Source organism: Serratia marcescens, assembly GCF_029846115.1.
Lineage (GTDB): Bacteria > Pseudomonadota > Gammaproteobacteria > Enterobacterales > Enterobacteriaceae > Serratia > Serratia marcescens_L.
This window is the reverse complement of record NZ_JARVZZ010000001.1, coordinates 1-114,630: the sequence shown is the minus strand read 5'-3', so window position 1 is coordinate 114,630 and position 114,630 is coordinate 1. Positions and strand designations below refer to the sequence as shown.

Here is a 114,630-nt window from a genome sequence, read left to right as displayed (position 1 = left end):
CTGCCGCCGGCGCACTGGGCGCGGGCGCTCAGCGCGCCGGACATCGACGACGTGCGGCAAATGCTGTTCCATTACAGCCTGCTGCCGCGGTTGACGGTGTCGCTGTTGGCCGGCGCCGGTCTGGGGCTGGTCGGCGTCCTGTTCCAGCAGGTGTTGCGCAATCCGTTGGCGGAGCCGTCGACGCTCGGCGTTGCCGCCGGCGCGCAGCTCGGCCTGACCATCGCCACGCTGTGGGTGCTGCCGGGGGGCGAATTCACCCGCCAGCTGGCCGCTATGGTGGGTGCGATTGTGGTGGGCGGGCTGGTGTTCGGCGTCGCCTGGGGCAAGCGGATGTCGCCGGTCACGCTGATTCTGGCCGGGCTGGTGCTGGGGTTGTACTGCGGCGCGGTCAACAGCCTGTTGGCGCTGTTTCATTACGATCAGCTGCAGGGCATGTTCCTGTGGGGCACAGGTGCGTTGAACCAACAGGACTGGAGCGCCGCGCAGTTCATTCTGCCGCGCTTGCTGGTGGCCGGTGCGCTGGCGGCGCTGTTGCTGCGCCCGCTGACGCTGCTGGGGCTGGACGACGGCGTAGCGCGCAACCTGGGGCTGGGGCTGTCGATGGCACGCTTCTGCGCCTTGGGGGTGGCCATTATCTTCAGCGCCATGCTGGTGAGCGCGGTGGGCGTTATCGGCTTTATCGGCCTGTTTGCGCCGCTGATGGCGAAGATGCTGGGCGCGCGCCGCCTGGCGCACCGAATGATGCTGGCGCCGTTGCTGGGGGCGCTGTTGCTATGGTTGACCGATCAGGTGATGCTCGGGGTAACGCAGGTGTGGCGCGAGATCCCGACCGGTGCGGCCACCGCACTGTTCGGCGCGCCGTTGCTGCTGTGGCTACTGCCGCGCCTGCGCAGCGCCGCTACGCCGCCGCCGATGAACCTCGGCGACAAGGTGCCTGCCGAACGTGGGAATCTGCCTACCTGGATCCTGGTGGGCGGCCTCGTACTGCTGATCGGCCTGACGCTGGCGCTGATGCTGGGCAAAAATGCCGGCGGCTGGCACTGGAGCCTGGGCACAGAACTGGACGCTCTGCTGCCGTGGCGTTGGCCGCGCGTGCTGTCGGCGCTGGCGGCGGGCATGATGCTGGCGGTCGCCGGCACGCTGATCCAGAAATTGACCGGCAACCCAATGGCCAGCCCGGAAGTGTTGGGCATCAGTTCCGGTGCCGCTTTTGGCGTCGTGATGATGCTGTTTATGGTGCCGGGCGACGCCTTCGTATGGTTGCTGCCCGCCGGCAGCCTGGGGGCGGCCGCGACGTTGCTGATCATCATGATCGCCGCAGGCCGCGGCGGTTTCTCGACCGAACGTATGCTGCTGGCCGGTATCGCGCTCAGTACCGCCTTTACCACCGTCATCTTCCTGCTGTTGGCCAGCGGCGATCCGCGTATGGGGGGCTTGCTGACCTGGCTCTCCGGTTCGACCTATTCGGTGGAGCCGGCGCAGGCGCTGCGCACTGCGCTGGTGGCCGCCGGATTGATGGTATTGGCGCCGCTGTGCCGCCGTTGGTTGACCATCCTGCCGCTCGGCGGCGCCACCGCCCGCTCGGTGGGCATTGCGCTGACGCCGGCGCGGTTGGCCATTCTGTTGCTGGCTGCCACCCTGACCGCGATGGCGACCCTGACCGTAGGGCCGCTGAGCTTTGTCGGGCTGATGGCGCCGCACATGGCGCGCATGTTGGGCTTCCGCCGTGCGCTGCCGCAGATGGTGATCGCCGCGCTGCTGGGCGGCTTGCTGATGGTGTTTGCCGACTGGTGCGGGCGGATGCTGCTGTTCCCGTATCAGATCCCCGCCGGGTTATTGGCGACCTTTATCGGTGCGCCGTACTTCGTTTATCTGTTGCGTAAGCAGACGTCGTAAGCGGCGTCTCGGCCGTGCTTTTTCTGTCATCAAAGGCTCAGCGTCGCTGGGCCTTTTTTTATTTTTCAGGGTGTTGCAAGGGGCTGCGAACGGGTGAGCAAAAACGATATTGCGTGCGAAAAGGAACACGAGGCGTGGCGGTGAGATGAATATACTGCGGGCGGGTGCTCTGGATCTTTGTCTCTGGAGCTTCTGCGAAAGATACAAAGAGAAAAGCCCCGAGTCGATATTCATTAACCCGAGGCCTACTCTAACGCACGACAACGTTAAGTTAGCCTCTTACCCGCCGCGAGGCAAGGAGAAGAAGGCATGATGCCGAACAAACGCAGCCCGTTAAAACTGGTGATTATTTGTGTCACTGTAATATCACTGGCATGGATAACCCGCAGCACGCTGTGTGAGCTGCGGATCCGAGCGGGCACTACGGAGGTTGCGGCCATTTTGGCTTACGAATCCGAACGGTAAGGCAACCCGGCGGCGGGGACTTTGCCTCCGCTTGCCGGCAGTCGATGCGTTGATCCAGGAGCACCCATCCGCTCAAAAAAAAACGGCGAGCCCAGGCTCGCCGTTTTCATGTTGATGTCGGGGCTTATTTCAGGCCGGCGGCATCGCGCAGCAGCGCGGCTTTGTCGGTCGCTTCCCACGGGAAGTGCTCGCGGCCGAAGTGGCCGTAGGCAGCGGTTTCGCGGTAGATCGGCTGCAGCAGATCCATCATCTGGATCAGGCCGTATGGGCGCAGATCGAAGAATTCGCGCACCAGCAGCGTCAGCTGTTCGGTTGGCACTTTCTCGGTACCGAAGGTTTCCACCATGATGGAAGTCGGTTCCGCTACGCCGATAGCGTAAGACACCTGGATCTCGCAGCGATCGGCCAGGCCGGCGGCGACGATGTTTTTCGCCACGTAGCGCGCCGCGTAAGCCGCGGAACGGTCAACCTTGGACGGATCCTTACCGGAGAAGGCGCCGCCGCCGTGGCGCGCCATGCCGCCGTAGGTGTCGACGATGATCTTACGGCCGGTCAGGCCGCAGTCGCCCATCGGGCCGCCGATGACGAAACGGCCGGTCGGGTTGATGTGGTATTTGGTGCCTGCCGTCAGCCATTCCGCCGGCAGGACCGGTTTGATGATCTCTTCCATCACCGCTTCTTGCAGATCTTTCAGCGAGATATCTTCGGAATGCTGGGTGGACAGCACCACGGCGTCGATGCCGACGATTTTGCCGTCGTCGTACTGGAAGGTCACCTGGCTCTTCGCGTCCGGACGCAGCCACGGCAGGGTGCCGTTTTTACGCACTTCGGACTGGCGCTGCACCAGACGGTGCGCGTAGGTCACCGGGGCCGGCATCAGCACGTCGGTTTCGTTGGTGGCGTAGCCAAACATCAAGCCCTGATCGCCGGCGCCCTGCTCGAGAGGATCGGTACGGTCAACGCCCTGATTGATGTCCGGGGATTGTTTGCCGATGGCGCTCAATACTGCGCAGGAGTTGGCGTCAAAGCCCATGTCCGAATGAACGTAGCCGATCTCGCGCACGGTCTTGCGGGTGATCTCTTCGATATCGACCCAGGCGCTGGTGGTGATTTCACCGCCGACCAGCACCATGCCGGTTTTCACGTAGGTTTCGCAGGCGACGCGCGCTTTCGGATCTTGTTCCAGGATGGCGTCGAGGACGGCATCGGAGATCTGATCGGCGATTTTATCGGGATGTCCTTCGGAGACGGATTCGGACGTGAAGAGGTGTTTAGCCATTGTGTTCTGTACCTTGCATAAGACGGGTTAGAAATTACTGCACAGCGCTGGAGATCCGGCATCGAAGCGAAGGGTCTTCCGCTGATGGCGCGAGATGCATCCTGCAACGCCCCTCAGGCAAAGCCGTTAAGCAGTTTATCAGTTAACCAGTATAGATGGATTAACATCTGGACGTCTATTTTAGGTCAGGGTTTAGCCAGATTGCCAGTAATTTTTTGCGCTTTCGCTCTTTTGCGCAAACGGGTTGGCGCCATTTTCATCGCTTGAAACAGTTTTCGGCGAATTTTCATTTTGCTTTTTCACCTGCTTACCGGTATAAACTGCGCGCGCGGTTCATTTGCTGCACAGTACGGCGGTCTGGCGTGGGGGAAGGTGCGATAAACTTCCGCTTTGCATTCGCCGGCGTTGCGCTATTATCCGTCGCGGGCGTTCGCCGTGGCGCCGCCGCTTCATCGAACGGTCACGTTCTTACACTATTTTAGAGGCTGGGTCGTTCACTCCGAACGGCGTGCGTGGAGGTGGTTGGATTAATGATCCGTTGTCTACCGGTTGTGGGTTCCCAACAGCAGTGCCGTTCTGGCGCACATTCTTCTGCTATTTCCCGTCTTGTCTCTCTGTCACTTACCAGGTGCGATAAACACTTGGCCGCTACTCAGGATTCTCGGGCCGGCTAACGGTCGTCTGAAGAACTGAACAAGGGTAGCCTGCAGCCTTCCTGTGGGATGTTTCTTGGCCCGATTCACGAGGTTTGAACAGGGTGTCTTACAATTATATGAGTGATAAACCGATCGCTGACCGCGAACGGCAGTTCTCTTCGCTGCCGCCGGCGCGGCTTGTTGGGTTGTTCTCGCGGGTTGTAGCTGCGATAGTGGCTGACGGTTTCGTCAGTGCGGAATGTGAGGCGAACCATGTCTGATGATCTGTTGATTCACCGTCCGCCGGTTGCGGGCGAGTCTTTATCTTTGCGCTCCATGCAGGAGGTTGCCATGAATGATCGTAATGCCAGCAAGATGCTGCGTACTTATAACGTCGCCTACTGGGGCAACAATTACTATGACGTCAACGAGCTGGGCCATATCAGCGTGTGCCCGGACCCGGATGTCCCGCAGGCGCGCGTCGATCTGGCAGAACTGGTGAAAACGCGCCAGAAAGACGGCCAACGTCTGCCGGCGCTGTTCTGCTTCCCGCAGATCCTTCAGCATCGCCTGCGCTCGATCAACGCCGCGTTCAAACGCGCGCGTGAGTCCTTCGGCTACCAGGGCGGCTATTTCCTGGTGTATCCGATCAAGGTGAACCAACATCGCCGCGTGATTGAGTCGCTGGTGAACTCCGGCGAACCGCTGGGGCTGGAAGCCGGCTCCAAGGCCGAGCTGATGGCGGTGCTGGCGCATGCCGGCATGACCCGCTCGGTGATCGTCTGTAATGGTTATAAAGATCGTGAATACATTCGCCTGGCGCTGATCGGGGAAAAACTGGGGCACAAGGTGTACCTGGTGATCGAGAAGATGTCCGAGATCAACCTGGTGCTGGAAGAAGCCGAACGGCTGAACGTCATACCGCGTCTGGGCGTGCGTGCGCGTCTGGCGTCGCAAGGCTCCGGCAAATGGCAGTCGAGCGGCGGCGAAAAATCCAAGTTCGGCCTGGCGGCGGTGCAGGTGCTGAAGCTGGTGGAAACCCTGCGCGAAGCGGGCCGCCTCGACAGCCTGCAGCTGCTGCACTTCCACCTGGGCTCGCAGTTGGCCAACATTCGCGATATCGCCACCGGCGTGCGCGAATCGGCGCGCTTCTACGTTGAACTGCACAAGCTGGGCGTCAACATTCAGTGCTTCGACGTGGGCGGCGGATTGGGCGTCGACTACGAAGGCACCCGCTCGCAGTCCGACTGCTCGGTGAACTATGGCCTGAACGAATATGCCAACAACGTGATTTGGGGCATCGGCGACGCCTGTAACGAACACGGCCTGCCGCACCCGACGGTGATCACCGAGTCCGGCCGTGCCGTGACCGCGCACCACACGGTGCTGGTCTCCAACGTGATCGGCGTCGAGCGCAACGAGTTCAGCGAACCGCTGCCGCCGGAAGCCGACGCGCCGCGCGCGCTGGAAAGCATGTGGGAAACCTGGCTGGAAATGAACGAGCCGGAAAACCGCCGCTCGCTGCGCGAATGGCTGCACGACAGCCAGATGGATTTGCACGACGTGCATACCCAATACGCGCACGGCATGCTGGATCTGACCAAGCGCGCCTGGGCCGAGCAGCTGTATCTGAACATCTGCAACAAGATCCAGCAGCAGCTCGATCCGAGCAACCGTGCGCACCGTCCAATCATCGACGAACTGCAAGAACGCATGGCGGACAAGTTCTACGTCAACTTCTCGCTGTTCCAGTCGATGCCGGATGCCTGGGGTATCGATCAGCTGTTCCCGGTGCTGCCGCTGGAAGGGCTGGATAAACCGCCGGAAGGCCGTGCTGTGTTGCTGGACATTACCTGTGACTCCGATGGCACTATTGACCACTATGTCGACGGCGACGGCGTGGCGACCACTATGCCGATGCCGCCGTACGATCCGGAGAACCCGCCGGCGCTGGGCTTCTTCATGGTCGGTGCGTACCAAGAGATCCTCGGCAACATGCACAACCTGTTCGGCGACACCGCCTCGGTTGACGTGTACGTGTTCCCGGACGGCAGCGTCGAGACCGAGCTGTCCGACGAGGGCGACACCGTGGCGGATATGCTGGAGTACGTGCAGCTCGATCCGAGCGCGCTGCTGGCCAAGTTCCGCGATCAGGTCAAAGAAACCGATCTGGACAGCGAGCTGCAGGCGCAGTTCCTGGAAGAGTTTGAGGCCGGCCTGTACGGTTATACGTATCTGGAAGACGAGTAACCGCCCTCTTCAGGGGGCAATGTCGGCCCCCTTGAAGCATGAACAAAATGCGGCCATAATCTGCCGTATCGGTAGCACCGAAACAAACATCGAATTACCCGTCATACTTGAAGTAGCCTCTGTGTTGGCTGCGTGCGTTCACCCCAGTTACTTACTTGAGTAAGCTCCTGGGGATTCCCGCCCTGGCCGTCTTGATGCAACTCCAATTATCCAGGGTATCAATCCCTTTCTCGTCGGGCTAACGACGCGGGAGGGATTTTTTTTTGTAACGGCCCGGCGTCTGCGCCCGGCAACTTGTTGAACTACGAGGGTTTACTATGAGCACCTTAGGCCATCAGTCCGATAATTCATTAGTGTCCAACGCCTTTGGTTTCCTGCGCTTTCCGCTGAACTTCATGCCTTACGACAGCGATGCAGAGTGGGTCATCACCGGCATTCCGTTTGACATGGCGACCTCCGGTCGCGCCGGCGGCCGTCATGGCCCGGCGGCCATCCGTCAGGTGTCCACCAACCTGGCCTGGGAAGGCAACCGTTGGCCGTGGAGCTTCGATCTGCGCGATCGCCTGAACGTGGTTGACTGCGGCGACATCGTGTTCAATTTCGGCGATGCGCAGGACATGAGCGACAAGCTGCAGGCGCACGCGGAGAAACTGCTGAAGGCCGGTAAGCGCATGCTCTCGTTCGGCGGCGACCACTTCGTGACTCTGCCGCTGCTGCGCGCGCACGCCAAGCATTTCGGCAAGCTGGCGCTGGTGCACTTCGACGCCCATACCGATACCTACGCCAACGGCAGCAAGTTCGACCATGGCACCATGTTCTATCATGCCCCGAACGAAGGCCTGATCGATCCGCACCACTCGGTGCAGATCGGTATTCGCACCGAGTTCGATCATGACAACGGCTTTACCGTGCTGGACGCCGCGCAGGTGAACGATCGCAGCGTGGATGACCTGCTGACCCAGATCAAAGGCATCGTCGGCGATATGCCGGTGTATCTGACCTTCGACATCGACTGCCTGGATCCGGCGTTCGCACCGGGCACCGGCACGCCGGTGATCGGCGGCCTGACCTCCGATCGCGCGCTGAAACTGGTGCGCGGCATGCAGTCGCTGAACATCGTCGGCATGGACGTGGTGGAAGTGGCGCCGGCCTATGACCAGTCCGAGATCACCGCGCTGGCCGCGGCGACCCTGGGCCTGGAGATGCTGTACCTGCAGGCGGCGAAGAAACACGCCTGACACCAGGCCACTCCTCGCTGAAAAAGCGGCTCCCATCGTATGGGGGTCGTTTTTTTTTGCCCCGAACCGCTCATTTGGCGCCTCTCGTCGTCCCTTTCATTCCGTTGCAACGCCTTTGCGCAACCCCGCGCAGAAATGAAACTGAGTCAGAGAAAAGGAACCGGGAGTGCGGGGAGGATGAATATACTGCGCGCGGGTGCTCTGGATCTTTGTATCTGGAGCCTGCGTGAAAGGTACAAAGAGAAAAGCCCCGAGTCGATATCCATCAACCCGAGGCCAACTCTAACGCCAGACAACGTTAAGTTAGCCTCTTACCCGCCGCGAGGCAAGGAGAAGAAGGCATGATGCCGAACAAACGGAGCCTGTTAAAATTGGTGGTTATTTGTGCCACGGTAATATCACTGGCATGGATAACCCGCAGCACGCTGTGTGAGCTGCGGATCCGATCGGGCAACACGGAGGTTGCGGCCATTTTGGCTTACGAATCCGAACGGTAAGGCAACCCGGCGACGGGGGATGTTCCCCGTCTGCTGATTGTTGGCGTCCAGATCCATGAGCACCCTCTCAACGCTGTCGGTTTTCCGCCGAACAGGACAGGAAAACGGGTTTATGCCCGCTTCACCTGCCGCGCCAGCAACATGCGGCCAAACAGTGCGCCGCCCGCCAGCAGCGTCAGCAACTGCGAGGCGATCAGCACCGCAAAGCCTGAAGACACCTTGCCTTGGCTGGCCATCACCATGCCCATCGCCATTGGCACAAACGCCGAGAATAGATTGCCGATGCCGTTGATCAGCCCATAGGCGCTGCCGACCGCCTCCGACCGCGCATAATGTTGCAGTAGAGTGGGTATCGCTGCGCCCTGCGCGCCCCAACAGGCATTGGCCGCCAGCAGGAAGAAGGCGATCCAGCCAAGCTGATGGCTGTTCATCACGCCATAGATGCACAGCGCGGTCGCTGAACCGCCGCAGACGAAGATGAGCGGCGCCTGATAAGGGCGGATACGATCGAGCAACACGCCGCCGAGGTATTTGGAGGCGATGCTGACGATGAAAGGCAGCGCGGCCATCCAGCCCATCTGCTTGATGGAGAATCCCTTTTCATCGGTCAGATACGCCGGCAGCCAGGCGCTGGAGCCCCACAGATAGCTGAGCGTGGCGATCTCGATCAGCAGGATCCAGCCGAGCATCGGCGTGCGCCAGGCCAGCGCAAAGGTGTGCCAAACGCGGCTCAGCACCGGTTGCGGATCGGCTGGGCGCGAGGATGAAGACAGAGCAAGGGGATGAACGAACAGCCGCACCAGCGCCAACCCCAGCAGCAGGTTGAGCAGCGCCAGCAGGTGAAACGACATCGCCCAGCCGAAGTGCGCCATCAGAAAACTCACCAGCGGAAAGCCGAGCACCAGCCCCAACGAAACGCCCAGCGTGCTGACCGCGTTGGGCTTGCCGCGCTCGTCGGCGGAGAAATGATCGCCGATGTACATGGTCTTCAGCGAGAACAGCGGCCCTTCGCTGACGCCAAGCAGCGCGCGCACCACGCACAGTAGCATCAGCGATCCCGCCAGCGGCGAGGCGGCGGTGAGCAGCGCCCACAGCACCACGCTCAGCGTCAGCGCGCGGCGGTAACCCATCAGCGTTTCCAGAAACGGCGTCAGCAACATGGCGGACAGGCCGTAGCCGAGCAAAAACACCGTCATCAGCGTGCCCTGGTGAGCGCGGTCGCCGCCGAGTTGGAAGTGTTGCAGGAAGTCGGGATTGACCAACATCACGGCGATATTGACCCGATCCGCATAGGCGATAACGATCAGAAACAGCAGGGCGATCACCCCAAACCAGCGTTGACGTTGTTGCACGGTGCATTCCTCAGTGCGAGCGGTTGACGAATTCAGGCAGCAGTAAACTCACCCGAGGATGCCATTTAGCACAAACGCGGGGGATAAGGTCGATTGATGTAAATTTATTGTTATCAAATAGGGTGTGAAAGACAGTGAGAAAACACTTTTACGCGCAATGCATCGTCGGAATCAACGCATTTTTTGCCATAAATTAGTGATAGAGCGCACAACTGACATAGGTTTTTCATATCGGTGCATGATTTCGTGATCCTTCCCGCATTTGTCATTTTTAAACAACTTTTCATTAACATTTGCCGTTCCGCTCGCTTGACGAAAGTTTCGCCAGACTTATAGTGACTGTATTAAATAAGAAACTGAGTTTCATATATGAAACAATCAGATAGAGGACAAAAGCAATGAGCTGGAAGAATGTGTGCGAAGTGTCTCAGGTGAAAGAAGATTTTCCTTTTTCCGGCAAAGTGGAAGGCAAAGAGATCGGGGTGTACCTGCTCGACGGTAACTACTACGCGTTGGAAGACGTTTGCCCGCATGCTTATGCCTTGCTCAGCCAGGGGTTTGTAGACGACGGCAAGGTTGAGTGCCCGTTGCATGAAGCGTTGTTTGACGTGCGCACCGGCCAGTGCCTGCGCGAGCCGGGCGGCCGCGATCTGCAAACCTATCCCACCCGGGTGGTCGACAACCAAATCCAGATCACCTTTATCCCGGAGGAGTAATCATGCAGCACATCACCGATTTCAATCCCTGGCTGCCGGACACCCAACAGGTGACGCCGGCCCGTGAAGGCGGCAACGGCCAAATCCACCAGCCGGGCCAATTTCGCAACGTGATCTGGCAAACCCGCGCTCGGGTGCCGGACGGTTTCGAAACCGCCCTGGTGGCGGCGCTGGAAGCCATCTTCGAGCAGGGGGCGGAAGAGCTGGATCAGATCGTCAGCGCGTTGAACGAGCGCCGTCTGCTCGATCGCAGCGGCCAGCCGTGGAATGAGACGACGTTCCGCGAGTTCCTTCACGTTAACGGTTTTTGAGCCGCATCCGGGAGAAGACAATGACAGTAAACACAACATCATCCTCCGCACACAGCTTGCAGGACTATCTTGACCAGGGGTTGCGCGGCATGTGGTATCCGGTGCTGGCCAGCTGGGAAGTAGGCAACAACCCGGTCGGTATCACCCGTCTGGAACAGCAAATCGTGGTGTGGCGTGACGGTGAAGGCCAGATCCACGCGCTGGAAGACCGCTGCCCGCACCGCGGCGCGCGGCTTTCCATGGGGTGGAATCTCGGCGATCGCATCGCCTGCTGGTACCACGGGGTGGAGGTTGGCGGCGACGGGACGGTGAAAGACGTGCCGGCGGTGGATCGCTGCCCGCTGGTGGGCCAAAAATGCCTGCGTTCTTACCCGGCCAAAGAAGCCTATGGCGCGGTGTTCCTCTATTTCGGCGTGACGGCGGATGAAGCGCCGGCGGAGCTGACTTTCCCGCAAGAGCTGGCGGACGAAGCCGCTTACAGCAACTTCCTGTGTACCGCCAGCTGGGACTGCAACTACCAGTACGCGTTGGAAAACGTGATGGATCCGATGCACGGCACCTACCTGCACTCTTCCTCGCACTCGATGGCGGAAGGGGATCGCAAGGCGGATATGGGGCTGGAGCCGACCGACAGCGGGTTTATCTTCAAGAAAAACGGCCAGATCGGCGTCAACTTCGACTGGGTGGAGTTCGGCAGCAGCGGCGCCTATTGGATGCGCCTGTCGATCCCGTACAAGAAGCGCTTCGGGCCGGGTGGTCACTTCTGGATCATCGGCATGGTGGTGCCGGAAGACAAGGATCACTGCCGGGTATTCTTCTGGCGCATCCGTAAGGTCAAAGACTGGCAGCGCGACATGTGGCGCTTCATGTACCGCAACCGCCTGGAGTCGCTGCATTGGGACGTGCTTGAGCAGGATCGCATCGTGCTTGAGAACATGGCGCCTAATGCCCGCGGCCACGAATATCTGTATCAGCACGACGTCGGTCTTTCTCGCCTGCGCCGCATGATGCAGAAAGAAGCGCAGAAACAGCTGGCGACGTTGCGCGAGCGCGAGGCGGCGCAGTGAACGGCCTGCTGAACGGTAAACGCATTGTTGTCACCGGCGCGGCGCGCGGCCTGGGCTACAGCTTCGCCGCCGCCATCGCCGCGGCCGGCGCGCAGGTGGTGATGTGCGACATTTTGGCGGATGAGCTGATGGCGGGCGGCGCCGCGCTGCGTGAGCAGGGCGCTCAGGTGGAAACGCAGACGATCGATCTGGCGTCACCGGATTCGATCCGTTCGGCGTTCGAGAAGATCGCCGCAGGCGGCGGGATCGACGGCCTGGTGAACAACGCGGCGCTGGCGACCGGCGTCGGCGGCAAAACCATGATGGAATACGATATCGATCTGTGGGATCGGGTGATGCAGGTCAACGTGCGCGGCACCTGGCTGGTGAGCCAGGCGGCGGTGCCGCTGCTGGCGCGCAACCCGCACGCCAAGATCGTCAATGTGGCGTCGGACACCGCGCTGTGGGGGGCGCCGCGCCTGATGGCCTATGTCGCCAGCAAAGGCGCGCTGATCGCGATGACGAGATCGATGGCGCGCGAGCTGGGCCCGCAGGGCATCTGCGTCAACGCCATTGCGCCGGGCCTGACGCGGGTGGAGGCTACCGAGTATGTCCCCGCCGAGCGTCATCAGCTGTACGAGCAGGGGCGCGCGCTGGCCGGGGCGCAGCACCCGGACGATGTGAACGGTACGGTGCTTTATCTGCTGTCGCCGCTGGCGGATTTCGTCACCGGCCAACTGCTGCCGGTCAACGGCGGCTTCGTATTCAATTGACGGCCCGTAGGGCAGGCGCACAGCGCAGGAGCGAAACATGGCGGACGAGCAAGCATGTAAATATCTGATCCCGGGACTGGATCGCGGGTTGCAGTTGCTGCTGGCGTTTGGCGAGCAGCATAAGGAAATGACCTTCGCCGAGTTGCATCGTCTGGTCAACATGCCGAAGGCCACTGCTTACCGCGTGGTGCAGACGCTCGAGCACCTGGGCTTCCTGGAGCGCAATCCGCGCACCAACACCTTTGCGCTCGGCATCAAGGTGCTGCGCCTTGGCTTCGAATACATCGCGTCGCTGGACGTGGCGCAGGCCGGTCAGCCGGTGATCGAGCAGCTGCGCGATCGCAGCCAGTGCAGCAGCCATCTGGCGATCCGCGACGGGCGCGACGTGATCTACATTGCCCGCGTCAGCGCCGCCGGTTCGCAGATCAATCAGGTCAGCGTCGGCACCCGCTTGCCGGTACACCAAACCTCGCTTGGGCGCATGCTGTTGACCAGCGCCACCCGCAGCGAGTTCGAACAACTTTATCCGGACGCGCAGCTGCCGGGCAATGCGCCGGGCACCCCGGCGGATCGCGAAACGCTGTGGCAGATGGTGCAGCAAGACAAAGCGCGCGGCTATGTGATCGGCGAATCGTTCTTCCGCCACGGCATCTCCTCGATCGTCTACCCGATCTTCAACCGCGAGCAGCGGGTCGAGGCGGTCGTCAGCATCATGGTGCCGTCCGATGAGATCCCGAAAGCGGATCGCGAGCGGCTGCGCATGGAAGTGCGCGACGCGGCGGAGAAAATTTCCGGCTTCCTCGGCGCGCCGCCGCAGGCCAACGTCGGCTAACCGACAGGACCGACTCTTTTACTCAGGCAGGGATAAGGCCCGTAGCAAACAGGGGCCGGGGTTCACTCATGCCTGAAAACCGTATGCAGCGAGAACGTGAGGCTGAACAATGAGCGTAATCGGAATCGAAAAACTGGAATTTGGCGTCGAAGATCTGCCAACCTGTGAAAAATTCATGCAAGACTTCGGCCTGCAACCCGCCACGCAACATTGGGGCGAACCGCAGCGCGAATTCACTACCCTGAGCGGGGCGCGGATCGTCCTGCATCCGTTGCAAAGCGCGGCGCTGCCTGCGGCGTTTGAGGGCGGTTCTACCCTGCGCCGCATGACCTGGGGTGTGGCCTCGCCCGCCGATCTGGCACGCCTGCAGCCGCGTTTGGCGTTGATGCCCGGCTTCCGTCAGGTGGGGGAAGAGCTGGAATGCCTCGATCCCAACGGCATGACGCTGCGCTTCGTCGTCAGCCGCCAGCAGGCGGTCGAGGTGCCGGTCACGCCGATCAACCAATGGGGCGACGTGCGCCGCATCGATCAACCCAGCCCGGTCTATTCGCAGGCGCAGCCGATCAACATCGGCCACGTGGTGTTCTTCGTTGAGGATCTGGCGGCGACCGAGCGTTTCTATCGCGAGCTGTTGGATTTCCAGGTTTCCGATCGCTATATCGATCGCGCCGTCTTCCTGCGTACCCAGGCGCGCGGTGGCCACCATAACCTGTTCCTGCTGAAGCTGCCGAACCGCCCACGGGGCCTGAACCACGTGGCGTTCACCGTGCGCGATATCCACGAAGTGATCGGCGGCGGCATCGCCATGAACAAGGAGAAGTGGAGCACCTTTATCGGCCCCGGCCGCCACCCGATCTCTTCGGCCTATTTCTGGTACGTCAACAGCCCGACCGGCGGTGCGTTCGAGTACTACACCAACGACGATTATCTGACGGAAAACTGGCAGCCGCGCGAGCTGGAGCATTCGCTGGTGTCCTTCACCGAATGGGCAGTAGAGGGCGGCATCGATCACGACACGCGCCGCCAGCATAAAAAGGCGGCGGCGTTATGAACCGGCCGGAACACGCGGGCATCGTCATCGTCGGCGGCGGTCAGGCCGGCGGCTGGGCGGCCAAGACGCTGCGCGACCGCGGTTACAGCGGCCGGCTGACGGTTGTCAGCGACGAACCTTACGATTTTTACGAGCGGCCGCCGCTGTCGAAAGCGGCGCTGCTGGATGCCGCGGCTCCCCTCAGCCGGCTGTTCAGCGAACAGGCGGTGGCGGAGCTGAATATCGACTGGCGTCGCCCGCTGCGCGCCGAGTCCATCGATGCAGAACAGCAAATCGTCACGCTCAGCGACGGGCAACGGCTGCAGTTCGAGCAGTTGCTGATCGCCACCGGCGGGCGGCCGCGTGTGCCGAGCGCCGCCTGGGCGCAGCACCCGCGCGTGATGACGCTGCGTTCCTGGGACGATGCGGCCCGGTTGCGGCAGGGCCTGCAGGGCTGCCGTCGCCTGGCGATCGTCGGCGGCGGTTGGATCGGGCTGGAGATCGCCGCTTCCGCGCGCCGTCTCGGCGCCGAGGTGACGGTGTTTGAACGCCAGCCTGCGCTGTGCATGCGCAGCGTCGGCGCCGACGTCTCACAAGCGTTGCTCGAACTGCATCGCCGGCAGGGCGTCACGGTGCTGTGCGGCTGCGGCGAGATCTCGCTGGAAGATCGCGACGGCGCCGCCTGGATCGGCAGCGAAGTCAGCGATCCGCAGGCCTTCGATCTGGTGGTGGTGGGGATCGGCGTCGAGCTGAATCTCGAACTGGCGCGCAGCGCCGGGCTGGCGATCGAGTCCGGCATCGTGGTCGACGGCCAGGGGCGCACCAGCCATCCGGCGATCTTCGCCGCCGGCGACGTGGCGCGCCACCCGACGCTTGGCCTGTGCCTGCAGTCTTGGGCCTACGCGCAAAATCAGGCCATTAGCACCGCCTGCGCGATGCTCGACGCCTTCGCCGCCCCGTATGACGACGTGGCCTGGCTTTGGTCGGATCAATACGACGCCAATATCCAGATCCTCGGTGTGCCGAGCGGCGGCGTGCACCATGTGGTGCGCCGCACGCCGCAGTCGCAGGTGTTCTTCACGCTGAACGCCGACCGGCAGCTGGTGCAGATGGTGGCGTTCAACGACGCGCGCACCATTAAGCTCGGCAAGCGTTGGCTGGCGAGCGGCCGGGTGTTGGATCCGCAGCAGCTGGCGGATGCGGAGTTTTCTTTGATGGCGTTGAAATAACGCCCGAACCTCGGGAGCGTTTTATGACTACGCAAGACATTGACGCCCGCGCTGGACGGGCGGGGGAAGCCGTTGCCGAAAATCCGCAGCAGCGGGTGCGCTGGTCGGTGCCGATCGCGCTGTTTGCCTGCGTGTTGCTGGCGTTTTTCGACAAGATCAGCATCGCGGCGCTGTTTTCCGATAGTGAGTTTCAGCAGGCGTTAGGGATCGGTTTTGACCCGGCGCGGCTGGGCTTGCTGATGAGCGCGTTTCTGTTCTCCTACGGCATTTCCTCGATGCTGCTCAGCGGCATCGGCGATCGGCTTAATCCGGTCAAGGTACTGATTGGCATGATGGTGGTGTGGGGCGTGCTGATGGTGTTGATGGGGATGGTGCGTTCCTATCACGCCATGATGACGCTGCGCATTCTGCTCGGCATCGCCGAAGGGCCGCTGCTACCGATGGCCTACGCCATTATTCGTCAGGCCTTCCCGCCGCAGCTGCAGGCGCGCGCCACCATGCTGTGGCTGCTCGGCACGCCGCTGGGCGCCGCGCTTGGCTTCCCGGTCACCCTGTACATTCTCAATACCTTCGACTGGCAGGCCACCTTCTTCTTTATGGCGTTTCTGACGTTGCCGGTGATGTTGCTGGTGCTGTTCGGCATGCGCCACCTGAACGTCGCGCGTCCGGCGGCGGCGACCAAGCCGGCGGTGTCCGAACGCAAACAGCATCGCCGAGAGCTATTGCGCAGCCCGCACTTTTGGATGATCTGCCTGTTCAACATCGCCTTCCTGACCTACCTGTGGGGCATGAACGGCTGGTTGCCGAGCTACCTGATCAAGGGGAAAGGCATTCATCTGGAGCATGCCGGTTACCTCTCTTCGCTGCCGTTCATCGCTATGCTGCTCGGCGAAGTGCTGGGCGCCTGGCTGTCGGACAAGCTGGATCGGCGCGCGCTGGCCTGCTTCCTGTCGCTATGCGGTGCCGGCCTCGGTCTGGCGGTGGTGCTGCACCTGCAGGGCACCTACAGCGTGATCGCTGCCATGGCCTTCAGCACCTTTATGTGGGGCGCCGGTGCGCCGAATATTTTCGCGCTGTTGGCGAAGGCGACCAGCAGCAAGGTCAGCGCTACCGCCGGCGGTATCTTCAACGGGTTGGGCAATTTTGCCGGCGCGCTGGCGCCGGTGCTGATGGGGGCGTTGATCGCCGCCACCGGCAATATGGATAACGGCCTGCTGTTCCTGGTGGTGATGGCTTTCGTCGGCTGCCTCATTCTGCTGCCGTTACTAAGAAAGTACTGAATTAACAATTGCTAAGCCCAATGGATTTCATGCTGTGGCTAGGCGGCAAGTTCGGGAGTCTCCAGGAGCTTACTGCGGTAAGTGACTGGTGCGAACGAATGCAGCCAACAACGCCACAGCGTGAAAGACGAAGGGGATAACCATTTGATTCAACAGAGGAGTGACAACATGTCTCAGGTTGAGAACAAAGCCGGCGTCAAGCCGCAGGATCTGTCGATGGAAAATTGGGTAGAGTCGCGCATCGCGCGTTTCGAAGGCCGTAAATACGACTGGAACGCGCTGAAATTTCAGGCCGATTTCGACCCGAAATACCGCCGCGCGCAGATGCGCTACATCGGTACCGGCGCCACCGGCGTGGCCAGCGACGCCAACACCATTCCGGCGGGCAACTTCACCTTCTCCACCATGGTGCTGCCGTCGAAGTGCGAGGGCCCGTTGCACCTGCACGACGACGTGGAAGAAGTGTTCTTCATGCTGAAAGGCAGCATCACGCTGATGATCCAGGATGGCGAAGAGTATTACGAAACCAGGCTGAAAGAGCGCGATCTGATCTCGGTGCCGGCGGGGGTGTATCGCGGCCTGTTCAACCACGGCGAGGAAGAGGCGCTGATGTGCGTGATGCTCGGCACCGCCAAGCCGGAGATCCCGACTTACCCGGCGGATCACCCGCTGTCCAAAGTGAAGCGCAACTGATGAACGGCCTGGCGCAACGCCAGCGCGCGCGCTGCGGGGCGTACACCCTGAGCTGGCGCGAGGCCGGGCAGGGGCGGCCGGTGGTGTTGCTGCACGGCATCAGCTCCGGATCGGCCTCGTGGATCAAGCAGCTCAACGATAGCGGCCTGACGGACGGCCACCGTCTGCTGGCGTGGGACGCGCCGGGCTACGGCGGCAGCCTGCCGTTGGCGGATCCGCAGGCCGATGCCACCGGTTATGCGGCGGCGTTGGCGGCGCTGATTGATGAGCTGCAGCTGGCGCAGCCGCTGATCGTCGGCCATTCGCTGGGGGCGCTGATCGGCAGCGCCTATGCCGCCGGCTATCCGGACGGGTTATGTGGATTGGTGTTGGCGGATCCGGCGCAGGGCTATGCCACGGCGCCGGAGGAAAAACGTCGGCAGGTCTATGGCCAGCGCCAACAGATGATAGAGACGCTGGGGCCGGTGGGCTACGGCGAGCAGCGGGCGGCGGCCTTGCTGCGTGAAGGGGCGGATCCGCAGGATATCGCCTGGGTGCGCAACGGCATGCAGCAGCTCGATCCCGACGGTTTTCTGAGTGCCGCCTGGATGCTGGCCAACGACGATATCGGCCGCTATCTGGCGCGCTATCGCGGCCCGCTGGAAGTGTGGTGCGGTGAACAGGATCGCATTACGCCGCCGGAGAAGGCGGCCGAGCTGGCGCGTGAGCAGGACGCGACGCTGCGTTTGATCGCCGCCGCCGGCCATGCCAGCTACCTCGACGCGCCGGGGTGTTTCAACCGCTATCTGCGGGACTTTACGGGAGCAATCCAACGATGAATTTTCAGCTTGAAAATCGGGTGGCGGTGGTGACCGGCGGCTCGTCGGGCATCGGTTTCGAAACCCTGAAGCTGCTGCTGGCCGAAGGGGCGAAGGTGGCGTTCTGTGGCCGCGATCCGGACAAACTGGCCGGCGCAGCAGCCAGCCTGCGCGCAGAGTTTCCGCAGGCGGAGATCCTGGCGCTGCGCTGCGACGTACTGGACGCGCAGCAGGTGGCGCAGTTCGCTGACCAGGTGACGGCGCATTTCGGCGGCGTGGATCTGCTGATTAACAACGCCGGTCAGGGCTTCGTCGCCCATTTTGACCAAACGCCGCGCGAAGCCTGGCTGCATGAGGCCGAGCTGAAGCTGTTCGGCGTGATCAACCCGGTGCAGGCGTTTTTACCGGCGCTGGAACGGTCGACGATCGCGTCGATCACTTGCGTGAACTCGCTGCTGGCGCTGCAGCCGGAAGAACACATGATCGCCACCTCGGCGGCGCGCGCCGCGCTGCTCAACATGACGCTGACGCTGTCGAAAGAGCTGGTGGGCAAAGGCATTCGCGTTAACTCGATCTTGCTGGGGATGGTGGAGTCGGGCCAGTGGCGCCGCCGTTTCGACGAGCGCAGCGATAAAGATCAAAGCTGGGAGCAGTGGACGGCGGCGATCGCCGAACGGCGCGGCATCCCAATGAAGCGCCTCGGCAAGCCGCAGGAGCCGGCGCAGGCGCTGCTGTTCCTCGCTTCGCCGCTGGCTTCCTTTACCACCGGCGCGGCGCTGGACGTATCCGGCGGTTTTAACCGCCATGTGTAGCAGGGGCCGATAAAGATGAAGAAGATCATGATGATTGGCTACGGCGCGATGGCGAAGGAAGTGATCGCCCGTTTGCCGGAAGGCGTGGAGGTCGGTTGGATCCTGGCGCGCGCGGCTCATCATGCGGCGATCGCCGAGGCCTTTGGCGGGCGGGTGCAGGCGCTGACCCATCCCGAGCAGTGTTTGCCGCGGCCGGATCTGGTGCTGGAGTGCGCCAGCCAACAGGCGGTGGCGGAGTTCGGCGAAGCGGTGCTGCAGCGCGGTTGGCCGCTGGCGCTGATCTCGACCGGCGCGCTGGCGGACGCCGCATTGCAACAGCGGCTGCAGCAGGTTTGCCGCCGCCATCACGGGCAGCTGATCGTGTTGTCCGGTGCGGTGGCGGGGATGGATGGGCTGGCGTCGGCGCGCGAAGGCGGGCTGGAGAGCGTGACCTATCAGGCCAGCAAAAGTCCGGCCAGCTGGCGCGGCAGCCCGGCGGAGCAGTTGATCGACCTCGATGCGGTGAGCGAAGCGCAGGTATTTTTCGAAGGGTCGGCGCGCGAAGCGGCGCGTTTGTTCCCGGCCAATGCCAACGTGGCGGCCACCATTGCGCTCAACGGCCTGGGGATGGACGCCACCCGGGTACGTCTGCAGGTCGATCCCGCCACCCGGCGCAATACCCATCGTCTGCAGGTGTGCGGCGACTTTGGCGAATTTCACATCGAGCTGAGCGGCACCCCGCTGGCGAGCAATCCCAAAACATCAACCCTGGCGGCGCTGAGCGCGGTACAAGCCTGTCGCCGTCTGGTGGACGGCGGTTTTATTGCCTGAACGGCAGGAGCGGAGCATGGAACGATTGAATATTTTTGTCGCCGGGCGCTGGCGTGAAGGGCGTGGCGAAGAGATGGCGTCGGTATTCCCGGCCGACGGCAGCGTCAACGCGCGGCTGCGTGCCGCTAACGTCGAGGACGTGAACGAGGCGGTGGAAGCGGCGGAGCGCGCCTGGCGCGCGCCGGAATGGCGTGGGTTGGTGCCGCATCAACGCGCCTCGATCCTTTACCGCGTCAGCAACCTGATTCTGGCGCAGCAGGAACAGCTGGCCGAGCTGCAGACCCGCGACAACGGCAAGCCGCTGGCGGAGACCCGCGGGCTGGTGGCCAGCGCGGCGGCGACCGCGCGCTACTTCGCGGCCGCCTGCGAGGTGTTGGAAGGCGAGCTGCCGACCCCGCGCAGCGCCGAGGTGATGACGCTAAGCCAGTATCAACCGATGGGTGTGATCGCCGCCATTACGCCGTGGAACTCGCCGATCGCCAGCGAAATGCAGAAGGTGGCGCCGGCGTTGGCGGCGGGCAACGCGGTGGTGCTCAAACCGGCCGAAGCCACGCCGCTGATGGCGCTGAAGCTGGCCGAGCTGTTCGAACAGGCGGGTCTGCCGGCCGGGCTGCTCAGCGTGTTGCCGGGCAAAGGTTCGGTGATCGGCGAGGCGTTGGCGCGCCATCCGCTGGTGAAAAAGATCTCCTTTACCGGCGGGACCAGTACCGGGCGCCATTTGGCGCACATCGCCGCCGACAAGCTGATCCCCACTTCGCTGGAATTGGGCGGTAAGTCGCCGACCATCGTGCTGGAGGACGCCGATCTGGAGCAGGCGGCGCGCGGCATCTGCTACGGCATTTTCAGCTCCGCCGGCCAGGCGTGCATCGCCGGTTCGCGGCTGTTCGTGCATCGTTCGCTGTATCAGCCGCTGCTGGCGCGCTTGGCCGAACTGACGGCGGGGTTGCGCATCGGCAACCCGCTGGTGCCGGGCGTGCATCTCGGCCCGCTGATCAGCGCCAAACATCGGCAAAGCGTGGCGGACTACGTGGCGCTGGCGCGGCAGGAGGGCGGCCGAGTGATCATCGGCGGCGAAGCGCCGGCCGATCCGCAACTGGCGAGCGGTAGCTATTACCTGCCGACCATTATTGAAGGCTTGAACAACGACGCCCGCGTTTGCCAGGAAGAGATCTTCGGCCCGGTGCTGGTGGCGTTGCCGTTTGACGACGAGCAACAGCTGATCGAACAGGCCAATGACTCGGTGTACGGCCTGGCGGCCGGCATCTGGAGCCGCGACTTCCCTCGCGCGATGGCGCTGGCGGAGCGGCTGGAAACCGGCACCGTCTGGGTCAATACCTACAAAACGTTCTCGATTTCCACGCCGTTCGGCGGTTTCAAGGAGAGCGGGCTGGGCCGCGAAAAGGGCCTGAACGGCATCAAGGCCTACATGCAGCAAAAAAGCGTGTATCTGGCGCTGAGCCATCAGGTGAACCGCTGGAGCGACTAGGCCGACACCTCTACGCATAACCCTAATAACGAATACCTTAAGAAGGCAGATGATGAGCGATAAAATCACGGTTGGCGAGGCGATAGCCCGGACTCTGGAACAGTACGCGGTGTCGGCGATGTACGGCATCATTTCGATTCATAATCTGCCGATCGCCGATGCGGTGGGGCAGCGCGATAAAATTCGCTTCGTGCCGGCGCGCGGCGAAGCGGGGGCGGTCACCATGGCCGACGCACACGGGCGTTTCTCCGGCCTGGGCGTAGCCTTGACCAGCACCGGCGCCGGCGCCGGCAACGCGGTGGGGGCGATGATTGAGGCGCTCAACGCCAACACGCCGCTGCTGCATATCACCGGCCAGGTGGAAAAAGCCTATCTGGACGCCGACGCCGGTTTTATTCATGAAACCCGCGATCAGCTCGGCTTCCTGCGCGCCTGCTCCAAGCGCGCTTACCGGGTCAATTCGCCGGGGCAGGCGGTGGCGGTGATCCAGCGGGCGATCCTGGATGCGCAAACCGTGCCCTGCGGCCCGGTGGCGGTCGAGATCCCGATCGATATTCAAAGCAGCCTGGTTTCCCGTTCGGTGCTGACCGAGCCGTTGGCGCCGGCGCCGTTGCCGAAGGCGGACGATGCGGCGGTGGAACGGCTGCATCAGCGGCTGAAACAGGCCAAGCGTCCGCTGCTGTGGTTGGGCGGCGGCGCCTTGGCCTGCGGCGACGCGGTGCGCAAGCTGGCGGACGCCGGCGTGGCGGTGATCTCCAGCACCCACGGGCGCGGCATTCTGCCGGACAGCCATCCGCGCAGCCTGCGGGCGTTCCATAATTCACCGAGCATCGAAGCGATCCTGACGCAGTGCGACCTGACGCTGGTGGCTGGTTCGCGCCTGCGCAGTAATGAAACCCGTACCTGGACGCTGCCGCTGCCGCGCCCGCTGGTGCAGATTGACATCGATCCGGCGGCGGCCAACCGCAACTATCTGGCCGATGAGCAGATCAACGGCGACTGTGCGGCGCTGCTCGCGGCGCTGGCGGCGCGGCTGAGCCCCGGCGAGAAGGTCAACGCCGAGTGGGATGCCGAGATCGCGGGGGCGGTGCAGCAGGCGGAGCGCGTGCTGCGCCAGCAGTCCGGCGAATACGCCAAACTCAACGACGCCATCGACGCCGCGCTGCCGCAGGACGGGCTGTTGGTACGCGATATCACCGTTTCCGGCAGCGTCTGGGGCAGCCGGCTGTTCCGGGCGATCTCGCCGCTGTGCAACATTCACTCGCTGGCGGGCGCCATCGGTATGGGGCTGCCGATGGCCATCGGCAGCGCGATCGCCAACCCGCAGCGCAAGGTGGTGGGGCTGGTGGGCGACGGTGGTCTGGCGCTGGGCCTGGGCGAGTTGGCGACCATGGCGCAGGAACAGGTGAATATCACCCTGCTGATCATGAACGACGGCGGTTATGGCGTGATGCGCGGCATTCAGGACAAGTATTTCGCCGGGCGCCAGTATTACAACGAGCTGCATACGCCAGCCTTTACCCAGGTCGCCGAAGCGATGGGGTTGAAAGCCTGGAAAGTGGACGCGGCGTCGCAGTTCAACGGCGTGCTGGCCGAGGCGATCAACTACCCGGGGCCGTCGGTGGTCGAGGTGGACATGAAACAGGTCGGGCCGCTGACTTTCGCCGGGCCGCCGCAGAAAACGCTGTATTAATACGATAAAAAACGCCCGGCGATTGCCGGGCGTTTTCGTGGTTATTTCTCTGCCGCGATGCGATCGCGAATGTGCTGCGCACGCGCTTGGGAAGAAGGGTGGTCGTCGAACATGCTGCTCTGGCGGCCGGCTTCCATCTGGGCCAGCTTCTCGAAGCTGGTGGCCAGGCCGTTCGGATCGATGCCGCGCTTTTTCAGCAGATCGAACGAGTAATCATCCGCTTCGCTTTCCTGCTTCTGTGAGAACTGGGCGCTGACCAGCTTCTCGCCGATGTCCGCCAGCTGCGACTGCGACAGCGAGCCAATGACGCCGCCGGCGGAGGACGCCGCGGTGCGCAGCGCCACGGTGCCGTAAGCCACCTGCATCGCCTTGCGGGTGTGGCCCAGCGCCACGTGGCCCATTTCGTGGCCCAGCACGCCTTCCACTTCGTTGTCGTTCATGATGTCCATCAGGCCGCTGTAGACGCGAATGCAGCCGTTGGCCATCGCCCAGGCGTTGACGTCTTTGGTCACGTAGACCTTGTAGTTGGCCGGGGTGCCGTTGATGTTGTCGCCCAGCGCCGCGGCGATTTTGTTGAGACGCTTGGCGTAGGTGCTGTCGGCCGGCGCGATTTGTGCCTTGCTGTCCATCTCGGCACAGGATTTATCACTCAGGGCCTTAACGTCGTTGTTGCTCAGGGTCGCCGCCTGGAACGCCTGCGCGCCGGACTGCATCAAGGTTTCGGTATTCAGGTTTTGACAGCCGGTTGCCAAGGTGGCAATGCCCAACGCAATCAAAGAGGTACGGATCTTCATAACGCCATCTTCCTGTGAAGGTAACAAGGTAAAAGAGTCATTTTGCTTTGAGGAAATCTTGTCGCAAGAGCCTAGTGTACGCCAGCCAAGGCGAGAATAGTGTTATTCCGAAAAAGCGTCCAATCGTGCTAATAAGTGGTGAACTCGCTCTCATTTGGCATTAGGGATTGCCGTTGTGATGTGGAGTCTGAGAAAATAGGGAACTTGACTGCTTTTTTTATCCGACCTGGAGTAAAACATGTCCTCTCGTAAAGCGCTTGCCAACGCCATCCGCGCACTCAGCATGGACGCCGTACAAAAAGCAAATTCCGGCCACCCGGGGGCCCCTATGGGCATGGCGGACATCGCCGAAGTCCTGTGGCGTGACTACCTCAACCACAACCCGACTAACCCGCACTGGGCTGACCGCGACCGTTTCGTGCTCTCCAACGGCCACGGCTCCATGTTGATTTACAGCCTCCTGCACCTCACCGGCTACGACCTGCCGATGCGCGAGCTGGAAAACTTCCGTCAGCTGCACTCCAAAACCCCTGGGCACCCGGAGTACGGCTACACCCCGGGCGTTGAAACCACCACCGGCCCGCTGGGCCAGGGTATCGCCAACGCCGTCGGCTTCGCCATCGCCGAACGCACCCTGGCGGCGCAGTTCAACCGCCCTGGCCACGACATCGTTGACCACCACACCTACGCCTTCATGGGCGACGGCTGCATGATGGAAGGCATCTCGCACGAAGTCTGCTCCCTGGCCGGTACCCTCAAGCTCGGCAAGCTGACCGCTTTCTACGATGACAACGGCATCTCCATCGACGGCCACGTCGACGGCTGGTTCACCGACGACACCGCCCTGCGCTTCGAAGCCTACGGCTGGCACGTGGTGCGCAACGTCGACGGCCACAATCCGGACGCCATCAAGGCCGCGATTGAAGCAGCCCGCAAGGTGACCGACAAGCCGTCGCTGCTGATGTGCAAGACCGTTATCGGCTTCGGTTCGCCGAACAAGGCCGGCACCCATGACGTGCACGGCGCCGCGCTGGGCGCAGCCGAAGTGGCCGCCACCCGCGAAGCGCTGGGCTGGAAATACGCCGCCTTTGAAATCCCGCAGGACATCTACGCCCAGTGGGACGCCAAGGAAGCCGGTCAGGCCAAAGAAGCGGCCTGGAACGACAAATTCGCCGCCTACGCCAGGGCCTTCCCGGAGCAGGCTGCCGAGTTCAAGCGCCGCATGAACGGCGAGCTGCCGGCCGACTGGAAAGCCGACGCCAAGGCGTTCGTGGAAAAACTGCAGGCCAACCCGGCCAACATCGCCAGCCGCAAGGCGTCGCAGAACGCGCTGGAAGCGTTCGGCAAGGTGCTGCCGGAGTTCCTGGGCGGCTCCGCCGACCTGGCGCCGAGCAACCTGACCATGTGGTCCGGCTCGAAAGCGCTGAACGTTGACCCGGCGGGCAACTACATTCATTACGGCGTGCGCGAGTTCGGCATGACCGCCATCACCAACGGCATCGCGCTGCACGGCGGCTTCCTGCCGTACTCGGCGACCTTCCTGATGTTCGTGGAATACGCCCGCAACGCGGTGCGCATGGCGGCGCTGATGAAGCTGCGCAACGTGTTCGTCTACACCCACGACTCCATCGGTCTGGGCGAAGACGGCCCGACCCACCAGCCGGTGGAGCAGCTGGCAAGCCTGCGCGTGACCCCGAACATGAGCACCTGGCGCCCGTGTGACCAGGTGGAATCGGCGGTGGCGTGGCAGTACGGCATCGAGCGCAACGACGGCCCGACCACGCTGGTGTTCTCGCGCCAGAACCTGACCCAGCAGCCGCGCACCGCAGAGCAACTGGCGAACGTATACCGCGGCGGCTACGTGCTGAAAGACTGCGCGGGCACGCCGGACGTCATCCTGATTGCCACCGGCTCCGAAGTGGGCATCACGGTGGAAGCGGCGGACAAGCTGACCGCGGCGGGCCGCCAGGTGCGCGTGGTGTCGATGCCGTCGACCGACGCATTCGACAAGCAGGATGCGGCATACCGCGAGTCGGTGCTGCCGGCGGCGGTGACGGCGCGCGTGGCGGTGGAAGCGGGTATCGCGGACTACTGGTACAAGTACGTGGGCCTGAACGGCGCCATCGTGGGCATGACCACCTTCGGTGAGTCGGCGCCGGCGGAGCAGCTGTTCGCCGAGTTCGGCTTCACCGTGGACAACGTGGTGGCCAAGGCGCAGGCGCTGCTGAAGTAAGCAACCCGGCGCCAGCCGATAAAAAAGCCGGTCATCGTGACCGGCTTTTTTTATGGGCGGAACCCGCGCTTACGACGCGGCGTTGGCGCTTTCGACGCTGCGCAACCGGTCGTAAGCCGCCGCCAGCAACAGCACCAGCAACGTAGGCTGCAGCCAGACCAGACCCTGTTCGGCCAGCGGCAGCTTATCGAACCAGGCGGGCAGCAGGCCGCTGAAGCTGGAGGCCTTCAGGCCGTCGGCGAGGCCAAACACCAGGCTGGTGGCGATCACCGGCGCGAAGACGCGCTTGGCGCTGCGCCAGCGGTTCTGGCTGAAGCTGAGTAACACCAGCGCGATGCAAGGCGGATAGATCGCCGTCAGCACCGGCAGCGAGACGCGGATCAGGTTGGCCAGCCCCATGTTGGAGACCAGCATGGCGAAGAGGGCGAGGATAACCACCAGCGAGCGGTAAGAGAGCGGCAGATAGCGGGAGAAGAAGTCCGCGCAGGCGCAGGTCATGCCGACCGCCGTCACCAGGCAGGCGATGAACATCAGCACCGCCATAAAGACGCTGCCCAGATCGCCGAAGGTGTGTTGTACGTAGGCGTGCAGGATCGCCGCGCCATCCTGAGCGCCTCTCTCGACCAGGCTGCCGCTGCCGGCGCCGAGTTTGAACATGCAGATATAGACCAGCGTCAGGCCGATGCCGGCGATCAGGCTGGCCCACAGGGTGTAGCGCAGCAGCAGGCCGCTGTCGCTGACGCCGCGCGAGCGGGCGGCGGTGACGATAATCGAGCCGAACATCAGCGCCGACAGCGTGTCCATGGTTTGATAACCTTGCACGAAGCCGGTGGAAAATGCCGATGCCTGATAGCTGCCGACGGCGGAGACCGGTTCACCGGCGGGCCAAACCAGGGCGGCGATGCCGAGTGCGGCCAGCGCCAGAATTTTCAGCGGCGCCAGAATATGGCCGACGTTATCGAGCAAGCGGCCGGGATACAGCGAGACGATCATCGCCAGGGTAAAGAACAGCAGGCTGTAGATGAACTGCGGCAGGGCGCCGTCGCCGGTGAAGGGCGCGATGCCGAGGGCGAAAGAGACATTGGCGGTTCGCGGCGTGGCGAACAGCGGGCCGAGCGCCAGATAGCAGACGGTCGCCAACAGCAGGCCGGCGGTGCGGCCGATGGGGCCGGTGAGCAGGCTGATGCTGCCGCCGACGCGCGCCAGCGCGATCACGGCGATCACTGGCAAGGCGACGGCGGTCACCATAAACCCGAGGGCGGCCGGCCACAGATGTTCGCCGGACTGCAGCCCCACCAGCGGTGGGAAAATGATGTTGCCGGCACCGACAAACAGGGCGAAGGTCATAAAGCCCAGGGCGATAATGTCTTTCGGGGATAAACTCTTGGTCATAACGGTATGGCACTGCCTGTATTCATGAAATAAACGGCCTGCTGCGGAATGGATAACTGCAGAGGGCAGGCTCAGGGGGCAGCGAGCGCCCGCAAAATTTTCGTCCGGCAGGATATAATAATTCGGCGACAAAAACCTGATTAATACAGCGCTGTTTATCCTGGCGTGAACCGGCCGCACAGATAAATCCTGGCGGCCGGCCCGGTAGCGCGTTAGCTCGCGCGTGCCACCATGTCTATCGACAGCGGGATTTCGATATGCGGTTTGAAAGAGTCATACGCGAAAGAGACGTGGCCGTCTTCGACCGGTTTACGGGTGAAAAAGATCAGCATATCGCGGGTCGAATGCCGGCGTTTGTCCTGCGCTTCCACCGGTGAGAGGCTGTGTTTGCGTTCATGATCGACAATCAGCAGGGTATCGAGGAAATGCCGATGCTGTATTTCGCCCAAAATCCATTCCGGTCGGGCCCGATCGAATTTGATCCCGCTGGTTTCGCGCATATCGTGAATAAAGGTCTTGGCGCTGTCGTCGGTCATGTTGTCGCAGCCGAGGAAGGTCGTCATGGTGTGGTCGACGCCGTCGCTGTGCACGCCTTCCAGCGCCGGTTCACCCAGCATCTGCGGCGTGGTGACGGTGCGCAGGTTGAACACCGTGCAGACGAACTTGTTGATCTCCTGATTAAGCCGGGCGCGCGGCGTCACGCTCACGCCATCGATCACGTAGGCTTTGAATTTCATCAGCGCCTGGAATGCCGTATTCAACTGCAGATCGTCGTTGATGCCGCGGAAGTGGCGCACCTTTCCCGAATCGTAGCGGATGAAGTCTTCCTCGACCGAGAGCACAAAAGGCTGGAACTCCAGCCGCTCAATCTGGGCGCGATCGAAGTCGAAACAGAAGCGGCCGTTTCTGGACTTGCGGAAGGGGAGAGTGGGATCGTCCGCCAGATTGCCGCTGACCTGCTGCAGCTTGGCGAAATCTTCCGGCCGCGCGCCCAGCGCCAGCAAGATCGCTTGCATGGTGGCGCCGGGGATAAAGGCTGAACGGTGTTCCTGGTACGCCTTCTTAACTTCATCAAGCAGGGATAACTGTCGCATTTCTCGGTGGCCTCACGAATGATGTGGCGATTATAAAATCTTGCTGCCGATCTCCACGTCGAAATCGGTTTTCAGCAAGACGGTGCCTTGATCCCGGGTGACCGCGGCAAGTACCAGCACTTCGGATTTAAATCCAGCAACCCGCCTGGCGGGGAAATTAACGACGGAGATGACTTTTTTGCCGAGCAGATCATCTTCCTGATAGTTTTCGCATAATTGCGCCGAGCTGTTTTTAATGCCAATTTCTTCGCCGAAATCAATGCGCAGTTTATAAGCGGGCTTTAACGCCTTGTCGTTATATTCCACGGAAATAATTTCGCCAATACGCATATCCAGTTTCATAAAATCAGTGATTTCGGCCATAAGTCAGTCCAGTTAATTAAGTGGCTTCAGGAAGGCTAGCAAAGGGGAATTATTCCGACAATGTTGCCAAGAGGGGAGGAGTTATACCTGATGTAGCAATTAATTTACATTATCGTAACGTGGTGGGATTAATTATAAGCTTGGTGAATTATATAAGATTGAAACGTCATTATTTCCCGCAATAGTGTTCATTGCGCAGGCTTGAGGGGGCGATGTCGATGCTGTTAAGCCGGTGTTAAATTGGTTAGTATGTTCCGCATTAATTCATCAGCCGCATTTTTTCAGGTAGTGATATGGAAATAACCCAGCGCGAAAAACGCGATCGGCGAAAGGCATTTATCGCGCCGTTTTTCCTGATATTAATTTGGTCGACCGGTTTTATTGCCGCGCGGGCGGTGGCGGATCATGCCGATCCCAACCTTTTCCTGACCTTTCGCTTTTTGATCGCCGCGGCAGTATTCGCTCTGCTGGCGCTGCATTGCGCCTGGCCCAAGGGGCGACAGTTCGTGATGCACCTGCTGACCGGCATGCTGATGAACGGCGTTTACCTCGCCGCAAGCTGGTGGGCGGTGGCGAACGGCCTGGCGGCCGGGGTGATGTCGCTCATTGGCGGATTGCAGCCGCTGTTTACCGCGCTGATTTTCGCGCTGGTGCTGCGTAAGCCTATAGGGTTGCGTTCATGGGCCGGGCTGGCGGTCGGTTTTATCGGCGTTGCGCTGGTGCTCTCCCCGCGGCTGACAGGTATCGACGTCGGCAATATGGCGCTGTTGCCGATTCTGATGGGGTTTGGCAGCATCGTTGCGCTGACGATCGGCATCATGGTGCAGAAGTCTTCGCTGGCGGCGGCCGATCTGCGGGCGGCAGGTGCCATTCAGCACCTCGGCGCCGCGATCGTGACCGGCGTGCTGGCGGCCGTGATGGGCTCCGGTGCCTGGGATAATTCGCCGACGCTGTGGTTCTCGCTGCTGTGGTCGGCCGGCGTGTTGTCGCTGGGCGGCACCGCGCTGTTTATCTGGATGGTGCGCCACGGCGACTTGACTCGCATTACCGCGCTGATGCTGCTGGTGCCGCCGGCGGCGGCGCTGCAGGCTTACGCGCTGTTTGGCGAGGCGCTGTCGTTGCTGCAGCTGGCAGGGTTTGTGCTGACGCTGCTGGGGGTCGCCATCGTACAGCGAATTCGCCTGCTGCGGCGCTCTCGCCTGGCCGAATAGTCTGCAACAGGAAGTGCCGTAAAGCCCGCGCTGCCGGGCTTTTTTATTGGCTGAAAAACGTCCAACCTCACAAAACCGAAAGATAACAAAGCAACGCCGTTGCCTCGTCACACTCATTAACTATATGTTAATTTTTGGTTTATTAAATGTGATCAGGGGATGGATGATGATGATGAAAAAAATCAGCGCGACCGTAGCGGCAATCACCTTGCTGGGCTCCGTTTCCGCCTATGCGGCCTTCCCGGCGGGCTACCCCGCCGACTATCAGAAACGGGTCGACGGCGCGAAGAAAGAAGGCAAGGTGGTGATTTACTCGACCACCGACACCAAGGCGGCGGCGCCGCTGATCCAGGGGTTCGAGGCGTTGTATCCGGGCATCAAGGTCGAATACAACGACATGAACAGCACCGAACTGTATAACCGCTTTATCAGCGAGCAGGCGGCCGGCGGCACCAGCGGCGACGTGGTGTGGAGTTCGTCGATGGACACCATTTTGAAACTGGCGGGCGATTACGCGCAGGAATACGCCTCCCCCGAGCAGGCTCAGTTGCCGAAATGGGCGGTATGGCAAGATAAGGTGTATGGCACTACCTATGAGCCGGTGGTGTTTATCTATAACAAACGCCTGATCCCGCAAGGCGATGTGCCGGATTCGCATGCGGCGCTGGCCAAGCTGATCGCCGGCCAGACGGACAAATTCAAGAAGAAAGTCACCACGTACGATATCGAAAAATCCGGCGTCGGCTTCATGCTGTCGGTGCAGGACTTCAAGGCCGATCCTAACTACTTCAAAACGCTGGCCGACGTGGCCAAGGGCGGGCTGGCGGTGCAATCCTCCACCGGCACCATGATGGAGCGCGTTTCTTCCGGTGAAAACCTGATCGGCTTCAATATCCTCGGTTCTTACGCCGAGGCCCGCGCCAAGAGCGACCCGTCGCTCGGCATCGTCTATCCGAAAGACTATACCCTGGTGCTGTCGCGCGTGAGCTTCATCAGCAAAGAGGCCGGCAACCCTAACGCCGCCAAGCTGTGGTTCGACTATGTGCTGTCGGAGAAAGGGCAAAATATTCTCGCCAATCAGGCGGATATCCCCTCGATCCGCAACGATATCGAAGGCAAGAACGACATCGACGGCATGACCAAGCTGTTGGGCAACGCGCTCAAGCCGATTCCGGTCGACGACAGCCTGCTGGAATATCTGCAGCCGGCCAAACGCCTCGATTACATCAAACAATGGCGCGCCGCCGCGGCGAAGTAACAGGGACTGCATTCGGACGCGCGCCTGTCGCAGAGGCGCGCGCCCTTTGGTCGTCGTTTACAACCATAGGGAGCATTTATGCAAGCATGGCGCAGAAAGTGGCAGAGCCTGCCGCGTGGCCTGGTGGTGTTGATAACCGCGCTGGTTATCTATGTCCCCCTGTCGTTTATCATCATTCAAAGCTTCCTCTCGGCACCGTTCTTCTCTCCCTCCAAGGTCTTCAGCCTGGAGGCCTTCGAGTTCATCTTTACCGATCCGGATTTCTACAAAGCGCTGAGAAGCGGCTTTATTCTGGCATTCGGCCTGGTAATCATCGCCATCCCGCTCGGCGGCGTTTTGGCCTTCTTGATGGTGCGTACCGATCTGCCGGGGCGGCGGATCATCGAGCCGCTGATTCTGGTGCCGATCTTCGTGTCGCCGATGGTGCTGGGCTTCGGCTACGTGGTGGCGGCGGGGCCGGTCGGCTTCTTCTCGCTGTGGGCGGAGGCGCTGGTGGGCTTTGTGCCGTGGAACATCTATTCGATGGCCAGCATCGTGGTGATAGCCGGATTGACGCACGTGCCCCACGCGTATCTGTACATCTCCTCGGCGCTGCGCAGCGTGGGTTCGGACGTTGAAGAAGCGGCGCGCACCGCCGGCGCCACGCCGCTGCAGGTCATGACCGCCGTCAGCCTGCCGATGGTGCGGCCGTCTATCCTGTATGCCGGGGTGCTGCTGTTCTTTCTCGGGCTGGAAGTGTTCGGCCTGATGTTGGTGCTGGGGGATCCGGAAGGCAACCTGGTGCTGGCGACCTACCTGTACCAGTTGACCAACAAGCTGGGCACGCCGTCTTACCACCTGATGGCGGCGGTGGCGGTGGTGCTGATCTGCATCACCATTCCGCTGGTGATGCTGCAGCGCCGGCTGATGCGCACCGCCAACCGTTTCGTCACCGTCAAGGGCAAAGCCTCGCAGGCCCGCGCGCTGCCGCTGGGCAAATGGCGCTGGGTGGCTGGCGCGGTGGTGGTGTTCTGGCTGACCGTGACCATCGGCGTGCCGCTGATCGGCGTGGTGCTGCGCGCCTTTATCTCCAACTGGGGCGTGGGCGTGTCAGTCTGGGACGAACTGTCGATCAACACTTTCCGCACCATCTGGGCGCAGCCCAACCTGCTGCGCGCCATCGTCAACTCAATGGCGATTGGGGTAATCGGCGGGGCGCTGGCGGTGGCGTGCTACCTGTTTATCGGCATCGCCATGCACCGCAAGCCGGATGGCGCCACGCGCTTCCTCGACTACAGCGTGCTGGTGCCGCGCGCGGTGCCGGGGCTGCTGGCCGGTCTGGCGTTCCTGTGGGTGTTTCTGTTCCTGCCGATGTGGCTGGACAAATCGCTCAAGGAGGGTTGGCTGTCGGCGCTGCCGATGGCCGAGTGGCTGCGTGCTAACTGGATTGTCTGGTTGCGTTCGCTGCGCAGCACCATCTTCAGCGTCTGGCTGGCGTACACCGTGGTGTGGATGGCTTATGGCCTGCGGCTGATCTCCTCGACGCTGTTGCAGGTGGGGCCGGAGCTGGAGGAGGCGGCGCGCAGCGCCGGCGCCAGCCGTGGGCAGATCACCCGCCACGTTACCATTCCGCTGTCGCGCTACGGCCTGATCGGCTCTTGGTTGCTGATGTTCCTGATTTTCGAACGCGAATATTCCACCGGGGTGTATCTGCTGTCTCCGGGCACGGAAACCATCGGCTCGATGCTGGTTTCCCTGTGGGCCGCGGGCGCTATCGATATCGTCGCCGCGCTGTCGTTCATCAATATCCTGCTGGTGGTGCTGGGGTTGGGGATTGCCTTGCGCTTTGGAGTGAAATTACATGATTGAACTTTCGGTAGAGAATCTGCATTTGACCTATGGCGACAATCCGGTGCTGAAAGGGGTGTCGATGGATCTGAAACGGGGCGAAGTGGTCTCGCTGCTGGGCCCGTCGGGCAGCGGAAAAACCACGCTGCTGCGGGCGGTGGCCGGGCTGGAGAAACCGAGCCAGGGCCGGATCGTCATCGGCAATAATGCGGTGTACAACGGCAGCGCACGCAGCGAAATTCCCGCCGAAGAGCGCAACCTGGGGCTGGTGTTTCAGTCCTACGCGCTGTGGCCGCATAAAACGGTGTTTGAGAACGTCGCTTACCCGCTGAAGTTGCGTAAGACCGCCTCGGCGGAAATCACCCAGCGGGTGCAGGCGGTGCTGGATCAGCTCGGGTTGGGGCATCTGGCCAAGCGCCATCCGCACCAGCTTTCCGGCGGCCAGCAGCAGCGCGTGGCGATCGGGCGTGCGCTGGTCTACAACCCGCCGGTGATCCTGCTGGACGAGCCGCTGTCCAACCTTGACGCCAAGCTGCGCGAAGAGGCGCGGGTATTCCTGCGCGAGTTGATCATCAAGCTCGGCCTGTCGGCGCTGATGGTGACCCACGATCAGAACGAGGCGATGGCCATCTCCGATCGCATCCTGCTGCTCAATAACGGCAAAATCGAGCAGCAGGGCACGCCGCAGGAGATGTACGGTTCGCCCACCACGCTGTTCACCGCCGAGTTCATGGGCAGCAACAACCGCTTGCCGGGCAAGATCGTGGCGCTGGAAGGCGACCGGGCGCGCATCGAAGGCAAGGATTGGGCGCTGTGGGGCAAAGCGGGCGACGGCGTGCAGGTTGGCCAAGAGGGCTCGGCGGTGATCCGCGTGGAGCGCGTGCGGTTGGGCGAAGATCCGCAGGGCAACCAGCTTGAGCTGCCGCTGTTGACCAGCATGTATCTCGGCGATCGCTGGGAGTACCTGTTCCGCACCGTGGCCGAGGATTTCGTGGTGCGCGCCTATGGTCATGAAGCGCGCGATCGGACGCTGTGCCGGCTCTCCCTGCCGGCCGAGCATCTGTGGATATTCCCGAAAGCCTAGTCAGGACGCCCGCAGGCGCGGGCGCTCCGTTTACAGATCCAGCACCAGCCGGTTGCCCTTGGCGCGTGAGCAGCAGATCAACAGGGTTTGCTGCGCCGCGCGCTCTTCGTCACTGAGATACTGATCGCGGTGATCGGCTTCCCCTTCGACGATGCGGGTTTCGCAGGTGCCGCAAATGCCTTCGCGGCACAGGCACTCGACCTTAGCCGCCTTGCTGTTTTCCAGCGCCTGCAGGATGGTCATGTCTTCCGCCACTTCAAGCTCAATACCTGAGCGGGCCAGCACCAGCGTAAAGGCACCGCCCGCCGTGTCTTCGGCGGCGAAGGCTTCGCTGTGCAAGCGACCGGGGGAGATGCCCAGTTCGGCGGCGGTCCGGTAAACCGCTTCGTTCAGCGCCGCCGGGCCGCAGACGTAGATATGGGCACCGGGCTCCACGTCGGCCAGCGTGCGCGCCAGATCCAACCGGCCGTTAAGGCTGGAGACATGGCAACTGACGTTGTCGGTGAACGGCGCTTGCGTCAGCTGCTGCTGGAAGGCGTTGTGTTCCTCGCTGTGGAAGCAGTAGTGCAGATGATAGCGTTGCCCGCTGCGCTGCAGCTCGTGCAGATGGGCCATAAACGGCGTGATGCCGATGCCGCCGGCGATCAGCACGTGATGCTGCGCCTCCGGCGCCAGCGCGAACAGGTTATTGGGGGTGCTGATTGTCAACGTATCACCGATCGCCAGCCGATCGTGCATGAAGTCGGAACCGCCTTTGGAAGGGGACTCACGGCGCACGGCGATCTGGTAACGGTCGAGCTCGAACGGTGAGCTCAGCAGCGAATAGGCGTTGCTGTAACGCTGATCGCCGTCCTGCATTTGCACGATGATGTGGCTGCCGCCGCTGAAGGCGGGCAGTGGCCGGCCTTGCGGATCCGCCAGGGTAAAGCGCTTGACCTGTGTGGTGACGGGTTCGATGTCGACGACGCGAACATCAAGCATCTGATAGCTGGTCATTCATTGGCTCCAAAGCGCGGGCGTCCCCGCGCATGAAAAAGTTATACCGCCTGGCACAGGTATTTGAGCTCCAGATAGTCTTCGATGCCGTATTCTGAGCCTTCACGCCCCAGACCCGACTGCTTCACCCCGCCGAACGGGGCTACCTCGTTGGAGATAAGGCCGGTATTGATGCCGACCATGCCGTACTCCAGCCGCTCCGAAACGCGCCAGATGCGCGCCGCATCGCGGGTGTAGAAGTAGGCGGCCAAGCCGTAGATGGTGTCGTTGGCCTGGCGGATCGCCTCGGCTTCGTCATCGAACACCACCAGCGGCGCGACCGGGCCAAAAATCTCTTCTTCCAGCAGCAGCGAGCCAGGCTGCACGTCGCCCAGCACCGTCGGCGTGAAGAAATTGCCGCCCAGCGCGTGCGGCGTGGCACCGGTCAGCACCTGAGCGCCTTTGCTCAGCGCGTCATCGAGCAGCTCCAGCACCTTGTCGCGCGCCTTGCGGTTGATCAGCGGGCCGATCTGTACGCCGGGTTCGAAGCCGTTGCCGACCTGCAGCGCCGCCACGCGGGCGACAAACTTCTCGGCGAACTGTGGGTAAACGCCGCGCTGCACGTAGAACCGATTGACGCAAACGCAGGTCTGCCCGGCGTTGCGGTATTTGGCGATCAGCGCGCCTTCCACCGCGGCATCGATGTCCGCATCGTCAAACACGATGAACGGCGCGTTGCCGCCCAGCTCCAGCGACACTTTCTTGATGGTGTCCGAGCTCTGGCGCATCAGCAGCCTGCCCACCGGCGTGGAGCCGGTAAAGCTCAGCTTGCGCACCTGCGGGTGGCCGGTCAGCTCGGCGCCGATCGCCTGCGAGTTGCCGGTCACCACGTTGAGCACCCCGGCGGGAATGCCGGCGCGCTCGGCCAGCTCGGCCATCGCCAGCGCCGAGTAAGGGGTTTCGTTGGCGGGTTTGACCACCAGCGTGCAGCCGGCCGCCAGCGCCGGCGCGGCCTTGCGGGTGATCATCGCCGCCGGGAAGTTCCAGGGCGTGATCGCCGCGCACACGCCGATGCCCTGCTTCAGCACCATCAGGCGCTTATCGCCGCTCGGCGAGGGAATGATGTCGCCATTGGTGCGCTTGGCCTGTTCGGCGAACCATTCGATAAAGGAGGCGGCGTAGCGGATCTCGCCCAGCGACTCCGCCAGCGGCTTGCCTTGCTCCAGCGTCATCAGGCTGGCCAGATCCTGCTGGTGTTCCAGCATCAGTTCGAACCAGCGGCGCAGCAGCTGCGCGCGTTGCTGTGCCGGCAGCGCGCGCCAGCCTTCCAGCGCTTGCTGGGCGGCGTCGATCGCCCGTTGGGTTTCGGCCGTCGCCATGTTGGGCACGCTGCCGATGAGTTGGCCGGTGGCGGGATCGCTCACCGGCAGGGTTTCCTGGTTGTCGGCATCGCGCCATTGCCCGTTGATGTAGGCTTGTTGGCGGAATAGCGCCCGATCGGAAATATTCACAAAGAACCTCACAAGTCAGGGGGAGGGGGCCCGTGGGCCCCGTCGCATCAGGGTTGATAAACCTGCGCCAGCAGGTTGTGGAAGTGGGCGATGCCGTGTTCGCTGACGCCGCTGCCGGCGCCGTCGGCCATGATGCGCCCCTGGCCGCGATAGCCGCGCGATTTGAGGCCTTTTTGCACGCTCTCCACCAGCCGCAAATCTTCCGGGCGGAACACGTCGCGGTACCAGTCGATCAGTTTGAGCTGCTCGTCGCTCAAATCGGCGTTGGTGAAGTAGATGTCGTAGTGCTGCAGGGTGGTTTCTGCATCGACCGGGAACTCATAGATCACCGTCATCATGCCTTCCAGCGGCGGCATGTTGAACATGGTGCACGGCCACAGCCAAATGCCGTGGAAGCTGGCTTCTTTACCCTCTTCAAACTTGAACGACTGCTCGGAAGGGCGGGCGTAGCCGAACTGCAGCGTCCAGTTGCCGTGCAGGGTGTGCCAGTAGCGGTCGACCTGCACCGAGTCGGCGAAGCCGGGGTGTGCCGGGCCGCAGTGGTAGCACTCGAGGTAGTTGTCGACGATGTTCTTCCAGTTGGCCGGGGTACGGGTGACGAAGCGCGCCGCCAGCTTGAGATCGTCGACCTGCGGGCAGGCTTCGCGCACTTTGGCGCCGAGGCCCGGCAGCTGGTCTTCCACCGTGCCGGCCTGCGAGTCCAGATTGACATAAATAAACCCGGCGTACTCTTCGACCCGCACCGGCATCAGGTGCGAGTTTTCCTTATCGAAGTTCTGCACGTTTTCGCAGTTGCGCGCGTGCGCCAGTTCGCCGTCCAGCTTGAACGCCCAGGCGTGATAAGGGCAGGTGATGACGTTTTTCGCCCGGCCGTCGCCCGCCAGCAGCTGGTGGCCGCGGTGCGGGCAGACGTTGTAAAAGGCGCGCAGCACTTTGTCGCGGCCACGCACCACCAGAATGTTTTCACCGATGATCTCGCGGGTGATGTAGTCGTTCGGTTCGGCGAGCTCGCTGCGGTGCGCCACGCAAATCCAGCTGGTGGCGAACACCTGCTCTTTTTCGTGCTCGAACGCTGCCTGGTGGGTATAGAACCGGGCCGGAATGGTGTAAGCCTCGCGGGCGTCGGCGCAGAAATCTTTCGGTAAGGTAAATTCAGGGATCAGAGTGCTCATAAGTTAACCTTCCTCTTTTCTTATTGTCATTTCGCCATAGGGCGCGGTTGATACGACGATGGAGCGGAGAGTTCGGCGGCCGGCGGCGCCTCGGGCAGAGCCGGCGCGCTGCTTTCGATCTGGTGAGCCGGAATGGCCGCGTAGTCCTGCTTCAGCCAGCGGGCAAAGCCGTAGGTTTTCACCAGCAGCACCAGCAGGAACGGCAGCGCGGTCAGGATCACCGTGGTTTTCATGGTGTCCAGCGAGGCGCCGGTGAAAAGGATCGACAGCGGGATCAGGGTGATCACCACGCACCAGAACAGGCGCAGCATCGGGCTGGGATCTTGCCCCTCCTGCAGGTTGCGGGTGCTGGTGGCGGCCATGGTGTAGGCCACCGCGTCCATGTGCGAAGCCAGGAAAATAATCATGATGAACAGATAGGCGGCCAGGAACAGCTTGCCGAGCGGCAGCGCCGTCAGCAGCATCTGCACGGCGGTTTCGCCGCCCTGGGTGTTGAGGATCTCCGGCACGTTGAGCTGCCCGCTGATGAACTGATGCATGGCGTAGCTTTCCAGCGAGCCGAAGAAGAACCAGCAGCCGAGGGTGCTGCCGAGCAGCAGCGCCCAGATCACCTCTTTAATCTTGCGGCCGCGCGAGACGCGGGTGACGAACATCGCCACGCCCGGGGTGTAAGAGATCCACCAAAGCCAGTAGAACACCGTCCAACTGCGGCTGAAGCTGCCGTCGCCCATCGGATCGGTAAACAGACTCATCTGCAGGAAATTTTGCGCCGTCAGGCCGATGGCGTTGATGGTGTTGTTGATGGTGAACTCGGTGGGGCCGACCAGCAGCACCAGCCCGGCGAAGACGAAAGCGCCCCAGCCGACCATTTTGCTCAGGCGCTGCATGCCGCCGTCGATGCCGATGTAGGAGCTGAGGCAGAAAATCACCGCCGCCAGCAGGATCACCGTCGCCTGCACCACGAAATTGTCGGGGATGCCGGTCAGCGCCGTCAGCCCGCGAGTAAAGGTGGAGGCCGTCAGCACCAGCGAAATGGTGAGGGCGCCGACGGTGGCGACCAGGAAAATCAGATCCACCAACCGCCCGATCGGGCCGTTGGCGCGCACGCCGGTGATGGCGGAAATGATCCCCGACAGGCTGAGCCCTTTGTTCTTACGCACGTGGAAGTGGTAGGCCATGATCAGCGAGGCGAGGGCGTAGGTCGCCCAGGCGCTCAGGCCCCAGTGGAAGAAGGAGTAGCTGATGCTGTATTCCAGCGCCTTTGGGGTGCGTGGCGCGATGTTCAGCCCCGGCGTCTGGTAGTAATACGCCCATTCCATCACTCCCCAGTACAGGGTGGATGAGCCCAGGCCGGCGCAGATGAACATGAACAGCCAGGCCAGCGTGGAGTATTGCGGTTTGCCTTCGCCGAGGCGGATATTGCCGTATTTGCTCAACGCCAGATACAGCACCACCAGCAGGGCGATCAGCACCAGGATTTGAATGGTTGAACCGAACAGCCGGGTGACGCCGTTGAAAATGGTGTTGGCGATAAGCGCGGATTGAGCCGGAAAGAGCATCAGGCAAATGGCGATCAGCGCAATACTGCACAGGCTGATGGCGATGAGCGTGACATCCTTTTTAGGGGTGCTCTGCATGGGAGTGAACTCCTGTTATCGGTGGTGGGCCGGTGCGCGAAGCGTAGGGCGCGCCCGGGCCTTATTGGTTTGAACCCTTTGTTTTGTTACACCGCGAGGAGCAAACGCCCCGGCAGAATGCCGCCGGAAATGTTTACTCTTCATTAACATTTTTGAGTGTGCACAAATTACAGGAGAGCCACAATTGGGGCATCTGTAAAAGGATAAAACACAGTATGTAAACAATTTGTTGTGATCTTGACCGGGGTATTGGCGTGCTTTCTGCGGTGATTTTCAGCGGATTTGCGGCGGCGCTCGAAGCGGAAAAACGGACGTGGCAAAGCAGGGCGCGAAAAGGCACCCTGCGCAGGAAAATCAGCGGCGTTTAGCGTTGCAGCAGGGCGGCGATCGCCTGGCCGACTTGCTGGGTGGAGGCGCCGCCGCGCATATCCGGTGTGCGCGGTCCGTCGGCGATGATGCGCTCGATCGCCTGCAGGATGCCGTCGTGCGCCTGGCGGTAGCGGGCATCGCCGTTGCCGAGAAAGTCCAGCATCATCGCGCCGCTCCAGATCATGGCGATCGGGTTGGCGATGTTCTTGCCGAAAATGTCCGGCGCCGAGCCGTGCACCGGTTCGAACAGCGACGGGAAGTTGCGCTCCGGGTTCAGGTTGGCCGACGGCGCGATGCCGATGGTGCCGGTGCAGGCCGGGCCGAGATCTGACAAAATATCGCCGAACAGGTTGGAGGCGACCACCACGTCGAAGCGTTCGGGGTTCAGCACGAAGCGCGCGCACAGAATATCGATGTGCTGTTTGTCCCAGGCGATATCGGGGTACTGGCGTGCCATCTCCGCCACGCGCTCGTCCCAGTACGGCATGCTGATGGCCATGCCGTTGGACTTGGTGGCGGCGGTCAGGCGCTTGCGCGGGCGCTGTTGCGCCAGCTCAAAGGCGTATTTCAGGATGCGATCCACTCCCTGACGGGTGAAAACCGATTCCTGGATCACCATCTCGCGCTCGGTGCCTTCGAACATTCGCCCGCCGAGTGAGGAGTACTCCCCTTCGGTATTTTCGCGCACCACGTAGAAATCGATGTCGCCCGGTTGCTTGTTCGCCAGCGGGCAGGGCACGCCGGGAAACAGCCGCACCGGGCGCAGGTTGACGTACTGCTCGAAGTCGCGGCGGAATTTCAGCAGCGAACCCCACAGCGAAATGTGATCGGGCACCGTATCCGGCCAGCCGACGGCGCCGAAGTAGATGGCGTCGAAGCCCTTGAGCTGCTCAAACCAATCGTCGGGCATCATCTGGCTGTGGTGCTGGTAGTAGTCGCAGCTGGCCCACTCGAAGGTGTCGAATTCCAGCGACAGATCCCAACGCGCAGCCGCCGCCTGCAATACTCGTATGCCTTCCGGCAACACTTCCCGCCCGATACCGTCCCCGGGGATGGCGGCAATTTTATATGTTTTGCTCATACAGAGGTCTCATTTGTAGGTAGGGGAGTTTGACAACACCCTTATCCTATAATTGACTAACTGTTAATCAATCCTGAAAACGGTGAAACATAAAACACGAATCATGAATAATATGCCGATCCTGAGTGACCTGCGGGTGTTCGTGCTGGTGGCGCGCCGCGCCGGGTTTGCCGCCGCCGCCGAAGAGCTGGGCGTGTCGCCGGCCTTTATCAGCAAGCGCATTGCATTGCTGGAAAAGGCGCTGGACGTGTCGTTGCTGCACCGCACCACGCGGCGGGTGGCGATCACCGAAGACGGCGAGCGCATCTACGAATGGGCGCAGCGTATTCTCAACGACGTCGATCAGATGATGGACGAGCTGTCCGAGGTGCGTCAGGCGCCGCAGGGCATGCTGCGCGTGGTCAGCAGCTTCGGCTTCGGCCGGCGCTTCGTGGCGCCGGCGCTGTCGGCGCTGGCGCGGGAGTATCCGCAGCTGGAACTGCGGCTCGACGTGTCCGATAGGTTGGTGGATCTGGTCAGCGAAGGCTTCGATCTGGATATCCGCATCGGCGACGATATCGCCCCCAATCTGATCGCGCGCAAGTTGGCGGACAACCAGCGCATCCTGTGCGCTTCGCCGGCATATCTGCAGCGCTACGGCGTGCCGAAAAGCCTGGCGGAGCTGGCGGGCCGCGCCTGCCTGGTGATCAAGGAGCGCGATCATCCGTTCGGGCTGTGGCGGCTGCAGGGGCCGGGCGGCGAAGAGACGGTGAAGGTGACAGGGGCGTTGGCGTCGAACCACGGCGAAATCGTGCACCAGTGGTGCCTGGACGGACAGGGCGTCGCGCTGCGTTCCGCCTGGGACGTGAAAGAGAACATCGACAGCGGCAGGTTGGTGCACATCCTGCCGGAGTATTATCAGCCGGCCAACATATGGGCGGTGTACGTTTCCCGGTTGGCAACGTCGGCGAAAGTGCGGGTGACGGTCGAATTTTTGCGCGACTATTTCCGCGAGCACTACGGCGAAACGGGGCCGGCGAGCGAAAATCCGCCGCGGCCTTAAGGTCAAAAATGTGCGCCAGATCATCTTATGCTCGTAAAACTCCCCTCCCTTACTTGTGGAACTGTTGCACCTGTTCCTTTTGCCAAAACTTTGGTTTATGCTCAGCTGAAGCGTTTCAGTTGAAGCACTCTTCGACAGAAATGCCGATGTGACGGCGGCGAAAAGCCGCTGAAGCGCGGGAATAATGCAAACGCGGCGATTCACAGCGGGCGGTGCGATCCACTACTCTATGCGGGTTAGTGAGACAACCAGTCAGCGCCGGTCCGGCGCCGGTGAGTCAGCCCGGCGGGGACGGCCCTTTTTCAGGAGCAGCATGACCATCCGCATAGCGATAAACGGCTTTGGCCGCATCGGCCGCAGCGTATTGCGCGCACTGTACGAATCGGGACGACGGGCGGAAATCTCCGTGGTGGCGATCAACGAGCTGGCGAATGCCGAGGGCATGGCCCATCTGCTGAAGTACGATTCCAGCCACGGTCGCTTCGCTTGGGATGTGCGGCAAGAGTGCGACACGCTGAGCGTTGGAGACGACGCGATTCGCCTGTTGCATCAGCCGGCGGTGGAGCAGTTGCCCTGGGGCGAGCTGGGCGTCGACGTGGTGCTGGACTGCAGCGGCGTGTACGGCAGCCGGGCGGATGGCGAAGCCCATCTGGCGGCAGGGGCGAAGAAAGTGCTGTTCGCCCATCCGGGCGGCAACGATCTGGACGCTACCATCGTGTTCGGCGTCAACCATCAGACGCTGTTGGCGGAACATCGCATCGTGTCCAACGCCTCGTGCACCACCAACTGCATTATTCCGGTGATCAAGCTGCTGGACGACGCCTACAGCATCGAATCCGGCACCGTGACCACCATTCACTCGGCGATGAACGATCAGCCGGTGATCGACGCGTATCACGCGGATTTGCGGCGCACCCGCGCGGCGAGCCAGTCGATCATTCCGGTCGACACCAAGCTGGCCGCGGGCATTACCCGTATCTTCCCGCAGTTTTGCGATCGCTTCGAGGCTATCTCGGTGCGCGTGCCGACCATCAACGTGACGGCTATCGATCTTAGCGTCAGCGTGAGCGCAGCGGTGAAGGTGGCGGAGGTCAACCAGCTGTTGCAAAAGGCCGCACGGGAATCATTTCGTGGTATAGTTGACTACACGGAATTACCATTGGTCTCGATCGATTTTAACCATGACCCGCACAGCGCTATCGTCGACGGTACGCAGACCCGGGTCAGCGGGCAGCACCTGATAAAGACCTTGGTCTGGTGCGACAATGAATGGGGCTTTGCCAATCGGATGTTGGATACAACACGGGCAATGGCCGCCAGCGGTTTCTAGTACGGCGGCGCCGGCGTGATTGGCGCGCTGCTCAGGCAATTTTATAGAGATTCAATAAAGAGGGTTCACCATGTCTGTAATTAAGATGACCGATCTGGATCTGGCGGGTAAACGCGTACTGATCCGCTCCGATCTGAACGTGCCGGTAAAAGACGGTAAAGTGACTTCCGACGCGCGTATCCGCGCTTCCCTGCCGACTATCGAAGCTGCGCTGAAGCAAGGCGCCCGCGTGATGGTAACCTCCCACTTGGGTCGTCCTACCGAAGGCGAGTACAACGAAGAATTCTCCCTGCTGCCTGTAGTCAACTACCTGAAAGATCACCTGAAATCCCCAGTGCGTCTGGCGAAGGATTATCTGGATGGCGTCGACGTCGCCGAAGGCGAACTGGTGGTGCTGGAAAACGTCCGTTTCAACAAGGGCGAGAAGAAAGACGACGAAACCCTGTCCAAGAAATACGCGGCGCTGTGCGACGTGTACGTGATGGACGCGTTCGGCACCGCGCACCGCGCGCAGGCTTCCACCCACGGCGTGGGCAAGTTCGCACCTGTCGCCTGTGCCGGCCCGCTGCTGTCCGCCGAGCTGGAAGCGCTGGGCAAGGCCCTGGGCAACCCGGCCCGTCCGATGGTCGCCATCGTGGGCGGTTCTAAAGTGTCCACCAAACTGACCGTGCTGGATTCCCTGTCCAAAATCGCCGATCAGCTGATCGTCGGCGGCGGCATCGCCAACACCTTCGTGGCGGCGCAGGGCAACAACGTGGGCCAGTCCCTGTACGAACCTGACCTGATCCCGAACGCGCAGAAACTGCTGGAAACCTGCGACATCCCGGTTCCGACCGACGTGCGCGTCGCGACCGAGTTCTCCGAAACCGCGACCGCAACCGTGAAGCAGGCCAACGAGATCCAGGACAACGAGCAAATTCTGGATATGGGCGACGTCTCTGCCGAGCGTCTGGCCGTTATCCTGAAGAACGCCAAGACCATTCTGTGGAATGGCCCGGTTGGCGTATTCGAGTTCCCTAACTTCCGTAAGGGCACCGAAATTGTCGCCCGCGCGATCGCCGATAGCGACGCTTTCTCTATCGCTGGCGGCGGCGACACTCTGGCAGCCATCGATCTGTTCGGTATCGCTGACAAAATTTCCTACATCTCCACCGGCGGTGGCGCATTCCTGGAATTCGTTGAAGGGAAACCGCTGCCTGCAGTCGTGATGCTGGAAGAGCGCGCTAAGCAGTAATTCAGACAACGGGAGGCGAAAGCCGCCCGTTTGTTTTATACCGCGCGGCTCACGCTGCGCGGCGTGAAAACATCGATTTACATCCATCTACGGCCGACGAAACAGGACAAAGTAACATGTCTAAAATTTTTGATTTCGTAAAACCGGGTGTCATCACGGGTGATGACGTTCAGAAAGTCTTCGCAGTTGCTAAAGAGAACAACTTTGCGCTGCCAGCGGTAAACTGCGTGGGTACCGACTCCATTAACGCAGTGCTGGAAGCCGCGGCTAAAGTGCGCGCGCCGGTCATCGTTCAGTTCTCCAACGGCGGCGCCGCGTTTATCGCCGGCAAAGGCGTGAAGACCGATGTGCCTCAGGGCGCAGCGATTCTGGGCGCCATCTCTGGCGCACACCACGTTCACCAGATGGCTGAACACTACGGCGTGCCAGTGATCCTGCACACCGACCACTGCGCGAAGAAACTGCTGCCATGGCTGGACGGCCTGCTGGACGCCGGCGAGAAGCACTTCGCCGCTACCGGCAAACCGCTGTTCTCTTCTCACATGATCGATCTGTCTGAAGAGTCTCTGGAAGAAAACATCGAGATCTGCAGCGCCTACCTGAAGCGCATGGCCAAAATCGGCATGACGCTGGAAATCGAACTGGGCTGCACCGGCGGTGAAGAAGATGGCGTGGACAACAGCCATATGGACGCATCCGCTCTGTACACCCAGCCGGAAGACGTGGCTTACGCGTACGAAAAACTGAACGCCATCAGCCCGCGCTTCACCATCGCTGCCTCCTTCGGTAACGTGCACGGCGTGTACAAGCCAGGCAACGTCAAGCTGACCCCGACCATCCTGCGTGATTCTCAGGACTACGTGTCCAAGAAATTCAACCTGCCGCACAACAGCCTGAACTTCGTGTTCCACGGCGGTTCCGGTTCTACCGACGCAGAGATCAAAGAGTCTGTGGGTTACGGCGTGATCAAGATGAACATCGACACCGACACCCAATGGGCGACCTGGGATGGCATCCTGCAGTACTACAAAGCGAACGAAGCTTACCTGCAGGGCCAGCTGGGCAACCCGAAAGGTGCCGATCAGCCGAACAAGAAATACTACGATCCACGCGTATGGCTGCGCGCAGCGCAGACCAGCATGGTGACGCGTCTGGAACAGGCTTTCAAAGATCTGAACGCGGTAGACGTTCTGTAATCTTCGGCACCTGTTGCACGATGCAAAAGGCTCCCTGCGGGGAGCCTTTTTGTTTATGACAAGCCTGATGGCGTTGCCTGGCTTGCCATTGGCAAAATATAAAAAATAAGGAAAATCAATTTATTGATTTTCGGCTGATGATCACAAAGGAGGAAAAACCACGTTTTTTCCTCCTTTGTTTGTGATTTAAAGGCTCCCTGCGGGGAGCCTTTTTCGTTTCAGCCCAGCAGGCCGGCACCGACGTTGATAGACAGGCCCAGGATCAGCATGTTGAACACGAACGAAATAACCGACTGCACGAGCGCAATTTTACGCACCTCCGCGGCGCCGACCGCCACGTCGGCGGTTTGCGACGCGACCGCGATGGTGAAGGAGAAGTAGGCGAAATCCAGATAGGTCGGATCGGTGAGGTTACCGGGGAACAGCAGCGGCAAAGGATCCTGCTGCGCGCCCTGGCGATAAAACTGGTGGGCATAGTGCATGGTGAAGGCGGTCGGCAGCAGCAGCCAGGAGACCCCCAGCGTTCCGCCGGTTAACGCCAGATGCAGGGTTTTCAGCGAGTCGCTGGCCTGTTTGGCGCTGCTCAACTCGAACAGGATCGCCAGAATGCTCACCAGACAACCGAAACTAACCAGCGCCAACACCGTGCTGGCGCTTTCGTCCTGCCGCCGAGCGATCTGGCGAATGTGCTGTGGCGTACTGACCAACATCAGCCGCCAGAGAAACAGCAGATAGAGCCAGGCCAGCGTATTCCAGCCAATCATCAGGCGCTGTAGCAGCGAGAACTGGGCGGGCAGCAGCAGAAAGCACAACAGCCCGGCGCCGACGGAAAACAGCAGCCTGGGCCGCACTTGCCAATAATGTTTGAGCGAAGAGCGAACGTGCATGATTAACGGATCCCTTGTCGTGAAATGGCCAACGCGCTGTTCTCAGCATAGAAGACGCGGCGGGCAGTTTCGGCTATTTTTAACGCTGACGGTTGGCATGAGCCTTTAATGTTGGTTACCCTTAGGCGGTGGTTTCCTACTGGCTGCCGAGGCCAGTGTATTTTTGCGAGTTTCTCCCGTTAGGGACTGAGTTAGGACGACACGAATGAAAGATTTGAATGTAGTAGACGGCATCAACGGTGCCGGCAACTGGTTGGTGAAGAACCAGGATCTGTTGATCCAGTACGCGGTGAACATCGTCGCCGCCATCGTTATCCTGATCATCGGTTCGATCGTGGCCCGCGTAGTCGGTAATGCGCTGAACCGCGTGATGAAACTGCGCGGCATCGACGCCACGGTGGCCGACTTCCTGTCGGCGATCGTGCGCTACGGCGTGCTGGCGTTCACCTTCATTGCCGTGCTGGGGCGCGTCGGCGTGCAGACCACCTCGGTGATCGCCGTGCTGGGTGCCGCCGGTTTGGCCGTCGGCCTGGCGCTGCAAGGCTCGCTGTCCAACTTCGCCGCCGGCGTGCTGCTGGTGATCTTCCGTCCGCTGCGCGTGGGTGAATATGTCGATCTGGGCGGCGTGGCCGGTACCGTCGATCAGGTGCAGATTTTCTCCACCACCCTGCGCACCGCAGACAACAAAACCATCGTGGTACCGAACGGTAAAATCATCGCCGGCAACATCATCAACTATTCTCGCGAGCCGAACCGCCGCGTGGATATCGTGGTAGGCGTGGCCTACAACGCCGATATCGACGTGGTGAAGAAGGTGCTGGGCGACGTGATCGCCGCCGACAAGCGCATTATGCACGCCAAAGGCGTGACCGTGCGTCTGAATGAGATGGCGCCGTCTTCCCTGAACTTCGTCACCCGTTCCTGGACCACCAACGCGGAATACTGGAATGTGTACTTCGATCTGATGGAAAACTTCAAGCGCGCGCTGGATGCCCACAACATCGGCATTCCGTTCCCGCAGATGGACGTGCACCTGTATCGTACCGAAGACGCTTCCGCCAAGGCGGAATAACAGAGAAGGGGGCCTGGCCCCCTTTTTCATTACAGGCCGAGACGTCACCGATGGCGTCTCGGCCTTTTCTTTTCCGCGAGTTCAGGCGCCGGCGGCCGTTTCCGCGAGCGGTGCGCGGCGGCGCAGGCTGAGGCGATAGAGCAGGAAGATGGCGACGGCGCCCAGCAGCGCCGGCAGCGCGAGCCAAAGGAAGAACACTTCCGCCGAGCCTGCGGCGGTCATCATCCAGGCGCCGAGCATCGAGCCGACGATCGATCCGAAGCGGCCATTGGCCATGGCCCAACTGACGCCGGTGACGCGGGCTGCGGTCGGGTAAAGGGTGGCGGAGACCAGGTTCAGGCCGTTTTGCGCGCCGGCTACGCCGAAACCTATCAGGAACACAACGGTGGCCAGCATATAGACGTCGCCCATCAGATACCCGGTTGCGCCAATCACCAGCGCGGCGCCCAGGTAGGAGACGGCCAGCACGCGGTAGGGCCCGACGCGGTCCATCAGCAGCGCCATCAGGATGGCGCCCAGGGTGCCGCCGAGCGGCACCATCGCCCCGATGCGCGAGGCGTGGGCGATATCGTAACCGGCGTCTTTGAGGATCGTCGGCAGCCAACTGGTGAGCAGGTAGAACACGAACAGCGAGCAGAAGAACGCCGCCCACAGCAACAGGGTGCGCACGGCGCGCCCTTCGATAAACAGGTGCGAGATCGGCGACGTGGCCTGCGCCGGGCGTTCGTCATCGACGATGGTGACCCCCGTCCAACGCTGGCCGGTGATACGCTCGACCACCCGGCGTAGCCGATCGGCATGTTTGGCGCTGGCGGCCATAAAGCGTACCGACTCGGGCATCTGCCAGGCCAGCAGCGGCAGCAGCGCCAATGGCGCAATGCCGCCGACCAGCAGTACGCCGCGCCAGCCGAATGCAGGAATGATCTGCCCGGCCAGCAGGCCACCCAGGGCAAGCCCTGCGGTAAAGCCGCTCCAGCTCAGGGTGACCATCAGCATGCGCCGGCGTGCCGGTGAGTACTCAGCGCTAAGGGTGATGCAGGTCGGTATCGCGCCCCCGAGGCCAATGCCGGTGATAAAGCGCAGCAGGGTCAGGGATTCGATCGAATGCGTATAGGCCGAAGCCAGGGTACAGCCGCCAAACACCAGCACCGCGACGAGCAGCACGCGTTTGCGGCCGATGGCGTCGGCGATCGGCCCGAACAGCAGGCTGCCGATCAGCAGGCCGAACAACCCTGCGCCGAAGGCGGGGGAGAGCTGCGAGGGCTGCAGGCCCCACTCTTCGCGCAGTGCCGGGGCGATATAGCCGATGATGGCGGTATCGAAGCCGTCCAGCAGGGCGATCAGGAAACACAGGGTAAGGATGAGGATTTGATAGGGCGAGATCCTGGCGCGATCGATAATTTCGCTGATGCGAGCGGTATCTGGGCTCATGAGGGTTCCACTGTTATTAAGCTGTTGTGGGCTGGCTGAGGGGCCGTTCAGGCCGCTGTGGCTGGCATCGCGTAGAAACCCGAGTATACACCAGAGGGGGAACGTTGCGGGGAGAGGGTGGCGATGATCATCGCCCGCCGCAGGAGGTACCTGTGGCGGGCGCTTGGCAAGGTTATTTGGCTAACAGTTCACGGCGCACGATCTCGGCGCCCGCACTTAAGGCATTCAGCTTGCCGCTGGCGATCTGACGAGGCAGGGGAGCCATGCCGCAGTTGGTCGACGGATAGAGCTTGTCGGCATCAACAAACTGCAGCGCTTTGCGCAGCGTAGCGGCCACTTCCTCCGGCGTCTCAACGGTATGATTCGCTACATCAATGGCGCCGACCATCACTTTCTTACCGCGAATCAGTTCAAGCAGATCCATCGGCACGTGCGAGTTATGACACTCGAGCGAGATAATATCGATAGTAGATGTTTGCAGCTTAGGAAACGCCTCTTCATATTGCCGCCACTCCGAGCCCAGCGTCTTTTTCCAGTCGGTATTGGCCTTAATGCCGTATCCATAGCAGATATGTACCGCCGTTTCACACTTAAGCCCCTCAACGGCCCTTTCCAGGGCGGCGATGCCCCAGTCATTCACCTCGTCAAAGAACACGTTAAATGCGGGCTCATCAAACTGAATAATGTCGACGCCGGCGGCCTCGAGCTCTTTGGCTTCCTGATTGAGGATCTTGGCGAATTCCCAGGCCAATTTTTCGCGGCTTTTATAGTGGCTGTCATAAAGCGTGTCGATCATGGTCATCGGCCCCGGCAGGGCCCATTTAATCGGCTGTTTGGTCAGCTGGCGTAAAAATTTGGCGTCTTCAACGAAAACGGGCTTTTGACGCGCCACCGCACCCACAACGGTCGGCACGCTCGCCTCATAGCGATTGCGGATTTTAACCACTTCGCGTTTCTCGAAATCGACGCCGCTGAGGTGCTCGATAAACGTCGTGACGAAGTGCTGGCGCGTTTGCTCGCCATCGCTGACGATATCGATGCCGGCCTGTTGTTGCTCTGCCAGCGACAAACGCAAAGCGTCCTGTTTCCCTTCGATTAATTCTTCATTCTGCAATTTCCAGGGCGACCACAGGGTTTCCGGTTGGGCCAGCCAGGAAGGTTTGGGCAAGCTGCCGGCGGTCGAGGTAGGGAGCAATATTTTCATGATAGATGACCTGTAATTAAGTGAATCAAAGCGCGTAGTGAGCAGACCATTGCTCAAGAATGGGCTTGTAGGGCTTGATAAATTGCTCTTCCGTAAATTTCCCCTGCTCAATCGCTAACTGGCTACGCTCTTCGCGATCGTAAACAATCTTGGTTAATGAATGATCCTGGTTATTCAGGCTGGGCTGATAGCATTGCCCCGCCGCCGAGTTGGCATTGTAAATTTCAGGCCGATAAATTTTCTGGAAGGTCTCCATCGTGCTGATGGTGCCGATCAGTTCCAGATCGGTGTAATCGCTCAGCAAATCCCCGGGGAAATAAAACGCCAGGGGCGCGACGCTATTTTTCGGCATGAAATAGCGCACCTGCAGGCCCATTTTTTTAAAATACCGGTCGGTCAGCGAAGCGCCATCTTGCCGATACTCGTCGCCCAACACCGGATGTTGATTGCCCGTCCGATGATAGGTGTCTTTGCTGGACACGCTGAGGCAGATCACCGGCGGTTTGCTGAAATTCTCATGGTATTCGTTTGAATTGACGAAATGCTTAAAGATATTGCCGTGCAAATCGCCGAAATCATCCGGAATGTTGAACTCCGCCGTGTTTTTATTGTGCGCAGGCAGCAAGACGCTAAAGTCGTAATCGCGCACGTAAGAGGAGAAATTGTTCCCGACGATGCCCTCAAGACGCTTTTGCGTTTTTTTATCAATGATGTTGGTTTTCAGGATTTCGATCACCGGGAAGCTGGCACCCTGATCTTCAACGCGCATCTCAACCGAAATGATGTCAAGTTCGACCGAATAGCGGTCGGCCTTGGGGTTATCCCAATTCGCCAACGAATTGAAGCGATTGTTAATCATCACCAGCGTGTTGCGCAGGTTCTCCCGGCGGTTTTCCCCTCTGGCCAAATTGGCGAAATTGGTGGTGATACGCGTACTTTCAGAAGGGTTATAATCTTCATCGAAAGAACTGCTCTTAATCGTAAAGGCAAAGTCTCTATTCATCGTCTTATAGCATCCTGTTATATGATATGAAGGCTGGATTTATCCATGTATTTCAATGGTTTGTTTTTCTCTTTTTTCATTCAGCCGATTTCATATTGTCTGTCGTTAATGAGGTCTATTTTTGCCAGAGTCCCGCAGGGAGTGAAAGAGACTTAATTTCATTACCACATGAGCGGTATTCATGATCTGACGTTCGGCTCGGTTTACCGCCGTTGCCCTGCAGCGCAAACCGCCGGTGGGTTGGGCCGGCAACCTGGTGCAGCCTGAAAAATTACGGGTATAATCCCCCCATAACCCACGGCTTCAGACACGAACATGACAAAACTCACCTTACAAGAGCAGATGCTCAAAGCGGGCTTGGTAACCAGCAAGAAAATGGCCAAAGTCCAAAGAACGGCTAAAAAATCACGCGTTCAGGCCCGCGAGGCCAGAGAGGCGGTGGAAGAGAATAAAAAGGCGCAGCTTGAGCGCGATAAGCAGTTGAACGAGCAGCAAAAGCAGGCCGCGCTGTCCAAAGAATACAAGGCGCAGGTGAAGCAACTGATCGAGATGAACCGTATCGTCCTGGCGAAAGGCGATATCGGTTTCAACTTCACCGACGGTAACCTGATCAAAAAAATTCTGGTGGATAAGGCGACGCAGACCCAACTGATCAATGGCCGCCTCGCCATTGCCCGCTTGGTGGTCGAGAACCGGGAAGAGTGTGAATACGCGATTATCCCCGCGAGCGTCGCCGATAAAATCGCGCAGCGCGATGCGGCCAGCATTGTGTTGCACAGCGCGCTGAGTCAGGAAGAACAGGATGAAGACGATCCGTACGCCGACTTTAAAGTGCCCGACGATTTGATGTGGTAAGCCGCGTTCAGAACGGCGCGGCGTGACGAGCGGCGATCCGCTCTCCAGTGATGGGGTGCACAAAGTCCAGTTCGCTGGCATGCAACATCAGCCGTGGCGTCTGTTCGGTACCCGGCAGCAGTCGCCCGCCATACAGATCGCAGCCTAAAATAGGGTGGCCCAACTGCCGGCTGTGAATACGCAGCTGGTGGGTGCGCCCGGTCTCTGGGGTGAGCTGCACCCGCGTCAGCGGCAGCGAGATCCCGCCCTCCGCTTCACGATAAAAACGCTCGACGACCCGATAGCGGGAGCGGGCGGGCTTGCCGTGGAGGGCGCAAATCGACATCAGCGGGAACAGCGCCGGATCTTTGGCGATCGCCGCGTCTATTACCCCTTCGTTTTCCGCCAGGTGGCCGCACAGCAGCGCGCTGTACACTTTGCCGACGGTGCGCTCGCTGAACTGCCGGCAGAGCGCGGCGTTGGCGGCCTTGTTGCGGGCCACCACCATCAAGCCGGACGTGCCGAAATCTAGGCGGTGCACCAGGGCGCAGCCGGGGAAGATCTGTACCAGCCGGTAGTGTACCGAATCGAGATTCTGCGGATTCTTGCCCGACAGGCTGAGCAGCCCAGCTGGCTTATTGATCAGCGCCAGATGGTCGTCCTGATAAAGGATCTCTATCTGGTCATGGCATGGCGGGGCGATAAAGGTATCGGTGATCGTAGACATCGGGCGGCCGGCTGGAAGGTGGGTGCGGATGATAGCGAATTTTTCGCCGATGAGCGAATGCGGTTATCGTTATCACTGCGCCTCATGCCCGCTGGCACCCGATGCGGCAAAGCATCAGGTGCAGCGGTTAGGCCCCGGCGCTCTACTGCCCGTAGTAGGCGTTTTGGCCGTGTTTGCGCAGGTAGTGTTTGTCCAACAGCTCGCGCTGCATGCTGTGAATGCCCGGCGTCAGCTGGCGTGAGAAAATGCCCATGTAGGCGATCTCTTCCAGCACCACCGCATTATGCACCGCGTTGTGGGCGTCTTTGCCCCAGGCGAAGGGGCCGTGGGCGTTGACCAGTACCGCTGGGATAGCGTTGGGATTGATATCGCGCCGGCGGAAGGTTTCGATAATCACCTTGCCGGTTTCCAGTTCGTAATCGTGCTCAATTTCATCCTGGGTCATCAGGCGCGTGCAGGGAATAGCGCCATAAAAATAATCGGCGTGGGTGGTTCCCCAGGCGGGGATGTCCAGCCCGGCCTGCGCCCAGATGGTGGCGTGGCGCGAATGGGTGTGGACGATGCCGCCGATATCGGCAAATTCGCGGTACAGCGCCAGATGGGTGGCGGTGTCCGACGACGGTTTTTTTGCCCCTTCGACGGTGCGGCCGCTGGCCAGATCGACCACCACCATATCCTCCGCCGTCATATGCTCGTATTCAACGCCGGAAGGCTTGATCACCACCAGGCCGCGTTCGCGATCCACCGCGCTGACGTTGCCCCAGGTAAAGGTCACCAGCTTATGGCGCGGCAGATCGAGATTGGCCTCCAGCACCTGTTGTTTTAACTGAGTCAGCATGTCATGCCCCCTTGTTGCATTTTCTGTTCGATCCAGCGGCGGGCCTGAACGATCTCGGCCACCGGCTCCTCGGCTTTTTCTGTCCACATCTCAATCAGGAATGCGCCGCGGTAATTGAGGCGCTGCAGCGTGCGAAACACCTCGACGAAGTCGACGCAGCCTTCGCCAAACGGCACGTCACGGAATTGCCCCGGCGAAGCGGCGGTGACCGGGTAGGTGTCTTTCAGGTGAATGGCGGCGATGCGATCGATGCCCAGCTCCAATTCACGCGGCACGTCGTTGCCCCAGGCGCTGAGGTTGCCGACGTCCGGATACACCGTGAACCACGGCGAGGCCAACAGGGTGTCCCAGGCTTTCCATTTACCGATCGAGTTCATAAAGGCGGTATCCATAATTTCCACCGCCAGCATCACCTGGGCGGCGGCGGCACGTTCTACCGCCCACTGCATGCCTTCGCTAAAGCGCGCCAGCGTCCCCTCGTCCTGCTCTTCGTAATACACGTCGTAGCCGGCCAGTTGGATGGTGCGGATACCGACGTCTTGGGCCAGCTGAATGGCCTGTTCCATCACGTCGAAGGCGCGCTGTCGCAGCGCCGGATCGTGGCTGCCAAACGGAAAGCGCCGGTGGCCGGAGAGGCACATCGACGGGATGCGGATGCCGGTTTCCAGCATGGCATCCACCAGCGCCAGGCGCTGCGCTTTGCTCCAGCTCAGGCGCGCCAGGCGTTCATCGCTTTCGTCCACCGACATTTCGACGAAGTCGAAGCCGCAGGCCTTGGCCAGCGCCAGGCGTTCGGGCCAGCTCAGGTGTTTCGGCAGCGCTTTCTCGTAAATTCCCAACGGGTGCTGACGCATATCATGATCTCCAGATGTCTTCGATGGCGGTGCGGAACTGCCTGGCGGCCGCCGGCGGATCGCCGGCCTCGGCCAGCGCGCGGCCGGCGATAAAAGCGGTGACGGCGATCTCTTTAAACAGCGGCAGGTCGGCGGGCGTGATGCCGCCGGTCACCGACAGCGCGATGCCCAGATCGGACAGTGCCTTCATCCGATCCAAATCCTGCCGGCCCCAGGTTTGCCCGCTGGCCTGCGCGTCGCGGCCGCGGTGATAGATCGCCTGGCGAATGCCGAGGCCGCGCCATTGCCGCGCATCCTCTAATGTCCAGCGGCCGAACAGTTCGATCTGGATTTCACCGCCGTGACGCTCGGCGACCTCTCGCGCGCTGGCCATGGTGGCCAACGGCGCGGCGCAGATCACCGTCATCCAGTTCGCGCCCTGGCCGAAGGCCTGCTCGGCCAGCGTCGCACCGGCGTCGGCCACCTTGAGATCGGCCACCAGCGTGTGCTGCGGACAGCGCTCGCGCAGCGCGCTAACCGCCTGAATGCCGGCGCTGATGCACAAAATGGTACCGGCCTCGATGATGTCCACATGGGGGCTGAGGGTCTCGGCGGTGCGCAGCGCCGTATCCAAACGGGTTTGATCGAGCGCCAGCTGCAGGCGCGGTTTCGTGCTCATGGGGCCTCCTTGTTGGCGGGCTGCAGATGTTGCAATGCAGCAATCAGCGCCTGATAACGTTGGTGTTTGTTGTCGTAAGCCTCGGCAGCGGCCGCATCAGGCAGCAGCCGCTCGATACGCGGCGCCAGCCGGTGCTGGGCGGCGGTGAAATCGTTGAAGACGCCGCTGCCGACCATGGCCGCCATCGCCGCGCCCAGACAGCCGGTTTCTTCCACCTGCGGCAGCTCCACCGGCAGGCCGCTGACGTCGGCGAACATTTGCATCCAGGGGAGGGATTTGGCGGGGCCGCCGGTCACGCGCAGTGCCTGCGCCTCAGGGAAACGCCGGCGCATGCGGTTAAGGTGCGTCATGTGGCAGAACACCACGCCTTCGTAGATCGCCTGCACCAGGTGCTCGCGCTGGTGGAAGGCCTGCAGGCCGTAGAAGCTGGCGCTCAGCCCCAGACCGGCGTTGGAGCCATACAGGAAAGGGGCGAACAGCAGATCGCCGGCGGCTTTCGGCAGGGCGGCGACCCAGCGGTTAAGCTGGCCGTAGTCCTGCAGCCCCCATTGGCGACAGAACCATTCCAGGTTGGCGGCGGAGGTGGGGCTGGCTTCGTGCACGATGTATTGGCCGCTTTCGGCGTGGCGGCCATAGACAAAGGGATGATCGAAACCCTCGACGATGGCGTCGGTGATGCCGCTGGTGACCGACCAGGTCCCCATCACCGCATTGAGCCGGGTTTCGTCCTGCAGGCCGGCGCACAGCGCGGTGGACACTACGTCGAACAGCCCGCCGACCACCGGGGTGCCGGTTTGCAGGCCGGTGATGGCCGCGGCGTTTGCCGCGACGCGCCCGGCGATATCGGCCGAACCGACAATCGTCGGCAGGGCGGGCATGATGTCGCCGATACCCAGCAGCTGCGCCAGCGCCGGGTCATAGCGTCCGCTGCGCATCTGATACAGGTTGGATTCGGAGATATTGGTTTCTTCGCAGGCCAACTCGCCGGTCAGGCAATAGCGCAGGTAGTCGTGCGCCATCAGCACGCTGCCGATGCGGGCGTAACGCTCCGGCTGATGCCGCTTCAGCCAGCGTAGCAGCGAGACCGGGTGCCCGGTCCACAACGTTTGGCGCGTTTGCGGATACAGCGCCTGCGGCACGCCCTGCCGTTGCCATTCCTGCACCAACGCCAGCGCGCGCTGGTCGGAAGAGAGCATGGCGTTGCCCAGCGGCTGCCCCTGTTTATCCAACAGAAACGCCCCCTTGCCCTGCGCCGAGATGCCGACGGCCTGAATGGCGCCGGCGGCGACGCCGCTGGCGGACAGCACTTCGCGGATCACGTCGGCGGCGGTGTGCCACAGCGATGCCATATCTCGCTCGGCCCAGCCGGGCTGCGGCGCGACGATCGCCAGATTGCGCCGCGCAACGCCGTGTTCATGGCCCTTGTGGTCGTATAATCCCGCCTTGATGAAGGTGCCGCCGCAGTCGAGCCCCAGCCAATATTCCATCATGGGTTCCTCGCGCTATGGTCGCATTTATTGGGCAGCATCAACGCCAGCACGGAGGCGATCGCCAGCGAAGCCGCCAGGCTGTAGACGCCGACGTCCTTGTTGAACAGGCTGATCAGGACGCCGACCATATACGGGCCGCAAAAGCCGCCGAGGTTGCCCAGCGCATTGATCACGCCGCGTGCGCCGCCGGCCACTTCGGCGTTGAACAATTTGGGCGGTATGGTCCAGAACACCCCGGCCGCCGCCTGAATAAACACGCCGCAGCCGACCAGCGCAGCGTAAGACCACCAGACGTGATCCTTCAGCAGCACCGACAGCGCCATGCAGGCGGCAAAGCAGGCCAGCGGCAGGGCGACGAAGACTTTGCGCTTGCCGGTGCGGTCGGAGAGGGTGGAGATGATCAGCATGCCGAAGATGGCGCCGATATAGGGCAGAATAGCCAGCAGGCCCACTTGCTCCATATCGCCGTGGGTCAGCTCTTTCAAAATGGTCGGCAGCCACAGGGTGTAGCCGTAAATACCGGTCTGGTAGAAGAAATTCACCAGGATCAACTGCCACATGATCCGGTCGCCCAGCACCCGGCGTAGCGAGGCGTTGCGCACCGTTTTTCCTTTAATCAGCAGCTGTTCGTCGTGCAGGGTCTTTACCAGATACTCTTTTTCCGCCTGCGAGATCCATTTGGCTTCCTGCGGCCGGTTGCTGATGGTGAAGTACCACAGCGCCATCACCACCAGCGACAGACCGCCTTCCACCAGAAACAGCATGCGCCAGTCCCAGGCGGTGATGATCCAACCCGACAGCGGGGCGGTGAGGATGCCGGCGATCGGCACGAACATGATGACGATGGCGTTGGCGCGGCCGCGCTCCTTATCCGGGAACCAGTTGCTGATCATGGTCAGCACCACCGGCAGCATGCCGCCTTCGGAAACGCCGAGGGCGAAGCGCAAGAACAGCAACTGGTACTGGTTGGTGACCAGACCGGTCAGCACCGAGATCACCGCCCAGGCCAACAGTGACCAGCCGATGAATTTCTTGCCGTTGCCGTATACCGCCAGCTTGCCGCCGGGCACCTGCAGAAACAGGTAACCGATAAAGAAGATGCCGCCGGCCAGCCCGGCCATTGAAGCAGTGATGCCGAGTTCGTCATCCATGCCGCCGGGCATGGCGAAGGCGATGTTGACCCGATCCATGTAAGAAATGATGCAGGTGATGAGGATCGGCGGCACGATCCTCAGCCAGCGTAGCTTGGGGATAGCCTGGCTTTGGCTGACGGAAACGGAGGCTGTATTCATAAGGACCTCTTTCGATGTTCGCTTTTTTGTAGGGTCGGGCGTTATTGTTTTGTTTGATTTGGGCGCAAGGGAGCCCACACAGGCCCCATGGACCGGTGTTGTTATCGTTACGGGTGTTGCGTCTATCAGGCGCTAAACGACGCCAGCGGTATCTTCACCACCACCTTGCGTATCGCGCAGGGGCGCTGGTTAATGCAGGCCGGGCGATGCACGTCCTGTGGAAAAAATACTGCGAAGTTGCCGGGTTGCATCGTGAGCCAGGATTCGTCGGTCACGTCCTGATAAAACAGGATGTCGCGCTGTGCCAGCAGCTCCTGATGAATGACGTTGTCGCCGCTGTCCGCCGCGACGCCGATAAGCTCGGTGCCGCTGACCAGAAACTGCACGTCGACGTTTTGCCGGTGGACTTCCGGGCGCAGCGCATCCGGTGGTTGGGTATGCAGATCGAGCACTTGCACCACGTAGCCGGTGGCGGGATCTTCATAACGCCCTGCGGGCAAGACGCTGAAATCGGTGCGCTGCAGATAGGCGACGGCGTTGGCGACCGGCGCCGGGTACTGCTCGGGCGCGGTGTTGGCGATGTGGCCGAATATCATGATGATCCTCCCGTTACAGCGCCTGAATGCGCGCCCAAACCCGCTCGTCGACCGGAATGCCGTCGCGCAGGTTTTCTTCCAGAATGCGCGGGAACTTGTGGCCCGGCAGGCGAATGGCGACGTCGGGGTTGTCCCGCTCGGCGCTGGTGACGTAATCCATGATGCGCTGCAGTTTTTGATCGCGGCTGTCGCCGTCGATCAACCGGTCTATCTCAATCGCGATGAACACCTGCGAGACGCCGTATTCGTCGCGGTGATCTTCCGTCACTTCCGCCACCGAGGCGCCGCCGGACAGCAGGGTGGCGATCATGTCCAGCACGATCGACAGCGCCGATCCTTTCCAATACCCCATCGGCAAAATGCGCCGATTCTCTTCGATGATGGCCGGATCGCGGGTCAGGTGGCCGTCGTTGTCGAAGCCGCCGTCCACCGGCAGGGTTTTGCCCGCCAGCCGGTTCAGCTCCAGCGCGCCGTAGGAAAACATCGACATCGACATATCCACCATGGTGATCGGGTTGCCGGGCACGGCGACGATCAACGGGTTGGTGCCGATACGGCACGTTTTGGCGCCCCACGGCGGCATCACGGCGATCGAGTTGGTCCAGCAAATGCCGATATAGCCTTTCTCCGCCGCCTGCCAGCCGTAACCGCCGCCGCGCATCCAGTGGTTGGCATTGCGCAGCGCCACCAGGCCGATGCCATGATCGTCGGCCAACTGCATGGCGCGATCCATCATGCGGCGGGCGGTAAGGTTGCCGATGCCCTGATGCGCATCCCATTGCTCGATCGCCCCCAGAGACAGCAGTTTGCTGGGTTCGGCGTCCGGCACGATATCGCCGGCGTCCAGCTGCTGAATAAAGCGCGGAAAGCGGTTAACGCCGTGGGAGTAAACGCCGCTGGCGGTGGTGTCGGCGAACATGCCGGCGCAGTCGTCGGCGATAGGTTCCGCCACGCCGCGCGCCAGTAGCACGCGTTTGAATTGGTGTTTTAACTCGCTATAACTCACTCTCATGCCGGTTCTCCGCCTGTGCGAATCGTTTGTTTTTGGTTCGCTAAATTTCAATATGCGAAATTGCATTTCAAATAAATGCTATCCCGGCGGTTCAGGGAAGTCAAAGCAAGGGGAAGTAAAATTGTTCATGAAAAACATGACGTTAAAATTAAGTGGTGATTTTGTGATCGCCGCCACGTTTTGGTGGAGATGGCGTGCTTCAGACGTGACAAAGCAGGGCGGATCGAAACCCACCCTGCGTCTTGCGAGACCCCGGCTAACCGCGGGTGTTCAGCACCATGCGGTAGAGCGAGGTGGTGGCGGTGATATAGAGTTCATCGCCGTTCGGGCCGCCGAAGGTACAATTGGAGACGCGTTCCGGCACGCTGATTTTGTCGATCTGCCGCCCCTCTGGATCAAAGACCAGCACGCCGTCGGCACAGCTGCAAAACAGATTGCCGGTCCGATCGACGCAGAAGCCGTCCGGGAATCCGGGCCCCACCGTTGCAAAACGGCGGCCGGCTTCCAGCCCGCGGCCGTTGACCGCATAGACGCGCAGCTCGCGGCGGCCCAGCGTCGGAAAATCCACGATCGACATGTCCGCAACGTACAGCCATTTTTCATCCGGTGAAAACGCCAGGCCGTTCGGGCGCTGCAGGTCGCAGGCGGCGATGGTCAGCGAACCGTCGCGCGGATCGAAGCTGTAGAGATAACAGCCGATCACCTGGCTTTCCGATTTGTAACCCTCTTCGTCGCCGATGATGCCGTAGGGCGGATCGGTGAACCATAGGGTGCCGTCGGAACGCACCGCCACGTCGTTCGGCGAGTTAAAGCGCTTGCCGTCGACGCGATCGATCAACAGACGTACCTCGCCATCGCTTTCGGTGCGGCTAATGCCGCGCCGCCCGTGTTCGCAGCTGACCACGCGCCCTTCGCCGTCGCGCGCATTGCCGTTGGCGTAGTGCGACGGCGAACGGTATAGGGTCAGCTCACCCCGGCGCGACCAGCGGAACATGCGGTTGCCTTTCACATCGCTGAACACCACCGCATCCTCCTGCGGTAGCCACACCGGCCCCTCGGCCCAGATCGCCGGCGAACACAGGCGCTCGAGCCGGGCGTGCGTGCGCAATGAATCGCCGTTCATTTCACGCCCCAGATCGCTTTGTAATGGCCCTGATAATCGTTTTGCGGGTCATACAGGTTATTGGCGCCCCCGTCGGCGGCGATATTGTCGCGGGTCACCAGATGCGCCGGGGTGACGTAGCCGGAAGGCGGCTGCTTGGCAAAGGCGCGGTTGAATTCGTCCAGCAGTTGCCAACCGTGCAGCTTCAAGGGTTCCGGCACCGTCGCCGACTGGCTGTCGCCCGACCGGATACGCTGGTAAGCGGAGATCGAACCGTCGCCGGCCGACACGTTGTAAGGCGCGTTCTTGCCGCCTTTGCCGGCGGTCTTCAGCGCCGGTGCCATAAAGTCGAAGTACAGATCGTTGATCGCCAGCGCATATTGGAATTTGTCGCCGTACTTCTGCAGCAGGCTGAAGGTCATCGCCGGCATGCGGTTGGCGGTATCGGCCAGCGGCGTATCGATGAATTCCAGCAGCGTGCAGCCGCTGCATTTGGCGATCTCGTCTTTCATGACGTTGGCCTTGTCCAGCGCGATTTGATACAGCGAGTCGGTGAAGATCAGCACGCTCGCCTTGCCGCCGGACTGCACCACCGCGTATTGCGCGGCGATGCGCGCCACTTCGTTGGAGTCCGACGTGACGTTATAGAACACATTGTATTTGGCGATGGGGCCCGGTTCCGGCACCGCATGCCAGGCGGTCAGCACGATGCCCTGCTGCACGGCCTTTTTCAGCGGGATCTTGGCGACGTTAGGGTTCCAGCCGCCGATCACGATGCCGTCCGGTTTCTGGGCGATGGCCTGATTGAGCGATGCCAGCTGATCTTTCACCGAGCCGCCGCCGTCGAGCGTTTCCAGCTTCCAGCCGGCGGCTTTTGCCGCTTCGCTCAACCCCTGTTGCACCCCTTGGACGCCGCCGTTCTTCATGTCGGAGGCGATAAAAATGATCTTCTTGTTGGCCTGCAGCTGCGGGCCGCTGGTGGGGCCATCCCACTGGGTGGCGCTGGCGGTGGCCTTCGCGACGGCGGCGGTGGCCTGATCGAGATAGGCGTCGGCCCAGGCCGGCGATGCGGCGAGCAATAATGTGGTGAACCCCGGTAACAGCCAAATGCGTTTCATGGTGTGCTCCTGGTTTAAGGGTGGGTCGCTGTCTGATTGTTGTTGTCAGTTGGCGTCGTCTGGCTGCGTTGTACCGCTTTCTGATTGAGCAGCCGGCGGCGTTGGGCATAGCCGGCCAGGGTGATCGACAGCAACAGCGTCGCGCCGTTGAACAGCGGCTCGACCCAGAATTCACCGCCGAACTGCTGAATGCCGGCGATGCCGATAGCCAGAATGGCGATGCCGACCACGGTGCCCCAGACATTGACGCGTCCTGGGCGAATGGTGGTGCTGCCGAGGAAGGCGCCGACCAGCGCCGGCAGCAGATAGTCCATGCCGACGCTGGCCTGGCCGACGCCCTGTTCGGCGGCGATCAACACGCCGCTGAAACCGGTGAGCACGCTGGAGGCGATGAAAGCGCCGATGGTGAAGCGGTTGACCGAAATGCCGTTCAGGCGCGCCGCCGCCGGGTTGCCGCCCACCGCATACATGCAGCGGCCGAGCGGGGTGTGCTCGGTGATGAGCCACAGCACCACCGCGACGATCAGCACGTAAAACGCCACGATCGGAATGCCGGCGATCTCGGTGTGGTGCAGCGCGATAAAGGCATCCGGCAAGTCGCCGACGATCTGCCGCCCGCCGGAATGCCACAGGGCAATGGCGTACAGCACGGTGCCGGAGCCGAGGGTGGCGACGAAGCTGTCGATATCGGCCAGCGCCACCAGAATGCCGTTCAGCAACCCGTAAAGCGCCGAGATCGCCAGCACCGTCAGCACCGCCATCTGCCAGGAGAAGCCGTATTCCACCTGCAGCGTGATCGCCAGGATGTGCCACAGCACAATGCCGAAGCCGACGTTAAGATCGATCTTGCCCACGATCATCGGGATGGTCGCCGCCAGCGCCAACAGGGCGATTTTGGCCTTGCTCGACAAGATAGCCTGCAGCGTCAGCATCGATGCGAAAGAGGGGGTGATCAGTGAGAACAGCACGACCAGCGCGACGCACAGCAGCAGCAGGCCATAGCGGGTGAGAACCTGCATCAGCCAGGGGCCGGCGCCGTCCTGCGCCAGGCTGACGCGCTGCTCCAGCGCGGTTGATTTAACGGATGTTTTAGACATGGCCTACCTCGGATTCTGACGTGATTGCGACGCTTTCCCCGGTGCTGGCAGAGGCCAGCTCCAATAAATTGGCGAATGACACCTGTTGATTTTTCAGTTCGCCGACCATTTTCCCGCGGTTGAACACCAGTGCACGGTTGCAAATATGGGCGATCTCCTCGAAATCGTTGGAGATCACCAGCACCGCCACGCCTTCCGCCAGGGATTTATTCAGCAGGTGGTAGATTTCCGCGCGCGCGCCGACGTCCACGCCGGCGGTGGGATCTTCCAGGATCAGCAGCGGCGCCCCCAGGTGCATCCAGCGCGCCATCACCACCTTTTGCTGGTTGCCGCCGGACAGCGCGCTGATATCGATATTGACGTCCTTGGGGCGCACGTCGAACAGCTGCACTTTCCACCAACTGGCGCCGATCTCCGCTCGCCGCCCGTAGCGGGAGAGCAGCCGGTGGCCACTGGCGCAGGGGTTGATAAACAGGTTTTCACGCACGCTCATCGACATCACCAGGCTTTCGCCGGTGCGATCGCCCGCGACCAGCGAAACGCCGCAGGCCATCGCCTGCTGCGGGGAGCTCGCCTGATAGGACCGATCGCGAAACCGAATCGCGCCGCCGTCGGCCTGACGCAACCCGAACAGCAGCCGGCCGATCTCTTCTTGCCCGGCCCCGCGCAGGCCGGCCAGCGCCAGCATCTCGCCCGGCTGCAAATCGAAGCTCACCGGGCCGATGTCGCCCACCGTGACGCTATCGAGCTGCAACACCGGCGGACGATGTTCCGGCAGCGGTTCGCGCTGATCGTCCGCCATCGCTTCGCCGACGATGGTTTGCACCAGATCGCGCAGGGAGTAGTCGGCGGTGCGGCCGCCGGCGACATAGCGCCCGTCGCGCATTACGCAGACCCGATCGGCGATTTCGATCACTTCGTCCAGGCGATGGGTGACGTAAATCATGCCGACCTTTTTGGCGCGCAGCCGGTTGATGACGGCGAACAGATGACGCACGTCGTTGGCGGGCAGGGAGGCGGTCGGTTCATCCAGCACCAGCAACTCGGCGTTGACCGCCACCGCACGGGCGATCGCCAGCAGCGATTTTTCGGTGCGCGACAGTTCGAAGACGCGCGCATCGGGATCGAGCGCGATACCGACGTCTTGTAGCGCCTGCGCCGCCCGGCGGCGAATGGCGCGCCAGTCGATCAACCCAAAGCGGCGGGGAAACCCCATCACCAGCGCCATGTTCTCCGCCACCGTCATCCATTCGATCAGGCCGAGATCCTGATGAATAAAGGCGATCGGCTGGCGGCTGTCGCTTTTTATCGCGGCGGCGGAGGCGATGCTTGCGCCCTGAAAACGAATATCGCCGCCGTCGCGCGGGTAGACGCCCGCCAGCACTTTGATCAGCGTCGATTTGCCGGCGCCGTTTTCGCCCAGCAGTGCCAGAACCTCGCCCGGCATTACCTGCAGGCTGACGTCGTTGACCGCCACGTTGCCGCCAAATCGTTTGACGATGTGGCTGAGGGTAAGGATGGGTTGTGCCGCATTATCCATAGCCATGTGATGCGCCCCTGGTGTTGCGCCCGAGCGAAGATGCCGGGCAAATTAGCTAAACCGCTGGTGAGTATCTGGTCTTTAAATTTCAATATGCGAAATTCAATTTCAAAAATAATATGACGTTCGTTGCGCTAAATCAAAGGTGATGAAGTTTTAATTGTTTTTATTAAACAATGGGTTATTTTTTACTTTGCGGAAGTGTGACCGATGGCTCACTTCAATGCGGGGGAAATATTGCGGATTTTTGGCTCGCTGCGGACAATGAAACGGCGTTCCGTCTTCACCTGATGCGGGCCTTGGGGTAACATGCCCGGCAAAGAGCCTGCTGACTTCGCCGCAGCGCCGGTTGGCGGTTCGACACTGGAGAGATTTTCGCTATGAGCCTGAAAGCCGTCGACGAGAAAGATGACAAGAAAGACAAACCGCTGGGCAGCCAAAGCCTGTTCCGCGGTTTGCAGTTGATTGAGATCCTGAGCAATTTCCCCAACGGATGCCCACTGGCGCATCTGTCCGAGCTGGCCGGCATGAACAAGAGCACCGTGCATCGCCTGCTGCAGGGGTTGCACACCAGCGGCTATGTGACCCAGGCGCCTTCGCCGGGCAGCTACCGCCTGACCACCAAGTTCATTTCCATCGGCCAGAAGGCGCTGTCGTCACTCAATATCATTCACGTGGCCGCGCCGCATTTGGAACAGCTGAACCTGGAGGTGGGCGAGACGGTCAACTTCTCCAGCCGCGAAGACGACCACGTCATCCTGATCTACAAGCTGGAGCCAACCACCGGCATGATGCGCACCCGCGCCTATATTGGCCAGCATATGCCGCTGTACTGTTCGGCGATGGGGAAAATCTTCATGGCCTACGGCAACGACGATTACCCAGCCCACTACTGGCAGACCCATCAGCAGGAGATTCAGACGCTGACGCGCAATACCATCACCGAGCTGCCGAAGATGTATGAGGAACTGGCCGATATTCGCCAGCGCGGCATGGCGATGGATCGCGAAGAAAACGAGCTGGGGGTCTCCTGCGTGGCGGCGCCGGTGTTCGATATTCAACAGCGCGTGCCCTATGCGGTGTCTGTCTCGTTGCCGACCGCCAAGCTGCAGCAGATCGGCGTTAAAAGCCTGATTAAACCGGTGCTGGCTACCGCACAACGCATCTCGCAGGAGCTGGGGTTCGTCACGCCGATTTGAGTATTAGTTCCGCTGATGCGGGATTAGAAACATCAATTTCACCTAATGATCGCTTCCTCGTATGATGCGCGTGTTGACCGACACGCGCCCTCGTCCGGCGCCTTTTATCATTCGAGGAATCCCCATGTTAGCCGTCTTCTTGCAGGGTTTTGCCCTGAGCGCCGCCATGATCCTGCCGCTGGGCCCGCAGAACGTATTCGTGATGAATCAGGGCATTCGCCGCCAGTATCATTTGATGATCGCTTCGCTGTGCGCGTTGAGCGATATCGTGCTGATTTGCGCCGGGATTTTCGGCGGCAGCGCTTTGCTGACCCGCTCGCCGCTGCTGTTGGCGCTGGTCACCTGGGGCGGGGTGGCGTTTCTGCTGTGGTACGGGTGGGGTGCGTTCCGTTCCGCCTTGAGCCCGCAACCGGCGCAGGCCGCGGCGCAGGAGCTGGCGCAGAGCCGTTGGCGCCTCGTGGTCACCATGCTGGCGGTCACTTGGCTGAACCCACACGTTTATCTGGATACCTTTGTGGTGCTCGGCAGCCTGGGCGGGCAGCTGACGGCGGATGTGCGCTCCTGGTTCGCGCTCGGCGCGGTCAGCGCGTCGGCGGTGTGGTTCTTCGGGCTGGCGCTGCTGGCCTCCTGGCTGGCGCCATGGCTGAACACGCAGCGGGCGCAGCGCATCATCAACGCGCTGGTCGGGCTGGTGATGTGGGGCATCGCGCTGCAGCTGGCCTGGCAGGGGGCAAATTTATAAGAATTTGTCACTAATCCGAATTCAAAACGCCGCGCGATATGCTACGTTTGATGCCAGGAATCCGGCGGTTCTCACAGGGAAAAGCCGGCGATCAGAGACAGCCTGTCATTAAGGAGACACTGTGAAGCTAAAAGCATTGGCTATGGCCGCAATGGTCGGATTAGGGACGTTACCGATGGCGCTGCAGGCGGCTGAATTGCCTGAAGGGCCGCACGTCGTCACCTCCGGCACCGCCAGCGTGGACGCCACGCCGGATATCGCCACCCTGGCGATCGAAGTGAGCGTTTCCTCCAAAGACGCCGCCCAGGCGAAGAAGCAGGTGGACGAGCGCGTGGCGCAGTACTTTGATTTCCTGCAGAAAAACAACATTGAGAAGAAAGACATCAGCGCCGCCAACCTGCGCACCCAGCCGGAATACGATTACCTGAAAACCGGCGAGTCGGTGCTGAAGGGCTACCGGGCGGTGCGTCAGGTGCAGGTGACCCTGCGTCAGTTGGACAAGCTGAACGAGCTGCTGGACGGCGCGCTGAAATCCGGCCTGAACGAGATCCGCGCGGTGGAGCTGGGCGTCGCCAAGCCGGACGTGTATCGTGAGCAGGCGCGGCAAAAAGCGATCGAGAACGCGACTCAGCAGGCCGAATCCCTGGCCAAAGGCTTCCACGCCAAGCTGGGGCCGGTGTACAGCATTCGCTACCGGGTTGCCAACTATCAGCCGATGCCGGTGGCGCGGATGTATAAGGCGGCCGGCGCGGCGGCGGAAAGCGACGCGGCGCAAACCTATGAGCAGCAAAGCATTCACTTCGACGATCAGGTGGATGTGGTGTTCGAGCTGCAGCGCAACGCCGCGCAGTAAGGCTATCGTGTTGAAGAAAAGGTTCGCTGCGGCGAACCTTTTTTCGTTTTAATCCTGGCGCAGCACCTGATGACCGTGCTCCAGCAGCGCGTCGGTCACTTTACGCATCATGCGGCTTTCCGGCGCGAAACGGTGCCAGTACAGCATGCGGCGCTGGTACAGCCCCGGCGTCAGATCGATCAGTTCACCGGATGCCAGCTCCTTTTCGATCTGCAGGTGTGGGATCATACAGCAGGTGGTGCCCTGGCGTGCCAGCTGCACGAAGGCTTCCGACGAGTTCACGATGTGGCAGGGCACGCTGCCCGGCGACAGATCGAAGTTCTGCTGCAGGAACGCCTGGTGCATGTCGTCGAGATGGTCGAAGGCCACCGCCGGCGCTTTCAGCAGCGCGGAACGGGTGACGCCGCTCGGGAAGTAGCGCTCGGCGAAGCCGCGGGAGGCCACGAACAGGTAATCCAGCGCCCCCAGCCGATCCACCAGGCAGCTCGGCAGCGGCTGCGGCTGAATACTCACCGCGCCCACCACCTCACCGCGGCGTAGCCGCTCCTGGGTGCGGGTTTCATCTTCCACCTGCAGATTCAGGCGAATGGGGGAGTCCGCCAGCACCGGCTTCAGCGCCGGCAGCAGCCAGGTTGCCAGACTGTCGGCGTTGACCGCCAGCGACAGCAGCAGCGGCGTATCGACGCCGGTGTCGTTGCCCAGCCACTCTTCTTCCAGCAATTCCACCTGATGCAGCAGCGCGAGCAGCTTTTGCCCTTGTTCGGTAGGGCGCGGCGGCACGGTACGGACCAGCAGCGGTTGGCCGAACAGATTTTCCAGCTGTTTGATGCGTTGGGATACCGCCGATTGCGTGATACAGAGTTTTTGAGCGGCGCGCTCGAAGCCGCGCTCACGGATCACCGCGTCCAGCGCTTGCAGCGTACGATAGTCTGGGCGTTTCATCGGAAAGATATCCCTTAAATTAGAATGATACCGGCACTATGCCACATTTTGCGCACGGCGCAGGTGGAAAAATCACGCCCCTACCTCGCCGCCAAGCGGGCAAAAATGCGGGCTGCGGTAAATAAGTGTGATCCTGCCAGCGTGAAAAACAGCGTTTTACCCTATAATACGCACACGTTTTCGTACAGAGGCAAGGGACATATTATGACGCAGGATGAACTGAAAAAAGCGGTGGGCTGGGCGGCGCTGGAATACGTGACGCCGGGCACCATCGTCGGGGTCGGCACCGGTTCTACCGCCGCCCACTTTATTGACGCGCTGGGCTCCATCAAGCACCAGATCGAAGGCGCGGTGTCCAGCTCCGATGCCTCCACCGCCAAGCTGAAAAGCCTCGGCATCCCTGTGTTCGACAGCAACGAAGTGGACTCGCTCGACATTTACGTGGATGGCGCGGACGAAATCAACGGCCATATGCAGATGATCAAGGGCGGCGGCGCGGCGCTGACGCGCGAGAAGATCATCGCCGCCATCGCCAAGAAATTCATCTGCATCGTCGACGCCAGCAAGCAGGTGGACGTGCTGGGCAAGTTCCCGCTGCCGGTGGAAGTGATCCCGATGGCCCGCTCTTACGTGGCGCGTGAGCTGGTGAAACTCGGCGGCCTGCCGGAATATCGCCAGAACGTGGTGACCGACAACGGCAACGTGATCCTCGATGTGCATAACCTGAGCATCACCGACGCCATCGCGCTGGAGAACAAGATCAACGGCATCGCCGGCGTGGTGACCGTGGGGTTGTTTGCCAACCGCGGCGCGGACGTGGCGCTGGTCGGCACCTCGGAAGGCGTGAAAGTAGTCAAATAAGCCTCTGCCGTCTGTGGCCCGGCAGTGCCGGGCCGCATAATTCTTCGGTTAAAATATCTTTTCTGAAAAACGGCAAATTTGGTGACTTATGTCACATTGTGAAAACTGACTCCCCAAAGCTTCTGCCGAAAACTTTCCCTATGGCATTTTCTGCCGTAAACCGCCATCAACGCTGCGCCTTGTCCTGCCGGGCAGGCAATCGTTTGTATTGCCGCCCGCGTTATTTTTGTTATGTTGGATGGGAGCTGTGTCGTCACAGCCGCTTCTGAAGTCTGAACATAGGGTCGGGTAAATGGCAAAAGTATCATTGGAGAAAGACAGGATTAAATTCCTGTTGGTGGAAGGGGTTCATCAGAGCACGGTCGATAACTTACGTGCCGCCGGTTATACCAACATCGAATACCATAAGGGTGCGTTAGACACCGAATCGTTGAAGGCATCCATCCGCGATGCGCACTTCGTCGGCATCCGATCGCGTACGCATCTGACCGAAGAAGTGTTCGCCGCCGCAGAGAAACTGGTGGCGGTGGGCTGCTTCTGCATCGGTACCAACCAGGTTGATCTGAAAGCGGCGACCAAACGCGGTATTCCGGTCTTCAACGCCCCCTTCTCCAATACCCGATCCGTGGCCGAAATGGTGCTGGGCGAGCTGCTGTTGATGCTGCGCGGCATTCCGGCCGCCAACGCCAAGGCGCACCGCGGCGTGTGGCACAAACTGGCCGTGGGCTCCTATGAGGCGCGCGGTAAAAAGCTGGGCATCATCGGCTACGGCCACATCGGCACCCAGCTGGGCATTCTGGCCGAAGGGCTGGGCATGAAGGTGTTCTTCTACGACATCGAGAACAAGCTGCCGTTGGGCAACGCGCAGCAGGTGCGCCATCTGTCCGATCTGCTCAATATGAGCGACGTGGTGACGCTGCACGTGCCGGAAACGCTGGCCACCAAGAACATGATGGGGGCGGAAGAGCTGGCGCTGATGAAACCGGGTGCCATTCTGATCAACGCCTCGCGTGGCACCGTGGTGGATATCCCTGCGCTGTGCGACGCGCTGGCCAGCAATCACCTGGCGGGCGCGGCGATCGATGTCTTCCCGGAAGAGCCGGCGACCAACAGCGATCCGTTCAACTCGCCGCTGTGTGAGTTCGATAACGTGCTGCTGACGCCGCACATCGGCGGTTCCACGCAGGAAGCGCAGGAGAACATCGGCGACGAAGTGGCCGGCAAGCTGGCGAAATACTCCGACAACGGATCGACTCTGTCTGCCGTCAACTTCCCGGAAGTGTCGCTGCCGGCGCATGGCCCGAACGCCAGCCGCCTGCTGCACATCCACGAAAACCGTCCGGGCGTGTTGACGCAGATTAACCAGATCTTCGCCGAAGAGGGGGTTAACATCGCCGCACAGTATCTGCAAACCGGGCCGGAAATCGGCTATGTGGTGATAGACATTGAAGCGGAAACCGCGCGCGCCGACGCCGCGCTGCAGCGCATGAAGGCTATCGACGGCACCATTCGCGCCCGTCTGCTGTTCTGATTCGGCGGCTCGCCGCAACGAAAAAGGCCGGAGCGATCCGGCCTTTTGTTATTTGGGCTCGTGCCACGCCCAGCTGCAGAGCGGGGTGAGGATTTCCGGCAGCGGGATATCCCAATGTTCGGTTGGCAGGTGCTCCACCTGCTGGCAATCATGGGCCAGGCCGATGGGATAGGGGCCGTCGCTCTGCCAGTTTTGCAGGGTGCGATCGTAAAAGCCGCCGCCCATGCCCAGACGCTGCCCGGTATGATCGAATGCCACCAGTGGCGTCAGCACGACGTCCAGCTTGCCCAGCGGCAACACCTGGCGCACATCGAGGCGCGGTTCGAGAATATTGAAGCGATTGCGCACCAGCGGCGTTTCCGGCGCATAGCGCAGGAACAGCAGGTGCCCCGGGCTGAACGGGTGCAGCACCGGCAGGTAAACCCGTTTGCTGAGGGTCCACAGTTGCTCGATCAGCGGCCTGGTGTCGAGTTCACCGTCAAACGACAAAAATACCGCGATGCTGTGCGCTGCCTGAATACGTGCGTGCGCGACGAGGCGTTCGGCTATCTTGTCTGCGGCAAAGTGTTGTTGGCCCGGCGTAAGCTCGCGCCGACGTTGGCGAATGAGTTGACGAATGGCTTGGCGCTGCTGCGCGAATTGGGGTTGAAAAGGCATCGTATCAGGCTTGCTCAGTGTGGCGTTCAGCACACATAAACCGCTGAGAAGGGGAATCTCCGAGATGCCGTCGCAGGCTGTAACCCTTGAACCCATGGTTCAAGGTGAACGTGCCGTCGCAATCTTAAGGCTTCTCGGCGCACCGAGCGTGCTCACCGATCGCGGAGCAACACATTCTGTTTGTACTAAATATCGGCTCAGGGGACTGGCCCGCTGGCGAACATCTCAGAGAAATTTTGTACTCGTTGCCGAAACTTTGATTTCAACAACTTAAGTTATTCGAATTGTGCATCCTGACGTTCAGAGATGCGACCTTGTTCAAGCAGCGCTTGTTCAATGGTCTGCTGCAGCATCCGTATGCGTTGTTCCATATTGGACGCATAGTCACGGGTTTTCAACCGTTCTTGAGCAAGTTCGTGACAGACGTTCAATGCCGCGATGAAAACCAGTTGCTCAGTATTGGAGACTCTAGTGCGAACTTTAAGATCTTGCAACCGTTGGTTAAGATCGTCCGCCGCCATATTCAACGCATCTTGTTGTTCTGGCGGGCAATTGACTCTTAACGAGCGGCCAAAAATTTGAATATCTACCGGTTGTGCAGACATGCCACCTTCCTGCCTAAATTTCGCGCCAGCCTTGTCCGCCCTGGCCGGGCCGTCAAAGCGGGCGCCACTATATATACCTCGGTACCAAGATACAACCCCTTTTTCAGTACCTGGTTGTAATCTACTGTGGCGCACATTGCCAGTCAAAAAAGGGTTTCAAAATGCGTATTTACCGCACTTTCGCCACCCGCCGGCGCAGTGTGAAACCTGCCACATCGCGATTATAACTAGCCACTGAGGTGTCGCGCTTATCTGGTATAGCGACGGACCTTGGTGGTAGCATAACACGAACTTATCCTGCCAACGATGACGAATGCGCATGTCTATACAGAATACATTTCCAAGTTACCAATCTTTGACCGTGGCCCTCAACCAGCAGTCGGTGGCGCTGACCGCGGCAGAAATGCACGGCCTGATCAGCGGCCTGTTGTGCGGCGGCAGCCGTGATGCCGGCTGGCAGGCGCTGGTGCACGATCTGACCAACGAAGGCGTCGCCTTCCCGCAGGCGCTCAGCCAACCGCTGCAACAGCTGTATGAAGTGACGCGTGAAACGCTGGAAGACGACGAATTCCTGTTCCAACTGATGCTGCCTGAAGGGGAGATCGTCAGTGTGTTTGACCGCGCCGACGCCCTGGGCGGTTGGGTCAACCACTTCCTGCTCGGGCTGGGGATGATGCAGCCGAAGCTGGCCCAGGTGAAAGACGAGGTCGGTGAAGCGATCGACGATCTGCGCAACATTGCGCAGCTGGGCTACGACGAAGACGAAGATCAGGAAGAATTGGAACAGTCGCTGGAAGAAGTGGCGGAGTATGTGCGGGTCGCCGCCATCATGTGCCACGGCGAATTCACCCGTCACAAGCCAACGGCGCCGGAAAACATCAAACCGACGTTGCACTAAACGTCCTATCGCCCCTCCGCCGGCGGTGCGGATGGCATGATTTCAGGAGAAGGTAATGATTCAGCAGGAATTCAACAACCGCCGTCAGGCGCTGTTGGCGAAAATGGCGCCGGCCAGCGCGGCGGTTATTTTCTCTGCGTCGGAAACGACGCGCAGTGCAGATTCAGACTATCCCTATCGGCAGAACAGCGACTTTTGGTACCTGACCGGCTTCAATGAGCCGGAAGCGGTGCTGGTGCTGATCAAAAGCGACGAAACGCACAACCACAGCGTGCTGTTCAACCGGGTGCGCGATCTGACAGCGGAAATCTGGTTTGGCCGCCGCCTGGGGCAAGACGCCGCGCCGGCGAAGCTGGGCGTGGATCGCGCGCTGCCGTTCGATGAAATCAATGACCAGCTGCACCTGCTGCTCAACGGCCTGGATGTGGTTTACCACGCGCAGGGTGAATACGCCTACGCCGATCAGATCCTATTCGGCGCGCTGGACAAGCTGCGCAAGGGGTTCCGCCAGAACCTGCAGGCGCCGGCCACCGTGACCGACTGGCGGCCGTGGCTGCACGACATGCGGTTGTTCAAGTCCCCGGAAGAGCTGGCGGTGATGCGCCGCGCCGGTGAGATCAGCGCGTTGGCGCATACCCGCGCGATGGAAAAATGCCGCCCGGGCATGTTCGAATACCAGCTGGAAGCGGAGATTCACCATGAATTCACCCGCCTCGGCGCTCGCTACCCGTCTTACAACACCATCGTCGGCAGCGGCGAAAACGGCTGCATCCTGCACTACACCGAGAACGAGAGCCAGATGCGCGACGGCGATCTGGTGCTGATCGACGCCGGCTGCGAGTATCAGGGGTATGCCGGCGACATTACCCGCACCTTCCCGGTCAACGGCAAGTTCAGCAAGCCGCAGCGCGCGGTGTACGACATCGTGCTGGCGTCGCTGCTGCGCGCTTTGGCATTGTTCAAACCCGGCACCAGCATCCGCGAAGTCAACGACGAAGTGGTGCGCATCATGGTGGTCGGGCTGGTGGAGCTGGGCGTATTGAAAGGTGAAGTCGACCAACTGATCGCCGAGCAGGCGCACCGGCAGTTCTTCATGCATGGGCTGAGCCACTGGCTGGGCCTCGACGTGCACGACGTCGGCCACTACGGCACGCCGAGCCGCGATCGGCTGCTGGAGCCGGGCATGGTGCTGACCGTGGAACCGGGGCTGTACATCGCGCCGGATGCGGACGTGCCGGCGGAATACCGCGGCATCGGCATCCGCATCGAGGACGACATCGTGATCACCGCCGACGGCAACGAAAACCTGACCGCCACCGTGGTGAAAGACGCCGATGCCATCGAAGCGTTGATGGCGGCGGCAAGGTCATAAAATGAGCGTAATTATCGTTGGCGGCGGTATGGCGGGCGCGACGTTGGCGCTGGCTATCTCGTCGCTTACTCAGGGAAGGATTGCGGTGGATCTGGTCGAGGCGACTCGGCCGGGCGACCGCAGCCACCCGGGCTTTGACGCCCGCGCCATCGCATTGGCGCAGGGCACCTGCCAACAGCTGGCGCGCATCGGCGTTTGGCCGGCGCTGCGCGACTGCGCCACGCCGATCACTCAGGTGCACGTCAGCGATCGCGGCCACGCCGGTTTCGTGAATCTGCAGGCGCAGGATTATCAGGTCGATGCGCTCGGCCAGGTGATCGAACTGCACGACGCCGGGCAGCGGCTGTTCGCGCTGCTGGCGAAGGCGCCGGGCGTTACGCTGCACTGCCCCGCGCGGGTGGTGGACGTGATCCGCACCGCAGAGCGGGCGGAAGTACAACTGGATACCGGTCTGCGCCTGTGCGGGCAACTGCTGGTGGCGGCCGACGGTTCGCGTTCGGCGCTGGCGGAGGCCTGCAACGTGCAGTGGCGGCAGGAGGAGTATCCGCAGTTCGCCACCATCGCCAACGTCACCACGGCGGAAGATCCACAGGGGCGCGCCTTCGAGCGTTTTACCCGCTACGGGCCGCTGGCGCTGCTGCCGATGTCGCAGGGGCGCAGTTCGCTGGTGTGGTGCCACGCGCGCGAAGATCGCGCCCGGGTGGATGCCTGGGACGACGGGCGTTTTATCGCCGAGCTGCAACAGGCCTTCGGCTGGCGGCTGGGGCGTATCCTCAAGGCCGGTAAACGGCACAGTTATCCGCTCAGCCTGCTGACCGCCGATCGCCATGTCAGCCATCGTCTGGCGCTGGTGGGCAACGCGGCGCAGACGCTGCATCCGATCGCCGGGCAGGGGTTCAACCTCGGCCTGCGCGACGTGATGTCGCTGGCAGAAACGCTGGCGGAAGCGGTAGACAGCGGCGAAGACGCCGGCGGTTATGCGCTGTTGAGCCGCTATCAGCAGCGGCGGCAAAACGATCAGCAGGCGACGATCGGCGTGACCGACGGATTGATCCGTTTGTTCGCCAACCGTTATGCCCCGCTGGTGGTCGGCCGTAATCTGGGGCTGATGGCGATGGAGCGTTTGCCGGCGGTGCGCGATGCCTTCGCCAAACGCACATTGGGCTGGGTGGAACGTTAGACACAGAATTGGGCGCCCTGTGGCGCGTCCAAAACGCGGCGCGGCAAGGCGTCGCGCGTTATTTAAGGAAATCGAGCAGCATGCAATCATTTGACGTGATTATCGCCGGTGGCGGTATGGTGGGGCTGGCGTTGGCCTGCGGCCTGCAGGGCAGCGGGCTGCGCGTGGCGGTGCTGGAGCAGCGCCAGCCGGACATGGCGCCGCCGTCGGAGCAGCCTGCGCTGCGCGTCTCCGCCATCAATGCCGCCAGCGAGCGTTTGCTGCAGCACATCGGCGTGTGGGACGACATTCTCCAGCTGCGCGCCAGCGCTTACAACGCGATGGAAGTGTGGGAGCGAGACAGCTTCGGCAAAATCGCCTTCCGCGGCGACGAGTGCGGCTTCAGCCATCTCGGCCACATCATCGAAAACTCGGTGATCCAGCAGGCGCTGTGGAAACGCGCCGAAAGCCTCTCGGACATCACGCTGATTACCCCGGCCGCGCTCAAGCAGGTGGCGTGGGGCGAGAACGACGCCTTCGTCACGCTGGAGGATGGCCGCATGCTGACTGCTCGGCTGGTGATCGGCGCCGACGGAGCCCAGTCGTGGCTGCGCCAGCACGCCGACATCCCGCTCACCTTTTGGGATTACCGCCACCATGCGCTGGTAGCCACCATTCGCACCGAAGAACCGCATCAGGCGACGGCGCGGCAAATTTTCTACGGCGATGGCATTCTGGCGTTCCTGCCGTTCAGCGATCCGCATTTAAGCTCCATCGTCTGGTCGGTGACGCCGGAAGACGCCGAGCGGCTCAAGCAGTTGGAACCGGAACAATTCAACCGCGAACTGGCGATGGCCTTCGATATGCGTCTGGGCGCCTGCAGCCTGGAAAGCGAACGGTTGGCCTTCCCGCTGACCGGCCGCTATGCGCGCAGCTTCGCCGCACACCGCCTGGCGCTGGTGGGCGATGCGGCGCATACCGTGCATCCGCTGGCCGGGCAGGGCGTGAACCTCGGCTTTATGGACGCCGCCGAGCTGATTTCCGAGCTGCGCCGCCTGCAGCGGCAGGGCAAGGATATCGGCCAGCATCTCTATCTGCGCCGCTATGAGCGCCGCCGCAAACATGGCGCGGCGGTGATGCTGGCCAGCATGCAGGGTTTCCGCGAACTGTTCGACGGCAACCACCCGGCCAAAAAGCTGCTGCGCGACGTGGGGCTGAGGCTGGCGGACAGCCTGCCGGGCGTCAAGCCAAAGCTGGTGCGTCAGGCAATGGGCCTGAACGATCTGCCCGAGTGGCTTGCCTGACACCTGCCTTCTGCGAGCCCCCTGAGGGCTCGCGCTTCTCGCCTTATGCCATCGTCTTTCCTTATATAACCCTTCATTTGAAATAATCTAATTTCAGCTGCTTTTTATCATTACTTTTTCTAATTCCATGTTCGGTAATCAAAAGTCGGAATCTCATGCGCGGCCGCCGGTTTGTTATATAACTTCGGAGTTTTGCCGCTTTAATTGTTAATTTTGTGCCTTAAAGCGCATTTTTCCAGTGAAAAACTCTGCACACTAGCCCGGCATTTTACCGCCCCGGAACGGCGATGAGCCTATTTTAACTTATGGTTAATGTGGTCGTTCGGTGATAAGTTCGGGGGAAAGGTATCGTTTGCGTCACGGCGGTTGCACGCAGTTTCCGCCCGTCCCGGCGCAGCATTTGTGTTGAGCAGTCAGTGCGCCATGGCGATCGGGCCGCGAGCCAGGCTCCGCCGCATTGCGTGGCAGCACCCTAACTTCTAGCGACGAGTGGAAAGAGGGCAAAGATGGCAAAGCAAACCCCACTGTACGACCAGCACGTGGCGTGCGGTGCGCGCATGGTAGACTTTCACGGCTGGATGATGCCGCTGCACTACGGCTCGCAGCTCGATGAGCACCACGCGGTGCGTCAGGATGCTGGCATGTTCGACGTGTCTCACATGACCATCGTGGATCTGCACGGCGCCCGCACCCGCGAGTTCCTGCGCTACCTGCTGGCGAACGACGTCGCCAAACTGACCCAACCCGGCAAAGCGCTGTACACCGGCATGCTGAATGCCTCCGGCGGCGTGATCGACGACCTGATCGTTTATTTCCTCACTGAAGACTATTTCCGCCTGGTGGTGAACTCCGCCACGCGCGACAAAGACCTGGCCTGGATTGAAGAGCACGCCGCGCCGTATGGCGTTGCGCTGACGGTGCGCGACGATCTGGCGCTGATCGCGGTGCAGGGCCCGCAGGCCAAAGAGCGTGCCGGCACGCTGTTCACCCCGGAACAAAAAAGTGCGGTCGAAGGCATGAAGCCGTTCTTCGGCGTGCAGGCCGGCGAGCTGTTCATCGCCACCACCGGTTACACCGGCGAGGCCGGCTATGAGATCGCGCTGCCGAAAGAGCAGGCGGCGGATTTCTGGCAAAAATTGCTGGCCGCGGGCGTCAAGCCGGCCGGTCTGGGCGCGCGCGACACGCTGCGTCTGGAAGCGGGCATGAACCTCTACGGGCAAGAGATGGACGAAGGCGTTTCACCGCTGGCCGCCAACATGGGCTGGACCATCGCCTGGCAGCCAGAAGATCGCCGTTTCATCGGCCGCGAAGCGCTGGAACAACAGCGCGAGCAGGGCACCGAGCAACTGGTCGGCTTGATCATGACGGAAAAAGGCGTATTACGTAATGAGCTGCCGGTGCGTTTCACCGACGCGGCGGGGCAAACCCATGAAGGCGTGATCACCAGCGGCTCGTTCTCTCCGACGCTGGGCTTCAGCATCGCGCTGGCGCGCGTGCCGGCAGGTATCGGCGAGCAGGCCATCGTGCAGATCCGCAACCGTGAAATGCCGGTCAAAGTGACCAAGCCCGGTTTTGTTCGCGCCGGCAAGCCGCTGACAAATTGATTTTTATTGATTCTTCCCTAGGGATTTCGCGCTGCGGCTAGGCGGCAAGTGCGCGAGTCCTCGGGAGCTTACTGCGGTAAGTGACCGAGGTGAACGTACGCAGCCAACAACGCTGCAGTGTGAAAGACGACGGGAAATTATTTCTTCGAAGGAGTAACCGGCTATGAGCAATGTGCCAACAGAATTGAAATACGCATCCTCCCACGAGTGGGTTCGTTCAGAAGGTAACGGCGTTTACACCGTAGGCATCACCGAACACGCGCAGGAACTGCTGGGCGATATGGTGTTTGTCGATCTGCCGGAAGTGGGCCGCAACGTCGCCGCCGGTGAAGATTGCGCCGTGGCGGAGTCCGTCAAGGCGGCGTCGGACATTTACGCGCCAATCAGCGGCGAAATCGTGGCGGTGAACGGCGAGCTGGAAAGTTCTCCGGAGCTGGTGAACAGCGAGCCCTACGGTGACGGCTTCCTGTTCCAGATTAAAGCCGCCGACGAAGGCGAGCTGGCGAACCTGCTGGACGCCGCGGCTTATCAGGCCTCGATCGACGAGTAATCGTGACCACGCCCCGGGCCTTTCGGCCGGGGCGTTTTAGTTACCGTTCAAGCTATATCCCGTATCACGCAAGCATTCAGGAATTTGTAGCAATGACTCAGACACTCAGCCAACTCGAACACAGCGAAGCGTTCATCGAACGCCACATCGGCTCTTCTGCGGAACAACGCCAGGAGTTGCTGGCAGCGGTGGGCGCTCGCTCGCTCAGCGCGCTGATCCAACAGATCGTGCCGGCGGACATTCAGCTGCCGGGGCCGCCGCCGGTCGGCGACGCGGCGACCGAACATCAGGCGCTGGCTGAGCTGAAGGCGATCGCCTCGCAGAATCAGCGCTACAAATCCTATATCGGCATGGGCTACAGCGCCGTGCTGACGCCGCCGGTGATCCTGCGCAACATGCTGGAAAATCCGGGCTGGTACACCGCTTACACCCCTTATCAGCCGGAAGTGTCGCAGGGCCGCCTGGAAGCGCTGCTGAACTTCCAGACCGTGACCCTCGATCTGACCGGCCTGGATCTGGCTTCCGCTTCGCTGCTGGATGAAGCCACCGCCGCTGCCGAATCGATGGCCTTGGCCAAACGCGCCAGCAAGCTGAAAGACGCCAACCGCTTCTTCGTGGCCGACGACGTGCATCCGCAGACGCTGGACGTGGTGCGCACCCGCGCCGAAACCTTCGGCTTCGACGTCATCGTCGATAAAGCGGAAAAAGTGCTGGAGCTGGACGGCGTGTTCGGCGTGCTGCTGCAACAGGTGGGCACCACCGGCGAGCTGCACGACTACAGCGCGCTGCTGGCCGAACTGAAATCGCGCAAAATCATCACCAGCGTGGCCGCCGACATCATGGCCCTGGTGCTGCTGACCGCGCCGGGCAAGCAGGGCGCCGACGTGGTGTTCGGCTCCGCGCAGCGCTTCGGCGTGCCGATGGGCTACGGCGGCCCGCACGCCGCCTTCTTCGCCTGCCGCGACGAGTTCAAGCGTTCGATGCCGGGCCGCATCATCGGCGTTTCCCGCGATGCCGCCGGTAACACCGCGCTGCGCATGGCAATGCAGACCCGCGAGCAGCATATCCGCCGCGAGAAGGCCAACTCGAATATCTGTACCTCGCAGGTGCTGTTGGCCAACATCGCCAGCCTGTATGCGGTATATCACGGTCCGCAAGGGCTACAGCGCATCGCCGGGCGTATCCATCGCTTGACCGACATCCTGGCCGCCGGGCTGCAGAAGGCCGGCCTGACGCTGCGCCACAACACCTGGTTCGACACCCTGACCGTTGAAGTGAAAGACAAGGCTGCCGTACTGGAACGCGCGCTGAGCTTCGGCATCAACCTGCGTACCGATATCCACGGCGCCGTGGGCATCACGCTGGACGAAGCCACCTCGCGTGAAGACGTGCAGACGCTGTTCGCACTGCTGGCCGGCGACGAACACGGCCTGGACATCGACGCGCTGGACGCGGTGGTGAGCAAGAACAGTCAATCGATCCCGGCCGCCATGCTGCGTCAGGATCCGATCCTGACCCATCCGGTATTCAACCGCTATCACAGCGAAACCGAGATGATGCGCTACATGCATCGCCTGGAGCGTAAGGATCTGGCGCTGAACCAGGCGATGATCCCGCTGGGCTCTTGCACCATGAAATTGAATGCTGCGGCGGAGATGATCCCGATCACCTGGCCTGAATTCTCCGAGCTGCACCCGTTCTGCCCGCCGGAGCAGGCTGCCGGCTACCAGCAGATGATCGGCCAACTGTCTCAGTGGCTGGTGCAGCTGACCGGCTATGACGCGGTGTGCATGCAGCCGAACTCCGGCGCGCAGGGTGAATACGCCGGCCTGCTGGCGATCCGTCGCTACCATGAAAGCCGCAACGAAGCGGGCCGCCACGTCTGCCTGATCCCGAGCTCCGCGCACGGCACCAACCCGGCCTCCGCCCAAATGGCGGGCATGAGCGTGGTGGTGGTCGCCTGCGACAAGAACGGCAACATCGATCTGCACGATCTGCGCGTCAAGGCGGAGCAGGCGGGCGAAGAACTCTCTTGCATCATGGTGACCTACCCGTCGACCCACGGCGTGTATGAAGAAACCATCCGTGAAGTATGCCAGATCGTGCATCAGTTCGGCGGCCAGGTGTATCTGGACGGCGCCAACATGAACGCCCAGGTGGGCATCACCACGCCAGGCTACATCGGCGCGGATGTTTCGCACCTCAACCTGCATAAAACCTTCTGCATCCCGCACGGCGGCGGCGGCCCGGGCATGGGCCCGATCGGCGTGAAAGCGCACCTGGCGCCGTTCGTGCCGGGCCACAGCGTCGTGCAGATCGACGGCGTAACCACCCAGCAGGGCGCGGTTTCCGCGGCGCCGTTCGGCAGCGCCTCCATCCTGCCTATCAGCTGGATGTACATCCGCATGATGGGCGCGGAAGGCCTGAAGCAGGCCAGCCAGATGGCGATCCTGAATGCCAACTACATCGCAACCCGTCTGAAAGACGCCTATCCGATCCTGTATACCGGCCGCGATCACCGCGTGGCGCACGAATGTATCCTCGATATTCGTCCGCTGAAGGAAGAGACCGGCATCAGCGAAATGGACATCGCCAAGCGCCTGATCGACTTCGGCTTCCACGCGCCGACCATGTCGTTCCCGGTGGCGGGCACGCTGATGGTCGAGCCGACCGAGTCGGAAAGCAAAGTGGAGCTGGATCGCTTTATCGATGCGATGCTGGCGATCCGCAGTGAGATTGACCGCGTCGCCAAAGGCGAATGGCCGCTGGAAGACAACCCGCTGGTGAATGCGCCGCACGTGCAGGCGGAGCTGGTCAACGACTGGCAGCACCCGTACAGCCGCGAGCTGGCAGTGTTCCCGGTGGCCGGCGTGCGCGAGAACAAGTACTGGCCGAGCGTTAAGCGTTTGGACGACGTGTACGGCGACCGTAACCTGTTCTGCTCTTGCGTGCCGATGAGCGATTACGAATAACACGTTCGGCAAAGTTTGTGTTCGGGGGACACCGCATCATGCGGTGTCCCTTTTTATTTTATTGCGGCCTATTCTTTCCTGTACGTTCCCACGATTTGAGGAGTCACCATGCAAGCGGCAATCGTAACAGCGCTGGGGCAAGCCCCGGTATTCGGCACCTTTGAGGAGCCCCAGGCGCAGGCGAATGAAGTGCCGATCGACGTTCTGGCGGCCGGCATCAAACAGCTGGATCGCGCCACCGTCGCCGGCACCCATTACTCCAGCCCCAAGCAGCTGCCGATCGTGCCCGGCACCGACGGCGTGGGCCGGACGGCCGACGGGCAACGGGTGTATTTCGCCTCCTTCCGCCGCCCTTACGGCGCGATGGCTGAGCGCAGCGTCGCGTCATGGACGGTGCCGGTGCCGGAGGCGGTAGACGATGCCACGGCGGCGGCGCTGATCAACCCGGCCTTCGCCGCCTGGCTGCCGCTGCGCTGGCGGGCGGATCTGCAGCCCGGCGAAACGGTGCTGATCATCGGCGCTACCGGCACCTCGGGCAAACTGGCGGTCGCGGCGGCGCGTCAGGCAGGGGCCGGGCGCATCGTTGCTGCCGGCCGTCGGCTGAGCGTGCTGGAGGCGTTGGACGTAGACGCCACGGTGGATCTGAGCCTGCAGGGCGAGGCGCTGACGCAGGCTTTCGCGGCGGCGGCAGGGCCGGGCGGTTATCAGGTGATCGTCGATTATATCTGGGGCCCGGCGACTGAAGCGCTGCTCGCAACGCTCAATAATCACGATCTCTCGTCTTACGCCGGCGGGCGCGGCATTCGCCTGGTCAACGTCGGCTCGATGGCCGCGCCGGACATCCGGCTGCCTGCGGCGGTGTTGCGCAGCAATCAGCTGCAGATCCTCGGCAGCGGCACCGGCAACTTCCCGCCGGTCCCGGAGATGCAGCGCTATGCGACCGAAATTCTGGCGCTGGCGGCGACGGGCGCGCTCACTATCGAGACGCAGGAGCACGCCTTGGCGGAGATCGCCGAGGTGTGGGATCTGAACAAGAAAAGCGACGTGCGTTCGGTGATACGCATCACCCGTTAGACTCTTGCCGCTAGCGGCAAAGGCAGACCAGGTGAATATCCTCCGGCTCGCGGGCGAACAGCTCGGCATCCGGGCGCTCGATGAGCCGACAGCCCTGCGCCAGATAGAAGTCTACGGTGCTTTTGTTGGGGATGGAGGAAACGTACAGCCCGGCGGCGCCTTCTTGCGCCGCCTGACGCAGGCAGAGTTGAAACAGCTGCCTGCCTAAGCCCTGGCCGCGTTGGTGTGCGCTGACGTAAAAGAACAGCAGCTGGCGCAGATCCCGCTGTGGGCCGCGCGGCTCGGTGTCCAGCGCCGCCGCCGCGACGATCTCCTCGCCTTCGAACAACGCGAAGAACGTGCCGCCGCGATCGAAGCAGGCTTCGTGGATTGGCGTATAGGTGTCTCGGTCGTGCGGATCCCAACCGCGCACGTCGTAGTAGTCCGGGTAGGCGTGCAGCTTGCCGTCCTGCAGGCGATACAGGGTGTCGATGATTTCACTGCGGTCGATATCCCACAGCCGGTCGAGTTGTTGCCGTTGCAGCAGAACAGGGGGGCTCATGATCGTTGTTCACTCTCAGTCTGTGGCCGGTAACTTTCCGGTAAATCGATAATAAAACCGATGCCGCGATCGTCGAGGCCTTCGGTGACGCGCAGCTGCGCGCCGATCTTGTCGGCCAGGTTCCGGGCGATGGCCAACCCCAGACCGCTGCCGGTCTGCTGCGTGCCAGGCACGCGGTAAAAGCGTTCAAACAGGCGGGCGCGGTGCTCTTCGCTCACTCCAGGGCCGTTGTCGCGCAACGTAATATAGCAGCCGAGCGGCGCCAGCGAGCGGATATTGGCTTCGATGCGGCTGCCGGGCGGCGCGTACTTGAGTGCGTTGTCCAGCAGGTTGGTGAAGATGGCGATCAGCGCAGGACGGTCGGTGGTAATCACCACGTCCTCGCTGCCGTCGAGCGAGAGTTCCACATCCTTTTCCAGCGCATAAGGGACGTGCTGCGCGATGCATTTGCCGATCTCTGCGTAGATGTCCACCGCCTCGATTTTCAGCGGAAAATCTTCCGCCTCCAGCTTGGCCAGGTTGATCAACTGGCGAGACAGCGACGCCGCGCGATCCAGCCCCTGCTGCATGTCGCCGATGATCTCCCTGCGCTCCTGCTGCTCGCTGACCTGGGTCAGCAGGTGCAGCTGCGCCAGCACGGCGGCGATCGGCGTGCGCAGTTCGTGCGCCGCATCGGCCATAAAGCGTTTCTCGCGCTGATTGGCGGCGTCGATGCGCGCCATCAGTTTGTTGACCTCCACCACCACCGGCCGGATTTCCTGATACTGCTCGCTGACATTGATCGGCGACAGGTTGCCTGGCTGGCGATCGGAGATGGTGCGGGCGATCTGGCGCAGCGGCCGCAGGCTGAAATAGGCGGTAAACAGCAAGGTGACGATGATGGCTGCCAGAATGCCCAGCAGCGGTACGGCGGTGCTCTCCGCCGGGTTGCCGAACAGCGTGGTGCGATCGTTGAACGACTCGCCGACGATTACCCGGTACTGGCGCTTTTCGCTCCAACTGCCGGCGAGATGCCAGTTGGCGCCGGCGTAATTGACGGAGCCGGACAGCACCGAAGGCGGCAGACGCAGCGGCTCTCCCTGCGTTTGCGAACTGTAAAGCACCCGGTTGTCCCGATCGTAAACCACGAACAGCGGGTGATAGTCGATTTGATCCTGCATGCCATTATTGATGGAATCAATGTACATGCCTTCAATGGTCTTGATGATGCCGAGGTAATCGATATTGTCGGTGCCGGTTTCATCGAGAATATTGGCGATGCCTGCGGCGACGATGCGTTGCTGGTTATCGAAATATTTCTCCATGTCGGGGTAATACCAATATTTCACCCAGGCGACGAGGAGCCCCCACAATAATAAAATGGCCAGCACCTGGAAAATAATGGTGCGCATAAAGAAGGATTTGAAACCGATCATTCCGCTACTCTTTCTTCAGCAAATAGCCAATGCCGCGTACGGTAATAATTCTTTCTTTACCGATCTTGCGCCGTAAATTATGCATATGCACTTCCAGCGAGTTGCTTTCCACGCTGTCGCCGTGGCCGAACAGCCGCTGTTCCAGCACCGCTTTGCGCACCACGGTGCCGGCACAGCGCATCAGTTCGTGCAGTAGGTGATACTCTTTTTTCGACAGCATCAGCAGTTCGTTATCCAGCGTCACCTGATGGTTGACCGGATCGAGATACAGCGTGCCGAGGCTCCAGGTTTGCGACGCGAAGCCCGCCATGCGGCGGTTGACCGCCTTGACGCGCGAGATGAGTTCGGGCAGCGCAAAGGGTTTGGCCAGAAAGTCGTCCGCGCCGGAATCCAGGCTGTTCACCAGGCTTTCGATGCGGTCGCGGGCGGTCAGGATGATGATGGGGATATTTTGCCCGGCGGCGCGCCAGGCGATCAGCTTTTGCAAACCGTCGCCGTCCGGCAGCGTGAGATCCAACAGCATCAGGTCGAACCCGCCGGGTGAAAGTTTATTTTCCGCGTCTGCGAGCAGGCGCACCCAGCACAAATTAAAGCCGGTGAGCTCCAATGCGCGGCACAGCGCCTTGCCTAATTGCAGGTCGTCTTCCACCAACAGTATGTTCACGTTTGTTCCGCTGAGTTCCTCGAATCGCGATTATCTAACTATAACCCTGCCGGGAAGACAACGGGGAAACTCGCTTTGCCTGCGTGTTCTTAAGCAAACCTTAATCTGGCTTTAATCTCGCGTTAAGGGAACGCGGGGGAATTTCAGTTATTTTGCTGCCATTCGATATCACAACGGAGGGAGCGAAACATGCAGACTGACGGTTCCCCGCTCGCGGGCACCTCGCGGCGGTTGATGTACGCAGGCGTGGCGACGCTGCTCGTTCTGTTGCTGTTGTCTTTTCGCGGCGATGCGCAGAGCCATAGCCACAGCGGCCTGCATGCTGCCGGTTTGCAGCGGGTTCATCAGGCGACGACGCCGGACGCCTACGGCTGCGTCAAAGCGCGCATCAAAAAGCAGCTGCGCCGCCTGGCTCAGCTTTGAAGCGCTTTTTAGGGCGCCGCTCTATACTCTGACGGGCAAATGGGGCGTCTGCACGCAGGCCGCTATGTTGACATCGCTAACCAGAGAAAAAACAGTATGACGAAAGTGGCATTGGTGACCGGCGCGAGCCGGGGGATTGGCCGTGCGGCCGCGTTGTTGCTGGCCCGGCAGGGTTATGCCGTGGGCGTGAATTACCTGCGTGACGAAAGCGCCGCACGGCAGGTGGTGGCAGAGATTGAGGCGCAGGGCGGGAAGGCGCTGGCGTTGCAGGCCGACGTGGCCGATGAAGCGCAGGTGATGGCGATGTTCGCCGCGCTGGACGCCCGGCTGGGCACGCTCAGTGCGTTGGTCAACAATGCCGGCATTTTGTTCCAGCAGGCGAACATTGAGCAGTTGACCGCCGAGCGCATCAATCAGGTGCTCGGCACCAACGTGACCGGTTACTTCCTGTGTTGCCGCGAGGCGGTGAAGCGCATGGCGCTGCGCCATGGCGGGCAGGGCGGCGCCATCGTCAACGTTTCTTCCGCCGCTTCTCGTTTAGGCGCTGCCGGGGAATACGTCGATTACGCCGCCTCGAAAGGCGCCGTCGATACCCTGACCATCGGGTTATCGCGCGAGGTGGCGGCGCAGGGCATCCGCGTCAACGGCGTGCGGCCCGGATTCATCTATACCGAGATGCACGCCAGCGGCGGCGAGCCCGGCCGGGTGGATCGCGTGAAGGACAGTTTACCGATGCAGCGCGGCGGGCAGCCGCAGGAAGTGGCGGAGGCGATCGCCTGGCTGCTGTCTGACGCCGCGTCTTACGTGACCGGCACCTTTATCGAGGCCGCCGGCGGGCGTTGAATGCATGAGGGGGTTTTGACATCCCGCCGTGCGGAGTGTATTTTGATTAAATAACAATCAAAATGTAGTTACAAAAATGTATGTTTATTTTGAATGGAATCAGGATAAAAATCACAGCAACCAGCGCAAACACCGCGTCAGTTTTGAGATTGCGCAACGGGTTTTTCTGGATCCCAACCATTTGGCCGTGCTGGAGAGGATCGAGGGTGGAGAAGAACGCTGGCACGCTCGGTATGGTCGGCTCCTGTTTGTTGCTGCTGGTGGCGCATACGACGATCGAAACGGATGTCGAAGGCGATACAGTAGAGATCGTGCGTATCATTTCAGCACGCAAGGCCGATGCCAAAGAGAGGGGAAGATATGAAGCGCAAAAATTCAGCCAAAAATCTGGCGCATAGCGTACTCCCTCCGTTGACGGAGGAGCAGAAAGCGCAAATTGCTTCGTTGAGCGCGCTGCCGGATGAGGATATCGATTATGCCGATGCCCCGGCCCTGGGTGAGGAAAAGTGGCAGGCGGCGGTGCAGGGGCGTTTTTATAAACCGATGAAAGTATCGAAAACCATCCGAATCGATGCGGATGTGTTGGCCTGGCTTCAGCGGCCAGGCAAAGGCTATCAGAAACGCCTGAACGCCGTGTTGCGTGAGGCAATGTTGAAAGAGCATGAGCACGAGGAATAAGTCGTGTCAGGCGGGTAACGGTCCGGTGAGGTTCTCACCGGATTTTTTTTGCAGCTTTTCAGGTAAAGCCTACCAGCATTAGCCGCCGCTCGGCAGCGTTCGGTCAAAACCACAAAAACGGTCATTAACGGTCATGTTGCGGAACGTGGAATTGTGACCGTTTACCGTTTCTCTCCTGCCTGTCTAAGACGCGCACATATCATAACTGTCTGTTACTCCACACTTTCGTAATTATTCATTTCATTTCCTTCCCGATTTTTTTGACAACTATCACAGCGCGATCGTTGCCCGATCGCGGGGCGATGTGCTTTGCGTCTGCGCGCAAAACGCGGCGCGGCAAATCGATATCGTAATCATCGTCGTGGAGGAGAAAAGAAACATGCTGCCTGTAGAACGTCATCGCTTTATCACCGAAGTCTTGAGCCAGCGCGGCCGCGTGATGGTGCAGGAGGTGGCGCAGCTGTGCCATATCTCTATCGAGACGGCGCGGCGTGATCTGGCCTTGCTGGAACGGCGCGGCCTGCTGCTGCGCAGCCACGGCGGCGCGGTGTTCGTCGAGCCGCCGGCAGTGGAAAAAACCTATGTGCCCGCCGAGATAGACCAGGGGGAATCTTTCCGCCAGCGCAGCAACGAGGCACCGGAGCAGAAAACGCGCATCGCCAAACGCGCGCTGGAATTTATCGCGCCGGGGGATTGCCTGCTGCTGGACAGCAGCTCCACCAGCTGGTTTTTGGCGCGCCAACTGCCGGATATCTCGCTGGTGGTGCTGACCAACTCGCTGCACATCATCCAGACGCTGGCCTGCAAGGCCAACGTGCGCACCATCGGCCTGGGGGGCGAGTATTCCGCCAAGTACGAGGATTTTATCGGCGTGCTGGCGGAGCAGATGCTGAAGGAGTTCGTGATCAACAAGCTGTTCTTCTCCTGCCACGGCATCTGCCAGGACGGCGGCGTCCGTGAGAGCAACGAGCATCATGCGCGGTTGAAACAGCAGATGCTGCTGGCGTCGGAGCGCAAGTTCCTGCTGGTGGACAGCAACAAGTTCGGCCGCCGCTCGTTCGCGCGCATCTGCCACTACCGGGAGATAGACACCCTGATCACCGACAGGCTCAGCGACGATGAATTTCGTCAGGAACTGGCCTGGAACAACGTCGACGTGATTGAAGTTTCACCCGCCGCGAAAAGGGCGGCGCGATAACAACAACGAAAACCCTTATTACAGCCAACACTTGTGGAGAGAGAACAATGAAAAAATCCGTACTGGTCGGTCTGTTTGCCTCGCTGCTGCTGTCGGTCTCCGCGCAGGCGGCGGACAAGCTGAAAATGGGCGTGGTGGTGAAGATCGGCGGCATTCCCTGGTTCAACGCCATGGAGGCCGGCATCAAAAGCGAAGGTGCCAAACGTGGCATCGACGCCTGGATGGTCGGGCCGACGGCGGCGGACCCGGCGCTGCAGGTGCGCGCCATCGAAGATCTGATCGCGCAGAAGGTGGACATCATCGGCGTGGTGCCGAACGACGCCCGGGTGCTGGAGCCGGTGCTCAAGCGCGCACAGGAAGCGGGCATCAAGGTGATCGTGCACGAATCCCCCGGCCAGAAGTACGCCGACTGGGATTTTGAGCTGGTGGACGCCTCGCAGCACGGGGTCAATCACATGAAAGCGCTGGCCGCCTGCATGAAAGAGCAGGGCAAGTATGCGGTGTACGTCGGTAGCCTGACGGTGCCGCTGCACATCACCTGGTCGGACTCGGCCATCAACTACCAGAAGCAGCACTATCCGAACATGCAGCTGGTGGGCGACAAGTTCGGCGTGGGCGAATCGCTGGATGACAGCGTGCGCACCACCAACGATCTGATGGCCAAATATCCCGATCTGAAAGGCGTGCTGGCCTTTGGTTCACAGGGGCCGATCGGCGCCGGGCGCGCGGTGCTCAACCGCGGAAAAAGCAATGATATCTGCGTCATCGGGCCATTCAGCCCGGGCCAGGGCGCTTCGCTGGTCAACCGTGGCGCCATCAAGGGCGGTTATATCTGGAATCCGCTGGTGGCCGGCGAAGTGTTCGTGCGCATCGCCGACATGATGCACCAGGGAGAAAAAATCACCGATGGCATGACCATCGAAGGCATGGGCAAGGTGCAGGTGGATGCGCAGCAGCACACCCTTCTCGGCAACGCCACCGAAAGCCTGGATAAGCAAAACCTGCCGAAGCTGGTGAAGATGGGGCTGTAATCATGGCGATTTCCGGCAATACGGCAACGCAGGGCACGCCGCTGATCGCGCTGCAACAGCTGTCGATGACCTTTGGCGGGCAGCGTGCGCTAAACGCTATCTCGCTGGCGCTGATGCCGGGGGAAGTGCACTGCCTGGCCGGCACCAACGGCTGCGGAAAAAGTACGTTGATCAAGACGATCGCCGGCGTGTATCAACCGGACGACGGCAGCCGCATCACCATCGACGGGCAAACCTTCGGCCGGCTGTCGCCGGATCAGGCGCGCGCCTTCGGAATCCAGGTGATCTATCAGGATCTGTCGCTGTTTCCCAACCTGACGGTGGCGGAAAACATCGCCTTCGAGCACAACCTGCATGGGCTGCTGGGATGGTACCGCCCGGCGCGGCTGCGGCGCACCGCCGAGCGCCTGCTGCAGGAGCTGAGTTTCCATCTGGATCTCGACAAACGGGTGGCGGAGCTGCCGATCGCCCAGCGCCAGCAGGTGGCGATCTGTCGCGCGCTGGTGGCGGAGGCGCGGCTGGTGATCATGGATGAACCGACCGCCTCGCTGACCCGCACCGAGGTCAATCAGCTGCTGCGCACGGTGGATTACCTGAAAGCGAAAGGCATCTGCGTGGTGTTCGTCAGCCACCGGCTGGACGAGGTGCTGGAGATCTCGGATCGCGTCACGGTGATCCGCGACGGCAACAAGATCGGTACCTGGCCGGCGGCGGAGATCACCGGCGAGCGTCTGACCGAGCTGATGACCGGCCTGAAGCTGGACTATCGCCTGAAGTCACCGAGCATGAATAAGGATCGGGTGATGCTGGAGGCGGATCGCCTCAGCCGCACCGGGCAGTATCAGGACGTGAGCTTCCGGCTGCATCAGGGCGAGGTGCTTGGGCTGTGCGGGCTGCTCGGCTCCGGGCGCACCGAGCTGGCGCTGAGCCTGTTCGGCATGACCCGGCCGGACAGCGGTAAGCTCTACCTCGACAGCAAACCGGTGCGCTTTCGCGGCCATGAGGACGCGATCAAGGCCGGTATCGGCTACGTCTCGGAGGATCGCCTGACGCTCGGCCTGGTGCAGCAACAGTCGGTGGCGGACAACGCAGTGCTGACCATTCTCGATAAGCTGCGCGGGCGTTTTCGCCTGATTGACGACTACCGCAAGAATCGCATCGTCGCGGAATGGATCGCCAAACTTGGCGTGCGGGTGGCGGATCCGGAGCAGGCGGTTTCGACGCTGTCCGGCGGCAATCAGCAAAAGATCGTATTGGCCAAGTGGGTGCTGACCCAGCCGCGGATCCTGATCCTTGACTCGCCGACCGTCGGCGTCGACGTTGGCGCCAAGGCCAGCATCTACCAACTGATCCATCTGCTGGCGCAGGAGGGGATCGCCATTTTACTGATCTCCGACGAGGTGCCGGAGGTGTATTACAACTGCGATCGGGTGCTGCACTTCAGCGGCGGCAGCGTGATCGGCGAATACCTGCCGGGGCAGGTGAGCCAGCAACAGCTGGCGGAGGCGGTCAATGCGTAGATTCAGCCTGAAACCGCGCGGCAACGAAGGCTACCTGGCCTGGGTACTGCTGCTGACGGTCATCGTTTTTTCGCTGCTCAGCGATCGGTTTTTAACGGTGCAAAATCTGCTCGATCTTAGCGAAAGCTATGCGGTGAGCGGCATTTTCGCCCTCGGCCTGTTCGTGGTGCTGGTGACCGGCGGCATCGATATCTCCTTCGCGGCGGTGGCCTCGGTGGTGCAGTACCTGATCGCCACGCTGGCGACCCACTACGGGCTGGCCAGCCCGGCGGGCAGCATTCTGCTGGCGTTGGCGATCGGCGCCGCGCTGGGCATGGTCAACGCGCTGTTGATCTACTGCCTGCGCATCGTCTCGATCATCGTCACCATCAGCATGCAGGCGTTCTTGTTCGGCATGCTGATGTGGCTGACCAACGGCCGCAGCCTGTACGCGCTGCCGGACTGGTGGACGCTGCCGCGCAGCGTGCTGCCGTTCCAGCTGGGTGAACAGAGCTATCAGCTCGGTTTGCCGACGCTGGTGATGCTGGCGGTGGCGCTGCTGACCTGGCTGCTGCTGAACAAGACGCACCTCGGACGCCAGCTGTTTGCCGTCGGCGGCGATGCGGAGTCGGCGCGGCGCATCGGCATCCGCGTCGGCCTGTTGCACCTGTTCGCCTATGGCTATCTGGGCGTGATGGCGGCGATCGGCGGCCTGGTGCAGGTGTACCGCATGGGGGAGGTGGTGCCCAATGCGCTGGTGGGCGGTGAGCTCGACGTACTGGCGGCGGCGGTGCTGGGCGGCGCCAGCCTGAACGGCGGCAAGGGCAGCGTGATCGGCACGCTGATGGGCGTATTCCTGATCGGCGTGCTGAAAAACGGTCTCAACCTGATCGGCGTGTCCAGCTACTTCATGAACGTGGTGATCGGCCTGGTGATCGTCGCGGCGATCACCGTCACCCACTACAAGAAACGCAAAGAAACCGACGTCGGTTTCGCCTGAGGAGCGCCTGATGGGCAACTACCTGAAATTTCGTCCGGACGGCACCGCCGTCGGTCTGTTGGCGCTGCTGCTGGCGGTGGTGCTGGCCTTCAGCTTGCTGATGCCGGGGCGCTTCTTCAGCGGCGCCACCTTCACCAGCGTGGCGTTCCAGCTGCCGGAGCTGGGCCTGCTGACCCTGGCGATGTTCATCCCGATCCTCAGCGGCGGCCTGAACCTGTGCATTATCGCCAGCGCCAACCTGACCAGCCTGCTGATGGCCTGGCTGTTCATCAGCTATCTGCCGCCGGACGCCGGGCTGGGGCTGCAGGCGCTGTGGCTGGCGTTGGCGCTGGCGGCCGCGATGCTGCTGGCCGTGATGATCGGCGCGGCGACCGGCGCGCTGGTGGCCTACATCGGCGCGCATCCGATTCTGGTGACGCTGGCGACCATGACCACGGTTAACGGCATCGGCATCTACCTGACGCGCGGTGCGGCCCTGAGCGGCATGCCGGAGATCGTGCGGTTTATCGGCGCCGAGCGCGTGCTGGGCGTGCCGGTACCGCTGTGGATCTTCCTGGCGGTTGCCGTGCTGCTGGCGCTGTTCTTGCAGAAAACCCGGCTCGGCAAATGCATCTACATGAGCGGCAGCAACATCAACGCCACCCACTTCAGCGGCGTGAATACCCATCGGGTGCTGATCGCCATTTACACCCTCTCCAGCCTGCTGTGCGTGATCGCCGGGCTGGTGATGATGGCGCGCTTCAACTCGGCGCGCATGGGCTACGGCGACTCTTATCTGCTGCTGACGGTGCTGGCGATCATTTTGGGCGGCACCGATCCGTTCGGCGGTTTTGGCCGGGTCAGCGGCGTGGTCCTGGCGCTGGTGGTGCTGCAAGTGATCGCCACCGGTTTGAACCTGATGAACGTCAGCCAGCATTTCAGTCTGGCGATGTGGGGCGCGGTGCTGATCGCAGTGTTGGCGCTGAAGTTTTTCCGCCATCGCTATCGGCAGCGGCGGGCGATGCGCCGCAGTGCGGCCCAGGCCAGAGCCGCAGCGGGCCACTGATCCTTTTTCCCTTTTGCGCAGGATAACGCTAATGAAATACCAGATTTCACCTTCACTGATGTGCATGAACCTGATGGATATCCGGCAGCAGTTGGCGGTGCTGAACCGCCGCGCCGATATGCTGCATATCGACATCATGGACGGGCACTACGTGAAAAACATCACGCTGTCGCCGTTCTTTATCGAACAGATCCGCCCGCACACCTCGTTGCTGCTGGACGTGCATCTGATGGTGGAGAACCCGACCGATTTTATCGACCCGATCGCCCGCGCCGGCGCGGACTTTATCTGCCCGCATGCCGAAACCATCAACCGCGACGCGTTCCGGGTGATCAACCAGATCCGCGCGCTGGGCAAAAAAGTGGGGGTGGTGCTGAACCCGGCCACGCCGGTGGAGTTTATCCGCCACTACCTTCATCTGCTGGACAAGGTTACGGTGATGACCGTCGATCCGGGCTATGCCGGGCAGCCGTTTATCCCCGAAATGCTGGAGAAGATCCGCCAATTGCGCGATCTGAAACGCCAGCAAAACCTGAGCTATCTGATCGAGATCGACGGATCCTGCAATCAGCGCACCTACCGCGATCTGATGGGCGCCGGTGCGGAAGTCTTGATCGTCGGCAGCTCCGGGCTGTTCAACCTCGATCCGGATCTGGAGACGGCATGGGAAAAAATGCTGGATCAGATGCGGCAGGCGGCCTGAGGCGGGGGACATGATGCGGCATTTTCTTGGCGTAGACGTCGGCGGCACCAATACCCGCCTGCTGTTGATGGATGATGACGGTGAGTTTAGCGGATACCGCAAGATAGCGACCGCCGACTGGGCGCAGCAGGCCGATCCGCTGGCGGCGTTGGGCCGCCTGATCGCCGGGCATTGCGAGGATCGGCAGGTGGCGCAGGTGATGCTGGGGCTGCCGGGGATCCTCAGCCGCGACCGTTCACGGGTGCTGTCACTGCCGTTCATTCCGGCGCTGGACGCCCAGCCGGTGGCGGCGCTGTTGGCCGATGTGCTGGCGCTGCCGGTGCGGATGGATAAGGACGTCAATCACCTGCTGTGGTGGGACTTGCAGCAGCTGCCGGCGCTGCCGCAGGTGGCGGTGGGGCTGTATCTGGGCACCGGCATGGGCAACAGCCTGTGGCTGAACGGCGATTTTTACCACGGTGCGCACGGCGCCGCCGGCGAGCTGGGGCACATTCCCTGGCCGGGCCATCAGGGCGAGTGCCCGTGCGGCAAACGGGGCTGCGTCGAGAGCCTGACCTCTGGCCATTGGCTGACCGGCTGGGCGCGGGTTAACGCGGCGCAAACACCGTTCGAACGGCTGTTCGAACGCCACGGCGATCATCCGGATTTGCAGCGTTTCGTCGAACGGTTGGCGCAGACCATCGCCATCGAAATGAACGTGCTCGATCCCCAGCGGCTGATCTTGGGTGGCGGCGTGATCGCCATGAATGGTTTCCCGTTGGCACACCTTGAGCAGGAGATCCGCCGCCATTTGCGCAGGCCGCAGCCGGCACAGGGGCTGGCGATCTCCATCAGCCGCCTGACCGATGAAACCGGCAGCAAAGGCGCCTGCCTGGCCGCCCGGCGCCACCTCCAATTGAGCAGGGAGTACCCGCAATGAAAGGCAAAGTCTGCGTGTTCGGTTCGTTCAACCTGGATATCGTCGCCGGCATGGCGCGCTTTCCGCTGCCCGGCGAATCGCTGATCGCCCGCAACAGCATGATGGGCGCGGGCGGTAAGGGGGCCAACCAGGCCACCGCTGCGCTGCGCGCTGGGGCAAGGGTGCATTATATCGGCAAGGTGGGGCGCGACGACTTCGGCACCTTCGCCCGGCGCCACCTCGCCGCCGCCGGTTTCGATGCGGTGACGCTGTTCTCGACCGGCGATTGCCCGACCGGCAATGCGCTTATCTACGTTGCCGGCGAGGAGGCGGAGAACATGATCGCCGTCGATCCCGGCGCCAACCTGACGGTCAGCGAAGACGAGGTGCGCCAGTGCCGGCCGGCAATCGCCGCGGCGGACATTCTGTTAACCCAGCTGGAGAACAATCTGCCGGCGATTGAGCAGGTGATCGCCATCGCCCGCGAGGCGCAGACGTTCATCATTCTCAACCCGGCGCCGTTTCAGCCGGTGCCGGACAGCCTGCTGGCACAGGTCGATATGCTGACGCCCAACGCCACCGAGTGTACGTTGCTGACCGGCGTGCCGGTGCGGGATGTGGCTTCGGCGCGCCAGGCGGCGCAGGTGCTGCACGCCAAGGGCATTCGCTTGCTGATCGTGACCTTGGGCACGCAGGGGGCGTTGTTCTCGGACGGGGAAAACAGCGAGCTGATCCCGGCGTTTCCAGCGCAGCCGAAAGACACCACCGGCGCGGGCGATGCGTTTAACGGCGCCCTGGCGGCGCAGTTGGCGAATCAGGTACCGTTAGCCGATGCGGTGCGCTTCGCCGCCGCCTACGCGGCGGTCTGCGTGGAGCGCGCCGGGGCGGCCGGGTCGATGCCGAGCTATGAGGAGGCGTTGGAACGCCAACGGGCGTTCGCTTGACGTTGAAGGGCTGCGGCAGCAGCCCGGTTCACTTACTTCAACCAGCCTTTGCGTTGCGCATCCCGCAGGTGTTGCTCCATGTGGTGCCACAGCTCGGGGTGCACGTCGGCGATTGATGCATTGCGCGCCAGCACCTGCTCCAGGCTGATGCCGTTCTCTACCCAGCTCTGGCCTTCATTGTGCAGGTTCATCAGCATCGGCATGGTGCGATCCAGCAGCAAGGCGAAGCGTGCATCGGCGCTTTCGCCATCTTCATATTCCTGCCATAAAGCGGTGAAATACTCGCGCTGAGCCTCCGGCAACATGCCGAACAGACGGCGCGCCGCCGCCACTTCCTGATCGTGGATCGCCGCGCGGGCCGCCAGATCGTAGACCAGCACATCGCCGGCGTCGATTTCCACGATGTCATGCAGCAGCGCCATCTGGATCACGCGCTGAATGTCTACGTCATCACCGGCGTAGGGCGCCAGGCTCATGGCGGCGATGGCGAAGTGCCAACTGTGTTCGGCGGAGTTTTCCTGGCGCTGGGTACCCAGCACTTTGGTGCGGCGTTGCACGCCTTTCAACTTATCGATTTCCATCAGGAATTGGATGACCTGGGTCATTGAGCCGAAATCTAACGCGGGTACAGCGGATGACATGGTGTAAACCTCAAGGTGGGTGGGTTGAAGCCTGACGATTGTAGACCACCGGGCGGGCGATTTCGATGGTTACACGCGTTCACATTTTTATTTTAGCGTACACGTGTACACTGGAATTATTCTCAGTTAAGCTGCTTTGCGTTAATTTCGCACAAAGCAGGGCATTTTGAGGGGTTGCGCGTTATGGGGAAAACGGACGTAGTGAAAGCCGGGAGCAATAAGATTGTCGCTGCGGCTTATCCGTGGGCGGAAGAGATCGCCAACAGTATCAGCCACGGCATCGGGCTGGTGTTCGGTATCGTTGGCCTGGTGTTGCTGTTGGTGCAGGCGGTGAATACCGGCGCCGATGCGACGGCCATCACCAGTTACAGCCTGTACGGCGGCAGCATGATCCTGCTGTTTCTCGCTTCCACGCTGTACCATGCGATTCCGCATCAGAAGGCCAAGCATTGGCTGAAAAAATTTGACCACTGCGCCATTTATCTCCTGATTGCCGGGACTTACACCCCGTTTTTGCTGGTGGGGCTGGATTCGCCGCTGGCGAAGGGCCTGATGGCGGTAATCTGGGGGTTGGCGCTGCTCGGCGTGCTGTTCAAACTGGCCTTCGCCCACCGTTTTGAAGCCCTGTCGCTGGTGACCTACCTGACGATGGGCTGGCTGTCGCTGATTGTGATTTATCAGCTGGTTACGCGGCTGGAGGCCGGCGGCGTCACGCTGCTGGCGATAGGCGGGGTGGTCTATACCCTCGGCGTGATTTTCTACGCCTCCAAGCGCATTCGCTTTGGCCACGCTATCTGGCACGCCTTCGTGCTCGGCGGCAGCGCCTGCCATTTCATGGCGATCTATCTCTACGTCTAAACGTTATCGCTACGTCTGAATGCGTATTGAACAGGCGCCTCTTTTGTTTTAAAAAAGAGGCGCTTGCTTCTTTCGGGTATCCAGCAAGCCCGTTCTTTCATTTCTGAGCCCGCATACTCTTTCTCTTAACTTAGTTCAGGACTCATCACGATGATCGTTCGCTTATCCAAAGCGCTGCTGGTCTGCGCTATCGCTTTGTTCGCTTCGCTGGTGGCCTTCGGCAATATCACCGATTACGGCTCCAACTTCGCCTTCGTGCGCCACGTCTTTATGATGGACACCATTTTCCCCGACGCCACCATCGGCTACCGTTCGATACAAACACCGTGGCTGCATCACGCCGGCTATATCTTCATCATCGTGCTGGAGAGCCTGACCGCGCTGCTGTGCTGGATCGGCGGCCTGCGCCTGCTGTGCGGCCTGAAACTGCCCGCTAAAGCTTTCAACGGCCGGAAAAAGCTGGCGGTTGTGGGGCTGACGCTGGGCTTCCTCACCTGGCAAGTGGGCTTTATGTCGATTGGGGGCGAGTGGTTTGGCATGTGGATGTCGAAACAATGGAACGGCGTGCCCGATGCGTTTCGCTTCTTCGTCACCATCATTCTGGTGCTGATTTATCTGGTGCAGCGCGACGGGGAGTTGGACGAGTAACGAAGACGGCCGCAGGCAGGGCGCCTGCGGCCGATGAATTATTTCTCTTCGGCCAGCGAGTAGGGCAACGGTTTGATCGCCAACTGGCTGGCGGCATCGTCGCGCACCCGCAGCTTGCTATCGGCGTCCAAATCGTTGTTCATCACGACCTGCACCCACAGCGTGCCGTCGGCCAGTTGGCTCGACGCCAATACGGTGCCGGTACGGCGCCAGTTTTCACCCAGCTGCAGCTCCAGATCTTCCGCCGCCTGCGGGGCGCGGGCCGCCTTACCTTCCAGCCAGTAGAGCGCACGTTTGTTGGCGCCGCGGAATTTGGCGCGCGCCACCATCTCCTGACCGGTATAGCAGCCCTTGCTGAAGCTGATGCCTTCCAGCGCCTGCAGGTTGGTGGCCTGCGGGATCAGCTGTGCGCTGTTGGCGGCGTCGATAACCGGATAGCCGGCTTCGATGTCCAACGCCAGCCATTGGCCGCTGTCATTCAGTTCCGCCTGGTCATGCAGCTTGGCGATCAGCGGTTCGGCCACGGCGGGGCGGGTCACCAGCAGAAAACGTTCCGCCGGCGCGTTGAAGTGCAGAATCGTGGTCTCGCCGTCCTGCACCACCGGGTGTTCGGCGTCCGGCAGCGTGGCGAACAGGCCCGCCAGCGCGGCACGCGCCTGGAAACCGGCGACGCCCAGCAACACCGCATCGTTATCGGCGGCGATGGTGACTTTGGAGAACACCGCGTATTTTTTGATTTCTGCCAGTTGGCTGTCCAGCACGCTGCGGCGTTCCAGATAGGCGAAGCCTTCGCCACGGTGGAACAGACGCAGGTTGCTCCACATTTTGCCCTTGGCGTCGCAATGGGCGCACAGCACGTGTTGATCGGCCGCCAGCGCGTCGATGTCCGCCGTCACCTGGCCCTGGAGATATTTCACCGTGTCCGGCCCGTTCAGCGTCACCAGCGCCCAATCTTCCAGCGAGATCAGCGTCAGGGGCAGATGGGTGGAAGCGGAGGGCTGACGGGGTGGGAATGGAATGTTATGCGCCATAGTAAGTTCCTGCTCAACGTTTAGCTTACCTGAAGGGTATTGAACCCATGGTAAAAGAGGCGGCGGGCTTTGCAAACTGTTATTCGCGCCGCGGCGCCGGGGTGCGCTTTTTTTGGCATTTTGCGCTTTATTACGTTTTCCGCAGCAAAGCGCCTTCCCGGCGTGTATGTCAAATTGTTACTCTATAGGCTTGCGGCCAGGGCACCCTTGCAGACAGATCCCCGGCTGATGGAATTATATTGCGACGGCGTTGCCATACAGTGTGTCATTTGAACTCTGCGCTGGCGCTGCCGCGCTGAAAAGAGGTGAGTCATAACAACATGGATATTAACAATAAAGCACGTATTCACTGGGCTTGCCGCCGTGGCATGCGCGAGCTGGACATCTCCATCATGCCGTTCTTCGAATACGAATACGACAGCCTGAATGACGCGGACAAGGCGTTGTTCATCCGTCTGCTGGAGTGCGACGATCCCGATTTGTTCAACTGGCTGATGAATCATGGCGCGCCGCAGGACAGCGAGCTGCAGAGAATGGTGACCCTGATCCAAACGCGAAATAAAGACCGTGGCCCAGTGGCGATGTGATATCCGCATTTCCTGGCGCACCCAGCTGTTTTCCCTGTTGACCCACGGCGTTCTGATCTTGCTGATCCTGATTTCGCCCTGGCCGGAAGGCTTTGGCCCGCTCTGGCTGGTGCTGCTGACGCTGGTGGTGTTTCAGTGCATTCGCAGCCAGAAGCGCATCGCCGCGGTGCAGGGCGAGCTGCGGCTGCTGGCGGACCGGCGTTTCAACTGGCACGGCCGCGAGTGGCGGCTGGCGAAAAAACCGTGGATGCCGGGTTATGGCATGCTGCTGACGCTGCTGCCGACGGAGGGCAAAAAACGCCGTCGGCTGTGGCTGGCTTCCGACTGCATGAGCAAAGAGGAGTGGCGCCACCTGCGGCAGCTGTTGCTGTATCCGCCGGCGGGTGACGGCGAAGAGCCCTGATGAAACCCGTACTCTGGTTGGTGGAGGATGAACCCAGCATTGCCGATACGCTGGTTTACACGCTGGAGAGCGAAGGCTTCGAGGTGCGCTGGTTCGAGCGCGCGGAACCGGCGTTGCAGGCGCTGGCGCAAGGCGCGCCCGCGCTCGCTATCCTCGATGTCGGTTTGCCGGATATCAACGGCTTTGAATTGTGTCGCCGCCTGCTGGCTCAGGCGGCCGACCTGCCGATTCTGTTTCTCACCGCCCGCAGTGATGAAGTGGATCGCCTGATCGGGCTGGAAATCGGCGCCGACGACTATGTCGCCAAGCCGTTCTCCCCTCGCGAGGTCAGCGCGCGGGTGCGCACCATTTTGCGCCGCCTGCATAAGCAGCAGCGCTTGCAACAGAGCGCGCTCTACCGTTTCGGCGCTTTCACGCTCGACGAAGACGCGGCCACCATCTCCTACCATCAGCGGCCGTTGCCGCTGACCCGTTACGAATACCTGCTGCTGAAGACGCTGCTGTTGGCGCCCGGACGGGTGTTCTCGCGGCAGCAACTGATGGAAAGCGTTTGGGCGCAGGCGGAAGAAAGCCTGGATCGCACCGTCGATACCCATATCAAAACGCTGCGCGCCAAGCTGCGAGCGGTGGAGCCCGGTGAACCGCCAATCCATACCCACCGCGGATTGGGCTATAGCGTGAGCCGCCAGCCATGAAAATTGGCCTGCGCCTGCTGCTGGGATATTTCCTGATTGTGGCGGTGGCCGGGTACTTCGTGCTGAGCATTTTCGTCCAGGAAGTGAAGCCCGGCGTGCGGCGCGCCACCGAAGGCACGCTGGTGGATACCGCCAACCTGCTGGCGCAGATCGCCCGTCAGGACATGCAGCGCGGCGATGCGGCGCATGGCCAACTGGCGCAGGCATTTACGCAGCTGAACCAGCGGCCGATCGGCGCCAATATCTCCGGCATCCGCAAGGATCGCAGCGAATACCACGTCTATCTTACCGATGCTCGGGGCAAGGTCATCTTCGATTCTGCCGGCCGCGCGCAGGGGCAGGATTATTCGCGCTGGAATGACGTTTATCGAACGCTGCGCGGCCAGTACGGCGCCCGCAGCACCCTTAGCGACCCGCAGGATGAAAACAGTTCGGTGATGTATGTGGCCGCGCCGGTGATAGAACAAGGGCGCATTATCGGCGTGCTCACCGTGGGTAAACCCAACAGCACCATGGCGCCGGTGATCAAACGCAGCGAACGGCGTATTCTGTGGGCCGGCGCATTGCTGCTGGGGATCGCGCTGCTGATCGGGGCGGTATTCGTCTGGTGGATCACCCGTTCGATAGGCCGGTTGGTGCGTTATGCCGACGGGGTGGCGCAAGGGGAAACCGCGCCGCTGCCCAAAGTGGGCGGCCGGGAATTGACGCAGCTGGCGCAGGCGTTGGAGAGCATGCGTCTGAAGCTGGAAGGCAAAGCTTATATCGAACAGTATGCACATGCCCTGACGCATGAGCTGAAAAGCCCGCTGGCGGCGATCAGGGGCGCGGCGGAGCTGTTGCAGGAGCTGCCACCGCCGGAGACCGCCCGGCGTTTTCTCACCAATATCGAGCAGCAAAGCGCACGCATCCAGCAACTGGTGGACAAACTGTTGGTGCAGGCGCGGCTGGAGAGTCGGCCTGAAATGGAGACCGCGCCCCTCGCGATCGCGGCGTTGATCGACCAGACGGTGGCGGGCAAAGAGGGGCAGGCGACGCAGCGCGGCGTCAGGTTGCAGCTGGAGGCGTTGGCGGAGGTGACGCTGAACGGCGATGCGTTGCTGATCAGCCAGGCGCTGACCAACCTGCTGGACAACGCGATCGACTTTACCCCGCCGGGCGGTTGCGTCAGCGTGCGAGGCGAACGGCGGGAACAGCATTACTGCATCAGCGTCTGCGATGACGGCAGCGGCATTCCGGACTATGCGCTCGATAAGGTGTTCGAGCGCTTTTATTCGCTGCCGCGCGCCGAACGGCCGAAAAGCAGCGGGCTGGGCCTGAACTTCGTGCAGGAGGTCGCGCGTCTGCATCATGGCGGCATTCACCTGCGCAACCGCCGGCCGCACGGGGTGGAAGCGACTTTCATGTTATCGCTGTGACTTCACCTTCCCTTCACATAACCACATTCTGATTTCACCTGCGGGTTTTATCGTGGCCTCATTACTTATGAGGAGAGAGCATAATGAAATCGGTACTGTTCTGGAAAATAACCACGCTGCTGGGATTGATGGTGGTGATGTTGATCCCCATCGCCCAACTGATGAGCGTGATCGACGAACGCAGCGGCTATCGGCAAAGCGTGGTCGGGCAGGTGAGCGAAAGCACCAGCGGGGCGCAGCGCGTGCTCGGTCCGTTGATTGTCATTCCCTACGTCGAACGAGAAGAGAAGAAAGACGAGAAAGGACAAACGGTAGTGCAGCGGGTGCAGCATTACCGCTATTTGCTGCCGGAGTCGCTTCAGGTGCAGGGGGCGCCGAAAGTAGAGGTGCGCAAGCTGGGCATTTATCAGACGCAGGTTTACCAGGGGCCGCTGAACTTCAAGATGCGTTTCGGCCAGCCGGAGCTGACGGATTTGCAACGCGCCAACGTGACCGTCGGCCAGCCGTTCCTGCTGGTGGCGCTGAGCGACTCTCGCGGCATCAAGAGCATTTCCCCGCTGGCAATGCCGCAGCCGGTGGCGTTTGAGCCGGGCACCGGCGTGGGATCGTTGCGCCAGGGGATCCACGCCCCGCTGACGCTGGGGGCACTGCAACAAAAAGAGGGGCTGAACGCCGAGTTCACCCTGACGCTGGCGGGCACCAGCAGCCTGTCGCTGGTGCCGCTGGGGCGCAGCAGCGAGCTGCAACTGCAAAGCAACTGGCCACACCCGAACTTCCTCGGCAACTTCCTGCCGGATGAACGCAAGGTGACGGAGCAAGGGTTCAGTGCTCGCTGGCGCAGCACCTGGTTCGCCAACAACATCAACAGTGCGTTCCATTACGACGATGGCATTATCGATGAGGACAAGCTGCCGGCCTTCAGCGCCAGCCTGGTCGAACCGGTCGATCACTATCAACTGACCGAGCGCGCGGTTAAATACGCGCTGCTGTTTATCGGGCTGACGTTTATGGCGTTTTTCCTGTTCGAAACCCTGACCGGGCTGCGGGTGCACCCGATTCAGTACCTGCTGGTCGGTGCGGCGCTGGTGTTGTTCTACCTGATTCTGCTGGCCTTCTCCGAACACCTGGGATTCGCTCTCGCTTACCTGGCGGCCAGTATCGCCTGCAGCGGTCTGATCGGCTTCTATCTGAGCGCCGTACTGCGCGGCAAGCTGCGCGGTGCGCTGTTCGCCGCGAGCCTATTGCTGTTGTACGGCGTGCTCTATTTGCTGTTGCAGTCGGAGGACAATGCGTTGGTGTTGGGGGCGGGGCTGCTGTTCGCCATTCTGGCGGGCATTATGCTGTTGACGCGTAAGCTGGACTGGTATCAGGTGGCGGATCCGGCGCGGTTGACCAAGGAAACGCCGGCTGGGGAAGACGAGCCACGCTTCCGTCTGTGGAAATAAGTGAGGAGAATCGGGCGCGCTCAGCGCCCGACAGCGGCTACAGCAGCGGCTCCATCTCCAACAGGATCTGTTCGCACCATTGCTGCAGGCGCTCTTCACTCAGATCGTATTGGTTGACCTCATCGAGCGCCAGGCCGACGAAATGTTTGCCGTCGGCGCTCAGCGGTTTGGGGCTGGTGAACTCGAAGCCGTCGGTCGGCCAGAAGCCGACGAACTGCACGCCCAGCGGCGCGATCTGATCGTGCAGCATGCCCAGCGCGTCGAGGAACCACTCACCGTAACCGAGCTGATCGCCCATGCCGTACATGGCGACGATTTTGCCTTTCAGATCCAGCGCCGGCAGCTGCGGCCAGATCGCTTCCCAGTCTTCCTGCAGTTCGCCGAAATCCCAGGTCGGGATGCCGAGGATCAGAATGGAATAGTCCTCCATCAGCTTGGGAGAGACGTCTTTCAGGTTGTGCAGGTCGACCAGGTCTTCACCCAGAATCTCACGGATTTTTTCTGCCGCCATCTCGGTGTAGCAGGTGCTGGAGCCGTAAAACAGACCAATCTTCATGTGTAAACCGTTACGTTGCTGTTTAGAGAATTGCAGCGAGTATACCTGATTTGCATCGGCTTAAGGCATAATGGCGCGGGTGGAAATGCAACAAAGAGAGGACCGCGTGCAACAGCAAGACAATGCGCTGATTGAACAATTCCTGGATGCGCTGTGGCTTGAGCGCAATCTGGCGGAAAATACGCTGGCCTCCTACCGGCTGGATTTGCAGGCCCTGGGCACCTGGCTTGGCCAGCAAAACACCGCCTTGCTGCAGGCGCAGGCGTTGGATCTGCAGGCGTTTCTCGCCGAGCGGGTGGAGGGTGGCTACAAGGCCACCAGCTCCGCGCGTTTGCTGAGCGCCATGCGCCGCCTGTTTCAGTACCTGTACCGCGAAAAGCTGCGCGCCGACGATCCCACCGCGCAGCTGGCGTCCCCCAAACTGCCGCAGCGTTTGCCGAAGGATCTGAGCGAGGCGCAGGTCGATGCGCTGCTGCAGGCGCCCTGCGTCGATCAGCCGCTGGAGCTGCGCGACAAGGCGATGCTCGAAGTGTTGTACGCCACCGGGCTGCGGGTTTCCGAGCTGGTGGGGCTGAGTATCAGCGACGTCAGCCTGCGGCAGGGCGTGGTGCGGGTGATCGGCAAGGGCAACAAGGAGCGGCTGGTGCCGCTGGGCGAAGAGGCGGTCTACTGGATCGAAAATTATCTGGAGCACGGCCGCCCGTGGCTGGTCAACGGCCAGACGCTGGATGTGCTGTTCCCCAGCACCCGTTGCCAGCAAATGACCCGACAGACGTTCTGGCATCGCATCAAACACTATGCCATCCTTGCGGGCATCGACAGCGAGCGTCTGTCGCCGCACGTGTTGCGGCACGCGTTCGCCACCCATTTGCTGAACCATGGGGCCGATCTCCGTGTCGTACAGATGTTGTTAGGACACAGCGATCTCTCGACCACGCAAATTTATACTCATGTAGCGACCGAACGACTGAAACAGCTACATCAACAGCATCACCCGCGCGCCTGAGCGGCGGGTTCGAAAGGATTGGAACAATGAAAAAAGGTTTAATGCTGCTCTCTCTGCTGGTGGCTTCGGTGACTGGCGCCGCCCATGCCGATGACGCGGCGATCAAAAAAGCGCTCGCCAGCCTGGGCATCCAGCAGGCGGACGTGCAGCCTTCACCGGTCAACGGCCTGAAAACCGTGCTGACCGACAGCGGCGTACTGTACGCCTCCGAAGACGGTAAGCACATCCTGCAGGGCCCGCTGTTCGACGTCAGCGGCAAAGAGCCGGTCAACGTGACCAACCAACTGCTGGGCAGCAAGATGGACGCGCTGAAAGATCAGATGATCGTTTACAAAGCGCCGAAAGAGAAACACGTGATCACCGTGTTCACCGATATCACCTGCGGTTACTGCCACAAACTGCATCAGCAGATGAAAGAGTACAACGATCTGGGCATTACCGTGCGTTACCTGGCATTCCCGCGCCAAGGGCTGGCTTCCCAGGCTGAAAAAGACATGCAGTCTATCTGGTGCACCGCCGACAAGGCCAAGGCGTTCGACGCCGCCATGAAGGGCGACGCCGTTTCTCCGGCGACCTGCAAAACCGACATCAGCAAGCATTACGAGCTGGGCGTGCAGTTCGGCATTCAGGGCACGCCGGCCATCATCCTGGAAAACGGCATGATGATCCCGGGCTATCAGGGGCCGAAAGAGATGGCCGCCATGCTGGATGCGCACCAGGCCGCCACCAAAGCCGGTGGTTAATCGCCGGTGAGTATTAAAACGCAACTACGCCGCCGCCCGGCGGCGGACGACACGCATCTGCCCGCCAGTTTGCCGCCGCTGCTGCGTCGGCTTTACGCCCTGCGCGGCGTGCAGGGTGAGCAGGAGCTGGAGCGCGGCGTCAAGGGCATGCTGCCCTGGCAACAATTGGACGGCATCGACGCCGCCGTCAGCCTGCTGCAACAGGCGCTGGCCGACGGCCGCCGCATTATGGTTGTGGGCGATTTCGACGCCGACGGCGCTACCAGCACCGCGCTGACGGTGCTGGCGCTGCGCAGCATGGGCGGCGCAGCCGTCGACTACCTGGTGCCGAACCGCTTTGAAGACGGCTACGGCCTGAGCCCCGAAGTGGTGGAGCAGGCGGCGGCGCGCGGCGCGGAGCTGATCGTCACCGTCGATAACGGCATCTCCTCCCATGCCGGCGTCGATGTGGCGCACGCCAAGGGGATGCAGGTGTTGGTGACCGATCACCACCTGCCGGGTGAGACCCTGCCGGCGGCCGAAGCGATCGTCAATCCTAATCTGCGCGGCTGCGGTTTCCCGTCCAAATCGCTGGCCGGGGTGGGCGTCGCGTTCTACCTGATGCTGGCGCTGCGCGCCCGACTGCGGGACAGCGGCTGGTTCGAGCAGCGCGCGCTGGCGATGCCCAATCTGGCTGAACTGCTGGATCTGGTGGCGCTCGGCACCGTGGCCGACGTGGTGCCGCTGGATGCCAACAACCGCATTCTGGTGTATCAGGGGTTAAACCGCATCCGCGCCGGCAAATGCCGACCGGGCATCCGCGCGCTGCTTGAAGTGGCCAACCGCGATGCCCGCCAACTGGCGGCCAACGATCTCGGCTTTGCCCTCGGCCCGCGTCTCAACGCCGCCGGCAGGCTGGACGATATGTCGATCGGCGTGGCGCTGCTGCTGAGCGACGACATTGCGCAGGCGCGCATGCTGGCCAACGATCTCGACGCGCTGAATCAGACGCGACGCGAGATAGAGCAGGGCATGCAGGTGGAAGCCTTGCAGCTGTGCGACCAGTTGGAGCGTACCAGCACCGAGCTGCCTTACGGGCTGGCGATGTATCACCCGGAATGGCACCAGGGCGTGGTGGGCATCCTCGCTTCACGTATCAAAGAGCGTTTCCACCGTCCGGTGATCGCGTTCGCGCCGGCGGGCGACGGCATCCTGAAAGGCTCCGGCCGTTCGGTGCCCGGACTGCACATGCGCGACGCGCTGGAGCGGCTGGATATGCTGAACCCCGGGCTGATGATGAAGTTCGGCGGCCACGCGATGGCGGCCGGGCTGTCGCTGGAAGAGGCCAGGTTTGACGAGTTCCGCCAGCGCTTCGGCGAGCTGGTGGGGGAATGGCTCGATCCGGCGATGCTGGAAGGGGTGATCTGGTCCGACGGCGAACTGGCGATGCAGGAGTTGTCGCTGACGACGGCGGAGCTGCTGCGCGAGGGGGGCCCCTGGGGGCAGGCGTTCCCGGAACCGACCTTCGACGGCAAGTTCCGCATTCTGCAGCAGCGGCTGGTGGGCGAGAAACACCTGAAGCTGATGGTGGAACCGCTCGGCGGCGGCCCGCTGCTCGACGGCATCGCGTTCAACGTGGACACCACGCTGTGGCCGGACAGCAGCGTGCGCGAGGTGGAACTGGCCTACAAGCTCGACGTCAACGAGTTTCGCGGCAACCGCAACGTGCAGCTGCTGATCCAGCATCTTTGGCCGCGCTGAGGCGAAATTGAACACAATTCGGGGATTGGGCTCTCCAATCCCCCGCATCCTTCCCGATCGCCACAAAAACTGACCAACTCGCTATAAACTGCCGCCCGGATCCGTTAGAATTAACGGTTCCAATGGCATTCCGCCATCGACGACATCAACGTAAAAGAACGAAACCATGTTTGAAATTAACCCGGTAAAAAACCGAATTCAGGACCTGTCCGAGCGGACTGCGGTTCTTAGGGGGTATCTTTGACTATGATGCCAAGAAGGAACGCCTAGAAGAAGTCAACGCCGAGCTGGAGCAGCCGGACGTTTGGAACGAGCCGGAGCGCGCACAGGCGCTCGGCAAAGAGCGCGCCGCGCTGGAAGCCATCGTTGAAACCATCGAGCAGTTGGAGCAGGGCGGCGAAGACGTCGGCGGGCTGCTGGAACTGGCGGTGGAAGCCGACGATGAAGAGACCTTCAACGAAGCGGTCGCCGAGCTGGATCAACTGATGAGCAAGCTGGATCAGTTGGAATTCCGCCGTATGTTCTCCGGCGAATACGACAGCGCCGACTGCTACCTGGATATCCAGGCCGGCTCCGGCGGCACCGAAGCGCAAGACTGGGCCAGCATGCTGCTGCGTATGTACCTGCGCTGGGCCGAAGCCAAAGGCTTCAAGACCGAAGTGATCGAAGAGTCCGACGGCGACGTCGCGGGCCTGAAGTCTGCCACCATCAAGATCATCGGCGACTACGCGTTCGGCTGGTTGCGCACTGAAACCGGCGTTCACCGCCTGGTGCGCAAGAGCCCGTTCGACTCCGGCGGCCGTCGCCACACCTCGTTCAGCTCGGTGTTCATCTACCCGGAAGTCGACGACGATATCGATATCGAAATCAACCCGGCGGATCTGCGTATCGACGTGTACCGCGCCTCCGGTGCGGGCGGTCAGCACGTCAACAAAACCGAATCCGCCGTACGTATTACTCACCTGCCAACCAACATCGTGGTGCAGTGCCAGAACGATCGTTCTCAGCATAAGAACAAGGATCAAGCGTTTAAACAGCTGCGAGCCAAGCTGTACGAGTTTGAGATGCAAAAGAAAAATGCTGATAAGCAGACGATGGAAGACAACAAGTCCGACATCGGCTGGGGCAGCCAAATCCGTTCTTACGTGCTGGATGACTCCCGCATCAAGGATTTGCGCACCAACGTCGAAACGCGTAATACGCAGGCCGTACTGGATGGCGACCTGGATAAATTCATTGAGGCAAGTTTGAAAGCCGGGTTATGAGGAATAGAAATGTCTGAACAACAAGTACAGGGCGCCGATCAGGCGCTGGATCTCAATAACGAACTGCAGTCCCGCCGCGAGAAACTGGCCGGCCTGCGCGAGAACGGCATTGCGTTCCCGAACGATTTCCGTCGCGACTCCACCTCCGACAAACTGCACGCCGCGTACGGCGATAAAGACAACGAAGAGCTGGAAGCGCTGGGCGTAGAAGTGACCGTCGCCGGCCGCATGATGACCCGCCGTATTATGGGCAAGGCATCCTTCGTCACGCTGCAGGACGTGGGCGGCCGCATTCAGCTGTACGTCGCGCGCGACGATCTGGCTGAAGGCGTGTACAACGACCAGTTCAAGAAGTGGGACCTGGGCGATATCCTCGGCGCGCGCGGTAAGCTGTTCAAAACCAAGACCGGCGAACTGTCGATCCACTGCACCGAGCTGCGTCTGCTGACCAAAGCGCTGCGCCCGCTGCCGGACAAATTCCACGGCCTGGCGGATCAGGAAACCCGTTACCGCCAGCGTTACCTGGATCTGATCGCCAACGAAGAATCGCGCAACACCTTCAAAGTGCGTTCTCAGGTGATGTCGGCTATTCGCAACTTCATGGTGGAACGCGGCTTCATGGAAGTCGAAACCCCGATGATGCAGGTGATCCCGGGCGGCGCGTCCGCGCGTCCGTTCATCACGCACCACAATGCGCTGGATATCGACATGTACCTGCGCATCGCGCCGGAACTGTATCTGAAGCGTCTGGTGGTCGGCGGCTTTGAGCGCGTGTTCGAAATCAACCGCAACTTCCGTAACGAAGGCGTTTCTCCGCGTCACAACCCAGAGTTCACCATGATGGAACTCTACATGGCTTACGCGGATTACAAAGACCTGATCGAGCTGACCGAGACCCTGTTCCGCACTCTGACCGAGAAAGTGCTGGGCACCTCTCAGGTGCAGTACGGCGACGAAGTGTTCGACTTCGGCAAGCCGTTCGAGAAGCTGACCATGACCGAGGCGATCAAGAAATACCGCCCGGAAACCGATCTGGCTGACCTGGCCGACATGGGCAAAGCGGTGGCCATCGCCGAATCCATCGGCATCAAGGTTGAGAAGAGCTGGGGTCTGGGCCGCGTCGTGACCGAGATCTTCGAAGAAGTGGCGGAAAGCCATCTGATTCAGCCGACCTTCATCACCGAGTACCCGGCTGAAGTTTCGCCGCTGGCGCGCCGCAACGACGTTAACCCGGAAATCACCGACCGCTTCGAGTTCTTCATCGGCGGCCGTGAAATCGGCAACGGCTTCTCCGAGCTGAACGACGCCGAAGACCAGGCACAGCGCTTTGCCGATCAGGTGAACGCCAAAGACGCCGGCGACGACGAAGCGATGTTCTACGACGAAGACTACGTCACCGCGCTGGAGCACGGCCTGCCGCCGACCGCCGGTCTGGGCATCGGTATCGACCGTATGGTGATGCTGTTCACCAACAGCCATACCATCCGCGACGTGATTCTGTTCCCGGCGATGCGCCCACAGAAATAATTCCGTTTAGCGTGAAACCACCGGTGCAGGCAACTGCGCCGGTTTTTTTTCGCCCACCGGACTTAACCGCTTAAAACATCGACAGTTACGCGCCATCTCCGCTTGCCCGCCGCCGATAACCGGTTATAATGCCTGTCGCACACCGATGCGGGTGTAGTTCAATGGTAGAACGGCAGCTTCCCAAGCTGCATACGAGGGTTCGATTCCCTTCACCCGCTCCAAAATTTCCTCATGCATCACTCCATTGAGCTCTAAGCGCTTTAAGAAAACTGATTCTCGCTAACTGCATCACCGTTTGACGAGGGTTAACATGTGAGCCGATCCTGCCGTTGCTTCAACATCCTACCGCGATAGCACAACAAGAAAACTAAACCCTCGTTGTAGGCTCTAAATACTTATAAAAATCTCATCGCAAATCGCATTTAAGCCCCATGTCTCTAAACAGGTTCATGGTGGTTTTCGTTCCTGCACACGATATGCAGGCTCTGCCAGCGTTTCAGCCACGCTTCCCTTCAGGGGATACACGGTTACCCTATAAGACCTTGCTCTGAGTAGATCACTGATGCTGTCGCTAACGCTCCGCTTTGCGTGTTACCACCAACGGGGCTTAATGGCTTCTATTGCCTGCGGTGACGGTGTTATGTCTATTGATGAAGGCACGAGGGGATATCATTCTCCCGCGTCTCTGTATTTTTTAAGGTAGATATCTCAGGATTTCTGCTGCCCAGTTCCTGCGATGGATAATACGAGCCTGATGCAGGTTTCCATCTAGTATCTCGGCTTTGGTTAGCTGGGGTCAGTCCATAAATGACTTTGAGGTGTCTGTTAAACCCGTGGCTATTCAGTCTTAATATTGATTTTTTCAATGCTAAAAATATAGTCTCAAATTTTGAATGGTAGGCGATTATTTTTGTTGATTTTTAATTAAGTTTTGAGTTTCATTTTTTTTCTGTGCTTACTAGATTTGCATATTTTGTAAGGCTTTTAATGTTTTCGTTTGTTAGACCTCTTAGGGCTTCTGATGTCTGAGATGAAAGAGATGATATTTGTGGAAAGCTTTCTTTAAGGGCTGCTATTTGGCGACTCAGCTCTTCAATTTTTTTAAAACTTGGGCTGTTAAAAGCAATAGAAGCACTAGCTGCTAACTTTGCAAGGTCGGGATGGGGCGTCAGTGACTGTTGGATCTGATCATAAGCCATTTTGTATTGGGATTCAGAAAATGCACTTTGAGGGCTCAAGCCTGCAAGGGATATCTTAGAAATGTTTTCCAAAGTTTTTTTTGCATCATCAACCGATGTTAATTTTTGGGAATAAGGATATAAAAGATCGATTTCTTCAAATTCTTTCGATATTTCATTGATGAATAATTTAATGCCTTCGTGATTGCTTGGTGAGTTATACTTTCTAAATATGTCAATAATTCTATTGGTTTTTGCTTTCAATTCTTCTATCTCAGATAATAAATTTTCTTTCAATGCTGTATAACTACCTACCTCTTCACTAAGGACCTTTGTTTTTTCGCTTAGGCTAGCGTGTTCTTTCATAAGTGATTCTGTTTGGAATGGCAGTTTTTTTTGTTCTTCTTCAATTTCGATTAGTCTCTTTTGTTCTTTGGCCTCAGCTTGGCGTGAAGTAAAGTTGCGCTCTGCTGTTTTCTCCATAATATCAATCTCTATCTGTAGATTGTTTAGGGAACGATCGCGCTCAACGTTAGTCAACAGATACTCTGCCTTTTTATGTATAATGGAAAGTATAACCTTAAAATATGGTGAAAATGCAGCCAAGGTTGCCCCTGCAATAATTGGAAGTACGAGGTAATGGCTGTAGAACCCACTTTGAGATGTAATCATTTCGATTCTTTTTTCAACATCTTGCTTACTCATAAATAGCCAGGCGAGGTTCTGCCAGTTAAAACCTATCCATGAAAGAACGATATAACCCCATAATGGGTTAGTAAAACGATCTTTTAGAGCTTGTGAAATTGATTCTTTTACACTCTCCACTTTTGATTCCTCATTAAACATTACCTTTTTAGGGGTAACCGGATTTCCACTGATTAACGTGTCATGATGTTAGTAGTGTCTTCATAAAAAAGAGGACATTCCCATGAATGCGTTTTCCTAGCATACAGATTATCATTATTCTTCGCAAAGCCGAAGTCTGAATTTCAGCATGCTAGCTTTGACGTAGGAATGAGGTTTCTTACATTACGTTTCATGCTTGGTGTAGGGGTATGATCGGATGATAACTTGAACTTAAACGACTAGAAATTTTAGAAGAAAATAACTCATGTTTAAATACGTTTTTTACCTAAACCATGCTGGACAAAGAAGTACTTCAGGTTACTCTGGGATGAACGTACTAATGAAAGATCAGATGCGGAAATGCTGGTTGTCACCAGATGCATAGTGTGGACGTAATGTAAAATGAACCGCAATAAAAGGATTTATCATGGCAACAGAGGAAGGTTTAAGCGCTGTGCTTTCGCCGGTTCAACTGGCGGCAGTTATGTCAGACAGAAGCGTTACGGAAGGGGAAACCTTGAGTAATCGCCTGTTTGGCGGGTTGGGGCTTGCTGGTGGAGTTGTTGAACTCATTGGTGCTGGTGCGCTGTGTTATGCACCGGACCCAACATTTTTAACCAAGGTTGGTTGTGTCGTTGTCGGTACCCATAGTCTCGATAGTATCAAAGCCGCCTCCAATCAAATTGTTACTGGCCAACCAACAACCACTGATACTTACCAATCTGCTGTTGCACTGGCTAGAACGTTGGGCGCGGAAGATGATACGGCTTATAACGTAGGGCTTACGGTCGATGTTGCAGTGCCGTTGGTGTTTGCGGCAGCGATAGGCGCGGTGCGCGTTGCTTCTGTTCGTATGGGGAGAGTGAGACTGGTTGAGCATGAGTCTATGACGGGCGCGAAACCTGGCGGCCATACGATTGCGAAGCATATAGCCAAGACACCGGATGAATTGGTGCAAAGACTTGCTACAATCCCTACCATGCGGGCAGCAACAACATTCACTAACGTGCGTATTGCCGAAGAGGCTATTTCCGGCGCAGTGAAACATAATCAGGAATGGATAAAAATTTGGGCAGGAAGCTCAACGCGCCCCTCGTCGCCTCTCGTCGTGAACTATTCTGCCGGACGTGTAATTGGGTATGGTTTACGGCGTGGCGAGCAGAACACTATCAAGCTGACCAACCTTAGGGTTGTCATACGTTTTGAGGTCTTTCACGGCAAGCCGTATTACATCCTTACTGCCTACCCCACTTTTTGAGATCGCACGATGAAAATAATGGGTAACTTTTCCGCCCTGGAACATCTGATACAAATTTATTTCGGGCAGGATAGCTACGAAATCACAGGGGCGACAACCCTTCCCGGCGTTATGGGCTTCTATCTTCAAGACAACCCATCCTCGAAGATAGACACCTTGATCGCGGATATTGTCGAATTTGAAACGGCATACTCGGGCACGCTTGATGATGAATTCAGTGCTCGATGGGGGAACGATGTGTTGCCGGAGCTATGGGGAACAACGACACAGGATTTCTTGAAACAAATTCGGATACTGGCAGCCCGCCACCAGTTGGCTCACTAATTCTGGCGCTATGTGTGAATGCCTAAAGCGGCTATGCATACTTGTGTGAGCCGAAGCGACGGTGTGCATCTGTATAGAGACGTAGCGCACAATAGAAATGTACATGCCGCCCCTGGGGACGGCATGTCGGCCTTTAGCGCACCAGATGCAAGAAATGCAGGTGCTTTTCGTACTGGTCGAGAATATCGTTGATCAACTGCTCCTGATTCCAGCCCATGACATCGTAGTTCTGGCCGCCTTCTTTCAGGTAGATCTCCGCGCGATAATACTTGTGCTGCTCGGCTTGTTGTTCATTGTTATCCAGCCCGGCCAGAGCGAACGTCGGCGAACTGTAGCCGCGCAGTCTGACTTCATAGATAAAGTTAAGCTCATCGCCCAAATCGACCTCGAAACGAATGCGGTCTTCCGCAGTGGCGTTGATGCTGCTGAGCGTGTTTTGTTTACTCAGCTCTTCCTGCACCAGCGTCATGGCCGGTTGGATAACCTCATCCATAAAGCGCTTAACCAGCGAGCGTTTTGGCAGATAGGCGATATTGCGCAGCCTGCGCTGCCAGGGAATGGGGTTGCGGGCGGCGGTGGGG

General features: G+C 60.7%; 107 protein-coding genes, 1 tRNA gene, 1 other RNA gene and 1 pseudogene (1 of these 110 only partly in view). 71 read left to right on the top strand and 39 right to left on the bottom strand.

Annotated features, from left to right (window positions below; all coding sequences use genetic code 11):
• On the top strand, positions 1–1,896 hold the 3' portion of the coding sequence (fhuB, locus tag QDT79_RS00545) for a Fe(3+)-hydroxamate ABC transporter permease FhuB (RefSeq protein WP_063988736.1). It extends 93 nt beyond the left edge of the window; 1,896 of the gene's 1,989 nt are visible here — the last part of the coding sequence; its start codon lies off the left edge, out of view; it ends in the stop codon at positions 1,894–1,896.
• Between the two features lie 312 nt (positions 1,897–2,208).
• Positions 2,209–2,361, top strand: a complete 153-nt coding sequence (locus tag QDT79_RS00540; RefSeq protein ID WP_039567912.1) for a Hok/Gef family protein — start codon at positions 2,209–2,211, stop codon at positions 2,359–2,361.
• Positions 2,362–2,485: 124 nt separating this feature from the next.
• On the opposite strand, the gene metK is transcribed toward QDT79_RS00540, so the two are convergent.
• Positions 2,486–3,640 carry a methionine adenosyltransferase gene (gene metK / locus QDT79_RS00535; protein ID WP_016926681.1) on the bottom strand — a complete coding sequence of 385 codons (1,155 nt, stop codon included), beginning with the start codon at positions 3,638–3,640 and terminating at the stop codon, positions 2,486–2,488.
• 530 nt (positions 3,641–4,170) lie between these two features.
• Here metK and yqgG point away from each other — a divergent pair.
• The 4 genes from yqgG to QDT79_RS00520 all read left to right on the top strand — a co-directional run bounded on the left by yqgG (position 4,171) and on the right by QDT79_RS00520 (position 8,260).
• A complete protein-coding gene (gene yqgG, locus QDT79_RS25140) occupies positions 4,171–4,314 on the top strand; it encodes a small protein YqgG (RefSeq protein ID WP_464017219.1) in 144 nt (47 codons plus the stop codon).
• Positions 4,315–4,548: 234 nt separating this feature from the next.
• The gene (gene speA, locus QDT79_RS00530) at positions 4,549–6,525 is read left to right on the top strand and encodes a biosynthetic arginine decarboxylase (protein WP_130017599.1); all 1,977 of its coding nucleotides are present in this window, start codon (positions 4,549–4,551) and stop codon (positions 6,523–6,525) included.
• Positions 6,526–6,842: 317 nt separating this feature from the next.
• A complete protein-coding gene (speB, locus tag QDT79_RS00525) occupies positions 6,843–7,763 on the top strand; it encodes an agmatinase (RefSeq protein ID WP_004937606.1) in 921 nt (306 codons plus the stop codon).
• A gap of 344 nt (positions 7,764–8,107) precedes the next feature.
• Positions 8,108–8,260 carry a Hok/Gef family protein gene (locus QDT79_RS00520; RefSeq protein ID WP_033638576.1) on the top strand — a complete coding sequence of 51 codons (153 nt, stop codon included), beginning with the start codon at positions 8,108–8,110 and terminating at the stop codon, positions 8,258–8,260.
• A 110-nt stretch (positions 8,261–8,370) separates the two neighbouring features.
• Here the strand turns inward: QDT79_RS00520 and QDT79_RS00515 are convergent, their stop codons facing one another.
• Positions 8,371–9,612, bottom strand: coding sequence for an MFS transporter (locus QDT79_RS00515; protein ID WP_308316098.1), 1,242 nt, complete (start codon positions 9,610–9,612; stop codon positions 8,371–8,373).
• 398 nt (positions 9,613–10,010) lie between these two features.
• On the opposite strand from QDT79_RS00515, the gene QDT79_RS00510 reads away from it, so the two are divergent.
• The 14 genes from QDT79_RS00510 to QDT79_RS00445 all read left to right on the top strand — a co-directional run bounded on the left by QDT79_RS00510 (position 10,011) and on the right by QDT79_RS00445 (position 23,120).
• Positions 10,011–10,328, top strand: a complete 318-nt coding sequence (locus QDT79_RS00510; protein WP_063988738.1) for a non-heme iron oxygenase ferredoxin subunit — start codon at positions 10,011–10,013, stop codon at positions 10,326–10,328.
• A 2-nt stretch (positions 10,329–10,330) separates the two neighbouring features.
• Positions 10,331–10,639, top strand: a complete 309-nt coding sequence (locus QDT79_RS00505; RefSeq protein WP_308316097.1) for a recombinase-like helix-turn-helix domain-containing protein — start codon at positions 10,331–10,333, stop codon at positions 10,637–10,639.
• A gap of 20 nt (positions 10,640–10,659) precedes the next feature.
• Positions 10,660–11,706, top strand: coding sequence for a Rieske 2Fe-2S domain-containing protein (locus tag QDT79_RS00500; protein ID WP_063988740.1), 1,047 nt, complete (start codon positions 10,660–10,662; stop codon positions 11,704–11,706).
• Positions 11,703–12,458 carry an SDR family oxidoreductase gene (locus QDT79_RS00495; RefSeq protein WP_063988741.1) on the top strand — a complete coding sequence of 252 codons (756 nt, stop codon included), beginning with the start codon at positions 11,703–11,705 and terminating at the stop codon, positions 12,456–12,458. The genes QDT79_RS00500 and QDT79_RS00495 overlap by 4 nt, the downstream gene beginning before the upstream one ends.
• Positions 12,459–12,495: 37 nt before the next feature.
• Positions 12,496–13,290 carry an IclR family transcriptional regulator gene (locus tag QDT79_RS00490; RefSeq protein WP_063988742.1) on the top strand — a complete coding sequence of 265 codons (795 nt, stop codon included), beginning with the start codon at positions 12,496–12,498 and terminating at the stop codon, positions 13,288–13,290.
• A gap of 109 nt (positions 13,291–13,399) precedes the next feature.
• Positions 13,400–14,341: a VOC family protein gene (locus QDT79_RS00485; RefSeq protein WP_107227012.1), complete on the top strand. Its 942-nt coding sequence runs from the start codon at positions 13,400–13,402 to the stop codon at positions 14,339–14,341.
• Complete coding sequence (locus tag QDT79_RS00480) at positions 14,338–15,549, top strand: NAD(P)/FAD-dependent oxidoreductase (RefSeq protein WP_063988743.1); 1,212 nt, start codon at positions 14,338–14,340, stop codon at positions 15,547–15,549. Before QDT79_RS00485 ends, QDT79_RS00480 begins: the two co-directional genes overlap by 4 nt.
• A gap of 23 nt (positions 15,550–15,572) precedes the next feature.
• Positions 15,573–16,829 carry an MFS transporter gene (locus QDT79_RS00475; protein WP_063988744.1) on the top strand — a complete coding sequence of 419 codons (1,257 nt, stop codon included), beginning with the start codon at positions 15,573–15,575 and terminating at the stop codon, positions 16,827–16,829.
• A 168-nt stretch (positions 16,830–16,997) separates the two neighbouring features.
• Positions 16,998–17,522, top strand: a complete 525-nt coding sequence (locus QDT79_RS00470) for a cupin domain-containing protein (protein ID WP_004937634.1) — start codon at positions 16,998–17,000, stop codon at positions 17,520–17,522.
• Positions 17,522–18,340, top strand: a complete 819-nt coding sequence (locus tag QDT79_RS00465) for an alpha/beta fold hydrolase (RefSeq protein WP_308316096.1) — start codon at positions 17,522–17,524, stop codon at positions 18,338–18,340. The genes QDT79_RS00470 and QDT79_RS00465 overlap by 1 nt, the downstream gene beginning before the upstream one ends.
• On the top strand, positions 18,337–19,131 hold the full coding sequence (locus QDT79_RS00460; RefSeq protein ID WP_047570596.1) for an SDR family oxidoreductase: 795 nt from the start codon (positions 18,337–18,339) through the stop codon (positions 19,129–19,131). The genes QDT79_RS00465 and QDT79_RS00460 overlap by 4 nt, the downstream gene beginning before the upstream one ends.
• Positions 19,132–19,146: 15 nt before the next feature.
• Complete coding sequence (locus QDT79_RS00455) at positions 19,147–19,941, top strand: aspartate dehydrogenase (protein ID WP_149559957.1); 795 nt, start codon at positions 19,147–19,149, stop codon at positions 19,939–19,941.
• 16 nt (positions 19,942–19,957) lie between these two features.
• Positions 19,958–21,427, top strand: a complete 1,470-nt coding sequence (locus tag QDT79_RS00450) for an aldehyde dehydrogenase (RefSeq protein ID WP_130017595.1) — start codon at positions 19,958–19,960, stop codon at positions 21,425–21,427.
• A 52-nt stretch (positions 21,428–21,479) separates the two neighbouring features.
• Entirely contained in the window at positions 21,480–23,120 is a 1,641-nt protein-coding gene (locus QDT79_RS00445) for a thiamine pyrophosphate-binding protein (RefSeq protein WP_308316095.1), read from the top strand.
• A 41-nt stretch (positions 23,121–23,161) separates the two neighbouring features.
• Here QDT79_RS00445 and loiP read toward each other — a convergent pair whose 3' ends face one another.
• On the bottom strand, positions 23,162–23,914 hold the full coding sequence (loiP, locus tag QDT79_RS00440; protein WP_004937650.1) for a metalloprotease LoiP: 753 nt from the start codon (positions 23,912–23,914) through the stop codon (positions 23,162–23,164).
• 238 nt (positions 23,915–24,152) lie between these two features.
• Between loiP and tkt the strand changes: the two genes are divergently transcribed.
• Complete coding sequence (gene tkt, locus QDT79_RS00435; protein ID WP_308316094.1) at positions 24,153–26,147, top strand: transketolase; 1,995 nt, start codon at positions 24,153–24,155, stop codon at positions 26,145–26,147.
• A 69-nt stretch (positions 26,148–26,216) separates the two neighbouring features.
• On the opposite strand, the gene brnQ is transcribed toward tkt, so the two are convergent.
• The 3 genes from brnQ to QDT79_RS00420 all read right to left on the bottom strand — a co-directional run bounded on the left by brnQ (position 26,217) and on the right by QDT79_RS00420 (position 28,996).
• Positions 26,217–27,539: a branched-chain amino acid transport system II carrier protein gene (brnQ, locus tag QDT79_RS00430; RefSeq protein ID WP_308316093.1), complete on the bottom strand. Its 1,323-nt coding sequence runs from the start codon at positions 27,537–27,539 to the stop codon at positions 26,217–26,219.
• Positions 27,540–27,751: 212 nt separating this feature from the next.
• Entirely contained in the window at positions 27,752–28,633 is an 882-nt protein-coding gene (locus tag QDT79_RS00425) for a 2OG-Fe dioxygenase family protein (RefSeq protein WP_038871106.1), read from the bottom strand.
• Between the two features lie 30 nt (positions 28,634–28,663).
• A complete protein-coding gene (locus tag QDT79_RS00420) occupies positions 28,664–28,996 on the bottom strand; it encodes a tRNA-binding protein (protein ID WP_048234649.1) in 333 nt (110 codons plus the stop codon).
• A gap of 293 nt (positions 28,997–29,289) precedes the next feature.
• Here QDT79_RS00420 and QDT79_RS00415 point away from each other — a divergent pair, with 293 nt between their 5' ends.
• The 4 genes from QDT79_RS00415 (at position 29,290) to QDT79_RS00400 (ending at position 34,376) form a co-directional block, all read left to right on the top strand.
• Positions 29,290–30,207: a DMT family transporter gene (locus QDT79_RS00415; protein ID WP_049199314.1), complete on the top strand. Its 918-nt coding sequence runs from the start codon at positions 29,290–29,292 to the stop codon at positions 30,205–30,207.
• Between the two features lie 169 nt (positions 30,208–30,376).
• A complete protein-coding gene (locus QDT79_RS00410; RefSeq protein ID WP_060441366.1) occupies positions 30,377–31,465 on the top strand; it encodes an ABC transporter substrate-binding protein in 1,089 nt (362 codons plus the stop codon).
• A 78-nt stretch (positions 31,466–31,543) separates the two neighbouring features.
• Positions 31,544–33,313, top strand: coding sequence for an ABC transporter permease (locus tag QDT79_RS00405; RefSeq protein WP_130018183.1), 1,770 nt, complete (start codon positions 31,544–31,546; stop codon positions 33,311–33,313).
• Positions 33,306–34,376, top strand: a complete 1,071-nt coding sequence (locus QDT79_RS00400; RefSeq protein ID WP_149559814.1) for an ABC transporter ATP-binding protein — start codon at positions 33,306–33,308, stop codon at positions 34,374–34,376. Before QDT79_RS00405 ends, QDT79_RS00400 begins: the two co-directional genes overlap by 8 nt.
• A gap of 30 nt (positions 34,377–34,406) precedes the next feature.
• Here QDT79_RS00400 and QDT79_RS00395 read toward each other — a convergent pair whose 3' ends face one another.
• The 5 genes from QDT79_RS00395 to QDT79_RS00375 form a co-directional block, all read right to left on the bottom strand.
• Positions 34,407–35,372: a PDR/VanB family oxidoreductase gene (locus QDT79_RS00395; protein WP_130018184.1), complete on the bottom strand. Its 966-nt coding sequence runs from the start codon at positions 35,370–35,372 to the stop codon at positions 34,407–34,409.
• 41 nt (positions 35,373–35,413) lie between these two features.
• Positions 35,414–36,862 (bottom strand): NAD-dependent succinate-semialdehyde dehydrogenase, encoded by a 1,449-nt coding sequence (locus tag QDT79_RS00390; RefSeq protein ID WP_130018185.1) that lies wholly within the window; start codon positions 36,860–36,862, stop codon positions 35,414–35,416.
• A 47-nt stretch (positions 36,863–36,909) separates the two neighbouring features.
• On the bottom strand, positions 36,910–38,034 hold the full coding sequence (locus QDT79_RS00385; protein WP_019455611.1) for an aromatic ring-hydroxylating oxygenase subunit alpha: 1,125 nt from the start codon (positions 38,032–38,034) through the stop codon (positions 36,910–36,912).
• A 26-nt stretch (positions 38,035–38,060) separates the two neighbouring features.
• Positions 38,061–39,671 (bottom strand): BCCT family transporter, encoded by a 1,611-nt coding sequence (locus QDT79_RS00380; RefSeq protein WP_130018186.1) that lies wholly within the window; start codon positions 39,669–39,671, stop codon positions 38,061–38,063.
• A 364-nt stretch (positions 39,672–40,035) separates the two neighbouring features.
• Entirely contained in the window at positions 40,036–41,121 is a 1,086-nt protein-coding gene (locus QDT79_RS00375) for a tartrate dehydrogenase (RefSeq protein ID WP_130018187.1), read from the bottom strand.
• Between the two features lie 82 nt (positions 41,122–41,203).
• Between QDT79_RS00375 and QDT79_RS00370 the strand changes: the two genes are divergently transcribed.
• From QDT79_RS00370 to fbaA, 4 genes are all read left to right on the top strand, one after another.
• Positions 41,204–42,163, top strand: a complete 960-nt coding sequence (locus QDT79_RS00370) for a LysR family transcriptional regulator (protein ID WP_308316092.1) — start codon at positions 41,204–41,206, stop codon at positions 42,161–42,163.
• 313 nt (positions 42,164–42,476) lie between these two features.
• Positions 42,477–43,493 carry an erythrose-4-phosphate dehydrogenase gene (gene epd, locus QDT79_RS00365; protein WP_004931582.1) on the top strand — a complete coding sequence of 339 codons (1,017 nt, stop codon included), beginning with the start codon at positions 42,477–42,479 and terminating at the stop codon, positions 43,491–43,493.
• Between the two features lie 70 nt (positions 43,494–43,563).
• The gene (gene pgk, locus QDT79_RS00360) at positions 43,564–44,727 is read left to right on the top strand and encodes a phosphoglycerate kinase (RefSeq protein ID WP_025160206.1); all 1,164 of its coding nucleotides are present in this window, start codon (positions 43,564–43,566) and stop codon (positions 44,725–44,727) included.
• 116 nt (positions 44,728–44,843) lie between these two features.
• A complete protein-coding gene (gene fbaA / locus QDT79_RS00355) occupies positions 44,844–45,923 on the top strand; it encodes a class II fructose-bisphosphate aldolase (RefSeq protein WP_025304179.1) in 1,080 nt (359 codons plus the stop codon).
• 218 nt (positions 45,924–46,141) lie between these two features.
• On the opposite strand, the gene QDT79_RS00350 is transcribed toward fbaA, so the two are convergent.
• Positions 46,142–46,810 (bottom strand): DUF1345 domain-containing protein, encoded by a 669-nt coding sequence (locus QDT79_RS00350; RefSeq protein ID WP_063990659.1) that lies wholly within the window; start codon positions 46,808–46,810, stop codon positions 46,142–46,144.
• Positions 46,811–47,015: 205 nt separating this feature from the next.
• Here QDT79_RS00350 and mscS point away from each other — a divergent pair, with 205 nt between their 5' ends.
• The gene (mscS, locus tag QDT79_RS00345; protein WP_025304177.1) at positions 47,016–47,882 is read left to right on the top strand and encodes a small-conductance mechanosensitive channel MscS; all 867 of its coding nucleotides are present in this window, start codon (positions 47,016–47,018) and stop codon (positions 47,880–47,882) included.
• 81 nt (positions 47,883–47,963) lie between these two features.
• Here the strand turns inward: mscS and QDT79_RS00340 are convergent, their stop codons facing one another.
• From QDT79_RS00340 to QDT79_RS00330, 3 genes are all read right to left on the bottom strand, one after another.
• The gene (locus QDT79_RS00340) at positions 47,964–49,313 is read right to left on the bottom strand and encodes an MFS transporter (protein WP_063990660.1); all 1,350 of its coding nucleotides are present in this window, start codon (positions 49,311–49,313) and stop codon (positions 47,964–47,966) included.
• A gap of 172 nt (positions 49,314–49,485) precedes the next feature.
• Positions 49,486–50,517: a methionine synthase gene (locus QDT79_RS00335; protein WP_063990661.1), complete on the bottom strand. Its 1,032-nt coding sequence runs from the start codon at positions 50,515–50,517 to the stop codon at positions 49,486–49,488.
• Positions 50,518–50,542: 25 nt separating this feature from the next.
• A complete protein-coding gene (locus tag QDT79_RS00330) occupies positions 50,543–51,520 on the bottom strand; it encodes a DUF1852 domain-containing protein (protein WP_063990662.1) in 978 nt (325 codons plus the stop codon).
• 315 nt (positions 51,521–51,835) lie between these two features.
• Here QDT79_RS00330 and QDT79_RS00325 point away from each other — a divergent pair, with 315 nt between their 5' ends.
• Positions 51,836–52,375: a DUF2058 domain-containing protein gene (locus tag QDT79_RS00325; protein WP_033635867.1), complete on the top strand. Its 540-nt coding sequence runs from the start codon at positions 51,836–51,838 to the stop codon at positions 52,373–52,375.
• A gap of 7 nt (positions 52,376–52,382) precedes the next feature.
• Here QDT79_RS00325 and QDT79_RS00320 read toward each other — a convergent pair whose 3' ends face one another.
• The 12 genes from QDT79_RS00320 to QDT79_RS00265 form a co-directional block, all read right to left on the bottom strand.
• Positions 52,383–53,081, bottom strand: coding sequence for an RluA family pseudouridine synthase (locus tag QDT79_RS00320; RefSeq protein ID WP_308316091.1), 699 nt, complete (start codon positions 53,079–53,081; stop codon positions 52,383–52,385).
• 142 nt (positions 53,082–53,223) lie between these two features.
• Positions 53,224–53,919 (bottom strand): L-ribulose-5-phosphate 4-epimerase, encoded by a 696-nt coding sequence (araD, locus tag QDT79_RS00315; protein WP_033649413.1) that lies wholly within the window; start codon positions 53,917–53,919, stop codon positions 53,224–53,226.
• Entirely contained in the window at positions 53,913–54,773 is an 861-nt protein-coding gene (locus tag QDT79_RS00310) for an L-ribulose-5-phosphate 3-epimerase (protein ID WP_060426916.1), read from the bottom strand. Before QDT79_RS00310 ends, araD begins: the two co-directional genes overlap by 7 nt.
• A 1-nt stretch (position 54,774) precedes the next feature.
• On the bottom strand, positions 54,775–55,431 hold the full coding sequence (ulaD, locus tag QDT79_RS00305) for a 3-keto-L-gulonate-6-phosphate decarboxylase UlaD (protein WP_308316090.1): 657 nt from the start codon (positions 55,429–55,431) through the stop codon (positions 54,775–54,777).
• Complete coding sequence (locus QDT79_RS00300; RefSeq protein WP_308317165.1) at positions 55,428–56,918, bottom strand: FGGY-family carbohydrate kinase; 1,491 nt, start codon at positions 56,916–56,918, stop codon at positions 55,428–55,430. Before QDT79_RS00300 ends, ulaD begins: the two co-directional genes overlap by 4 nt.
• On the bottom strand, positions 56,918–58,213 hold the full coding sequence (locus QDT79_RS00295; RefSeq protein ID WP_063990666.1) for an MFS transporter: 1,296 nt from the start codon (positions 58,211–58,213) through the stop codon (positions 56,918–56,920). Before QDT79_RS00295 ends, QDT79_RS00300 begins: the two co-directional genes overlap by 1 nt.
• 125 nt (positions 58,214–58,338) lie before the next feature.
• Positions 58,339–58,809, bottom strand: a complete 471-nt coding sequence (locus QDT79_RS00290) for a NanQ anomerase/TabA/YiaL family protein (RefSeq protein ID WP_063990667.1) — start codon at positions 58,807–58,809, stop codon at positions 58,339–58,341.
• Between the two features lie 13 nt (positions 58,810–58,822).
• The gene (gene yiaK, locus QDT79_RS00285) at positions 58,823–59,821 is read right to left on the bottom strand and encodes a 3-dehydro-L-gulonate 2-dehydrogenase (protein ID WP_063990668.1); all 999 of its coding nucleotides are present in this window, start codon (positions 59,819–59,821) and stop codon (positions 58,823–58,825) included.
• Between the two features lie 256 nt (positions 59,822–60,077).
• Positions 60,078–60,944, bottom strand: a complete 867-nt coding sequence (locus QDT79_RS00280) for an SMP-30/gluconolactonase/LRE family protein (protein WP_107227944.1) — start codon at positions 60,942–60,944, stop codon at positions 60,078–60,080.
• Positions 60,941–62,041, bottom strand: a complete 1,101-nt coding sequence (locus QDT79_RS00275) for an ABC transporter substrate-binding protein (RefSeq protein ID WP_063990670.1) — start codon at positions 62,039–62,041, stop codon at positions 60,941–60,943. Before QDT79_RS00275 ends, QDT79_RS00280 begins: the two co-directional genes overlap by 4 nt.
• Positions 62,042–62,055: 14 nt before the next feature.
• Entirely contained in the window at positions 62,056–63,138 is a 1,083-nt protein-coding gene (locus tag QDT79_RS00270) for an ABC transporter permease (protein ID WP_063990671.1), read from the bottom strand.
• A complete protein-coding gene (locus tag QDT79_RS00265; RefSeq protein ID WP_308316089.1) occupies positions 63,131–64,684 on the bottom strand; it encodes a sugar ABC transporter ATP-binding protein in 1,554 nt (517 codons plus the stop codon). The genes QDT79_RS00270 and QDT79_RS00265 overlap by 8 nt, the downstream gene beginning before the upstream one ends.
• 374 nt (positions 64,685–65,058) lie before the next feature.
• Between QDT79_RS00265 and QDT79_RS00260 the strand changes: the two genes are divergently transcribed.
• The 3 genes from QDT79_RS00260 (at position 65,059) to QDT79_RS00250 (ending at position 67,472) form a co-directional block, all read left to right on the top strand.
• Positions 65,059–65,877 carry an IclR family transcriptional regulator gene (locus QDT79_RS00260; protein ID WP_025304160.1) on the top strand — a complete coding sequence of 273 codons (819 nt, stop codon included), beginning with the start codon at positions 65,059–65,061 and terminating at the stop codon, positions 65,875–65,877.
• 124 nt (positions 65,878–66,001) lie between these two features.
• The gene (argO, locus tag QDT79_RS00255) at positions 66,002–66,619 is read left to right on the top strand and encodes an arginine exporter ArgO (protein WP_033635865.1); all 618 of its coding nucleotides are present in this window, start codon (positions 66,002–66,004) and stop codon (positions 66,617–66,619) included.
• A 121-nt stretch (positions 66,620–66,740) separates the two neighbouring features.
• Positions 66,741–67,472 (top strand): oxidative stress defense protein, encoded by a 732-nt coding sequence (locus QDT79_RS00250; protein ID WP_308316088.1) that lies wholly within the window; start codon positions 66,741–66,743, stop codon positions 67,470–67,472.
• Between the two features lie 48 nt (positions 67,473–67,520).
• Here the strand turns inward: QDT79_RS00250 and QDT79_RS00245 are convergent, their stop codons facing one another.
• Entirely contained in the window at positions 67,521–68,414 is an 894-nt protein-coding gene (locus tag QDT79_RS00245; RefSeq protein ID WP_033649429.1) for a LysR family transcriptional regulator ArgP, read from the bottom strand.
• 204 nt (positions 68,415–68,618) lie between these two features.
• On the opposite strand from QDT79_RS00245, the gene rpiA reads away from it, so the two are divergent.
• Positions 68,619–69,275 carry a ribose-5-phosphate isomerase RpiA gene (gene rpiA, locus QDT79_RS00240; RefSeq protein WP_063990673.1) on the top strand — a complete coding sequence of 219 codons (657 nt, stop codon included), beginning with the start codon at positions 68,619–68,621 and terminating at the stop codon, positions 69,273–69,275.
• A gap of 292 nt (positions 69,276–69,567) precedes the next feature.
• Positions 69,568–70,806 carry a phosphoglycerate dehydrogenase gene (serA, locus tag QDT79_RS00235; RefSeq protein ID WP_025304156.1) on the top strand — a complete coding sequence of 413 codons (1,239 nt, stop codon included), beginning with the start codon at positions 69,568–69,570 and terminating at the stop codon, positions 70,804–70,806.
• 48 nt (positions 70,807–70,854) lie between these two features.
• On the opposite strand, the gene QDT79_RS00230 is transcribed toward serA, so the two are convergent.
• The 3 genes from QDT79_RS00230 to zapA all read right to left on the bottom strand — a co-directional run bounded on the left by QDT79_RS00230 (position 70,855) and on the right by zapA (position 72,068).
• Complete coding sequence (locus tag QDT79_RS00230; RefSeq protein ID WP_063990674.1) at positions 70,855–71,463, bottom strand: 5-formyltetrahydrofolate cyclo-ligase; 609 nt, start codon at positions 71,461–71,463, stop codon at positions 70,855–70,857.
• A 52-nt stretch (positions 71,464–71,515) separates the two neighbouring features.
• Positions 71,516–71,698, bottom strand: a non-coding RNA gene (gene ssrS, locus QDT79_RS00225) — 6S RNA.
• A gap of 40 nt (positions 71,699–71,738) precedes the next feature.
• Entirely contained in the window at positions 71,739–72,068 is a 330-nt protein-coding gene (gene zapA, locus QDT79_RS00220; protein WP_004931621.1) for a cell division protein ZapA, read from the bottom strand.
• Positions 72,069–72,387: 319 nt separating this feature from the next.
• Here zapA and QDT79_RS00215 point away from each other — a divergent pair, with 319 nt between their 5' ends.
• The 8 genes from QDT79_RS00215 (at position 72,388) to QDT79_RS00180 (ending at position 83,001) form a co-directional block, all read left to right on the top strand.
• Positions 72,388–72,966, top strand: coding sequence for a YecA/YgfB family protein (locus QDT79_RS00215; protein WP_063990675.1), 579 nt, complete (start codon positions 72,388–72,390; stop codon positions 72,964–72,966).
• Between the two features lie 55 nt (positions 72,967–73,021).
• On the top strand, positions 73,022–74,338 hold the full coding sequence (pepP, locus tag QDT79_RS00210) for a Xaa-Pro aminopeptidase (RefSeq protein WP_308316087.1): 1,317 nt from the start codon (positions 73,022–73,024) through the stop codon (positions 74,336–74,338).
• 1 nt (position 74,339) lies between these two features.
• On the top strand, positions 74,340–75,518 hold the full coding sequence (ubiH, locus tag QDT79_RS00205) for a 2-octaprenyl-6-methoxyphenyl hydroxylase (protein ID WP_063990677.1): 1,179 nt from the start codon (positions 74,340–74,342) through the stop codon (positions 75,516–75,518).
• Positions 75,519–75,598: 80 nt separating this feature from the next.
• Positions 75,599–76,801: an FAD-dependent 2-octaprenylphenol hydroxylase gene (gene ubiI, locus QDT79_RS00200; protein WP_107227942.1), complete on the top strand. Its 1,203-nt coding sequence runs from the start codon at positions 75,599–75,601 to the stop codon at positions 76,799–76,801.
• 506 nt (positions 76,802–77,307) lie between these two features.
• The gene (gene gcvT, locus QDT79_RS00195) at positions 77,308–78,405 is read left to right on the top strand and encodes a glycine cleavage system aminomethyltransferase GcvT (RefSeq protein ID WP_004931631.1); all 1,098 of its coding nucleotides are present in this window, start codon (positions 77,308–77,310) and stop codon (positions 78,403–78,405) included.
• Positions 78,406–78,568: 163 nt separating this feature from the next.
• Positions 78,569–78,955, top strand: coding sequence for a glycine cleavage system protein GcvH (gene gcvH / locus QDT79_RS00190; RefSeq protein ID WP_063990680.1), 387 nt, complete (start codon positions 78,569–78,571; stop codon positions 78,953–78,955).
• A gap of 92 nt (positions 78,956–79,047) precedes the next feature.
• Positions 79,048–81,927, top strand: coding sequence for an aminomethyl-transferring glycine dehydrogenase (gene gcvP / locus QDT79_RS00185; protein ID WP_063990681.1), 2,880 nt, complete (start codon positions 79,048–79,050; stop codon positions 81,925–81,927).
• 108 nt (positions 81,928–82,035) lie between these two features.
• Positions 82,036–83,001 (top strand): zinc-binding alcohol dehydrogenase family protein, encoded by a 966-nt coding sequence (locus tag QDT79_RS00180; protein WP_308316086.1) that lies wholly within the window; start codon positions 82,036–82,038, stop codon positions 82,999–83,001.
• 10 nt (positions 83,002–83,011) lie between these two features.
• Here the strand turns inward: QDT79_RS00180 and QDT79_RS00175 are convergent, their stop codons facing one another.
• The 3 genes from QDT79_RS00175 to QDT79_RS00165 are packed head-to-tail and all read right to left on the bottom strand — an operon-like array spanning position 83,012 to position 85,621.
• The gene (locus tag QDT79_RS00175) at positions 83,012–83,542 is read right to left on the bottom strand and encodes a GNAT family N-acetyltransferase (protein ID WP_063990683.1); all 531 of its coding nucleotides are present in this window, start codon (positions 83,540–83,542) and stop codon (positions 83,012–83,014) included.
• Positions 83,539–84,957 (bottom strand): ATP-binding protein, encoded by a 1,419-nt coding sequence (locus QDT79_RS00170; protein ID WP_063990684.1) that lies wholly within the window; start codon positions 84,955–84,957, stop codon positions 83,539–83,541. Before QDT79_RS00170 ends, QDT79_RS00175 begins: the two co-directional genes overlap by 4 nt.
• 4 nt (positions 84,958–84,961) lie before the next feature.
• Positions 84,962–85,621: a response regulator gene (locus QDT79_RS00165; RefSeq protein ID WP_019455640.1), complete on the bottom strand. Its 660-nt coding sequence runs from the start codon at positions 85,619–85,621 to the stop codon at positions 84,962–84,964.
• A 189-nt stretch (positions 85,622–85,810) separates the two neighbouring features.
• Between QDT79_RS00165 and QDT79_RS00160 the strand changes: the two genes are divergently transcribed.
• The 12 genes and pseudogenes from QDT79_RS00160 to rbsK all read left to right on the top strand — a co-directional run bounded on the left by QDT79_RS00160 (position 85,811) and on the right by rbsK (position 95,883).
• A complete protein-coding gene (locus QDT79_RS00160) occupies positions 85,811–86,044 on the top strand; it encodes a hypothetical protein (protein WP_063990685.1) in 234 nt (77 codons plus the stop codon).
• 96 nt (positions 86,045–86,140) lie between these two features.
• Positions 86,141–86,887 (top strand): SDR family oxidoreductase, encoded by a 747-nt coding sequence (locus tag QDT79_RS00155; protein ID WP_049212585.1) that lies wholly within the window; start codon positions 86,141–86,143, stop codon positions 86,885–86,887.
• A 76-nt stretch (positions 86,888–86,963) separates the two neighbouring features.
• Positions 86,964–87,285 (top strand): annotated as a pseudogene (locus QDT79_RS00150) (BrnT family toxin).
• Positions 87,248–87,565, top strand: a complete 318-nt coding sequence (locus tag QDT79_RS00145; protein WP_063990687.1) for a BrnA antitoxin family protein — start codon at positions 87,248–87,250, stop codon at positions 87,563–87,565. Before QDT79_RS00150 ends, QDT79_RS00145 begins: the two are co-directional and overlap by 38 nt.
• Positions 87,566–87,944: 379 nt before the next feature.
• Positions 87,945–88,763 (top strand): DeoR/GlpR family DNA-binding transcription regulator, encoded by an 819-nt coding sequence (locus QDT79_RS00140; RefSeq protein WP_055312180.1) that lies wholly within the window; start codon positions 87,945–87,947, stop codon positions 88,761–88,763.
• Positions 88,764–88,810: 47 nt separating this feature from the next.
• Positions 88,811–89,794: a substrate-binding domain-containing protein gene (locus QDT79_RS00135; RefSeq protein WP_149559828.1), complete on the top strand. Its 984-nt coding sequence runs from the start codon at positions 88,811–88,813 to the stop codon at positions 89,792–89,794.
• 2 nt (positions 89,795–89,796) lie between these two features.
• Positions 89,797–91,314, top strand: coding sequence for a sugar ABC transporter ATP-binding protein (locus QDT79_RS00130; protein WP_308316085.1), 1,518 nt, complete (start codon positions 89,797–89,799; stop codon positions 91,312–91,314).
• Positions 91,307–92,293: an ABC transporter permease gene (locus QDT79_RS00125; RefSeq protein WP_107227935.1), complete on the top strand. Its 987-nt coding sequence runs from the start codon at positions 91,307–91,309 to the stop codon at positions 92,291–92,293. Before QDT79_RS00130 ends, QDT79_RS00125 begins: the two co-directional genes overlap by 8 nt.
• A gap of 10 nt (positions 92,294–92,303) precedes the next feature.
• Positions 92,304–93,338, top strand: a complete 1,035-nt coding sequence (locus tag QDT79_RS00120) for an ABC transporter permease (RefSeq protein WP_308316084.1) — start codon at positions 92,304–92,306, stop codon at positions 93,336–93,338.
• Between the two features lie 31 nt (positions 93,339–93,369).
• Complete coding sequence (gene alsE / locus QDT79_RS00115; protein ID WP_033654065.1) at positions 93,370–94,041, top strand: D-allulose 6-phosphate 3-epimerase; 672 nt, start codon at positions 93,370–93,372, stop codon at positions 94,039–94,041.
• Between the two features lie 10 nt (positions 94,042–94,051).
• Positions 94,052–94,960, top strand: coding sequence for an allose kinase (gene alsK / locus QDT79_RS00110; RefSeq protein WP_308316083.1), 909 nt, complete (start codon positions 94,052–94,054; stop codon positions 94,958–94,960).
• Complete coding sequence (gene rbsK / locus QDT79_RS00105) at positions 94,957–95,883, top strand: ribokinase (RefSeq protein ID WP_308316082.1); 927 nt, start codon at positions 94,957–94,959, stop codon at positions 95,881–95,883. Before alsK ends, rbsK begins: the two co-directional genes overlap by 4 nt.
• Before the next feature lie 32 nt (positions 95,884–95,915).
• Here rbsK and QDT79_RS00100 read toward each other — a convergent pair whose 3' ends face one another.
• A complete protein-coding gene (locus QDT79_RS00100) occupies positions 95,916–96,524 on the bottom strand; it encodes an HD domain-containing protein (RefSeq protein ID WP_025304127.1) in 609 nt (202 codons plus the stop codon).
• 183 nt (positions 96,525–96,707) lie between these two features.
• On the opposite strand from QDT79_RS00100, the gene trhA reads away from it, so the two are divergent.
• Both trhA and QDT79_RS00090 read left to right on the top strand, forming a co-directional pair.
• On the top strand, positions 96,708–97,382 hold the full coding sequence (gene trhA, locus QDT79_RS00095; RefSeq protein WP_033639467.1) for a PAQR family membrane homeostasis protein TrhA: 675 nt from the start codon (positions 96,708–96,710) through the stop codon (positions 97,380–97,382).
• 150 nt (positions 97,383–97,532) lie between these two features.
• Complete coding sequence (locus QDT79_RS00090) at positions 97,533–98,030, top strand: DUF2165 family protein (RefSeq protein WP_063990694.1); 498 nt, start codon at positions 97,533–97,535, stop codon at positions 98,028–98,030.
• A gap of 38 nt (positions 98,031–98,068) precedes the next feature.
• Here QDT79_RS00090 and ygfZ read toward each other — a convergent pair whose 3' ends face one another.
• The gene (ygfZ, locus tag QDT79_RS00085; RefSeq protein WP_063990695.1) at positions 98,069–99,061 is read right to left on the bottom strand and encodes a tRNA-modifying protein YgfZ; all 993 of its coding nucleotides are present in this window, start codon (positions 99,059–99,061) and stop codon (positions 98,069–98,071) included.
• Between the two features lie 320 nt (positions 99,062–99,381).
• On the opposite strand from ygfZ, the gene sdhE reads away from it, so the two are divergent.
• The 5 genes from sdhE to creD all read left to right on the top strand — a co-directional run bounded on the left by sdhE (position 99,382) and on the right by creD (position 103,606).
• Entirely contained in the window at positions 99,382–99,648 is a 267-nt protein-coding gene (sdhE, locus tag QDT79_RS00080) for an FAD assembly factor SdhE (RefSeq protein WP_019455657.1), read from the top strand.
• Positions 99,629–100,051 (top strand): protein YgfX, encoded by a 423-nt coding sequence (locus tag QDT79_RS00075; protein WP_063990696.1) that lies wholly within the window; start codon positions 99,629–99,631, stop codon positions 100,049–100,051. Before sdhE ends, QDT79_RS00075 begins: the two co-directional genes overlap by 20 nt.
• Positions 100,051–100,746: a two-component system response regulator CreB gene (gene creB / locus QDT79_RS00070; protein ID WP_063990697.1), complete on the top strand. Its 696-nt coding sequence runs from the start codon at positions 100,051–100,053 to the stop codon at positions 100,744–100,746. The genes QDT79_RS00075 and creB overlap by 1 nt, the downstream gene beginning before the upstream one ends.
• Entirely contained in the window at positions 100,743–102,161 is a 1,419-nt protein-coding gene (gene creC, locus QDT79_RS00065) for a two-component system sensor histidine kinase CreC (protein ID WP_308316081.1), read from the top strand. Before creB ends, creC begins: the two co-directional genes overlap by 4 nt.
• 80 nt (positions 102,162–102,241) lie before the next feature.
• Positions 102,242–103,606, top strand: a complete 1,365-nt coding sequence (creD, locus tag QDT79_RS00060; protein WP_130018208.1) for a cell envelope integrity protein CreD — start codon at positions 102,242–102,244, stop codon at positions 103,604–103,606.
• A gap of 37 nt (positions 103,607–103,643) precedes the next feature.
• Here the strand turns inward: creD and fldB are convergent, their stop codons facing one another.
• Positions 103,644–104,162, bottom strand: a complete 519-nt coding sequence (gene fldB / locus QDT79_RS00055) for a flavodoxin FldB (RefSeq protein WP_038871234.1) — start codon at positions 104,160–104,162, stop codon at positions 103,644–103,646.
• Positions 104,163–104,268: 106 nt separating this feature from the next.
• On the opposite strand from fldB, the gene xerD reads away from it, so the two are divergent.
• The 6 genes from xerD to QDT79_RS00025 all read left to right on the top strand — a co-directional run bounded on the left by xerD (position 104,269) and on the right by QDT79_RS00025 (position 110,664).
• On the top strand, positions 104,269–105,168 hold the full coding sequence (gene xerD / locus QDT79_RS00050) for a site-specific tyrosine recombinase XerD (RefSeq protein ID WP_063990783.1): 900 nt from the start codon (positions 104,269–104,271) through the stop codon (positions 105,166–105,168).
• A 26-nt stretch (positions 105,169–105,194) separates the two neighbouring features.
• On the top strand, positions 105,195–105,911 hold the full coding sequence (gene dsbC, locus QDT79_RS00045; RefSeq protein WP_033654072.1) for a bifunctional protein-disulfide isomerase/oxidoreductase DsbC: 717 nt from the start codon (positions 105,195–105,197) through the stop codon (positions 105,909–105,911).
• Between the two features lie 6 nt (positions 105,912–105,917).
• On the top strand, positions 105,918–107,651 hold the full coding sequence (recJ, locus tag QDT79_RS00040; protein ID WP_063990700.1) for a single-stranded-DNA-specific exonuclease RecJ: 1,734 nt from the start codon (positions 105,918–105,920) through the stop codon (positions 107,649–107,651).
• A 166-nt stretch (positions 107,652–107,817) separates the two neighbouring features.
• Positions 107,818–108,916, top strand: a protein-coding gene (gene prfB / locus QDT79_RS00035; protein ID WP_107227931.1) for a peptide chain release factor 2 whose coding sequence is annotated in 2 segments (ribosomal slippage) — positions 107,818–107,892 and positions 107,894–108,916 — 1,098 coding nt in all. Because the reading frame shifts where the segments join, the coding sequence is not laid out codon by codon here.
• A gap of 9 nt (positions 108,917–108,925) precedes the next feature.
• Positions 108,926–110,443 carry a lysine--tRNA ligase gene (lysS, locus tag QDT79_RS00030; RefSeq protein ID WP_033649459.1) on the top strand — a complete coding sequence of 506 codons (1,518 nt, stop codon included), beginning with the start codon at positions 108,926–108,928 and terminating at the stop codon, positions 110,441–110,443.
• Between the two features lie 147 nt (positions 110,444–110,590).
• Positions 110,591–110,664: transfer RNA gene (locus QDT79_RS00025), tRNA-Gly, on the top strand.
• Positions 110,665–111,381: 717 nt separating this feature from the next.
• On the opposite strand, the gene QDT79_RS00020 is transcribed toward QDT79_RS00025, so the two are convergent.
• Complete coding sequence (locus tag QDT79_RS00020; protein WP_308316080.1) at positions 111,382–112,446, bottom strand: hypothetical protein; 1,065 nt, start codon at positions 112,444–112,446, stop codon at positions 111,382–111,384.
• A 448-nt stretch (positions 112,447–112,894) separates the two neighbouring features.
• On the opposite strand from QDT79_RS00020, the gene QDT79_RS00015 reads away from it, so the two are divergent.
• A complete protein-coding gene (locus tag QDT79_RS00015; RefSeq protein WP_308316079.1) occupies positions 112,895–113,725 on the top strand; it encodes an RNase A-like domain-containing protein in 831 nt (276 codons plus the stop codon).
• Between the two features lie 18 nt (positions 113,726–113,743).
• Complete coding sequence (locus QDT79_RS00010; RefSeq protein WP_308316078.1) at positions 113,744–114,049, top strand: contact-dependent growth inhibition system immunity protein; 306 nt, start codon at positions 113,744–113,746, stop codon at positions 114,047–114,049.
• A gap of 133 nt (positions 114,050–114,182) precedes the next feature.
• On the opposite strand, the gene QDT79_RS00005 is transcribed toward QDT79_RS00010, so the two are convergent.
• The coding region (locus tag QDT79_RS00005) for a BCCT family transporter (protein ID WP_308316077.1) at positions 114,183–114,630 on the bottom strand (448 nt) is incomplete at its 5' end.

Coding starts and splice junctions, on each gene's coding strand:
- QDT79_RS00540 (WP_039567912.1), top strand. CDS start 2,209: ATGCCGAACAAACGCAGCCCGTTAAAACTGGTGATTATTTGTGTCACT.
- metK (WP_016926681.1), bottom strand. CDS start 3,640: ATGGCTAAACACCTCTTCACGTCCGAATCCGTCTCCGAAGGACATCCC.
- yqgG (WP_464017219.1), top strand. CDS start 4,171: ATGATCCGTTGTCTACCGGTTGTGGGTTCCCAACAGCAGTGCCGTTCT.
- speA (WP_130017599.1), top strand. CDS start 4,549: ATGTCTGATGATCTGTTGATTCACCGTCCGCCGGTTGCGGGCGAGTCT.
- speB (WP_004937606.1), top strand. CDS start 6,843: ATGAGCACCTTAGGCCATCAGTCCGATAATTCATTAGTGTCCAACGCC.
- QDT79_RS00520 (WP_033638576.1), top strand. CDS start 8,108: ATGCCGAACAAACGGAGCCTGTTAAAATTGGTGGTTATTTGTGCCACG.
- QDT79_RS00510 (WP_063988738.1), top strand. CDS start 10,011: ATGAGCTGGAAGAATGTGTGCGAAGTGTCTCAGGTGAAAGAAGATTTT.
- QDT79_RS00505 (WP_308316097.1), top strand. CDS start 10,331: ATGCAGCACATCACCGATTTCAATCCCTGGCTGCCGGACACCCAACAG.
- QDT79_RS00500 (WP_063988740.1), top strand. CDS start 10,660: ATGACAGTAAACACAACATCATCCTCCGCACACAGCTTGCAGGACTAT.
- QDT79_RS00490 (WP_063988742.1), top strand. CDS start 12,496: ATGGCGGACGAGCAAGCATGTAAATATCTGATCCCGGGACTGGATCGC.
- QDT79_RS00485 (WP_107227012.1), top strand. CDS start 13,400: ATGAGCGTAATCGGAATCGAAAAACTGGAATTTGGCGTCGAAGATCTG.
- QDT79_RS00480 (WP_063988743.1), top strand. CDS start 14,338: ATGAACCGGCCGGAACACGCGGGCATCGTCATCGTCGGCGGCGGTCAG.
- QDT79_RS00475 (WP_063988744.1), top strand. CDS start 15,573: ATGACTACGCAAGACATTGACGCCCGCGCTGGACGGGCGGGGGAAGCC.
- QDT79_RS00470 (WP_004937634.1), top strand. CDS start 16,998: ATGTCTCAGGTTGAGAACAAAGCCGGCGTCAAGCCGCAGGATCTGTCG.
- QDT79_RS00465 (WP_308316096.1), top strand. CDS start 17,522: ATGAACGGCCTGGCGCAACGCCAGCGCGCGCGCTGCGGGGCGTACACC.
- QDT79_RS00460 (WP_047570596.1), top strand. CDS start 18,337: ATGAATTTTCAGCTTGAAAATCGGGTGGCGGTGGTGACCGGCGGCTCG.
- QDT79_RS00455 (WP_149559957.1), top strand. CDS start 19,147: ATGAAGAAGATCATGATGATTGGCTACGGCGCGATGGCGAAGGAAGTG.
- QDT79_RS00450 (WP_130017595.1), top strand. CDS start 19,958: ATGGAACGATTGAATATTTTTGTCGCCGGGCGCTGGCGTGAAGGGCGT.
- QDT79_RS00445 (WP_308316095.1), top strand. CDS start 21,480: ATGAGCGATAAAATCACGGTTGGCGAGGCGATAGCCCGGACTCTGGAA.
- loiP (WP_004937650.1), bottom strand. CDS start 23,914: ATGAAGATCCGTACCTCTTTGATTGCGTTGGGCATTGCCACCTTGGCA.
- tkt (WP_308316094.1), top strand. CDS start 24,153: ATGTCCTCTCGTAAAGCGCTTGCCAACGCCATCCGCGCACTCAGCATG.
- brnQ (WP_308316093.1), bottom strand. CDS start 27,539: ATGACCAAGAGTTTATCCCCGAAAGACATTATCGCCCTGGGCTTTATG.
- QDT79_RS00425 (WP_038871106.1), bottom strand. CDS start 28,633: ATGCGACAGTTATCCCTGCTTGATGAAGTTAAGAAGGCGTACCAGGAA.
- QDT79_RS00420 (WP_048234649.1), bottom strand. CDS start 28,996: ATGGCCGAAATCACTGATTTTATGAAACTGGATATGCGTATTGGCGAA.
- QDT79_RS00415 (WP_049199314.1), top strand. CDS start 29,290: ATGGAAATAACCCAGCGCGAAAAACGCGATCGGCGAAAGGCATTTATC.
- QDT79_RS00410 (WP_060441366.1), top strand. CDS start 30,377: ATGATGAAAAAAATCAGCGCGACCGTAGCGGCAATCACCTTGCTGGGC.
- QDT79_RS00405 (WP_130018183.1), top strand. CDS start 31,544: ATGCAAGCATGGCGCAGAAAGTGGCAGAGCCTGCCGCGTGGCCTGGTG.
- QDT79_RS00400 (WP_149559814.1), top strand. CDS start 33,306: ATGATTGAACTTTCGGTAGAGAATCTGCATTTGACCTATGGCGACAAT.
- QDT79_RS00395 (WP_130018184.1), bottom strand. CDS start 35,372: ATGACCAGCTATCAGATGCTTGATGTTCGCGTCGTCGACATCGAACCC.
- QDT79_RS00385 (WP_019455611.1), bottom strand. CDS start 38,034: ATGAGCACTCTGATCCCTGAATTTACCTTACCGAAAGATTTCTGCGCC.
- QDT79_RS00380 (WP_130018186.1), bottom strand. CDS start 39,671: ATGCAGAGCACCCCTAAAAAGGATGTCACGCTCATCGCCATCAGCCTG.
- QDT79_RS00375 (WP_130018187.1), bottom strand. CDS start 41,121: ATGAGCAAAACATATAAAATTGCCGCCATCCCCGGGGACGGTATCGGG.
- epd (WP_004931582.1), top strand. CDS start 42,477: ATGACCATCCGCATAGCGATAAACGGCTTTGGCCGCATCGGCCGCAGC.
- pgk (WP_025160206.1), top strand. CDS start 43,564: ATGTCTGTAATTAAGATGACCGATCTGGATCTGGCGGGTAAACGCGTA.
- fbaA (WP_025304179.1), top strand. CDS start 44,844: ATGTCTAAAATTTTTGATTTCGTAAAACCGGGTGTCATCACGGGTGAT.
- QDT79_RS00350 (WP_063990659.1), bottom strand. CDS start 46,810: ATGCACGTTCGCTCTTCGCTCAAACATTATTGGCAAGTGCGGCCCAGG.
- mscS (WP_025304177.1), top strand. CDS start 47,016: ATGAAAGATTTGAATGTAGTAGACGGCATCAACGGTGCCGGCAACTGG.
- QDT79_RS00340 (WP_063990660.1), bottom strand. CDS start 49,313: ATGAGCCCAGATACCGCTCGCATCAGCGAAATTATCGATCGCGCCAGG.
- QDT79_RS00335 (WP_063990661.1), bottom strand. CDS start 50,517: ATGAAAATATTGCTCCCTACCTCGACCGCCGGCAGCTTGCCCAAACCT.
- QDT79_RS00330 (WP_063990662.1), bottom strand. CDS start 51,520: ATGAATAGAGACTTTGCCTTTACGATTAAGAGCAGTTCTTTCGATGAA.
- QDT79_RS00325 (WP_033635867.1), top strand. CDS start 51,836: ATGACAAAACTCACCTTACAAGAGCAGATGCTCAAAGCGGGCTTGGTA.
- QDT79_RS00320 (WP_308316091.1), bottom strand. CDS start 53,081: ATGTCTACGATCACCGATACCTTTATCGCCCCGCCATGCCATGACCAG.
- araD (WP_033649413.1), bottom strand. CDS start 53,919: ATGCTGACTCAGTTAAAACAACAGGTGCTGGAGGCCAATCTCGATCTG.
- QDT79_RS00310 (WP_060426916.1), bottom strand. CDS start 54,773: ATGCGTCAGCACCCGTTGGGAATTTACGAGAAAGCGCTGCCGAAACAC.
- ulaD (WP_308316090.1), bottom strand. CDS start 55,431: ATGAGCACGAAACCGCGCCTGCAGCTGGCGCTCGATCAAACCCGTTTG.
- QDT79_RS00300 (WP_308317165.1), bottom strand. CDS start 56,918: ATGGAATATTGGCTGGGGCTCGACTGCGGCGGCACCTTCATCAAGGCG.
- QDT79_RS00295 (WP_063990666.1), bottom strand. CDS start 58,213: ATGAATACAGCCTCCGTTTCCGTCAGCCAAAGCCAGGCTATCCCCAAG.
- QDT79_RS00290 (WP_063990667.1), bottom strand. CDS start 58,809: ATGATATTCGGCCACATCGCCAACACCGCGCCCGAGCAGTACCCGGCG.
- yiaK (WP_063990668.1), bottom strand. CDS start 59,821: ATGAGAGTGAGTTATAGCGAGTTAAAACACCAATTCAAACGCGTGCTA.
- QDT79_RS00280 (WP_107227944.1), bottom strand. CDS start 60,944: ATGAACGGCGATTCATTGCGCACGCACGCCCGGCTCGAGCGCCTGTGT.
- QDT79_RS00275 (WP_063990670.1), bottom strand. CDS start 62,041: ATGAAACGCATTTGGCTGTTACCGGGGTTCACCACATTATTGCTCGCC.
- QDT79_RS00270 (WP_063990671.1), bottom strand. CDS start 63,138: ATGTCTAAAACATCCGTTAAATCAACCGCGCTGGAGCAGCGCGTCAGC.
- QDT79_RS00265 (WP_308316089.1), bottom strand. CDS start 64,684: ATGGCTATGGATAATGCGGCACAACCCATCCTTACCCTCAGCCACATC.
- QDT79_RS00260 (WP_025304160.1), top strand. CDS start 65,059: ATGAGCCTGAAAGCCGTCGACGAGAAAGATGACAAGAAAGACAAACCG.
- argO (WP_033635865.1), top strand. CDS start 66,002: ATGTTAGCCGTCTTCTTGCAGGGTTTTGCCCTGAGCGCCGCCATGATC.
- QDT79_RS00245 (WP_033649429.1), bottom strand. CDS start 68,414: ATGAAACGCCCAGACTATCGTACGCTGCAAGCGCTGGACGCGGTGATC.
- rpiA (WP_063990673.1), top strand. CDS start 68,619: ATGACGCAGGATGAACTGAAAAAAGCGGTGGGCTGGGCGGCGCTGGAA.
- serA (WP_025304156.1), top strand. CDS start 69,568: ATGGCAAAAGTATCATTGGAGAAAGACAGGATTAAATTCCTGTTGGTG.
- QDT79_RS00230 (WP_063990674.1), bottom strand. CDS start 71,463: ATGCCTTTTCAACCCCAATTCGCGCAGCAGCGCCAAGCCATTCGTCAA.
- zapA (WP_004931621.1), bottom strand. CDS start 72,068: ATGTCTGCACAACCGGTAGATATTCAAATTTTTGGCCGCTCGTTAAGA.
- QDT79_RS00215 (WP_063990675.1), top strand. CDS start 72,388: ATGTCTATACAGAATACATTTCCAAGTTACCAATCTTTGACCGTGGCC.
- pepP (WP_308316087.1), top strand. CDS start 73,022: ATGATTCAGCAGGAATTCAACAACCGCCGTCAGGCGCTGTTGGCGAAA.
- ubiH (WP_063990677.1), top strand. CDS start 74,340: ATGAGCGTAATTATCGTTGGCGGCGGTATGGCGGGCGCGACGTTGGCG.
- ubiI (WP_107227942.1), top strand. CDS start 75,599: ATGCAATCATTTGACGTGATTATCGCCGGTGGCGGTATGGTGGGGCTG.
- gcvT (WP_004931631.1), top strand. CDS start 77,308: ATGGCAAAGCAAACCCCACTGTACGACCAGCACGTGGCGTGCGGTGCG.
- gcvH (WP_063990680.1), top strand. CDS start 78,569: ATGAGCAATGTGCCAACAGAATTGAAATACGCATCCTCCCACGAGTGG.
- gcvP (WP_063990681.1), top strand. CDS start 79,048: ATGACTCAGACACTCAGCCAACTCGAACACAGCGAAGCGTTCATCGAA.
- QDT79_RS00180 (WP_308316086.1), top strand. CDS start 82,036: ATGCAAGCGGCAATCGTAACAGCGCTGGGGCAAGCCCCGGTATTCGGC.
- QDT79_RS00175 (WP_063990683.1), bottom strand. CDS start 83,542: ATGAGCCCCCCTGTTCTGCTGCAACGGCAACAACTCGACCGGCTGTGG.
- QDT79_RS00170 (WP_063990684.1), bottom strand. CDS start 84,957: ATGATCGGTTTCAAATCCTTCTTTATGCGCACCATTATTTTCCAGGTG.
- QDT79_RS00160 (WP_063990685.1), top strand. CDS start 85,811: ATGCAGACTGACGGTTCCCCGCTCGCGGGCACCTCGCGGCGGTTGATG.
- QDT79_RS00155 (WP_049212585.1), top strand. CDS start 86,141: ATGACGAAAGTGGCATTGGTGACCGGCGCGAGCCGGGGGATTGGCCGT.
- QDT79_RS00145 (WP_063990687.1), top strand. CDS start 87,248: ATGAAGCGCAAAAATTCAGCCAAAAATCTGGCGCATAGCGTACTCCCT.
- QDT79_RS00140 (WP_055312180.1), top strand. CDS start 87,945: ATGCTGCCTGTAGAACGTCATCGCTTTATCACCGAAGTCTTGAGCCAG.
- QDT79_RS00135 (WP_149559828.1), top strand. CDS start 88,811: ATGAAAAAATCCGTACTGGTCGGTCTGTTTGCCTCGCTGCTGCTGTCG.
- QDT79_RS00130 (WP_308316085.1), top strand. CDS start 89,797: ATGGCGATTTCCGGCAATACGGCAACGCAGGGCACGCCGCTGATCGCG.
- QDT79_RS00125 (WP_107227935.1), top strand. CDS start 91,307: ATGCGTAGATTCAGCCTGAAACCGCGCGGCAACGAAGGCTACCTGGCC.
- QDT79_RS00120 (WP_308316084.1), top strand. CDS start 92,304: ATGGGCAACTACCTGAAATTTCGTCCGGACGGCACCGCCGTCGGTCTG.
- alsE (WP_033654065.1), top strand. CDS start 93,370: ATGAAATACCAGATTTCACCTTCACTGATGTGCATGAACCTGATGGAT.
- alsK (WP_308316083.1), top strand. CDS start 94,052: ATGATGCGGCATTTTCTTGGCGTAGACGTCGGCGGCACCAATACCCGC.
- rbsK (WP_308316082.1), top strand. CDS start 94,957: ATGAAAGGCAAAGTCTGCGTGTTCGGTTCGTTCAACCTGGATATCGTC.
- QDT79_RS00100 (WP_025304127.1), bottom strand. CDS start 96,524: ATGTCATCCGCTGTACCCGCGTTAGATTTCGGCTCAATGACCCAGGTC.
- trhA (WP_033639467.1), top strand. CDS start 96,708: ATGGGGAAAACGGACGTAGTGAAAGCCGGGAGCAATAAGATTGTCGCT.
- QDT79_RS00090 (WP_063990694.1), top strand. CDS start 97,533: ATGATCGTTCGCTTATCCAAAGCGCTGCTGGTCTGCGCTATCGCTTTG.
- ygfZ (WP_063990695.1), bottom strand. CDS start 99,061: ATGGCGCATAACATTCCATTCCCACCCCGTCAGCCCTCCGCTTCCACC.
- sdhE (WP_019455657.1), top strand. CDS start 99,382: ATGGATATTAACAATAAAGCACGTATTCACTGGGCTTGCCGCCGTGGC.
- creB (WP_063990697.1), top strand. CDS start 100,051: ATGAAACCCGTACTCTGGTTGGTGGAGGATGAACCCAGCATTGCCGAT.
- creC (WP_308316081.1), top strand. CDS start 100,743: ATGAAAATTGGCCTGCGCCTGCTGCTGGGATATTTCCTGATTGTGGCG.
- fldB (WP_038871234.1), bottom strand. CDS start 104,162: ATGAAGATTGGTCTGTTTTACGGCTCCAGCACCTGCTACACCGAGATG.
- dsbC (WP_033654072.1), top strand. CDS start 105,195: ATGAAAAAAGGTTTAATGCTGCTCTCTCTGCTGGTGGCTTCGGTGACT.
- lysS (WP_033649459.1), top strand. CDS start 108,926: ATGTCTGAACAACAAGTACAGGGCGCCGATCAGGCGCTGGATCTCAAT.
- QDT79_RS00015 (WP_308316079.1), top strand. CDS start 112,895: ATGGCAACAGAGGAAGGTTTAAGCGCTGTGCTTTCGCCGGTTCAACTG.
- QDT79_RS00010 (WP_308316078.1), top strand. CDS start 113,744: ATGGGTAACTTTTCCGCCCTGGAACATCTGATACAAATTTATTTCGGG.